Origin of the sequence: Alishewanella sp. WH16-1, assembly GCF_001441695.1 — a bacterium.
Classification (GTDB): Bacteria; Pseudomonadota; Gammaproteobacteria; order Enterobacterales; family Alteromonadaceae; genus Alishewanella; species Alishewanella agri.
Genome location: NZ_LCWL01000096.1, coordinates 57,672 through 172,392, shown reverse-complemented (window position 1 = coordinate 172,392; position 114,721 = coordinate 57,672). Strand labels below are relative to the sequence as shown.

104 protein-coding genes, 1 other RNA gene and 1 pseudogene (2 of these 106 only partly in view) are annotated in these 114,721 nt (G+C 51.3%); 42 read left to right on the top strand and 64 right to left on the bottom strand.

Translation table 11 applies throughout. The features are described 5' to 3' along the window. From AAY72_RS09735 to yacG, 8 genes are all read left to right on the top strand, one after another. Window positions 1-558: the 3' portion of a PilZ domain-containing protein gene (locus AAY72_RS09735; protein WP_057787166.1), read on the top strand. Its footprint begins 153 nt before the window's first position; the window shows 558 of its 711 coding nt (coding positions 154-711); its start codon lies off the left edge, out of view; its stop codon occupies window positions 556-558. Between the two features lie 129 nt (window positions 559-687). After that, the gene (locus AAY72_RS09730) at window positions 688-1,494 is read left to right on the top strand and encodes an ABC transporter substrate-binding protein (RefSeq protein ID WP_057787164.1); all 807 of its coding nucleotides are present in this window, start codon (window positions 688-690) and stop codon (window positions 1,492-1,494) included. 225 nt (window positions 1,495-1,719) lie between these two features. Further along, window positions 1,720-3,423 (top strand): type IV-A pilus assembly ATPase PilB, encoded by a 1,704-nt coding sequence (gene pilB / locus AAY72_RS09725; RefSeq protein WP_057787162.1) that lies wholly within the window; start codon window positions 1,720-1,722, stop codon window positions 3,421-3,423. Between the two features lie 83 nt (window positions 3,424-3,506). Next, window positions 3,507-4,736 (top strand): type II secretion system F family protein, encoded by a 1,230-nt coding sequence (locus AAY72_RS09720; RefSeq protein ID WP_057787160.1) that lies wholly within the window; start codon window positions 3,507-3,509, stop codon window positions 4,734-4,736. Further along, window positions 4,736-5,614, top strand: a complete 879-nt coding sequence (locus AAY72_RS09715; protein ID WP_057787158.1) for an A24 family peptidase — start codon at window positions 4,736-4,738, stop codon at window positions 5,612-5,614. Before AAY72_RS09720 ends, AAY72_RS09715 begins: the two co-directional genes overlap by 1 nt. Continuing rightward, window positions 5,611-6,243, top strand: a complete 633-nt coding sequence (gene coaE, locus AAY72_RS09710) for a dephospho-CoA kinase (protein WP_057787156.1) — start codon at window positions 5,611-5,613, stop codon at window positions 6,241-6,243. Before AAY72_RS09715 ends, coaE begins: the two co-directional genes overlap by 4 nt. Next, window positions 6,243-6,992, top strand: coding sequence for a cell division protein ZapD (gene zapD, locus AAY72_RS09705; protein ID WP_057787153.1), 750 nt, complete (start codon window positions 6,243-6,245; stop codon window positions 6,990-6,992). The genes coaE and zapD overlap by 1 nt, the downstream gene beginning before the upstream one ends. Before the next feature lie 47 nt (window positions 6,993-7,039). Then, window positions 7,040-7,273: a DNA gyrase inhibitor YacG gene (yacG, locus tag AAY72_RS09700; RefSeq protein WP_057787151.1), complete on the top strand. Its 234-nt coding sequence runs from the start codon at window positions 7,040-7,042 to the stop codon at window positions 7,271-7,273. 48 nt (window positions 7,274-7,321) lie between these two features. On the opposite strand, the gene mutT is transcribed toward yacG, so the two are convergent. Both mutT and secA read right to left on the bottom strand, forming a co-directional pair. Next, the gene (mutT, locus tag AAY72_RS09695) at window positions 7,322-7,738 is read right to left on the bottom strand and encodes an 8-oxo-dGTP diphosphatase MutT (protein WP_057787149.1); all 417 of its coding nucleotides are present in this window, start codon (window positions 7,736-7,738) and stop codon (window positions 7,322-7,324) included. After that, window positions 7,722-10,442, bottom strand: coding sequence for a preprotein translocase subunit SecA (secA, locus tag AAY72_RS09690; RefSeq protein ID WP_057787147.1), 2,721 nt, complete (start codon window positions 10,440-10,442; stop codon window positions 7,722-7,724). Before secA ends, mutT begins: the two co-directional genes overlap by 17 nt. A gap of 241 nt (window positions 10,443-10,683) precedes the next feature. Here secA and AAY72_RS09685 point away from each other — a divergent pair, with 241 nt between their 5' ends. Beyond that, window positions 10,684-11,145 carry a DUF721 domain-containing protein gene (locus tag AAY72_RS09685; protein ID WP_008984700.1) on the top strand — a complete coding sequence of 154 codons (462 nt, stop codon included), beginning with the start codon at window positions 10,684-10,686 and terminating at the stop codon, window positions 11,143-11,145. Window positions 11,146-11,215: 70 nt separating this feature from the next. Here the strand turns inward: AAY72_RS09685 and lpxC are convergent, their stop codons facing one another. From lpxC to mraZ, 16 genes are all read right to left on the bottom strand, one after another. Beyond that, on the bottom strand, window positions 11,216-12,127 hold the full coding sequence (gene lpxC / locus AAY72_RS09680) for a UDP-3-O-acyl-N-acetylglucosamine deacetylase (RefSeq protein ID WP_008950267.1): 912 nt from the start codon (window positions 12,125-12,127) through the stop codon (window positions 11,216-11,218). Between the two features lie 164 nt (window positions 12,128-12,291). Beyond that, on the bottom strand, window positions 12,292-13,461 hold the full coding sequence (gene ftsZ / locus AAY72_RS09675) for a cell division protein FtsZ (protein WP_008950268.1): 1,170 nt from the start codon (window positions 13,459-13,461) through the stop codon (window positions 12,292-12,294). A gap of 28 nt (window positions 13,462-13,489) precedes the next feature. Then, window positions 13,490-14,725, bottom strand: coding sequence for a cell division protein FtsA (ftsA, locus tag AAY72_RS09670; RefSeq protein ID WP_008984701.1), 1,236 nt, complete (start codon window positions 14,723-14,725; stop codon window positions 13,490-13,492). Next, window positions 14,722-15,474: a cell division protein FtsQ/DivIB gene (locus tag AAY72_RS09665; protein WP_008984702.1), complete on the bottom strand. Its 753-nt coding sequence runs from the start codon at window positions 15,472-15,474 to the stop codon at window positions 14,722-14,724. Before AAY72_RS09665 ends, ftsA begins: the two co-directional genes overlap by 4 nt. 6 nt (window positions 15,475-15,480) lie before the next feature. Next, a complete protein-coding gene (locus AAY72_RS09660) occupies window positions 15,481-16,392 on the bottom strand; it encodes a D-alanine--D-alanine ligase (protein ID WP_057787144.1) in 912 nt (303 codons plus the stop codon). Next, window positions 16,389-17,843: a UDP-N-acetylmuramate--L-alanine ligase gene (murC, locus tag AAY72_RS09655; RefSeq protein ID WP_057787142.1), complete on the bottom strand. Its 1,455-nt coding sequence runs from the start codon at window positions 17,841-17,843 to the stop codon at window positions 16,389-16,391. Before murC ends, AAY72_RS09660 begins: the two co-directional genes overlap by 4 nt. After that, window positions 17,840-18,925, bottom strand: coding sequence for an undecaprenyldiphospho-muramoylpentapeptide beta-N-acetylglucosaminyltransferase (gene murG / locus AAY72_RS09650; protein WP_057787140.1), 1,086 nt, complete (start codon window positions 18,923-18,925; stop codon window positions 17,840-17,842). Before murG ends, murC begins: the two co-directional genes overlap by 4 nt. Continuing rightward, complete coding sequence (gene ftsW, locus AAY72_RS09645; protein ID WP_057787138.1) at window positions 18,918-20,117, bottom strand: putative lipid II flippase FtsW; 1,200 nt, start codon at window positions 20,115-20,117, stop codon at window positions 18,918-18,920. Before ftsW ends, murG begins: the two co-directional genes overlap by 8 nt. Continuing rightward, complete coding sequence (murD, locus tag AAY72_RS09640) at window positions 20,114-21,445, bottom strand: UDP-N-acetylmuramoyl-L-alanine--D-glutamate ligase (protein WP_057787136.1); 1,332 nt, start codon at window positions 21,443-21,445, stop codon at window positions 20,114-20,116. Before murD ends, ftsW begins: the two co-directional genes overlap by 4 nt. Before the next feature lie 4 nt (window positions 21,446-21,449). Further along, a complete protein-coding gene (mraY, locus tag AAY72_RS09635) occupies window positions 21,450-22,532 on the bottom strand; it encodes a phospho-N-acetylmuramoyl-pentapeptide-transferase (protein WP_008984708.1) in 1,083 nt (360 codons plus the stop codon). After that, window positions 22,526-23,905, bottom strand: coding sequence for a UDP-N-acetylmuramoyl-tripeptide--D-alanyl-D-alanine ligase (murF, locus tag AAY72_RS09630; protein WP_057787134.1), 1,380 nt, complete (start codon window positions 23,903-23,905; stop codon window positions 22,526-22,528). Before murF ends, mraY begins: the two co-directional genes overlap by 7 nt. Beyond that, entirely contained in the window at window positions 23,902-25,356 is a 1,455-nt protein-coding gene (locus AAY72_RS09625) for a UDP-N-acetylmuramoyl-L-alanyl-D-glutamate--2,6-diaminopimelate ligase (protein WP_057787132.1), read from the bottom strand. Before AAY72_RS09625 ends, murF begins: the two co-directional genes overlap by 4 nt. Beyond that, window positions 25,346-27,097, bottom strand: a complete 1,752-nt coding sequence (locus tag AAY72_RS09620; RefSeq protein WP_008984711.1) for a peptidoglycan glycosyltransferase FtsI — start codon at window positions 27,095-27,097, stop codon at window positions 25,346-25,348. The genes AAY72_RS09625 and AAY72_RS09620 overlap by 11 nt, the downstream gene beginning before the upstream one ends. Continuing rightward, complete coding sequence (gene ftsL, locus AAY72_RS09615; protein ID WP_008984712.1) at window positions 27,094-27,402, bottom strand: cell division protein FtsL; 309 nt, start codon at window positions 27,400-27,402, stop codon at window positions 27,094-27,096. Before ftsL ends, AAY72_RS09620 begins: the two co-directional genes overlap by 4 nt. After that, entirely contained in the window at window positions 27,399-28,340 is a 942-nt protein-coding gene (gene rsmH, locus AAY72_RS09610) for a 16S rRNA (cytosine(1402)-N(4))-methyltransferase RsmH (RefSeq protein ID WP_057787130.1), read from the bottom strand. The genes ftsL and rsmH overlap by 4 nt, the downstream gene beginning before the upstream one ends. Beyond that, complete coding sequence (gene mraZ, locus AAY72_RS09605) at window positions 28,341-28,805, bottom strand: division/cell wall cluster transcriptional repressor MraZ (RefSeq protein WP_008984714.1); 465 nt, start codon at window positions 28,803-28,805, stop codon at window positions 28,341-28,343. A 347-nt stretch (window positions 28,806-29,152) separates the two neighbouring features. On the opposite strand from mraZ, the gene AAY72_RS09600 reads away from it, so the two are divergent. Next, window positions 29,153-29,998 carry a MurR/RpiR family transcriptional regulator gene (locus AAY72_RS09600; protein ID WP_008984715.1) on the top strand — a complete coding sequence of 282 codons (846 nt, stop codon included), beginning with the start codon at window positions 29,153-29,155 and terminating at the stop codon, window positions 29,996-29,998. A gap of 6 nt (window positions 29,999-30,004) precedes the next feature. Here AAY72_RS09600 and AAY72_RS09595 read toward each other — a convergent pair whose 3' ends face one another. Both AAY72_RS09595 and AAY72_RS09590 read right to left on the bottom strand, forming a co-directional pair. Then, window positions 30,005-31,099: a dipeptide epimerase gene (locus AAY72_RS09595; RefSeq protein ID WP_008984716.1), complete on the bottom strand. Its 1,095-nt coding sequence runs from the start codon at window positions 31,097-31,099 to the stop codon at window positions 30,005-30,007. Window positions 31,100-31,110: 11 nt separating this feature from the next. Beyond that, a complete protein-coding gene (locus tag AAY72_RS09590) occupies window positions 31,111-32,508 on the bottom strand; it encodes an SH3 domain-containing protein (RefSeq protein ID WP_057787128.1) in 1,398 nt (465 codons plus the stop codon). 194 nt (window positions 32,509-32,702) lie between these two features. Here AAY72_RS09590 and AAY72_RS09585 point away from each other — a divergent pair, with 194 nt between their 5' ends. Then, window positions 32,703-35,546 carry a TonB-dependent receptor gene (locus AAY72_RS09585; protein ID WP_057787126.1) on the top strand — a complete coding sequence of 948 codons (2,844 nt, stop codon included), beginning with the start codon at window positions 32,703-32,705 and terminating at the stop codon, window positions 35,544-35,546. Between the two features lie 48 nt (window positions 35,547-35,594). Here the strand turns inward: AAY72_RS09585 and rnpB are convergent. Together rnpB and rsmI are read right to left on the bottom strand one after the other, a co-directional pair. Beyond that, an RNA gene (gene rnpB, locus AAY72_RS09770) (RNase P RNA component class A) lies at window positions 35,595-35,969 on the bottom strand. Window positions 35,970-36,008: 39 nt separating this feature from the next. Beyond that, a complete protein-coding gene (gene rsmI / locus AAY72_RS09580) occupies window positions 36,009-36,857 on the bottom strand; it encodes a 16S rRNA (cytidine(1402)-2'-O)-methyltransferase (RefSeq protein ID WP_008984719.1) in 849 nt (282 codons plus the stop codon). Between the two features lie 105 nt (window positions 36,858-36,962). Here rsmI and AAY72_RS09575 point away from each other — a divergent pair, with 105 nt between their 5' ends. From AAY72_RS09575 to dolP, 4 genes are read left to right on the top strand one after another with little or no spacing between them, the layout of a single operon-like run. After that, window positions 36,963-38,792, top strand: a complete 1,830-nt coding sequence (locus AAY72_RS09575; protein ID WP_231728943.1) for a penicillin-binding protein activator — start codon at window positions 36,963-36,965, stop codon at window positions 38,790-38,792. A gap of 7 nt (window positions 38,793-38,799) precedes the next feature. Beyond that, window positions 38,800-39,144, top strand: a complete 345-nt coding sequence (locus tag AAY72_RS09570) for a YraN family protein (protein WP_057787122.1) — start codon at window positions 38,800-38,802, stop codon at window positions 39,142-39,144. Between the two features lie 11 nt (window positions 39,145-39,155). After that, on the top strand, window positions 39,156-39,743 hold the full coding sequence (locus tag AAY72_RS09565) for an SIS domain-containing protein (protein ID WP_008984722.1): 588 nt from the start codon (window positions 39,156-39,158) through the stop codon (window positions 39,741-39,743). Then, on the top strand, window positions 39,743-40,306 hold the full coding sequence (gene dolP / locus AAY72_RS09560) for a division/outer membrane stress-associated lipid-binding lipoprotein (protein ID WP_008984723.1): 564 nt from the start codon (window positions 39,743-39,745) through the stop codon (window positions 40,304-40,306). The genes AAY72_RS09565 and dolP overlap by 1 nt, the downstream gene beginning before the upstream one ends. 45 nt (window positions 40,307-40,351) lie before the next feature. Here dolP and AAY72_RS09555 read toward each other — a convergent pair whose 3' ends face one another. Beyond that, entirely contained in the window at window positions 40,352-41,029 is a 678-nt protein-coding gene (locus AAY72_RS09555; RefSeq protein WP_008984724.1) for a DUF599 domain-containing protein, read from the bottom strand. 262 nt (window positions 41,030-41,291) lie between these two features. On the opposite strand from AAY72_RS09555, the gene recQ reads away from it, so the two are divergent. Next, window positions 41,292-43,112, top strand: coding sequence for a DNA helicase RecQ (gene recQ, locus AAY72_RS09550; protein WP_057787120.1), 1,821 nt, complete (start codon window positions 41,292-41,294; stop codon window positions 43,110-43,112). Here recQ and AAY72_RS09545 read toward each other — a convergent pair. Then, a complete protein-coding gene (locus AAY72_RS09545; RefSeq protein ID WP_008984726.1) occupies window positions 43,070-43,390 on the bottom strand; it encodes a cytochrome c in 321 nt (106 codons plus the stop codon). The two genes, recQ and AAY72_RS09545, sit on opposite strands and share 43 nt — an antisense overlap. Here AAY72_RS09545 and AAY72_RS09540 point away from each other — a divergent pair. Further along, window positions 43,389-44,654 (top strand): 7TM diverse intracellular signaling domain-containing protein, encoded by a 1,266-nt coding sequence (locus AAY72_RS09540; RefSeq protein ID WP_057787118.1) that lies wholly within the window; start codon window positions 43,389-43,391, stop codon window positions 44,652-44,654. The genes AAY72_RS09545 and AAY72_RS09540 overlap by 2 nt on opposite strands. Window positions 44,655-44,769: 115 nt before the next feature. Next, window positions 44,770-45,375, top strand: a complete 606-nt coding sequence (locus tag AAY72_RS09535; protein ID WP_057787116.1) for a YkgJ family cysteine cluster protein — start codon at window positions 44,770-44,772, stop codon at window positions 45,373-45,375. Between the two features lie 47 nt (window positions 45,376-45,422). Here the strand turns inward: AAY72_RS09535 and AAY72_RS09530 are convergent, their stop codons facing one another. Both AAY72_RS09530 and AAY72_RS09525 read right to left on the bottom strand, forming a co-directional pair. Further along, window positions 45,423-46,442: a zinc-binding alcohol dehydrogenase family protein gene (locus AAY72_RS09530; protein WP_057787114.1), complete on the bottom strand. Its 1,020-nt coding sequence runs from the start codon at window positions 46,440-46,442 to the stop codon at window positions 45,423-45,425. Continuing rightward, window positions 46,439-47,428, bottom strand: a complete 990-nt coding sequence (locus AAY72_RS09525) for a DUF4862 family protein (protein ID WP_057787112.1) — start codon at window positions 47,426-47,428, stop codon at window positions 46,439-46,441. The genes AAY72_RS09530 and AAY72_RS09525 overlap by 4 nt, the downstream gene beginning before the upstream one ends. A gap of 163 nt (window positions 47,429-47,591) precedes the next feature. Between AAY72_RS09525 and AAY72_RS09520 the strand changes: the two genes are divergently transcribed. Beyond that, window positions 47,592-48,254, top strand: coding sequence for a thiol:disulfide interchange protein DsbA/DsbL (locus AAY72_RS09520; RefSeq protein ID WP_057787110.1), 663 nt, complete (start codon window positions 47,592-47,594; stop codon window positions 48,252-48,254). Window positions 48,255-48,283: 29 nt separating this feature from the next. On the opposite strand, the gene AAY72_RS09515 is transcribed toward AAY72_RS09520, so the two are convergent. Genes AAY72_RS09515 through waaA form a run of 3 tightly spaced genes read right to left on the bottom strand, consistent with a single transcriptional unit; the run spans window position 48,284 to window position 51,839 of the window. After that, window positions 48,284-48,592, bottom strand: coding sequence for a hypothetical protein (locus AAY72_RS09515; protein WP_057787108.1), 309 nt, complete (start codon window positions 48,590-48,592; stop codon window positions 48,284-48,286). A 12-nt stretch (window positions 48,593-48,604) separates the two neighbouring features. Further along, entirely contained in the window at window positions 48,605-49,786 is a 1,182-nt protein-coding gene (locus AAY72_RS09510) for an NAD(P)/FAD-dependent oxidoreductase (protein ID WP_057787106.1), read from the bottom strand. 1 nt (window position 49,787) lies between these two features. After that, on the bottom strand, window positions 49,788-51,839 hold the full coding sequence (gene waaA / locus AAY72_RS09505; protein ID WP_057787183.1) for a lipid IV(A) 3-deoxy-D-manno-octulosonic acid transferase: 2,052 nt from the start codon (window positions 51,837-51,839) through the stop codon (window positions 49,788-49,790). 111 nt (window positions 51,840-51,950) lie between these two features. Between waaA and AAY72_RS09500 the strand changes: the two genes are divergently transcribed. Beyond that, a complete protein-coding gene (locus tag AAY72_RS09500; RefSeq protein ID WP_197408397.1) occupies window positions 51,951-52,967 on the top strand; it encodes a glycosyltransferase in 1,017 nt (338 codons plus the stop codon). A gap of 62 nt (window positions 52,968-53,029) precedes the next feature. Here the strand turns inward: AAY72_RS09500 and AAY72_RS09495 are convergent, their stop codons facing one another. From AAY72_RS09495 to prlC, 7 genes are all read right to left on the bottom strand, one after another. Further along, complete coding sequence (locus AAY72_RS09495; protein ID WP_057787102.1) at window positions 53,030-53,821, bottom strand: glycosyltransferase family 25 protein; 792 nt, start codon at window positions 53,819-53,821, stop codon at window positions 53,030-53,032. A 12-nt stretch (window positions 53,822-53,833) separates the two neighbouring features. Then, the gene (locus AAY72_RS09490) at window positions 53,834-54,574 is read right to left on the bottom strand and encodes a hypothetical protein (RefSeq protein WP_057787100.1); all 741 of its coding nucleotides are present in this window, start codon (window positions 54,572-54,574) and stop codon (window positions 53,834-53,836) included. A gap of 100 nt (window positions 54,575-54,674) precedes the next feature. Continuing rightward, on the bottom strand, window positions 54,675-55,148 hold the full coding sequence (locus tag AAY72_RS09485) for a peroxiredoxin (protein WP_057787099.1): 474 nt from the start codon (window positions 55,146-55,148) through the stop codon (window positions 54,675-54,677). Between the two features lie 45 nt (window positions 55,149-55,193). Next, window positions 55,194-55,937 (bottom strand): class I SAM-dependent methyltransferase, encoded by a 744-nt coding sequence (locus AAY72_RS09480; RefSeq protein ID WP_057787097.1) that lies wholly within the window; start codon window positions 55,935-55,937, stop codon window positions 55,194-55,196. Further along, window positions 55,934-56,635: a DNA-3-methyladenine glycosylase I gene (locus tag AAY72_RS09475; protein WP_057787095.1), complete on the bottom strand. Its 702-nt coding sequence runs from the start codon at window positions 56,633-56,635 to the stop codon at window positions 55,934-55,936. The genes AAY72_RS09480 and AAY72_RS09475 overlap by 4 nt, the downstream gene beginning before the upstream one ends. A gap of 53 nt (window positions 56,636-56,688) precedes the next feature. Beyond that, window positions 56,689-57,180, bottom strand: a complete 492-nt coding sequence (locus AAY72_RS09470; protein ID WP_057787093.1) for a hypothetical protein — start codon at window positions 57,178-57,180, stop codon at window positions 56,689-56,691. 31 nt (window positions 57,181-57,211) lie between these two features. Next, window positions 57,212-59,263, bottom strand: coding sequence for an oligopeptidase A (gene prlC, locus AAY72_RS09465; protein WP_057787091.1), 2,052 nt, complete (start codon window positions 59,261-59,263; stop codon window positions 57,212-57,214). A gap of 211 nt (window positions 59,264-59,474) precedes the next feature. Here prlC and gorA point away from each other — a divergent pair, with 211 nt between their 5' ends. Both gorA and AAY72_RS09455 read left to right on the top strand, forming a co-directional pair. Further along, window positions 59,475-60,830 (top strand): glutathione-disulfide reductase, encoded by a 1,356-nt coding sequence (gene gorA / locus AAY72_RS09460; RefSeq protein ID WP_057787089.1) that lies wholly within the window; start codon window positions 59,475-59,477, stop codon window positions 60,828-60,830. Between the two features lie 120 nt (window positions 60,831-60,950). Next, window positions 60,951-62,297: a sensor domain-containing diguanylate cyclase gene (locus AAY72_RS09455; RefSeq protein WP_057787087.1), complete on the top strand. Its 1,347-nt coding sequence runs from the start codon at window positions 60,951-60,953 to the stop codon at window positions 62,295-62,297. A gap of 53 nt (window positions 62,298-62,350) precedes the next feature. On the opposite strand, the gene AAY72_RS09450 is transcribed toward AAY72_RS09455, so the two are convergent. Further along, complete coding sequence (locus tag AAY72_RS09450) at window positions 62,351-65,224, bottom strand: insulinase family protein (protein ID WP_057787085.1); 2,874 nt, start codon at window positions 65,222-65,224, stop codon at window positions 62,351-62,353. A gap of 372 nt (window positions 65,225-65,596) precedes the next feature. Between AAY72_RS09450 and AAY72_RS09445 the strand changes: the two genes are divergently transcribed. The 4 genes from AAY72_RS09445 to AAY72_RS09430 all read left to right on the top strand — a co-directional run bounded on the left by AAY72_RS09445 (window position 65,597) and on the right by AAY72_RS09430 (window position 67,207). Next, on the top strand, window positions 65,597-66,157 hold the full coding sequence (locus AAY72_RS09445; protein ID WP_057787083.1) for a hypothetical protein: 561 nt from the start codon (window positions 65,597-65,599) through the stop codon (window positions 66,155-66,157). Window positions 66,158-66,239: 82 nt separating this feature from the next. Next, a complete protein-coding gene (locus AAY72_RS09440; RefSeq protein ID WP_057787081.1) occupies window positions 66,240-66,482 on the top strand; it encodes a DUF1778 domain-containing protein in 243 nt (80 codons plus the stop codon). 5 nt (window positions 66,483-66,487) lie between these two features. Next, window positions 66,488-66,796 (top strand): type II toxin-antitoxin system RelE/ParE family toxin, encoded by a 309-nt coding sequence (locus AAY72_RS09435; protein WP_057787079.1) that lies wholly within the window; start codon window positions 66,488-66,490, stop codon window positions 66,794-66,796. Window positions 66,797-67,009: 213 nt separating this feature from the next. Further along, window positions 67,010-67,207, top strand: a complete 198-nt coding sequence (locus AAY72_RS09430; RefSeq protein WP_057787077.1) for a hypothetical protein — start codon at window positions 67,010-67,012, stop codon at window positions 67,205-67,207. On the opposite strand, the gene AAY72_RS09425 is transcribed toward AAY72_RS09430, so the two are convergent. From AAY72_RS09425 to AAY72_RS09415, 3 genes are all read right to left on the bottom strand, one after another. Continuing rightward, window positions 67,204-67,953 carry a hypothetical protein gene (locus AAY72_RS09425; RefSeq protein WP_057787075.1) on the bottom strand — a complete coding sequence of 250 codons (750 nt, stop codon included), beginning with the start codon at window positions 67,951-67,953 and terminating at the stop codon, window positions 67,204-67,206. The genes AAY72_RS09430 and AAY72_RS09425 overlap by 4 nt on opposite strands. A gap of 100 nt (window positions 67,954-68,053) precedes the next feature. Next, window positions 68,054-69,223 (bottom strand): M56 family metallopeptidase, encoded by a 1,170-nt coding sequence (locus AAY72_RS09420; protein ID WP_197408396.1) that lies wholly within the window; start codon window positions 69,221-69,223, stop codon window positions 68,054-68,056. Then, window positions 69,223-69,609, bottom strand: a complete 387-nt coding sequence (locus AAY72_RS09415) for a BlaI/MecI/CopY family transcriptional regulator (protein WP_057787071.1) — start codon at window positions 69,607-69,609, stop codon at window positions 69,223-69,225. The genes AAY72_RS09420 and AAY72_RS09415 overlap by 1 nt, the downstream gene beginning before the upstream one ends. Window positions 69,610-69,869: 260 nt before the next feature. Here AAY72_RS09415 and AAY72_RS09410 point away from each other — a divergent pair. The 4 genes and pseudogenes from AAY72_RS09410 to AAY72_RS09395 all read left to right on the top strand — a co-directional run bounded on the left by AAY72_RS09410 (window position 69,870) and on the right by AAY72_RS09395 (window position 73,625). Next, a pseudogene (locus AAY72_RS09410) lies at window positions 69,870-70,930 on the top strand (GTP-binding protein). Continuing rightward, window positions 70,896-71,282 (top strand): DUF1826 domain-containing protein, encoded by a 387-nt coding sequence (locus AAY72_RS09405; RefSeq protein WP_231728942.1) that lies wholly within the window; start codon window positions 70,896-70,898, stop codon window positions 71,280-71,282. Before AAY72_RS09410 ends, AAY72_RS09405 begins: the two are co-directional and overlap by 35 nt. A gap of 80 nt (window positions 71,283-71,362) precedes the next feature. Beyond that, window positions 71,363-72,970 carry a HAMP domain-containing sensor histidine kinase gene (locus tag AAY72_RS09400; protein WP_057787069.1) on the top strand — a complete coding sequence of 536 codons (1,608 nt, stop codon included), beginning with the start codon at window positions 71,363-71,365 and terminating at the stop codon, window positions 72,968-72,970. Next, the gene (locus AAY72_RS09395) at window positions 72,951-73,625 is read left to right on the top strand and encodes a response regulator transcription factor (RefSeq protein WP_057787067.1); all 675 of its coding nucleotides are present in this window, start codon (window positions 72,951-72,953) and stop codon (window positions 73,623-73,625) included. The genes AAY72_RS09400 and AAY72_RS09395 overlap by 20 nt, the downstream gene beginning before the upstream one ends. A gap of 116 nt (window positions 73,626-73,741) precedes the next feature. Here AAY72_RS09395 and AAY72_RS09390 read toward each other — a convergent pair whose 3' ends face one another. Beyond that, window positions 73,742-74,296, bottom strand: a complete 555-nt coding sequence (locus AAY72_RS09390) for a hypothetical protein (protein WP_008950320.1) — start codon at window positions 74,294-74,296, stop codon at window positions 73,742-73,744. Between the two features lie 230 nt (window positions 74,297-74,526). Next, complete coding sequence (locus AAY72_RS09385; protein ID WP_057787065.1) at window positions 74,527-76,995, bottom strand: TonB-dependent receptor; 2,469 nt, start codon at window positions 76,993-76,995, stop codon at window positions 74,527-74,529. 371 nt (window positions 76,996-77,366) lie between these two features. On the opposite strand from AAY72_RS09385, the gene AAY72_RS09380 reads away from it, so the two are divergent. Further along, window positions 77,367-77,969: a hypothetical protein gene (locus AAY72_RS09380; protein WP_057787063.1), complete on the top strand. Its 603-nt coding sequence runs from the start codon at window positions 77,367-77,369 to the stop codon at window positions 77,967-77,969. Here the strand turns inward: AAY72_RS09380 and bfr (AAY72_RS09375) are convergent. After that, window positions 77,966-78,433, bottom strand: a complete 468-nt coding sequence (gene bfr, locus AAY72_RS09375) for a bacterioferritin (RefSeq protein WP_008984751.1) — start codon at window positions 78,431-78,433, stop codon at window positions 77,966-77,968. The genes AAY72_RS09380 and bfr (AAY72_RS09375) overlap by 4 nt on opposite strands. Then, on the bottom strand, window positions 78,433-78,906 hold the full coding sequence (gene bfr, locus AAY72_RS09370) for a bacterioferritin (protein ID WP_008984752.1): 474 nt from the start codon (window positions 78,904-78,906) through the stop codon (window positions 78,433-78,435). The genes bfr (AAY72_RS09375) and bfr (AAY72_RS09370) overlap by 1 nt, the downstream gene beginning before the upstream one ends. A 237-nt stretch (window positions 78,907-79,143) precedes the next feature. Between bfr (AAY72_RS09370) and AAY72_RS09365 the strand changes: the two genes are divergently transcribed. Next, entirely contained in the window at window positions 79,144-80,676 is a 1,533-nt protein-coding gene (locus tag AAY72_RS09365; RefSeq protein WP_057787061.1) for a S10 family peptidase, read from the top strand. A gap of 117 nt (window positions 80,677-80,793) precedes the next feature. On the opposite strand, the gene AAY72_RS09360 is transcribed toward AAY72_RS09365, so the two are convergent. Then, window positions 80,794-82,152, bottom strand: coding sequence for a peptidoglycan DD-metalloendopeptidase family protein (locus AAY72_RS09360; RefSeq protein WP_057787059.1), 1,359 nt, complete (start codon window positions 82,150-82,152; stop codon window positions 80,794-80,796). A gap of 342 nt (window positions 82,153-82,494) precedes the next feature. On the opposite strand from AAY72_RS09360, the gene AAY72_RS09355 reads away from it, so the two are divergent. After that, window positions 82,495-84,147, top strand: coding sequence for an amidohydrolase (locus AAY72_RS09355; protein ID WP_057787057.1), 1,653 nt, complete (start codon window positions 82,495-82,497; stop codon window positions 84,145-84,147). A 46-nt stretch (window positions 84,148-84,193) separates the two neighbouring features. Here AAY72_RS09355 and AAY72_RS09350 read toward each other — a convergent pair whose 3' ends face one another. Next, window positions 84,194-84,562, bottom strand: a complete 369-nt coding sequence (locus AAY72_RS09350) for an HPF/RaiA family ribosome-associated protein (protein WP_057787055.1) — start codon at window positions 84,560-84,562, stop codon at window positions 84,194-84,196. A 199-nt stretch (window positions 84,563-84,761) separates the two neighbouring features. Here AAY72_RS09350 and AAY72_RS09345 point away from each other — a divergent pair, with 199 nt between their 5' ends. From AAY72_RS09345 to AAY72_RS09335, 3 genes are all read left to right on the top strand, one after another. After that, window positions 84,762-85,511 carry an RNA methyltransferase gene (locus AAY72_RS09345; protein WP_057787053.1) on the top strand — a complete coding sequence of 250 codons (750 nt, stop codon included), beginning with the start codon at window positions 84,762-84,764 and terminating at the stop codon, window positions 85,509-85,511. A 14-nt stretch (window positions 85,512-85,525) separates the two neighbouring features. Next, complete coding sequence (gene cysM, locus AAY72_RS09340) at window positions 85,526-86,410, top strand: cysteine synthase CysM (RefSeq protein WP_057787051.1); 885 nt, start codon at window positions 85,526-85,528, stop codon at window positions 86,408-86,410. A 73-nt stretch (window positions 86,411-86,483) separates the two neighbouring features. After that, the gene (locus AAY72_RS09335) at window positions 86,484-87,377 is read left to right on the top strand and encodes a DMT family transporter (protein WP_231728941.1); all 894 of its coding nucleotides are present in this window, start codon (window positions 86,484-86,486) and stop codon (window positions 87,375-87,377) included. Here AAY72_RS09335 and AAY72_RS09330 read toward each other — a convergent pair. Next, window positions 87,374-89,362 (bottom strand): PhoX family phosphatase, encoded by a 1,989-nt coding sequence (locus AAY72_RS09330; protein WP_057787049.1) that lies wholly within the window; start codon window positions 89,360-89,362, stop codon window positions 87,374-87,376. The genes AAY72_RS09335 and AAY72_RS09330 overlap by 4 nt on opposite strands. 128 nt (window positions 89,363-89,490) lie before the next feature. Between AAY72_RS09330 and AAY72_RS09325 the strand changes: the two genes are divergently transcribed. Continuing rightward, a complete protein-coding gene (locus AAY72_RS09325) occupies window positions 89,491-89,961 on the top strand; it encodes a GNAT family N-acetyltransferase (protein ID WP_008984762.1) in 471 nt (156 codons plus the stop codon). An 82-nt stretch (window positions 89,962-90,043) separates the two neighbouring features. Here the strand turns inward: AAY72_RS09325 and AAY72_RS09320 are convergent, their stop codons facing one another. From AAY72_RS09320 to AAY72_RS09295, 6 genes are all read right to left on the bottom strand, one after another. After that, window positions 90,044-90,841 (bottom strand): DUF4198 domain-containing protein, encoded by a 798-nt coding sequence (locus tag AAY72_RS09320; protein WP_057787047.1) that lies wholly within the window; start codon window positions 90,839-90,841, stop codon window positions 90,044-90,046. A 98-nt stretch (window positions 90,842-90,939) separates the two neighbouring features. Continuing rightward, window positions 90,940-91,359, bottom strand: a complete 420-nt coding sequence (locus AAY72_RS09315; RefSeq protein WP_231728940.1) for a DUF2271 domain-containing protein — start codon at window positions 91,357-91,359, stop codon at window positions 90,940-90,942. 26 nt (window positions 91,360-91,385) lie between these two features. After that, window positions 91,386-91,997 carry a PepSY-associated TM helix domain-containing protein gene (locus AAY72_RS09310; RefSeq protein WP_057787045.1) on the bottom strand — a complete coding sequence of 204 codons (612 nt, stop codon included), beginning with the start codon at window positions 91,995-91,997 and terminating at the stop codon, window positions 91,386-91,388. A gap of 9 nt (window positions 91,998-92,006) precedes the next feature. After that, the gene (locus AAY72_RS09305; protein WP_057787043.1) at window positions 92,007-94,337 is read right to left on the bottom strand and encodes a TonB-dependent receptor domain-containing protein; all 2,331 of its coding nucleotides are present in this window, start codon (window positions 94,335-94,337) and stop codon (window positions 92,007-92,009) included. Window positions 94,338-94,674: 337 nt separating this feature from the next. Next, entirely contained in the window at window positions 94,675-96,750 is a 2,076-nt protein-coding gene (locus tag AAY72_RS09300; protein ID WP_057787041.1) for a TonB-dependent receptor domain-containing protein, read from the bottom strand. Window positions 96,751-96,860: 110 nt separating this feature from the next. Then, window positions 96,861-97,565, bottom strand: a complete 705-nt coding sequence (locus tag AAY72_RS09295; RefSeq protein ID WP_057787039.1) for a 2OG-Fe(II) oxygenase — start codon at window positions 97,563-97,565, stop codon at window positions 96,861-96,863. A 15-nt stretch (window positions 97,566-97,580) separates the two neighbouring features. Here AAY72_RS09295 and AAY72_RS09290 point away from each other — a divergent pair, with 15 nt between their 5' ends. Both AAY72_RS09290 and ggt read left to right on the top strand, forming a co-directional pair. Beyond that, the gene (locus tag AAY72_RS09290; RefSeq protein WP_057787037.1) at window positions 97,581-97,982 is read left to right on the top strand and encodes a thioesterase family protein; all 402 of its coding nucleotides are present in this window, start codon (window positions 97,581-97,583) and stop codon (window positions 97,980-97,982) included. An 88-nt stretch (window positions 97,983-98,070) separates the two neighbouring features. After that, a complete protein-coding gene (gene ggt, locus AAY72_RS09285; protein WP_057787035.1) occupies window positions 98,071-99,795 on the top strand; it encodes a gamma-glutamyltransferase in 1,725 nt (574 codons plus the stop codon). 46 nt (window positions 99,796-99,841) lie between these two features. Here ggt and AAY72_RS09280 read toward each other — a convergent pair whose 3' ends face one another. The 8 genes from AAY72_RS09280 to AAY72_RS09245 all read right to left on the bottom strand — a co-directional run bounded on the left by AAY72_RS09280 (window position 99,842) and on the right by AAY72_RS09245 (window position 107,800). Beyond that, a complete protein-coding gene (locus tag AAY72_RS09280; RefSeq protein WP_057787033.1) occupies window positions 99,842-100,399 on the bottom strand; it encodes an acyl-CoA thioesterase in 558 nt (185 codons plus the stop codon). A 24-nt stretch (window positions 100,400-100,423) separates the two neighbouring features. Next, window positions 100,424-100,780 (bottom strand): DUF2288 domain-containing protein, encoded by a 357-nt coding sequence (locus AAY72_RS09275; RefSeq protein ID WP_057787031.1) that lies wholly within the window; start codon window positions 100,778-100,780, stop codon window positions 100,424-100,426. A gap of 22 nt (window positions 100,781-100,802) precedes the next feature. Next, complete coding sequence (locus AAY72_RS09270; protein WP_008984773.1) at window positions 100,803-102,152, bottom strand: sigma 54-interacting transcriptional regulator; 1,350 nt, start codon at window positions 102,150-102,152, stop codon at window positions 100,803-100,805. Next, window positions 102,139-102,750: a hypothetical protein gene (locus AAY72_RS09265; protein ID WP_008984774.1), complete on the bottom strand. Its 612-nt coding sequence runs from the start codon at window positions 102,748-102,750 to the stop codon at window positions 102,139-102,141. The genes AAY72_RS09270 and AAY72_RS09265 overlap by 14 nt, the downstream gene beginning before the upstream one ends. Continuing rightward, the gene (locus tag AAY72_RS09260) at window positions 102,747-104,168 is read right to left on the bottom strand and encodes a sensor histidine kinase KdpD (protein ID WP_008984775.1); all 1,422 of its coding nucleotides are present in this window, start codon (window positions 104,166-104,168) and stop codon (window positions 102,747-102,749) included. Before AAY72_RS09260 ends, AAY72_RS09265 begins: the two co-directional genes overlap by 4 nt. A 157-nt stretch (window positions 104,169-104,325) precedes the next feature. Further along, window positions 104,326-104,514, bottom strand: coding sequence for a hypothetical protein (locus AAY72_RS09255; RefSeq protein WP_008984776.1), 189 nt, complete (start codon window positions 104,512-104,514; stop codon window positions 104,326-104,328). A gap of 313 nt (window positions 104,515-104,827) precedes the next feature. Further along, window positions 104,828-106,054 carry an adenosine deaminase family protein gene (locus AAY72_RS09250; protein WP_057787029.1) on the bottom strand — a complete coding sequence of 409 codons (1,227 nt, stop codon included), beginning with the start codon at window positions 106,052-106,054 and terminating at the stop codon, window positions 104,828-104,830. Between the two features lie 126 nt (window positions 106,055-106,180). Beyond that, a complete protein-coding gene (locus AAY72_RS09245; RefSeq protein ID WP_057787027.1) occupies window positions 106,181-107,800 on the bottom strand; it encodes a methyl-accepting chemotaxis protein in 1,620 nt (539 codons plus the stop codon). Between the two features lie 270 nt (window positions 107,801-108,070). On the opposite strand from AAY72_RS09245, the gene AAY72_RS09240 reads away from it, so the two are divergent. From AAY72_RS09240 to AAY72_RS09230, 3 genes are read left to right on the top strand one after another with little or no spacing between them, the layout of a single operon-like run. Then, on the top strand, window positions 108,071-108,634 hold the full coding sequence (locus AAY72_RS09240; RefSeq protein WP_039924842.1) for a GbsR/MarR family transcriptional regulator: 564 nt from the start codon (window positions 108,071-108,073) through the stop codon (window positions 108,632-108,634). 40 nt (window positions 108,635-108,674) lie between these two features. After that, a complete protein-coding gene (locus AAY72_RS09235; protein ID WP_057787025.1) occupies window positions 108,675-110,048 on the top strand; it encodes a cytochrome ubiquinol oxidase subunit I in 1,374 nt (457 codons plus the stop codon). Further along, entirely contained in the window at window positions 110,045-111,049 is a 1,005-nt protein-coding gene (locus AAY72_RS09230; protein WP_008606588.1) for a cytochrome d ubiquinol oxidase subunit II, read from the top strand. The genes AAY72_RS09235 and AAY72_RS09230 overlap by 4 nt, the downstream gene beginning before the upstream one ends. A 321-nt stretch (window positions 111,050-111,370) precedes the next feature. On the opposite strand, the gene AAY72_RS09225 is transcribed toward AAY72_RS09230, so the two are convergent. The 3 genes from AAY72_RS09225 to AAY72_RS09215 form a co-directional block, all read right to left on the bottom strand. Further along, on the bottom strand, window positions 111,371-111,685 hold the full coding sequence (locus AAY72_RS09225; protein ID WP_057787023.1) for a DUF3240 family protein: 315 nt from the start codon (window positions 111,683-111,685) through the stop codon (window positions 111,371-111,373). A 16-nt stretch (window positions 111,686-111,701) separates the two neighbouring features. Then, the gene (locus tag AAY72_RS09220; protein ID WP_057787021.1) at window positions 111,702-112,736 is read right to left on the bottom strand and encodes a sodium-dependent bicarbonate transport family permease; all 1,035 of its coding nucleotides are present in this window, start codon (window positions 112,734-112,736) and stop codon (window positions 111,702-111,704) included. Between the two features lie 178 nt (window positions 112,737-112,914). Continuing rightward, on the bottom strand, window positions 112,915-114,721 hold the 3' portion of the coding sequence (locus AAY72_RS09215) for a TonB-dependent receptor (RefSeq protein ID WP_057787019.1). The gene runs 308 nt beyond the window's last position; the window shows 1,807 of its 2,115 coding nt (coding positions 309-2,115); its start codon lies off the right edge, out of view; its stop codon occupies window positions 112,915-112,917.

The following is a 114,721-nucleotide window of genomic DNA, read 5'->3' as shown; positions in this document are numbered from 1 at the left end:
TTTCGGCCTGGCAAATATGTGTTACTGCGATTGGACGATGATGCGATCCCGGATAGTCAGTTACTTAGTGGCTTACCATTAATCTGTCGCTTTCTGGTAGAGGATGCGTTGGGTGAATGCTTTGCCTTTCGCAGTGAATTACTGCATATCGTCCGCTTCCCCGATAAAATTATTATGGTTAATTTTCCTCCACTGGTGCAGCGACGCGCGCTTCGTAACGAAAAACGCAATAGTATTTATCTGCCGGCCCGCTTGCGCTTGTCGATGGAGAAACTGGACAAACCGGTACAGGTAGATGGTCACCTGGTGGATATTTCTGCGAATGGCTGTCGCTTCTTATTTAAAACCCCGTACAAGCCTGATTTAATCCGGCTGGCGACGGTTTTAGTCCATATTGCACATGATGTTGCCGAGTTTAATGTCATGCTGCATGGCACTATCCGTAATGCCCGTATTGACGAATATGGCTTAACCGCAGGTATTCAATTTGCGGCGCCAGAACCGGCATTAGCCCGTTTGATTAATGCTGAACTACCGCAGCAAGGCATTGAGCGTTAAGCTGCTATCTTTGTTTTAGCGTCTGTTTCGTCGCGATAAATATCAGCCATAAGCGGCGAAACTTAACTGGCGGTTTAAAGGCTGCCAGCTACACTTAACGAGACGCTAAAACCTGTAAGGAGCTTTGCCATGCGCAGCTTTCCTCTACTGTTGGTTATGTTGTTATCTTTACTCCTGCTTGCTTGTAAACCGGCTGCTAACTCTGGCCCGGCCGCTGAGGTAACGCCCGTTGCGGCCGAAAATCCCCCAGCTTGTGTGTTACGCGCTGGCTTTGATGCCTGGGAACCATACCACTACCTGGGGCAGGGTCAGCAGCCTCAGGGCTTGGATATTGAAATTTTGCAAACCCTGGCCGCCGAATTAAATTGTGAGCTAAGTCTGGAGCAAGACACCTGGGCTGCGTTGCTGCGCAAACTGCAAAGCGGCGAGCTGGATATCTTGCCCGGCGCGTCGATTAGCAGCGAACGTGAGCGTTATGCCTGGTTTTCCCGGCCCTACCGGCAAGAACAGTTTGTGTTGTATCAACGTCAGGATGCTCAGCTTAATTTCCCCAATTTAGCGGCAATGCTGTCGGCCGGGCATAAGATCGGTTTAGTTAGTGGCTATTTTTATGGCACTGAGGTTGACGAGTTACTGGGGCAGATGCCGGAGTCTTTTGTTAGTGCCCAGCTTAGCGAGCTAAATATGGCACGGTTGTTAGATGAAGAAATCAGTGCGCTGCTGGAAGACAGTATGGTTGCCACCGCCATTTTACGCCGCAAAGGTCTGGATCGTTATATTAGTGCCAGCAGCTTACGCCTGCCCGAGTCGGAGGTTTATCTGATGTTAAGTAAAGGCAGTGTCGGCGAACAGCAACTGCAGCAAATTAATGCGGTGCTGGATAAGTTACAGCAGGATGGCAGGTTGGCGAAAATGATTGCTAAATATCAATCCTGAGCAGCGGTTTATCGGGTGCAGCAGGGTTGCGTAACAATAGCAGATAGCCAACGCAACTCTGTAATCTCAGTTTTGCACTAAGTCAGTTTTCCAGCCTGGTGCTATATTAAATAAGACCTTGGTCGCTTTTCGCAGCAAACTAGTGTTAAACCTTGAATATATAAGGGATACTGGCATAATCTGTGTACTATAGATTATGGATAATTTCCGGGGCCTGCAGCCATTATGGCGGTGAATACCAATTCCACGCTTCTTAAACGTTTGATTCAGCAAAGTTTTATCGACGGCGATAAAGCTCAGCGCGTCATTCTGGAAAAATCCCGCCAATACCGTACCTTACCCGAATTACTAATTAACGAAAAACTGATTAATTCCGACACCTTGCATGAAGTGGCGGCCAGTATCGGTAACCATCTGACGCTGGATCTGGAGCTGTTTAACCCAGCTTCTATTCCGGAAGATATGCGTAACGAAAAGCTGACCCGCAAGAGTGATATGCTGCCGTTGAGTAAACGCGGCCGCACTATGTATCTGGCGGTGGTGGATCCGACCAATATCGCGGCGATTGAAGACTTTGAATTTAATGCCGGCATGAATGCTGAAGTCGTGGTTGTGCACTACGACAAATTACATAAGCTGCTAGATAAACTGTTTGAAAATGCTTACGACAGTTTGGGTGGTGCTGAAGGGGATTGGGATCTCTCAGCCATGGGTGTGGTGGTGGAGGATGAGCAGGACGATATCGTCTCAGCGCAGCCGGATAAAGATGACCAGCCCATTATCGCCTTTATTAACAAAATATTGCTGGATGCCATCCGTAAAGGCGCCTCGGATCTGCACTTTGAACCTTACGAGAAAAGCTATCGCATCCGTTTTCGGATTGACGGCATTTTAAACGAGGTCGCCAGCCCGCCGGTTGCCTTATCTACCCGTTTATCAGCACGCCTAAAGGTAATGTCGCGATTAGATATTGCCGAGAAGCGGGTACCACAGGATGGCCGGATTAAACTTAAGCTATCGGCGAAAAAGTCGATCGATTTCCGGGTTAGTACCCTGCCCACCCTGTGGGGTGAGAAAATTGTAATGCGGATCCTCGACTCCGACAGCGCCATGCTGGGGATCGATATACTGGGTTATGAGCCGGAGCAAAAAAAACGTTATTTAGATGCCTTAGCGCAGCCGCAGGGTATGATTCTGGTTACCGGCCCTACTGGTAGCGGGAAAACGGTATCGCTGTATACCGGCTTAAATATTTTAAATACTGAAGAAACCAATATCTCGACCGCTGAGGATCCGGTGGAAATTAACTTACCCGGCATTAACCAGGTGCAGGTTAATCCACGCGCCGGTTTAACCTTTGCTACCGCATTAAAGTCCTTTTTACGTCAGGATCCGGACGTGGTAATGGTCGGTGAAATCCGCGATCTGGAAACTGCAGAAATAGCCATTAAAGCAGCGCAAACCGGCCACCTAGTGCTATCAACCTTACACACCAACTCGGCGCCGGAAACCTTAACCCGGTTACTGAATATGGGCGTACCGGCCTATAACGTCGCCAGTTCAGTATCGTTAATTATTGCCCAGCGTCTGGCGCGGCGCTTATGCCCAAAATGCAAACAACCCGAGCATATACCGGCAGCTGAATTATTACGTCAGGGCTTTCGCGAAGACCAACTGGATAAAATCACTATCTTTAAGCCGGTGGGCTGTGAGCACTGTACTAACGGCTATAAAGGCCGGGTCGGTATTTACGAAGTGATGCCGATTAGCCCGAAAATGGCCGATATTATTATGGAAAACGGTAACTCGCTGGATATTGCGCAGCAAGCCCAGCTGGAAGGGATTAATAATTTACGTCAGTCGGGGTTAATTAAGGCGGCGGCAGGTGTTACCAGCCTGGCCGAAGTCAACCGGGTAACCAAAGGTTAAGCTATTGGCTTACATAAGACTTTTTGATAACAAGAGCTATACTGTTGCAAAGTAGCACACAGAGCTGATAAGGATCCTTGCTGATGGCTCAAAATACAAAATTTAAAATAAAAGAGCTGCAAACCTTTAACTATAAGGGTGTAAATCGTAAAGGCGATAAGAAAAACGGCGAAATTAAAGCCACCAGTATCGCCGAAGCCAAGGCGCTGCTACGCCAGCAAGGCGTTACCCCATCTGCCGTTAAGAAAAAACCGAAATCGCTATTTGGCGATGAAAAGCGTATTACCGCAATGGATATTGCTGTGGTCACCCGGCAGATCGCGACTATGCTCGGCGCCGGTGTCCCGCTGGTGCAATCTATCGATTTGATTGCCAATGGCTCTGACAATAAAAGCCTGCGCACATTAATGCAAAAAATCTCAGTTAAAATTCAGGCCGGTTTACCGCTATCCGATACGCTGCGTGAGCATCCCAAGTATTTTGATGATCTCTATTGTGACCTGGTCAAATCGGGCGAACAGTCGGGTGCCCTGGATAAAATCTTTGATCGGATTGCGATTTATAAAGAAAAAGCCGAAGCCTTAAAATCAAAAATTAAAAAAGCGATGTTTTACCCTGCTGCTGTTGTTGTTGTCGCCGGTATTGTAACCTCCATATTGCTAATCTTTGTGGTGCCACAGTTTGCGGAAATTTTTGGCAGCTTTGGTGCTGAGCTGCCGGGCTTTACCCTTTTTGTACTCGGTATTTCCGAGTTAATGCAAAAGTATTGGTGGGTGGTGCTGGGCGCTATTATTGTTGCTGGCTATCTCACAGGTAAAGGCTATAACAATAATCTGCAATTCCGCACGGCTTGTGATGCCATGCTACTCAAAGCCCCGGTATTTGGCATGATTCTAAATAAGGCGGCAGTAGCGCGTTATGCCCGCACCTTGTCGACCACCTTTGCCGCCGGCGTGCCGCTAATTGAAGCGCTGGAATCGGCGGCCGGCGCTTCTGGCAATGAAATTTACAAAAAGGCGATTCTTGATGTGCGTGACGAGGTTTCGTCAGGTAATCAAATGCATTTTGCAATGAAGCAAACCGATCGTTTTCCGGAAATGGTCATTCAAATGGTATCGATTGGCGAAGAGTCCGGCTCGTTGGATAGTATGTTGTCGAAAGTCGCCAATATCTATGAGCAGGAAGTCGACGATGCCGTCGATGGCCTAACCGCCCTGTTAGAGCCGCTGATTATGGCGGTACTGGGGGTGATTATCGGTGGCCTGATTATCGCTATGTATCTGCCAATCTTCCAGATGGGTAATATTGTTTAATGTCAGAATTTATCCTGTTATTACAACAGCACAGCTGGTTGTATCTGCTGTTGGTGTTTATGTTTAGTCTGGTCATCGGTAGTTTTTTAAATGTGGTAATTTACCGCCTGCCACTGATGATGGAGCGGGAATGGCAGGCTGAGTTTCAGGCCTATTTTCAGCAAGCGCCCTCAAGTGCAGTAACTGAGCGTTTTAACCTGGCCGTGCCCCGCTCCGCCTGCCCCAGTTGCCATACACCTATTACAGCCCGCGATAACATCCCGCTTTTAAGTTGGTTATGGCTAAAGGGCCGCTGCCGGCATTGCCATACCAGGATCAGTATCCGCTACCCGGCCGTAGAGTTACTGACCGCGCTATTAGCCACTACGGTTGCCTGGCAATTTGGCGTCACCACCACAGCCGCGATCTTGCTGCTGATCACCTTTGGTTTGGTTGCCCTCAGTTTTATCGATATCGATAAGATGCTGCTGCCAGACCAGATTACCTTGCCCCTACTATGGCTGGCCTTAGTATTTAGTTTAAGCGAGCATGCCTTGGTCGATCCGGCGACGGCGATCTTAGGTGCGGCTTGCGGTTATTTAAGCCTGTGGGCGGTGTATTGGGGCTTTAAGCTGCTAACCGGTAAAGAGGGCATGGGCTATGGTGATTTTAAGCTGTTAGCCATTTTTGGTGCCTTACTGGGCTGGCAACAACTGCCCTTGATTATTCTGCTCTCGTCGCTGGTAGGGGCGGTGATCGGGGCAACACTGCTGAGTATTCAGGGTAAAGATAAAGCCACGCCTATCCCCTTTGGCCCCTATATCGCAGCAGCAGGCTGGATTGCTATCTTATGGGGCGAACAACTTACCGGCGCTTATCTGTCTTACCTCGGCCTATGAGTACGCTAACCGGCAAACTACTGATTGGCTTAACCGGTGGCATCGGCAGCGGTAAAAGCACTGTAGCCGAGCAGTTTCGTGTTTTGGGTGCTGGTTATGTTGATGCCGATATCGTGGCACGCGAAATAGTCGCACCCGGCACACCCGCCTTAGCCGCTATTAGCGAGCACTTTGGTGCTGAGTTATTGCAGGCCGATGGCAGCTTAAACCGCGCTGCGCTGCGCCAGCGCATCTTTAGTGACCAGACCGCCAAACTCTGGCTGGAACAGTTACTGCATCCGGCGATCCGGGAGCAGCTGTTTGCCCAGTTAACCGCCCTGCCTACACCCTATGCGCTGCTGGTTGCTCCCTTGCTATTGGAGAACGGTCTGGATATATTCTGCGACCGGGTATTGCTGGTCGATGTTAGCGAGCAAACCCAGTTAAAACGCACCATAGCACGCGATCAGAATAATGCTGAGCAGGTAAAAGCCATTATGGCCGCGCAACTGGGCCGGCAACAAAAACTGGCCCGGGCTGATGATATCATTGACAATAATGGCAGTTTGTCGCAACTCACTGAACAAATTGCGCATTTACATGAAAAATATCTTGAACTTAGCCGAGAAATAAGACACAAAGAGCAGTGATGACTGCTGAAATAGTATACGAACACCCGCTAAATACCAAAATCCGCACCTATTTGCGGGTTGAGCATTTGTTTACCCAGCTTTCCAGCTTACGTACTGGCCAGGATGAAGCGCAGCAACTGAGCTTTTTTAGCACCCTATTCAGCCTGCTCGATATGCTGGATCGCAATGATATTAAACCAGACCTGCTGAAAGATTTGGAACGCTGCGAAAGCCAATTGGTACAATGGTCGCGCCATCCCGCTGTATCTGATAAAAAGCTGCAACCATTACTACAACAAGCTCTGCGTTTTCAAACGGAACTGATCCGTTGTGGCAAGCTAGCAATGTCACTTAAAGAGGATAAATTTTTAGCGCCATTACGCCAGCGGTTTGCATTACCAGGCGGTTGCTGCTTCTTTGATGTGCCGCAGCTGCAATATTGGCTAAAGTTACCAACCAGTGAGCAACAGCAACAAATTAGTGGCTGGCTGGCACAACTGGCACTTACTGAACAAACGTTGGCTTTTGTGCTGAACTTTATTCGCCAACGCGGTGAATTTACAGAACTGCAGGCGGAAAACGGCTTTTACCAGCAAAATGCAGAGCAATTTGAATTGTTGCGGATTAAATACTCTCAGGATTGTTACTCTTTCCCCACGGTCAGTGGCAATCGTTATCGTTATGCAATCCGCTTTATGCAGTTATCAGAGCAGGATGGCCGCAGTGCTTGTAGTAACGATATCCGCTTCCAACTGGCTTGCTGTTAAGAACCAAGCTAAACTGCGGGCCTGATGTTAGCTCTGCAGGAATATCTATGACCACCACGGTAAAATGCCCTACTTGCGAAAAAACGGTTATTTGGAGCGCGCAATCGCCGTTCCGGCCATTTTGTTCTGAGCGCTGTAAGCTGATTGATTTAGGTGACTGGGCGGCAGAAAATCACCGCATCCCCGACAAACAGCCGATTGATACCGCCTTATCTGAAGAGTTTCTGGCTGAGTTAGAGCAGGAATTTCTGGCGAAAGACAACCAATTCTTTCAAGAGTGACCAGGGATTAGAGAGTATTCAGGGCTGGTTGGCGGTTAATGGCAGCGGCTAAGCACTAACCAGAAAAGCCGCCTGCAATTGCTCAACAATCGGCTGGTTAGCATCGGGCAGCGATAACTGGTCCAGCTCACTCAGCTCTGCCCAATATAAAGGCTGCCCCTCAGCGCCATGCGGTTCGCCGCTAAAGTCGGTAACCAGATAAATATCCAGCAACACACAACGCTCCGGATATTCATGTTGCAGCTGCATAAAAGGCTCGGCCTCTAATACTGTAATGCCGATTTCCTCAGCCAGCTCGCGCTTTAACGCCGCCGCTACCGTCTCGCCCTGCTCCAGCTTACCGCCGGGAAACTCCCAGCGGTTCGCCTGATGCTTACCGGCAGCGCGTTTGGCCAACAGCACCTGCTGTTGGCGCAAAATCACGCCAACCGCGACATGCAGTAAGGGCTTAGCTAAGCTGGCCATGGCACTGCTTATACTTTTTGCCAGAGCCACAAGGACAAGGATCGTTTCGGCCTACCTTAGTGCCGTCACGATACACCGGCGCATTGCCTCGCACGCCTTCCGGCAGCTCGCCACCCACATGCTCAGCTTCGGCGTGTTGATACTGATGTGGTACCTGATCGGCTTTACGGCGTTGTTCTTCTACCGCTTCCACATCTTCAGACGCCCTTACCTGTACCCGGCTTAAAATGCCGATCACATCCAGCTTCAGGTTTTCCAGCATAGTAGTAAACAGCTCAAACGCTTCGCGCTTATATTCCTGTTTCGGGTTCTTCTGCGCATAGCCACGCAGGTTAATGCCCTGCCGCAAGTGGTCCATCGCCGCCAGATGCTCTTTCCAGTGGCTATCGAGGCTTTGCAACATAATGGCTTTTTCAAACTGGCGTAACACCTGTGGCCCCACCATTTGCTCTTTCAGGGCATAGGCGGCGCCGACATCTTGCTGAATGCGCTCACGCAGTTTTTCTTCAAACAGTTTCTTATCGTCTTTCAACCACTGACCAATCGGCAGCTCAACCCCAAAGTCGGCTTGCAAGCGTTGCTCCAGACCCGGAATATCCCACATTTCATCCAGCGATTGTGGCGGAATATATTCGTTAATCACCCGTTCGACCACATCTTCACGGATAGCGTGAATGGTTTCACTGATATCGGCGGTGTCTAACAGGTCGTTACGTTGCTCATACACCACTTTACGCTGATCGTTGGCAACATCATCGAATTCCAGTAATTGCTTACGGATATCAAAGTTTCGGGCTTCTACTTTACGTTGGGCGTTTTCGATAGCACGGCTAACCCAAGGGTGCTCAATGGCTTCGCCCGGTGCCATACCGAGCTTACGCATCATGCCGGCCATCCGATCCGATGCGAAAATACGCATCAGTGCATCTTCTAACGACAGATAAAAACGTGATGAGCCAGGGTCACCCTGACGACCGGCACGACCGCGAAGCTGGTTATCAATACGGCGGGATTCATGGCGCTCAGTACCGATAATATGCAAGCCACCCGCCGCGATCACCGCATCGTGGCGCTGCTGCCAGTCTGCTTTAGCGGCAGCGATTTGCTCGTCTGTAGCCTCCGCGCCCAAGGCTTTTAATTCAGCCTGTAAGCTACCGCCCAGCACGATGTCGGTACCCCGACCGGCCATATTAGTGGCAATAGTAACAGTACCGGCGCGGCCGGCATCGGCAATAATCTGCGCTTCGTTAGCGTGGAACTTGGCGTTTAGTACCTGGTGGGTAATTTTCGCTTTGTGTAGCAGGCTGGATAAGTACTCTGAGCTTTCAATCGAAGCGGTACCGACTAACACCGGGCGCTTGGCATCGCGTGCTTGTTTGATGTCCTCGATGATGGCATTGTATTTATCTTCTGCCGTCAGGTACACCAAATCAGCCATATCGTTACGCACCATCGGCTTATTAGTTGGTACTACTATGGTTTCCAGGCCATAAATTTGCTGGAATTCAAAGGCTTCGGTATCGGCGGTACCGGTCATACCGGCCAGTTTGTCGTATAAACGGAAGTAGTTCTGGAACGTAATCGAAGCCAGCGTCTGGTTCTCGTTCTGGATCCGTACACCCTCTTTGGCTTCCACCGCCTGGTGTAAGCCTTCTGACCAGCGACGGCCTTCCATAGTCCGGCCGGTGTGCTCATCAACAATCACGATTTCGCCGTCTTTAATCACGTAATCCACGTCACGCTTAAACAGCTGGTGCGCCCGTAAGGCCGCATAAACATGGTGCAGTAAGGTGATATTCGCAGCGGAGAATAAGGTGTCCTGCTCGCCAATCATGCCCTGCTCGCGCAGCATCTCTTCAACTTTGATCTGGCCTTGCTCGGTCAGGTAAACCTGCCGCGCTTTTTCGTCCACGGTAAAGTGACCATCACCGTGCTTGCCTTCTTCGTCTTCTTTTTCCTGTTTTTCCAACAGCGGTACCAGCTTATTAATTTGCTTGTACAGCTCAGAGCTGTCTTCGGCCGGGCCAGAGATAATCAGTGGGGTACGGGCTTCGTCGATTAAAATCGAGTCGACTTCGTCGATAATGGCGTAGGCCAGGTCACGTTGTACCCGGTCCTGCGGTGAGAACGCCATATTGTCGCGCAGATAGTCAAAGCCAAACTCGTTGTTAGTACCATAGGTAATATCGGCAGCATAAGCTTTTTGCTTTTCCGGATGTGGCATGCCCGGTACGTTAACGCCAACCGTTAAACCGAGGAAACTAAACAGCGGCTCGTTAGTTTGCGCATCGCGTTTTGCCAGGTAGTCGTTAACAGTAATCACATGTACAGACTTGCCGCTAAGCGCGTTCAGATAGGCGGGCAGCGTAGCGGTCAGGGTTTTACCTTCACCGGTGCGCATTTCAGAAATCTTACCCTGATGCAGCACCATACCGCCAAGTAGCTGCACATCAAAGTGCCGCATGCCAAATACGCGCTTACTGGCTTCACGCACTGTGGCAAAGGCTTCCGGCAGAATATCATCCAGACTGGTACCGTTTTGCACCCGTTGTTTGAATTCGCTGGTTTTACTTTTTAGTTGTTCGTCACTCAGCTTTTCGTATTCGGCTTCCAGCGCGTTAATTTGCGCCACGGATTTTTTCAGTTTCTTCAGAAAACGGTCGTTGCGGCTGCCAATTATTTTGGCGAAAAGATTTCCAAACATTATCCCAATACCATATTAAGTTTAAACTGCATGCCCTACGCCGCTTGCTGAGGCAACTAAGGTGATTGCAGCCCTGGCGACGCCAGTATTAATTTTTGCTGTTACCTGCGCACCAGGCCAGTTGTTGGCAGATGTTAGCAGGATATGGCGCTAAAGACAGTGCCTTTCAAGGCTTAAGCTATGGCTGTATGCAAAAAACTGCTACAATTTTTGCCGATATCTGTCTGTGGTACCTTGCCTGATGAAACGCTATAACCATAAACCTGAAGATCTGAGCCGGCTGTTAAGCCACGGTCAGCTATCGGGTATTCAACAGCAGTTTAGCGTGCTCAGCCAGTTTAATCAGGTTCTGGCCGAGCTGTTGCAAACGCCACAACTGGGCTTTTGTCAGGTTGCCAATATCAAAGATGGCCGGGCTGTCATTTTATGCAGCTCAGCGGCCTGGGCCACCCGCCTGAAAATGCAACGCGACGCCATTTTAGCCAATTTCCGGCAGAAAATCTTGCCTGATTTAGCGGGTCTCGACATCGAAGTTTCGCCCAATGGTCAGAATAAACCGTTCAGTGTGCAGGAAAAGGCAGCAGCAGCCTATCAGGTGAAAAAAGGTGGTCTTAGCGAACAGAATCGTCAGCAACTGGCCGCGTTAGCCGCCAGCAGTGACGGCCCGGTACAACAAGCTTTGCAGCGCTTACTGAAACCCTGAAAACGAATCGGGCCGCAGAGCGGCCCAATTCAACATTCAACATTCAACATTCAACATTCAACATTCAACATTATGCCAACTGCGGCGCCAAAAACGAAATCGGCATCTCGGCTTTGTCTTCAAAGGTCACAAATTCCCAGTTTTCCTGGTTAGCTAACACGGCACTTAACAGCTGGTTATTCAGGGCGTGACCGGTCTTGTAAGAGCGGAATTCACCCAGAATGCTGTAACCGGCCATGTACAGGTCGCCAATGGCATCCAGAATTTTGTGCTTGATAAACTCATCGTCGTAACGCAGGCCGTCCTGGTTTAATACCCGGTATTCGTCCAGCACCACGGCGTTATCCATGCTACCACCTAACGCCAGGTTGTTAGCGCGCAGGTATTCCACTTCATGCAGGAAACCAAAGGTGCGGGCACGGCTAATTTCTTTGATAAAGGCCGCAGCAGAGAAATCCATCACCAGATGCTGGGTGGTTTCAGAAATGACCGGGTGGTTGAAGCTGATGGCAAAGTCCAGTTTAAAACCATTGTAAGGCTTAAACTCGGCCCACTTATCGCCATCTTCTACCCGCACAGTCTGCTTAATACGGATAAACTTTTTTGCCAGTCGCTGTTCGCTGATACCTGCTTCCAGCAACAGATAGACGAAAGGATTGGCGCTACCATCCATAATCGGGATTTCCGGCGCATCGACATCAATCACCAGATTGTCGATGCCCAGACCGGCGATAGCGGCCATCAGGTGTTCGGTAGTAGAGAGGCGCACGCCCTGCTCATTAATTAAACAGGTACACATCACCGTATCACCGACCAGTGATGGCGTGATCTTAAAGTCAATTACCGGGTCCAGGTCTACACGCCGGAATATAATTCCGGTGTTATCGGGTGCAGGCCGGAGAGTAAGCGTAACCTTTTCCCCTTTGTGTAACCCGACGCCGACAGAACTGACTGTTTGGCTGATGGTACGTTGTTTAATCATAATTTTATCCTGCTCATTTACTAAGCAAACAAAATGGGCGCGAAGCATAGCACATGACTGCAACTATGCCAAATATTGGCTGAACAGCAAATGAACTCCATTAACTGCTAAGCTTAAATCGCCACTACCTGTTACCACATACTGCTACCGCATAATTTTCGGTATTAGTCAGCCTGTTTGCGTAAAAAGGCCGGGATATCAAAAATATCAATACCGCCGCCTTTTGGCTCAGGTTGCACCTTGGTTTGTAATACTTCTTCACGCTGTACTACTGGCTGCGGTGCGCTCTGACGCATGGTATTACCATGCTGTACATAGCTGTGGCTGACCGGCTCGGCACGGTGATGCGTTGGTACCAGGCTGATATCTGGTTTGCGATCCGCACCAATACCCGTGGCAACGACGGTCACCCGCAGCTCGTCACGCATTTCCGGATCGATAACAGCACCGACGACAACGGTCGCGTTCTCAGAAGCGAAGGCTTTTACTGCGTTACCAACAGTTTCAAACTCTTCGATACTGATATCCAGACCAGCAGTGATATTCACCAGAATGCCACGCGCGCCGGATAAATCGATATCTTCCAGCAGCGGGCTGGAGATAGCCTGCTCGGCTGCTTCTTCAGCCCGGTCCGGGCCGGTAGCACGACCGGTACCCATCATCGCAGTACCCATTTCTGACATCACAGTACGTACGTCAGCAAAGTCCACGTTGATCAGACCCGGGCGGGTAATTAATTCGGCGATACCCTGCACCGCACCTAACAACACATTATTGGCCGCTTTAAACGCATCCAGCAGGCTGGTGCCTTTACCCAGCACCTTTAACAGTTTGTCGTTCGGGATAGTGATCAGCGAGTCAACATGCTTGCTCAGCTCTGCAATACCTTCATCGGCAAAGGCGGTGCGCTTTTTACCTTCGAACGGGAAGGGTTTAGTCACCACGGCAACAGTCAGAATGCCCAGCTCTTTCGCGACTTCGGCAACGATTGGCGCAGCACCGGTACCGGTACCGCCACCCATACCCGCGGCGATAAACACCATGTCAGCGCCTTGCAGCGTTTTCTTGATGGTTTCGCGATCTTCTTCCGCTGAGCGGCGACCAATCTCCGGATTGGCGCCGGCACCTAAACCTTTGGTTACGGCAGCACCCAGTTGCAGCGTCACATTGGCTGAGGAATTACGCAGTGCCTGCGCATCGGTATTCGCCGCAATAAACTCTACACCTTCGATATTGCTGGCGACCATATACTCGACAGCGTTACCGCCACCACCGCCAACCCCGACAACTTTAATGACAGCTTCTTCGCTGTGGTTTTCCATTAACTCAAACATAGCTCTCTCTCCGTTTTATTACGCTTACTCAAAACTGACCGTTAAACCAGCTGCTGATTTTTTTAAACAGCCCGCTGACTGTATCGCGGCTCTGACCGGCAGCTTTTTGTTGGCTGCGTACGTCTTTGCCGTATAGTAATAAGCCAATGACACTGGCATAAGCCGGATCACTGACATAATCCCGTAAACCTGTGACATGCATCGGATACCCGAGCCGCACCGGCATCTGAAAAATATCTTCAGCAAATTCGACCGCGCCTTCCATCTTGGCAGTGCCACCGGTTAACACCAGACCAGCCGCAATTTGCTCTTCTAAACCACTGGAGCGGATTTCCTCCTGCACCAGTTCAAATAATTCCTGATAACGTGGCTCTACCACTTCCGCTAGCGTATGCCGCGACATCGAACGCGCCGGCCGGCCACCAACACTGGGTACTTCGATGCTTTCTTCTTTACCCACCATACTGCGCAAGGCACAGGCGTACTGCACCTTAATGTCTTCGGCATGGCTGATTGGAGTGCGGAAGATTTTGGCGATATCACTGGTCACCTGATTACCGGCAACCGGGATCACGGCGGTGTGGCGCAAAGCACCATTGGTAAAAATGGCAATATCAATAGTACCACCACCAATATCGACGACACAGACACCCAGCTCTTTTTCGTCATCGGTTAATACCGCATAGCTGGAGGCCAGCGCACTGAAGATTAACTGGTCGACATGCAGACCACAACGCTCGACACATTTTTCGATATTTTTTGCCATATCATTGGCGCAGGTAATGATATGGGCACGGGCTTCCATGCGTACGCCAGACATACCGACCGGACTTTTAATCCCTTCCTGCATATCGACTGAAAACTCCTGCGGCAGTACATGCAGCATCCGGCGCTCAGCCGAAATCGGCACCGACTTAGCGGCGTGAATCACACTGGCGACATCCTCGGCGGTCACTTCGGTATCGTTAATCGGTACCATGCCGCTTTCATTCTGGCAGCGAATATGTTTACCGGTAATGCCCAGATACACCGACGACACCTGACAATCGGCCATCAGTTCGGCCTCATTCACTGCCCGCTGCACTGCCTGCACCACCAGGTTCAGATCGTTAACGCCACCTTTGTCCATGCCGCGCGACGCATGCGTCCCTACGCCTACAATGCTAAGCTGGTTATCTGCGGTGATCTCGCCCACCACCGCTTTAATCTGCGAGGTGCCGATATCCAGACCGACTATCAAATCCCGTTCTGCTGACTTTGTCATGTTTTTCTCTTAGTGTCTGTTACTGCATAGCGCACGGCAATACCCGTGTCATAACGTAAATCAACTTCGGCCATCCCGGCCTGATGTTGTTGCATCTGTGGATACAGCTCAATAAAGCGCTGTAGCCGTTTTAAGGTGTCTTCCCGCCCAAGCTGCAAGCTAAGGCCATCGGCCAATTCCAACCGCCAGGCAAAGCGTTCAGTTAACCACACCTTGCGCACCTGAAATTGATGCAGTGTTAATAACTGCTGCATCTTACTGAACATGTTCAGGGCATCCTGCTCGGCCCCTTGCGGGCCGTGCAACCAGGGTAAGGTTGTAGCCAGCTGTTGAATTGGCGCAGTAAATACCTGGCCTTTATCGTTTAATAGCTGGTCACCATTCCATACCGCTACCGGTTGCTGCTCTGTCACTACCACCACCAGCGTATCAGGCCAAAGTTTGCGCACGGCGCTCTGATACACCCAGGGCTGGAGTTGCAGGAACTGCTGCACCTGATCCACATTCACCCGAAAAAAGTTACCCACATACTCTTGTTGTAAGCGTTGTTGTAATTCGGCAGCATCCAGCTGCTGAAACTTACCATAGAGCTTGACCTGCGAAATCGGCGCACTTTGCTGATCCTGCACCCAGTTTTTCAGCGTCGCGATCAGGTACATTAAAAAAATCAGTGAGCAGGCAAAAAACACCACACCGGCGATAAATTCCGCCCGGCTTTTAGTTGGTGCTGCACTAACCTGCTCTGCCATTTCGACTTAGCCCCTTGCACTTTGCGCTTGCTGTAAAATCGCCAATACCAACTGCTGGAAGCTGTAACCGGCGGCTTTGGCCGCCATCGGCACCAGCGACTTTTCGGTCATGCCTGGCACCGTATTCACCTCTAGTAAATAATGCTGTCCGTTTTGATCCAGCATCAGGTCGACACGGCCCCAGCCACTGGCACCCACAGCGTTAAACGCTGCCAGCGCACTTTGTTGCATCGCTGCGGTAAGCTCTGCCGTGAGCGGCGCCGGGCACAGATACTCAGTGCTATTGGCCTGATATTTAGCCTCGTAATCATAAAACGCCCGCGGGGTGCGCATTTCCACGATCGGCAATACCTGCCCGTTTAAAATCGCGATGGTAAATTCGCGGCCGTTAATCCAGCGCTCAACCAGCACTTCCTGATCATATTGATGGGCGGTAGCTATTGCCGTGGCCAGTTCATCAGCGGTACTGGCGGCACTCATACCAATGCTGGAGCCTTCGTTCGCTGGCTTTACCATCACTTTGCCACCCAGTTGCTGTAGCATAGCGGCATAGTCGGTATCGCCTGGCCGTACTACCAGAAATGGTGCTGTTGGTAAGCCTTGCGCCTGAAACAACCATTTGCAGCGGATCTTGTCCATCGCCAGCGCTGAACCCAGCACGCCACTGCCGGTGTAGGGTAAACCCAGCTGCTGCAAAGCCCCTTGCATGGTGCCATCTTCACCACCGCGACCATGCAATACAATAAACACTTGATCCGCCTGCAAGCTGGATAACGGCTGCTCTTTCGGATCAAAAGCAAAGGCATTAATGCCTGCATCTAATAATGCTGCTAACACTGCCTTACCGGAACGTAAAGACACCTCTCGCTCAGCTGAGCGGCCACCAAACATCACGGCAACTTTTGCGTTAGGGTTCATAGCGCAGCTCCCTTGGTTGCTTTTAATTGTTCTATATTCAGCTGCATGGCGGCTAACTGTTTCACCAAGGCGCCGATATTGCCGGCGCCCTGAGTCAGTACCACATCACCATCCTGTAATACTTCCGCCAGGCTGGCAGCCAGATCGGCCGGCTGAGCGACATAAATGGGTTCTAACTGGCCACGGGCGCGGATCGAGCGCGCCAGACTGCGACTGTCAGCGCCCGGAATCGGCGCTTCACCAGCGGCATAAACCTCGAGCAGTAACAGCGTATCAACTTCGGACAATACCCGGACAAAGTCATCATACAGATCGCGGGTACGGGTATAACGGTGTGGCTGATAACACATCACTAAGCGCCGCTCTGGCCAGGCGCTACGCACCGCTGCAACAGTAGCGGCCACTTCAGTTGGGTGATGGCCATAATCATCCAGTAACAGCACCTTGCCACGGCCGGTGTCAAATTCGCCATATTGTTGGAAGCGCCGGCCAATGCCTTCAAATTTACTGAGCGCCGCCAATATTGCCTGCTCGGCAATCCCCTCATCTTGAGCTAAGGCAAACACAGCAGTGGCATTTAAGGCATTATGCCGGCCCGGTAAATTCAGGCTGATCTCGCGTTGATTGCCTGCCGGGTCGGTAATGACAAACTGGCTGACGGTGCCGCTTTGACTAAAATCGCTAATTTGATAGTCGGCATCCTCGCTAAAGCCATAGGTCAGCACGGTACGGCCAATACAGGGAATGAGCTGCCGCAGCACCGGATCGTCGAGGCAAACCACCGCTAGACCGTAGAAAGGTAAGTTATGTAAAAACTCCAGATAGGTGGCTTTGAGTTTTTCAAAGTCGCCCTGATAGGTGTCCATATGATCGGCTTCGATATTCGTGATCACTGTCGCCATTGGCTGCAGATGTAAAAACGAGGCGTCACTTTCATCGGCTTCGGCAATCAGATAGCGGCCGGCACCTAAGCGGGCATTGGAGCCGGCTGAATTTAATAGACCACCAATGACAAAAGTGGGATCGGCGCCGGCTTCGGCAAATACCGAGGCCATCAGGCTGGTGGTCGTGGTTTTGCCATGGGTACCGGCAATGGCAATACCATGGCGAAAGCGCATCAGCTCACCCAGCATTTCGGCACGACGCACCACCGGAATGCGCAATTCCCGCGCACTGCTCACCTCTGGATTGTCGGCTTTAATGGCACTGGATACCACCACAACACTGGCACCTTGAATATTTGCCGCGCTGTGGCCGATAAAAATCTCCGCCCCAAGCCCGGCCAGCCGCTCCGTTACCGCACCGCTGGCGATATCGGAACCGCTAACTTTGTAGCCCTCATTCAGCAAAACTTCGGCAATACCGCCCATACCGGCACCGCCGATACCGACAAAATGAATGCGCTCGACCCGGCGCATAGCCTGTTTTTTCTGCTGAAGTGTCGTAATCATACTGCTTGTCCTGTTACTTGCTGACACAACGCCACCACTTGCGTGGTGGCATTATCCAGTGCCAATGCTCTGGCTTTGTTAGCGCGCTCGGTTAACAGCGCTCGGTTTTGCATTAATTCCGCGATAATTGGCACCACACCCGGTGTTGCAAGCTGCGCCTGTGGTACCAGCCAGCCACCACCTTGCTCGGTCAAACTGCGGGCATTGGCAGTTTGGTGATCATCAATCGCTGTCGGCAGCGGCACAAAGATTGCGGCGATACCGGCTGCGGCCACTTCGCTAACGGTTAGGGCACCTGCGCGGCAAATCACCAGATCAGCCCAACGATAGGCCGCCGCCATATCTTTAATAAAAGCACTGACTTCAACCGTCACGCCTTGCTCAACCAGCGGCTGATAGGCAGCGGTGACCTGCTGCAACATGGCTTCGCCAGTCTGATGTTTAACCGCCAGTGGCCCTTGTTGTGCCAGGGCGATTAACTGCGCTGGCAATTGTTCGTTTAGCGCTTTCGCCCCTAAGCTGCCGCCCACAATCAGGATGCGCAATTCCGGCGCTGCGGCGCGGTTTTCCCGACAGCCAATCAGGTCACGTCGTACCGGATTGCCGACTAACTGTTGCTTGACCGAGCTGGCAAAAGCCTGCGGGAACGCCACCATAATTTTTTGCGCAAAACGCGCCAGCAATTTATTGGTGCTACCCGGCACCGCGTTTTGCTCATGGATCAACAGCGGCACCCCAGTTAACCAGGCGGCAACGCCTCCCGGGCCACTGGCATAGCCACCAAAACCAACCACCAGCTGCGGCTGTAACTGCTTGATCAATCTCCGGGCTTGCCACACAGAGCGCAGCAGCATTAACGGCGCTTTGAATAACGAAGCCAGACCTTTGCCACGCAAGCCTGCTACCTGAATGCTATAAAACGGATAGCCAAACTCCGGCACCAGTTTCGCTTCCATCCGTTCTGCCGTGCCCAGCCAGGCGATATCCCAGCCGGCTTGCTGTAATGCCTGCGCTACTGCCTGCGCCGGGAAAATATGTCCGCCGGTACCGCCGGCCATAATCAATGCCAGCGGCTTACTCATGCTTGCCTCCACTGACGGCTTGCTTACCCTGTAAACGCACTTCAAAGTCAATCCGCAGTAACAAGGCGGCTGCCATCAGCATAATAATCAGGCTACTGCCACCATAGCTGACAAAGGGTAACGTCATACCCTTGGTTGGCATCATCCCGCTGGCCATACCGGCGTTAACGGCGGTTTGAAAACCAATCCAGATTGCCAGGGCATAGGCCAGAAAGCCGTGAAAGCTCATGCCTTTTTGCAGTGCTCTGTTACCCATCATCAAGGCGCGGAACACTATGATAAACAGCAAGCCCAATAAAACCGCGACACCAAAAAAGCCCGTCTCTTCACCAATGACTGAGATAATAAAGTCGGTATGGGCTTCCGGCAGATACTCCAGCTTCTGAATACTATTGCCCAGCCCCTGCCCGGACCAGCCACCACGGCCAAAGGCCATCAATGACTGTGTCAGCTGATAACCGCTACCAAAGGGATCCGCCCAGGGATCAAGAAAAGCTGTAACCCGGCGCCAGCGGTATTCACTGTAGAAAATCAACACCGCAATGGCTGCCAGACCGGTCAGGATCAGCGCAATAAACTGCCATAATTTGGCACCGGCCAAAAACAACAACACCACCGCAGTGGCAAACATCACTATCACGGTGCCGAGGTCAGGCTGCATCAACAGCAACACCGCGACCACAAATAGCATAATCAACGGTTTCAGGAAGCCCATCAGGTTTTCCCGCACCTCTTCATGGCGGCGTACCAGATAACTGGCCAGGTAAGTAAAGAAGAATAATTTAGCCGGCTCAGCACCCTGCACGTTAATCGGCCCCAGCGCCAGCCAGCGCGTCGAACCATTCACATTCTTACCAAAGACTAATACCGCCACCAGCAGCGCCAGCGCCGCAAACAATAACTGCATATTGTAGTTATGCCAGAAGCTGACTGGTAGCCGGGTAACAGCATAGGCAGCTACCAGCCCCATGCCCATATAAATCAGATGACGAATGGTAAAATGCAGCGGGTTGCCATATAAACGCTCGGCCACCGGGATGGAGGCACTGGTTACCATCACTAGGCTAAAGGCCAGCACCAATAACAGCGCCGTCAGGAAAATATTGTCAAAGGTGCCCTGATCCTTGCTTTGCCACCAGCTATCCAAGCGGGGCAAGGGGTTAAAGCGACCACCTAATAACATGACTTTCATGGCTTTAACTCCCGAACAGCTGCAGCAAACTGTTCACCGCGGTCGGCATAGCTTTTAAACATATCCAGGCTGGCACAAGCCGGCGACAGCAATACCATATCACCGGGCTGAGCCAGCGAAGCCGCGGTTTTAACCGCCTGTTGTATCGTTTTAACCTGAATACTGTCCGGTAGTAAGGCGGCAATGGCTGGCCCATCCTGGCCTAAGGTAATCAATTGCTGTACATCGCGCTGCAATGCCGGTTGCAGTTCAGTCAGATCGGCGCCCTTGGCGTCACCGCCGGCAATCAGGATCAACTTACCAGCCACGCTGCTGCGTAAACCTGCCAGCGCAGCCAGAGTGGCGCCAATATTGGTGCCCTTAGAATCGTTAACCCAGCGCACACCATGGCGCTCTGCGACCAGGTCACAGCGATGGGCCAGACCACGGAAACTGCGCAACGTGCTGGCAATAGCCTGGCGACTGGCACCTGCTGCCAGTGCTAACGCCGCGGCGGCCAGCGCATTAAACTGATTGTGTTTACCAAATAAGCTCATTTCGGTGACGGGCAATAAAGGCTCACCGGCCACCAGCAGGTAGTCCTGTCCCTGATGTTGCACGATACCGAAACCGCTGCTGTTATCCGTTAAACTCAGGGCTAAGACCTGTGTCGCCACTGCGGGTATAGTTAGCGCATCATCGGCGTTATATACTGCCAGCGCACTGTGTTGATAAATGCGTTGTTTTGCCGCAGCATAATCCGCCAGATCCTGATAGCGATCTAAATGGTCGGCACTGACATTCAGATTGGCCGCGGCAACTAACTGCAGGCTAGCCATGGTTTCCAGTTGAAAGCTGGACAACTCCAGTACATAAACCTCAGTCTCGGTTTTAGCCAGCGCATCCAAAACCGGTAAACCGATATTACCGGCCGCCAGCGCTTGAATGCCGCTGTGCTGCAACATCGCTTCGGTGAGCTTAGTTACGGTCGACTTACCATTAGAGCCGGTAATAGCCACCACCGGCTTAGTGTTGTAGCAGGCAAACAGCTCAACATCGCCGATCACCTTCGCGCCCTGTAATTTGGCAAAACGCAGTGCCGGATGTTTTACCGACAAGCCGGGGCTGACAATAATCAGTTCCATCTGCGCCAGGCGGTTGGCATCCAGTTCACCAAGATAAATACCATCGACTTTTTCGGCGGCGATCTGCTCCAGACCTGCCGGTTGCTTGCGGGTATCCATCAAGACCGGTTTAATGCCTTTTGACAGCAAAAAACGCACCGTAGCCAGACCTGACTGGCCCAGCCCAACGACGGCGATACGTTTTGCGGTCAATAAATCCTGCATAACCTTATCTCAGTTTCAGGGTGGCTAAACCCACCAGCACAAAGATGATGGAAAGGATCCAGAAGCGCACGATAACCCGTGGCTCTGGCCAGCCTTTTAATTCGTAATGGTGATGGATCGGTGCCATCCGGAAAATCCGTTGTTTGCGCAGCTTGTATGAGCCAACCTGTAAAATCACCGACAGCGTTTCCATCACAAAGATGCCGCCCATAATAAACAGCACAATTTCCTGGCGGACTAAAATGGCAATAACCCCCAGCACGGCGCCCAGTGCCAGCGAGCCGACATCGCCCATAAACACCAGTGCCGGGTAAGTGTTAAACCACAGAAAGCCTAAACCGGCACCAATTAAGGCCGCGCAGAACACCACCAGCTCACCGGCATAGGGTAAGAACGGAATATTCAGATAACTGGCAAAATTCACGTTACCACTGGCGTAAGCAATAATGGCAAAGGCACCGGCCACCATAATAGTGGGCACTATCGCCAGGCCGTCCAGACCATCTGTCAGGTTCACTGCATTGCTGGTACCGACAATGACAAAGTAACTCAGCGCGATAAACAGTAGGCCCAGCTGTGGCATCACATCCTTCAAGAACGGAACCAATAAGGCCGTTTCGGCTGGCCGCTCAGCGGTGGCATACAGGAAAAAAGCTGTAAGGATGGCAAACAATGACTGCCAGAAGTACTTCCAGCGCGCAATCAAACCTTTGGGATCTTTGCGGATCACTTTGCGGTAATCATCGACAAAACCGATAGCACCAAAACTAACCAGTACAAACAGCACCACCCAGACGTATTTGTTCTCGAGGTTGGCCCATAACAGGGTCGATACCAGAATGGAGCCGAGGATCAGCAAGCCACCCATAGTTGGCGTGCCTTTTTTCGAGAAATGGCTTTCCGGACCATCATTACGGACTACCTGGCCAATCTGCATCCGCTGCAAAGCGGCAATCAGCTTAGGACCAAAATACAGGCTTAGCAGTAAAGAAGTAAGTACGCCAAGAATGGCGCGGAACGTCAAATAACTAAAGACGTTAAAGGCACTGATATATTGGGTTAAATATTCTGCTAACCACACTAACATGGGCTGGTCTCCTGCTGACTACGTTCTAGCAAGTCTTGTACTACTAATTCCATCCGCGCACTGCGTGAACCTTTCACCAGCAGCGTGACATCCGATTTGCCAGCCAACAGTGGCATTAATTGCTCGAGCAGGCTCTGGCGCTGACTAAAATGCGCCCCTGCCGGCCCGAAGCTATCGCTGGCGCTCTGTGATAACACGCCAACAGTGAATAACAGATTAATACCGGCCTTTTTCGCATAATCACCAATCTGTTCGTGGTATAAACGCGCATTGGCACCCAGCTCGCCCATATCGCCAAGCAACAAGCCACGAAAGCCGGAGTAGCTGGCCAATAAATCAATGGCAGCTTTTACCGATTCAACATTGGCATTGTAGGTATCATCAATCAGCCGGAAACCGGGTTTAACCTGCACGATGTTAGTTCGGCCTTTTACCGCTTGCATCTGCAGTAAACCTTGCTGCACCTGCGGTAAACTTAAGCCAAGCTCCAGTGCCGCCGCTGCGGCTGCCAGCGCATTGGCCACGTTATGCCGACCCGGGATCCGCAGCTGAATCTGTTGCTCAGCACCGGCGTGATGCAGCACAAAGTGGGCACAACCCACTTCATCTAACCGGATAGCACTGGCATAAAAATCGGCTGCCGGATTTTCAATACTAAAAGTGCGGTATGGATGGGCAACAACCTGCGCCAGCCAGTAATCGCTGTAGTCACTGTCCAGTGACACAATGGCGACGCCACTGGCGGTTAAGCCATGGTAAATTTCGGCTTTCGCCCGGGCCACACCGTAAATATCACCAAAACCCTCCAGATGTGAGGCCGCGGCATTGGTGATCAGTGCCACATCGGGTTTAACCAGAGCTGTGGTATAAGCAATTTCACCCGGATGGTTGGCGCCCAGTTCCAGCACGGCAAAGCGGTGCTGTTCAGTAAGCCGTAACAGCGTCAGAGGCACACCGATATCGTTGTTAAAATTACCTGCAGTAGCCAGCACCGGACCTTGTTGCTGCAGAATAGCCGCCAGCATTTCTTTAACCGTGGTTTTGCCGGCACTGCCGGTGATGGCGACCGTTTTCGGGGCTAAGCGTTGCTTTAACGCAGCGCCAAGCTGCCCCAGTGCCCGACGACCATCCGGCACCAGAATGTATGGGATATCCAGTGGCGGTACCTGGCTACAAATCAGGGCGACTGCACCTTTAGCAGCCACCTCGGCTAAAAACTGGTTGCCGTCAAAATTAGCCCCTTTTAGCGCCAGAAATACCGCCGCGCCTTCCAGAGTACGGCTATCGGTGCTAATACTGTCGATCACCGGATCTGCACCGACCAACGGGGTTTGTAATATGGCTGCCAACTCAGATAACCGCATACGAATCATGATGCCATCTCCTGTTGTAGTTGGCGGACATAAGCGCGCTCGTCATAGTGGTGTGCTACCGTACCAATAATTTGTTCAGTTTCATGGCCTTTGCCGGCAATCAGCACGATATCATCCGGTTGTGCCTGCAGCAGGGCCAGTTTGATCGCCAACTGGCGGTCAGGTTCTAACGTATAGCTGCAGTTTTCACTGAGCCCGGCGGCAATATCCTGCAGGATCTGCAGCGGGTCTTCGCTGCGCGGGTTATCAGAGGTGAGAATCAGATGGTCCGCTAGCTGTTCGGCAATCTGCCCCATCAGCGGCCGCTTGCCCTTATCGCGGTCTCCACCACAACCAAATACGCACCACAGATGATTTAAACAATGCGCCCGCAACGCTAATAAGGTTTGTTGCAGTGCATCCGGGGTATGGGCGTAGTCCACCACGACCGTCGCACCGGTTGCCAACGGATATTGTTCCATCCGTCCGGCAACAGGTTGCAGTTGAGCAGCAGCCGTGAGCAATGCCGTTAACGGCTGACCCAACGCCTGTAAACAACGGATGGCTGCCAGCGCATTTTGCACGTTAAATTCACCGAGTAGCGGTAGCTGTAGGTTGTACTCGACACCACTCTGCTGTAACTCGCAGAATACGCCTTGTGGATTGGGTGCGGCGCAGCGATAACTTAAGGCGTCAGCTTCGGGGCAGTCTGCGGTCTTACCATAGGCAAATACCGGTAAGGTAGTGGTTGCAGCATAGCTGCGGCCGGTTGCATCAGACAGGTTTAGCACTGCCAGCTCACTTTGTGTCGCCTGAAACAATAACGCTTTGGCCGCCGCATAAGCGTCCATCGAACCGTGATAGTCCAGATGGTCGCGACTCAGATTGGTAAATACTGCCACTTTAAATGTCAGCCCGGCGACCCGCTGCTGCACCAACGCATGCGATGACACTTCCATCGCCACCAGCTTAATGCCAGCAGCGACAAAGCCAGCGAAAATGCGTTGCAGGTCGACAAAGTGCGGCGTGGTATTGGCCAGCGGTGTTAACTGATCCCAGGGCCCATAACCCAAGGTACCAATCACCGCACTGGGGATGCCGAGCTGGCCCGCCAGCTGGGCAATAAAACTGCTAACAGAGGATTTGCCGTTGGTGCCGGTTACGCCTACCAGCGTTAATTGTTGCTGTGGATGACCATAGAAAGCAGCAGCCAATTCCGGCAGTAATTCAACCAGGCGCGGCATCACCAGAACACGCGGATCAGCAAAGCTGCCGCTGGCGGTGAGAACTAAGGCGGCGCCCTGTGCCAGCGCCGCAGTAATAAACTGTTGGCCGTCGGTTTTACTGCCTGCTAGGGCAATAAACACATCACCGGCCTGTACCTGGCGGCTGTCAATGCGCAGCTGCTGTAACGCCACGGCAGGTACTTCAGGGTGATAGGCTGCTAACCAGTGTTGACTGTTAACCGGCATTTTGCCCCCTTGGTACTGCAGTGATTTTCGGCCGGGTCTGTGCATCCGGCGGCAAGTTTAATAGTTGCATCGACGCGCCCATAATTTGCGCAAATACAGGCGCTGCAATTTCACCACCATGATAGAAATCACCGGCTGGTTCGTTGATGACCACCACAGTAACCAGACGCGGATTACTAATGGGGCCAACGCCGGCAAAGGAGGCGATATAGTCATCACCATAACCGCCGGCCACTGCTTTACGGGCAGTACCAGTCTTACCGCCGACCCGATAACCGGGGATCTGGGCGCGGGTGGCAGTGCCGCCCGGGGCAATACTGGCTTCCATCATTTCCAGCATGGCGCCGGCATATTCCGGTTTTAGTACCTGCTCGCCGGTTTCGGGTTCGGCAGTTTTCAGAATAGTCAAAGGCCGGCTGATGCCACCGTTGCCGATAGCGGCGTATGCGCGGGCTAACTGCACAGCAGTAACTGATAAGCCATAGCCGTAAGAGAAGGTAGCGCGTTCAAAGTCAGACCAGCGCTGGCGGAAGCTAAAGATGCCGCTGCTCTCACCGGTTAAACCGGTGCCGGTATCCTGCCCCAGTCCCAGGTTATGATAAAGACCAACGACATGCTGATGGGGAATTTGCAACACCAAACGGGCGACGCCCATATTGCTGGATTTCTGAATAATGCCACCCAGGCTCAGACTGCCGTAGTTATTCGGATCACGGACCCAGCTGCCGCCGATACGCATCACGCCGGGACTGACATCAACCATCGTATCAAGCTCCGCGGTACCAAATTCCAGCGCACTCAATACCGCCAGTGGCTTCATGGTCGAGCCCGGCTCAAAGGTGTCAGTAATGGCGCGGTTGCGGAAGCGGTGCACCGGCGTATTGCGGCGATTATTCGGGTTAAACGACGGGCTATTGACCATCGCCAGAATTTCACCGGTATGCACATCGACCACCACTGCGGAGCCTGAGGCGGCACCGTGTGACAGCACCGCCTTTTTCAACTCACGATAGGCCACCGCCTGAATCCGCTGATCAATACTCAATACCACATTGGCTGGCTCTTGCGAGGCCTCGCGCTCCAGTACTTCAATTTCGCGGCCCTTGGCGTCTTTGCGGAACACCTTGCGACCAGCGGTTCCGGTCAAGACTTCGTTAAAGCGTTTTTCAATGCCTTCGACGCCTACATCGTCGACATTGGTAAAACCAATCAGTTGAGCAGCAACTTCACCTGCTGGGTAATAACGCCGCGACTCCTGCCGGAAATGGATACCAGGTACTTTTAATTTGCGTACATAATCCACCACAGCCGGGTTGACCTGACGTTGCAGATACACAAAACGGCGGCTCGGATTATCGCCAATGCGTTGCAGTAATTGTTGTGGTGTCATTTGCAGTATATCGGCCAGTGCATGCCAGCGCCGTTCATCGGCAGCCGCATTGCGCTCGATCACTTCTTTCGGATCGGCCCAGATGGCCTCTACCGGGACACTGACTGCCATGGCTTCCCCGTGGCGATCGAGAATCATGCCGCGCAACACTTTGTCGGATTCCACCCGCAGTGTGCGTAAATCACCCTGGGTCACCAGCATATCCGGCTCAACCACCTGCAGCCAGGCGGCTCTGGCCACCAATGCCACGAAGACCGTGCTGATACTCAGCAGCACAAAGGCAAAGCGCCAGCCCAACACCGCAGGGTGCTTTCTGGTTTTCGCTTGTGCTTTCATGGCCGGTTTTTTCATGGCTGTTGCACCCTGATATCACGGTCGCCGCTGGGACGTTGCATATTCAGCTGCCGGCGGGCAATTTCTTCCACCCGGCTATGTTCAGCGAGAGCGCGCTGCTCTAATAACAGGTTGCGCCACTCGGTATCCAGCTGATCCCGCTGTTGATAATTTAAATCCTGTTGAATAGTCAGTTGTCGGTTCAGATGCGCCATCTGTACCACTGCCAGCGCCGATAACACACAACAGACCAATAACAGCAACACCAGCTTACGCTGGCGCCATTGTTGGATAATCTGACTGGAGAGGCGGATCTGGCTCATAGCGCTGTCCTCTCTGCTATCCGCAGCACTGCGCTGCGCGCTCTGGGATTTTCAGCCAGCTCGGCGTCCGACGGCATAATGGCTTTGCCAATCAGCTTTAACGGTACTGCCTGCTGTAATTGCGCATTCGTCAGCGGTAAGCCACGTGGCAGCGCTGCTGGCTTAGAATTGCGGCGCATAAACTGTTTTACCAGCCGATCTTCTAACGAGTGAAAGCTGATCACACAAAGCCGGCCGCCCGGTTTTAATACCGCTAACGCGCCTTGCAGCGCCTGATTGACTTGCTCCAGCTCACTGTTGATATAAATGCGAATCGCCTGAAAACTCCGGGTCGCCGGATGCTTTTTCTCTTTCGCGCTTTTGGGCACTGAACGGCTGATTAACTCCGCCAGCTGGGCAGTGCGGGTCAGAGGCTGCTCGGCACGGCTGCTGACAATGCTATTGGCTATGCGCCAGGCAAATTTTTCTTCACCGTATTCGCGCAGCACAAAGCTGATGTCCTCTACGTCAGCACTGGCCAGCCAGTCTGCGGCCGACACACCACTGGTTGGGTCCATCCGCATATCCAGCGGGCCGTCACGCATAAAACTAAAACCCCGTTCGGCTTCATCCAGTTGTGGGGAGGAGACGCCTAAATCGAGTAAAATACCGTCTATTTTGCCAACAATCTGTTGTTGTTCGGCAATCTGTGCCAGGGCGGCAAAGGGGCTATGGGTGATGTGAAAACGCGCATCGGCTTGCAGTGGGGCTGCAGCAGCAATGGCGGCGGGATCGCGATCAATCGCGTATAAACGGCCGTTAGGCCCAAGTTGTTGCAATATCTCCCGGCTATGACCACCACGGCCGAAAGTGCCATCCAGATAGATGCCATCAGCCTTGATTGCCAGTCCTGCCAGGGTTTCCGCCAGCAGTACCGAGATATGCGAAGTCTTGGTCATTTACAGTACAAAATCCTGTAAGCGTTCGGATAACTCAACCGATCCAGCCTGCGCCTGTTCCAGCTCAATATCAGCGGTCAGACGGTCTTGCCAGGCGGCCTCGTCCCAAATCTCAAACTTATTTAATTGACCCACCAAACGGATATTTTTATTCAGGCCTGCGTGCTGCCGTAAGAAAGCCGGCAGCAAAATACGGCCGCTCTTGTCCATATCGCATTCAGTGGCATTACCCAGCAGAATCCGCTGTAAGCGGCGCTCCTGAGGGTTCAGGCTGGAGAGTGATTGTAGTTTTTCTTCGATTTCTTCCCACTCAGCCAGCGGAAACAGCAATAAACACGGGTCGTGCAAATCAATGGTGCAGATCAATTGCCCCTGATTTTCAGACAACAGGCGGTCGCGGTAACGCGCGGGTAGCGCTAACCGTCCTTTGTCATCTAAGGTCAGAGTGAATGATCCACGAAACATCGTTCAGTGCCTGTTTTTAAGTGTTATCTCTGTACCAGCAGATCAGCGGCGTCGATTTACCTGTCGTGAGCTCCCCACCGACAGCAACATCTTTTCCAAAATGATCCACAATTACCCACTTATCCCCACAATGAGACAGTTTAGGGTGCTACTTCAGCGACTGTCAAGGTAAAAACGGTAGCAAAGATCGAATAAGATCCTGTCTCGATCAGGCCTGCAGCGAAGTGGATGATTTAGCGGTTAAATTAGCGAAAAACACAGTAGGAATAAGCAAACTTGCTATTAGGGAATAATTTATTCAATATAAAGTCTCAACAGCCGACCAGACTCTTACAGGGATCTTAGCTATGCTCAGTCTGCTGAAAATCAAAGGCATGCTCGACCAACTCTCAGCCAGCGAACGCAAACTGGCTGACTTTATTCTGGATAACTCGCACCTGCTCCGCGATTACTCTTCGCAGCAGCTGGCGGATGCCGTGGGTATTAGTCAGTCCAGTGTGGTGAAATTTTGCCAGAAACTGGGCTACAAAGGCTACCCTGATTTAAAACTGGCGATTACTGAGGCTGTCGTTACGGCGTCAACCTTGCAACGCGAGCCGGCGGAAAGTCCGAGTGAGCTCAGCAACCTGGGCCAACTGGCCGAACAATTACAACAAAGTCTGTGGCAAAGTTTGCGTGGTTTGTTAAGCATTAATCCTGATGCCAAACTGCAACAAGCCGCCCAGCTATTGCATCAAGCAGGGCAGATTTTACTGGCCGGCAGTGCCCATTCCGCAGTCGTTGCTGCCGATATGCAAAACCGGCTACTGGAGTTAGGTAAGTTAGCGTTATTTCACAGTGATCCGGCATTAAGCCTGCAGTTAGCGCGTACTTTACCCGCCGGCAGTGTTGTGATGTTAATTTCTGATAGTGGTGAGAATGCTGACTTACTGAAATTAGAGCTGTATGCCAGAAAGCGCCAGCTGAAAATTATCTCACTGACCCGTTTTCAAACCAGCGCCCAGAGTGCGGTGGCCGATATCACGCTGTTTACGCTGGATACCGAAACCGATGAGCGTCTGGCGAGGCTAATCACCCAGCAATCACAACAACACCTGTGTCATCTGTTGTTTTTATTACTCTGTCAATGTACCGCTTATCGGCAACAATTAACCGAGCATAATAAATTGCTGGGCTTGCTGGAAAAAAATTAATACTGGCTAAGCCAGCATCTCCAGCCCTTCAATAGCGGTCACGCCTAAACCCGGTGCATCACCGATAGTGATATCCGGGCCATTAAAGCTAACACTGCAACTGACCGGATTAACTGCACACAAGGACGGACCGTCCAGATCGATCTTGGTAATCACATCTGCCTTAGCCACTGCCACATGTACTGCAGCTGCGACACTGATGCTGCTTTCCAGCATACAACCAATCATGCACTGCATATCATAGAACGAGCAAATATCGGCAATCTTAATGGCGTTAGAGATGCCGCCGGTTTTCATCAACTTAATATTGATGATATCTGCGGCGCGCATCTTAATCAGCTCGATCACTTCGCGCGGGCCAAAGCTGCTTTCATCCGCCATCACCGGCGTATGTACACGCTCAGTAATATATTTTAAGCCTTCCAGATCGTAATATTTTACCGGTTGTTCCACCAGTTCCAGTCTGACGCCGGCATCTTCCAGTTTATGTAACGCGTAGACGGCTTCTTTGGCCGTCCAGCCCTGATTAGCATCGAGCCGGATTAAGGCTTTACCGGCCACGGCATTGTAAATGGCTTTGACTCTTTCTATATCGACACCGATATCTTTGCCTACCTTCACTTTCAGGGTTTCGAAACCATTGGCTACTGCATCCAAAGAGTCGGCGACCATTTTATCGATATAGTCGACACTAATGGTAATATCGGTGGTCAGCCGCGGTACGCCGCCGCCCAGCATCTTGTAGAGCGGTGCCTGATAGTACTGGGCGAACAAATCATAGACAGCGATTTCGACGGCGGCTTTGGCACTGTAGTTTTTCATGATACAGCCCTGAATCAGCCGTAAGATATGATTCAGATCAGCAATATCCTGCCCCAGCAGCTTGGGTTTTATCACCGTGCGGATAGCCTCGATAATAGAACCATGAATATCGCCGGTAATCACCGCCGTAGCGGGCGCTTCGCCATAACCGCGATGGCCGGTATCAGTTTCGATAATCACCACCACGTCTTCAATTTGATTGACCGTGCGCAATGCGGTTTTAAACGGGGTTTTCAGCGGCACCCGCAGCATGCCCAGCCGGATATCGGTAATTTTCATGCTAACCTCAGTTAACGCAAGGATTTAATATTATAGAGCCGCTGCAGATAGCTTTGCTCCTCGCTCAAATAGAGCGGTGTTAGTGGTGTCACGGCGACACCGTTCAGAGTACCGCGGTAAAACTGGCCGTCAGCCTGGTAATACGCTAAATCGTAGACGGCATGGATCACAAAGGGTTCGCCCTGACTTTGCCCCAGATACAACATCACATGACCAGGCCGGTAAATAAAATCCCCGACTTTGGCATTGTGGACTTTGGCCAGCTTGTCGGCGACCGGCAGACTCTCATCAAAGCGTTGATTCTGGCCAAAGCCACCATAGCCCTGTTCACCAGAGTTACGCGGCATTAACAGCCCAAAAGTACGAAAGATATCCACTAAAAAGCCGGTACAATCGACACTGTTATAATCGTAGCCCCAGCCATAGCGCTGCCCCAGATACTTAAAGGCCTGCTGTACCACATTGCGCGTGGTGTAAGGCAAATAGCCGGTTACGACGTCCTGATTGCGGCCAATTAATGCTGGCACTAGCACTAATTGCCCATTAGCATCGCGTACCGGTAATTGCACGATATGGCTGGCATGCGGATTCTGGCCATGAATATTGTGTCCCAGCACGGCGGCATCCAACAGTGGCAACCGTACGCCCATATCCAGTTGTAACTCGGAAATCGCCGCCTGCCCGGGTACAAAATTGGTTTTCGCCCGCGCACCGGTCACCACCAGAAAGGGTTTGGCGTCGGCGTACGCTAGTACTTGTTCGCGGCGGCCCAGCGCTATCGCTGTTGTCGGCACCCAACCAGTATAATGATAGTTTTGTACCAACAACCAATTGCCATCCAGACTTTGATGCAGTACCGCCACCGGCTCACCGACAAAGACCGCCGTTTCCTGAAAGCGATTCAGATCCAGCGCCATTGCCTCATTAAATACCCTGAGCTCCGATGGCACGGCGCGCATTAAGGCTCTTTGCGTCACCAGACCAAAGCGGGTCGGATTATCCGCTTGTATCGCCTCTGGATTAAGTTGTTGCAGCAGTGGCACCCAATCAGCGGCACCCAGTTGCCGGCCATCGGCAAAAAAGCGGGCGGAACCGGGAGGTGCACTGACTTTTTGCAGCACAGCGCTGAGTTCGCTCGCGCTGCGACTCATTGGGATCTCGGAGATGGCCAGCATTTCTGGTTGCTGCAAAAAAGTCTGCCGGTTGAACTCGTTGATTTGTTCTACACTTAACAACACTTGATCAGCATCGGCAACTTTGGCCAGCCAGTATTCGGCTGTCAGATGCTGCGGCTGCAGCAATGGAATATCTGAGCTGAACGTTTGACTATAGGCTTTGCTCAGCAACAGGATGCAGCACAGTGTCATCAACTGTAAAGCGCGACTGAGCAGAGAGTTTAAGCGCTGCATTTGCTTCAAAACAGACTCCGCCGGAATGAAATATTCCAAAATTTAATGATTTTTAGCATAAATTATTTTCAAAACCAACAAAAGATTGCTATGTTAATTTTGTGCAGAAATTCTACATCCCTGCACAGCGCCGCACGGCTAGCAGCGTAACGATGTAATAATTATAAAGGGTGTAATATCCAGGAGAGATTGCAATGAAGTTGAACAGGCTCATTCAGTCCATTGCCCTTGCCGGCTTGGGCTCAACAGTCGTAATGGCGCAGGACACCGCAGTACCGGACGCCGAAGATGCAAAAGTAGAACGCATCCGGGTTACCGGTTCCAATATCAAAAGAACCAATATTGAAGGTTCACTCCCATTAACCGTGTTTAGCAAAGCAGAGATTGATGCACAGGGTATTACCTCAGCTGAACAATTATTAATGCAACTGAATATTGCCGGTAACTCCTCGGATAACCTGGCCAGTAATGGCGGTATCGTATCAGAAGAGCAACGTGGTAATAACGGCGTATCAGGCGCTAACCTGCGCGGCCAGGGGGCTGATGCGACGCTGGTATTATTAAACGGCCGCCGCGTAGCAACCCATGGTCTGAAGGGGCGAGCAGTTGACTTAAACTCGATTCCCTTCGCTGCCCTGGAACGGGTTGAAGTACTGCGGGATGGCGCCTCAGCTATGTATGGTACTGACGCCATCGGTGGTGTTATCAACTTTATTACCAAAAAAGATTATACCGGTGCTGAAGCCTCTGCCTTCACTGATACCACCGAAGCCGGTGGGGGTAATATCTATCGTGCTAACCTGCTTGTCGGTGCCGGTGATATTAATCAGGATGGCTGGAACATCTTTGGTACCCTGTCTTATAAAAAGAATGAGACACTGGACGGCAACGATCGGGCTTTCTCCAACACTTTCCAACCCGAGCGTGGTTTATCACCTGATACCCGCGGTACTCCTTTTGCCACCGTCTTTAACCGTCCGGCCAGTCAGCCTAATTTGATTGGCACTGGCCTGCGTGATCCACGCGATGGTTTGACTGTAATTGCGATTAATACGTTGGACTTGCCGGGTGGCGCGGGTTGTGCGGCCGGCGGCGATAATATGGGACCTTATGATGAACGCCTATGGAGTTCATTATCTTCGCGCTATGCCTGTGCCTGGGACTACCCGGCTGCCGCGCGCATCCAACAGCCGCAGGATAGCCTGGATTTTATCAGCCGCGCATCCTTTAAGCTTAACGAGAACCATAGCGCTTATGTCGAGCTAGTCGCCTCTAAAGTTGAAGTCAGTAAAGCTTTTGAACCGAATCAAATCTCTCCCGGTGCAACGTTTACACCTGATACTTGGTATCCCAGTACCGGCGCAGCTTATGATCAGGTGTATGCTGCTTTAGCTAATTATTTTGGCGCCGACCAGCTTAACTATGGTGAGCGTATTGCCTACCGCTGGCGTTGTATGGCCTGTGGTCCGCGTGAAATTGATACGGAAACCACGTCTTATCGAATGATGGCGGCGTTTGAAGGCATTATTACCGCCTTCGATTGGGACTACAACGTTGGTCTATCCCGCGCCTCCAGTGAATCAGACTCCGTATTAGGTAGCGGTTACCATTATACTGATGCGTTGAAGCAAGTGCTGGGCAGCGGTTTAATCAACCCCTTCCTGTTGCCAGGGCAACGCCAGTCTGATGCCGGCATGGCCGCGCTGGAAGCCGCCTCAGCAGCCGGTGTTAAACTCTATGGTGGCGAATCCATCATGACGCAAATCGACGCCACTTTAACAGGCGGCTTGGGTTTTGAGTTACCAGGCGGTGAAATTCAGGCAGCGATTGGTGCCGATCTGCGTCGTGAAGAGTTTAAATTTAACGGCGATGAACGCGCAGAAATGCGACCGATCTTTAATGCGCCTTTCGATAACGCTAACGTGCTGGATAAAGTGAGTCGCGATATCAAGGCGGTGTTCGTTGAGCTCTATGTACCACTGCATGATACCTTGGATGTCAGTCTGGCTGGTCGTTACGATAAATACGATGGCTTTGGTAGTACTACTAACCCGAAAGTCAGCTTTAATTACCGGCCAATGGAAGAGTTAATGTTCCGGGGTGCTTTTAGCACTGGTTTTAAAGTCCCTTCCTTTAACCAACTGTTCAACGGCAATACCGAATCGCAGTACACTGGTTTGGATTTAGCCGATCCTTCAACCTGTCCAAGCGGTGTCGCCAGTGAAACTGTGCCTGGCTGTGCCTCAATCCGGCCGGTTGAAATCTTTGGTGGTAAAGAAGATCTGAAGCCGGAAGAGTCTGAGCAGAAGAGCTTTGGGGTAGTCGTTGCACCATTCGATAACTTTAACTTTAGTATCGACTGGTGGGAAATTGAACGTACCGATACCATTCGCTCCGCGCCACGCGATGTGTTGATTGAGAACTATGACGTATTCCAGGCTAACTGGATCCGCGACAGCAGTGGCCAGGTGATTGCGATTGACCGCCGCTTTATCAACTCTGGCGGTACCCTGACCCGTGGTATTGAGGTCGATGCCAACCTGACAGGTGAATTTGCTGGTGGTAATTGGCGCTTGAATCTGAACGGTAGCTATATTGATTCGTTCAAAACCAAAGGCCTGGAAATACTGCCGTACAGCGACAACCTGGTAGGCGAATACGTACGTTACTATAACCTGCCGATTAAATGGAAACATACGCTGAACCTGAGCTATGTCAAAGGTGACTGGAGCCATAACCTGACTCAGGTGTTCCGTGATGGTTACAAAGATGAGCTACCGGTCAGTGTGCGTAATGGCAGTTATATTCCAAGTGGCTGGAATCCGGATGTCACCAGTTATACCACCTATAACTACAGCCTGAGCTACAGCGGTTTTGATAATCTGAAGTTTACCTTCGGCATCAAAAACCTGTTTGACCAGGATCCGCCGTTTACCGCGCACCAGAACGACTTTGCTGCCGGTGCGGCCTGGGAACCACGAATTGCCGATCCTCGTGGTCGCGCTTATACCCTGTTACTGGAATACAAGTTCCTGTAACACCTCGAAAGCAAAAAGCCCGCGAAATTTGCGCGGGCTTTTTTTTAGATGTGGAGTCAGCCGGTAAGCCGGGTTCTGTGCTCTGTTGCCAGAGTGGCAATCATTCCTCTAGGACTTAGGTCACCCTAAGCCTCCAGCAATCTACCCGCCCCCAACGCGGGCCGCGCCATAGGGGGCCTATTTGATCTTGCTCCGGGTGGAGTTTACCGTGCCACGAACTGTTACCAGTCGCGCGGTGCGCTCTTACCGCACCCTTTCACCCTTACCTGATCCCAACTGTAAACAGCTGGGCCATCGGCGGTTTGCTCTCTGTTGCACTGGTCGTAGGCTCGCGCCTCCCAGGCGTTACCTGGCACCCTGCCCTGTGGAGCCCGGACTTTCCTCCCCTTGCTTGCGCAAGCAGCGATTGCCCTGGCCGACTCCGTGGCGGATTATACGCGAGAATCGCGTTAAGGGCTAACGCTAATCTGTTTGCCAACTTAGCGCCAGCTGATAGAGCGCGTTTTTCTTTTCATTATGAATTTGTGCCGCCAGCGCTGCCGCTTGCTTCAGTGGTAATTCGGCCAACAGAATTTTTAGCGTACGCTGCACTTCCTCACTGACCGCCTCGTCGGCTTTGGTTGGTGCCGGAGCAATCATCAACACCATTTCACCCTGACAACGCTGCGGGTCTTCTGTTAACCAGGTTGTAATGTCTGCGGCAGTACCACAGGCAAAATGTTCAAAGGTTTTGGTGAGTTCCTTTGCCAGCACCAGCTGCCGTTCTGGCCCAAACACCGCCACAACATCTTGCAGCGTATCCAGAATCCGCCGTGCGGTGTCATAACAAATAATAGTTCCCGCTGCTGCCGGTACTGCAGCCAATTGCGTTTGCCGTTGATTCGACTTTGGCGCCAGAAAGCCAATAAACTGGAATTTGTCGGTGGGTAGGCCGGCGGCACACAGCGCAGTAATCAGCGCACAGGGGCCTGGGATCGGAATGACCGGCACGCCGGCTTCCCGACACAGCCTGACCAGGCTGTAACCAGGGTCACTGATCAAGGGCGTACCGGCATCAGAAATTAATGCGACATCTTCGCCAGCCAGACATTTTTCAATAATACTGGCCGCGCGCTGCTTTTCATTATGGTCGTGTAACGCGAACAGACGATTACTGATCCCAAGGTGTTGTAATAACTTACCACTGTGCCGGGTATCTTCAGCTGCGATACAGCTAACTTGCTGTAAGGTACGGATGGCACGCTGGCTAATATCGTCCAGATTGCCAATAGGGGTAGCCACCACAAAGAGGGCGCCGCTTTGTTTAGTCATAAGTCGCTATTTATTTGAGCTTAACCGGTAGTGTCAGTAAGATAACACCATTAACAGCCTATGGTACTGTGCATTGTGAAAACCAGCAAATTTAAGCCTCTTTTTTTGTTAGCCTTAGCCGGCCTGCTCAGCAGTTGCTCGCAAACCCCTGCGCCAACCCAGGTCACACCGGTAACAGCCAGTGAAATTACGCCACCGCCGGCAAGCGCTGAGCCGGAAACCGTCAGCGCCCAGCTGTTATTTCAGCGCGCACGCCAGCTGCAGGGCTCGGCACGCGAACAACAGTTGTTAGCAGCTGCACAACAGGCGCTGGTTGAACAAGACAACAGTCTGGCTCTGGCTATTGCTGACACTCTGCAATTGAGTGATTCGGCGCAAATCCGCGCAGCTAACCATCTGGTGCTGTTACAAGCCTATTTGCAAAATAATGAGCTGGCGCTGGCAGAGCAACTGCTGCAACAAACCCCGCTGACGCAAATTCCCCTGGCTGATCGCCCCGCGTTTTTATGGGCCAGCGCTGCACTGCAGCAACGACAACAACGCGGCTATGCTGCCGCACGGGCACTGTTGCAGCTGGATGAACTGCTTGCCAACCAGCGTCAGGTGGTTGCCAGTTATCCGGAATTACCCGACCATCTTTGGCAGCAACTCAGCGTATTGGATAATACCGAGCTGGCTAACCTGAAAGTCGGTACCGGACAACGGACACTGGGTTGGCTTAACTTGTTAGAGCTGGTGCGGGCGAATCTGGGCCAACCGGCGCAACTGGAACAAGCCCTCGCCGACTGGCGGCAACGTTACCCAACCTTACCGGCATTAGCGGACTTACCCGCCAGCTTGCAACAACAGCTGGCGTTACAGCCATACCAACCGCGCAAGATCGCGGTATTACTGCCATTGAGCGGGCAGTTCCGGCAACACGCCAGAGCGATACAATATGGTTTATTGGCTGCCGCTGCCGCCGATCAAACCTCAGGCCGGCAACTGATTTTTCTCGACAGTCAGCAGCCAGTACCACAGTTGCAACAACAGCTGGCCAGCCAGCAGGCCGACTTTGTTATCGGGCCCTTGTTACGGGAACAAGTGGAAGCGATCAGCCAGTTAACTGATTGGTCCTACCCGACCTTGTTTTTAAATAGCCGCGATACCAACCGGGCTGCACAGCCAGATCGCTTTTACTTCGCGTTAAATATGGAAGATGAAGCGACACAAATGGCACAGCTCTTTGCCCGCAAAAATTATCAAAGGCCAGTGGTCATCAGTGCCCGCAACGTAATTAGCCAACGCATGACGCAGCAATTTAGCCGGCAGTGGCAGCAATTGGGCTTTGAGGCACCGGAGAGCTATCAGTTTGACGCGCGGGATGAATTAGAAGCTTTGGTCACCCGGTTATTGGAAACCGATAACAGCCGGGAGCGCATCCGCCTGATTTCAGGTCTGATCCCCGGTAAGGTGGAGACGGAACCGCACAGCCGTAAAGATATTGACGCAATTTATCTGATTGCGGATCCAATTCAAACCCGGATGTTTAAGCCCTTTATCGATGTCTCTGTCAGCCAACACGGCCCACGCTTACCGGTTTATGCCAGCTCACGCAGTTTTAGTGTGGGTGGCGATGCCAATGATCTGCGCGATTTAAATGGCCTGACCTTTACGGAAACGCCATGGTTATTGGGCGAGCAACATATTCAGGCGGTGCGTGAGCAATATTTACAGCTGTTCCCGGATCAGGACGAAACCTTACAACGACTATTTGCGATGGGCTACGATGCGTTTCAACTTATCGGCAGTTTAAAGCAACAACGCCAGCTGCCGTCACTAAGCTATCCGGGCTTTACCGGCCGCTTAACCGTCAGTGCCCAGGGCGATATTCAACGCCAGCTCAGTTGGGCCAGTTATCAGACTAACCGGCTGGTTTCGGTGCAGGAACCTTAATACCGCGATGAATACCCAGGGCGAGCTTTATGAGCAACTGGCCGCAGACTATCTCGCGGCCCAGGGGCTGCAGTTGGTCAGCCGTAACTTTCAGTGTAAAGCCGGCGAAATTGATTTAATTATGCGTCAGGGTCAGTATTGGGTATTTGTTGAGGTAAAATATCGGGCCAGTAACGCTTATGGCGGCGCTCTGGCCGCGGTTACCCGTAGTAAACAGCTTAAAGTGATTAGGGCGGTGCAACTTTACCGCCAGCTGCACCGGCTTGGCGACCAACCATGTCGTATTGATGTACTGGCAGTTGAGGGCCGTGGCCCCTACCAGTACAACTGGCTAACCAACGCCTTCAGTTAACAGGACTCAGGATGCAGGAACATATCAGACATCTGTTTAGCGAAAATATTCAAACCATGATCGCCACCAGCGAAGCGTTGGCCGGTCCGATCGAAAGCAGCGCCCTGTTGATTGTTGAGGCGCTGATTAACGGTGGTAAAGTCATCTGCTGTGGTGAGGGTGCTACTGCTAGTCTGGCTGGACATTTTGCCCAATTGCTGCTGGACCAGTTTGAAACCGAGCGGCCCTGTTTACCCGCTTTTGCGCTGCAGGCCGATGCCTCCAGCCTGCAACCCGCTAATCAGCCCAATTATGATTATCTGGCCCGCCAGGTTCGGGCGCTGGGACAACCTGCAGATATTCTGTTAGTGATTTCACTAAATGGTGCAGAACAGAGTTTACTGCGCGCTACGGAAGCGGCACTGACTAACGATATGAAAGTGATAGCGCTGACCGTTGACAACAGTAGCGAATTATCCGGCTTGTTAAATCAGCAGGATGTCGAACTCAAGGTGCCAGCACACCGGCCAGCCCGGGTAGTAGAGTGCTATACCTTTTTACTACATTGTTTATGTGAGTTAATTGATATGACGCTGTTTCCGCAGCAAGGAGAGTTTTAATGAGTAAACTGATTCCCGTTCTCGCCGCCCTGATGTTGCTGCAAGGCTGTGCGGCAGCAGTGGTTGCCGGTGGTGCGACAGCGGTGACTGCCGCCAATGACCGTCGCACCCTTGGCTCGCAAATTGACGACAATGGTATCGTAATCAAAGCCAGACGCGCGCTGAGCCAGGACGGCTTAACCGCCAAGGGCAGCAATATTAACGTCACCAGCTATAACGGTGTGGTGCTGCTAACCGGGCAAACCGCCAGCGAGCAGGTCAAAGATCAAGCACAGCGGCTGGTACAGGATATTCCAAGCGTCAAACAAGTACATAACCAGATTCGGCTCGGTAATAATACCTCGCTGACCACCCGCACCCGCGACAGCTGGATCAGTACCAAGGTAAAAAGCCAGCTGCTTGCTGATGAACAAGTCAGCGGCTTAAACATTAGAGTGATCACCGAAAACCAGGAAGTGTTTTTAATGGGCCTGGTTGGCGGCCCCGAGGCAGATAAAGCCGTCGATATCGCCCGTAATGTGGAAGGCGTAGTGCGCGTGATTAAGGCGTTTGAACAGCCTTAAGTCCGGGCGTTGGCTTTGTACTGATAACCGGCTGATTACCGGTTATCAGCATTCCTGTAAGGCTTTCAAAATTTTAGAGTGAAATTCCCGCTGTTTCAGGATCAGCACTACCAGCACCGTCACCACCATAAAGATCCAGGCATCAATAAACCAGGTCAAAGCGGCCAGCGAAAAGTATATAGCTCTTAAGCCATAGTTAAACGAGTGACCGGCCTGATCAATGACTTTAGCCGTGCGGTTAGCGTACAACAGTTGTTCTTCGTCAGTCAGGGCTTTACCGTCCGGCGCAGCGCCGATTAACACACCGCCAAAGCCATACTGGCGTAACGACCAGGTAAACTGAAAAAAACCAAACACATAAATAAAGGCTAACAGCAGAATTTTTACCTGAATTTGCGTTTCCGACTGCACACTCCACGGGATCAAGCCGCTGAGTACATGACTTAGCCGCTCACTGGAAGTTAATACCGTCAACAAACCGGCCAGAATCAGCAAACAGCTTGAGGCGAAAAACGACACATTGCGTTCCAGTGTGGAAATCAAGCCGACGTCGGCCATTTTATTATCGCGGCGCAGCATCTGTTGCATCCAGTGATTGCGTTTACGGCGCATTTCAAAGGATAAACAACTCACTACCTTAGCCTTGCGCTTGGCATACAGCGTATAACCACTCCATACCAGACTAAACCAGCCCAAGGCCAGAATATCGACCCAACTTAACATAAGCGCCCCCACTGCTGCTATTGGACTCTAGTGTACACCTAAACGCAAAGGTTAGACATAACATACAGTTAAGACGAGCCTCGTGCCAAGCACGATCGGTACGCCTTAATCTTTATGTCCTTATTCCGGAGTCATAATTCCCTCACTGCTAAGCCAATTGCTTGCAGCGTTATGGCTTAATCGTCTCCAGCAAAGTAAGCGGGACTATAAACCGTCGGCTTTTCTGCATACAATAGCGGTTTTGCAAACAGGTGGAGTCCGGGTGCCCGAGCAACTGCTTACAGCGTTAAAACAGATCTTCGGTTACAGCAGTTGGCGAGATGGTCAGGCTGAAATCATTGCTGCGGCTCTGGCCGGACGGGACTGTTTTGTGTTGCTACCGACTGGCGGCGGCAAGTCACTCTGTTATCAGTTACCCGCGCTGCAATTACCCAAAGTCACTGTCGTGGTTTCCCCATTGATGTCACTGATGAAAGATCAGGTCGACACCTTGCAGGCCAATGGTATCGCAGCGGCCTATGTTAACAGCAGCCTGAGCCGCGAAGCGGTGCTGGAGGTACTGAATCAGCTGCGTTATGACGAGTTAAAGTTACTGTATGTCGCGCCAGAGCGCTTGTTACAGCCGCAGTTTATTGAGCGCTTGCAGGAAGTCGGCGTTAGCCTGTTCGCCATTGATGAAGCCCATTGTGTCTCTCAGTGGGGCCATGATTTCCGGCCAGACTATATGGCACTGGCGCAGCTGCGGCAACATTTCCCCGGCGTACCGGTAATGGCGTTAACCGCTACGGCCGATCCGGCGACCCAGCAGGATATCGTGCAGCAGCTGGCGTTACAGCAACCCTTTATCCATCGCGGCAGCTTTGACCGCCCGAATATCCGCTATACGGTACAGGAAAAATTCCGGCCGCTGGAGCAGTTGCTGGCGTACCTGAAGCAACAAGAAAACCATAGCGGCATCATTTACTGTAGCTCGCGGCGTAAAGTCGATGAGTTGACGGCCCAGCTACAGGAAAAAGGCTTTAAAGCCGCCGCTTATCACGCTGGGCATGATGCCGCGCATCGGCAGCAGGTACAGGATGCCTTTAAACGTGATGACCTGGCGCTGATTGTTGCCACTGTCGCTTTTGGTATGGGGGTTGATAAACCTAATATCCGCTTTGTCGTGCATTTTGAATTGCCACGCACCATCGAGGCGTATTATCAGGAAACCGGCCGCGCCGGTCGCGACGGCGTTACGGCAGAAGCTTTGCTGTTATTCGATCCGGCCGACATTGGCCGGATGAAACGTTGGTTGCAAACCGAAGAGAACAATCAGAGGGCTGAAGTGACCTGGCAGCGCTTTTTATCGATGGCTGCTTTCGCTGAAGCTCAGACGTGCCGGCGTTTAGTGTTACTGAACTATTTTGGTGAAGCCCGGCAACAGCCGTGTGGTAATTGTGATATTTGCCTGAATCCGCCACAACGCTTTGATGGCACTGAACTGGCGCAAAAGGCACTGTCTTGTGTGTACCGGGTTAATCAAAACTTTGGTTTGCATCATGTGATTGAAGTATTGCGCGGCAGCCAGAGCCAAAAGGTACTGGATTTAGGCCACGATAAACTTTCCACCTGGGGTCTGGGCAAGGAGCTGAGTCACGATTATTGGTTAAGTATCTTCCGGCAATTGATTCACCATGGCTTATTGCAACAGGATATCAGTCATCACTCGGTATTACGCTTGCTGCCGGTGGCACGGCCTATCTTGCGCGGTGAACAACGGCTACAACTGGCGGTACCGCGCTTACAAAGCGCACCCAAAATGGCCAGCAGCAAACTGGCTGTGCAACACTATGATCGGGTGTTATTTGCCCGGTTACGGGCGCTACGCAAAGCCATCGCCGAGCGGGATGATGTGCCACCCTTTGTGGTATTCAGTGATGCCACCCTGATTGATATGTGCCAGAAACTGCCAACAGATCAACCAACCATGCTCAGTGTCAGCGGTGTCGGACAGACGAAACTCAGCCGCTATGGCGATGATTTTATGACAGAAATTTGCCGTTATTTAGATGAAGATGTCCCTGCTGGGGGTAAACTGGCATAAAAGGCCGCGATATCAGCAATATCTTGTTCAGATAATCCTGCCGCCATCGGTGACATTACCGCATGACGGCGCTCACCGTCGCGATAGGCTTTAATCGCTAACTGCAGGTATTTCACTTTTTGACCGGCCAGATTTGGGTATTCGGCGATAACCGCTATACCATCCGCGCCATGGCAGGCAACACAGACGGCGGCTTTCTGCCGGCCACGCTCCGCATCAGTAGCCGAAACCAATCCTGATAACGCAAGCAGCAAGGCTGCAACAACAAACTTGTACATGACGATCCCTCTGTTCTATTATCATGCTTCTATTTATCCGCTAAAGCGGGTGTCGCATCAAGCCATCTGCACGTCTAAACTGGAGAATCTTAATTTGTTGTCGCTGCGAGCAGTTTGGCTGTATCTGGCACTGTTATGCCTTCCCTGTTTGGCTCAGGAGCAACCGGCACCGCAAGCTGAACAATTATTACAACAGGCATTACTGCTTGGTAATCTGCAATATCAGATCACACCGGCAAGCACGACCGCCGAACAATTGGTACGCGATCCGGCACAGTTTCATAGCTTCCGGCCACTGAGCGGACGGCAAGCCACCTTACGTCTCAATGAGCAACAAGTACTATGGCTATTGATTAAGGTCAGCAATCCTTATCCGGAAAGCTGGCAAGCCATGCTGTATTACCCGTTTTTGCCGGCTGACCGCATTAGCTTTTATCAACTGCAGCCTGAAATTCCCAGTGTCAAACTGCTGGGCAAAAGTGGCAGCCTACTGCCCTACAGTGAAAGGGCGTTGCCGTTACGCGGCTACAGCCAGCCGATCCAGTTCAAAGCTAACGAACAGCACAGCTATTTGCTACAGATCCAGGACGCCGCTCTGCTCGGTACCCAGGTAAAACTGGGGACCTTGCCCATCCTGATGGCCGAAGAGCAGCAGCAATTAGTTGGTGAGGCGCTGCTCACTGGCGCCTTACTGCTGCTGGTTGTATTTACCCTCGCCATTGCCAGAGCGCATCGTAACCCGGCCTACATCAGCCTGGCATTATTCTACCTGTGTTTTGCCCTGGTACTTAGTGTGCTAAACGGCTTAGGGTTCAGCTTGTTATGGCCAACCTATCCGGAGTTAAACCCGGTGTTGCTTTATATCAGTGTCGGGCTGTGTTTATTGGCCTTGACCCATTACTGTCGTCTGACTTTACTGCGCCAGTCTGGCAGCTGGGCCAGGTTGCTTAATGCGCTGGCCACCGCCAGCGCCTTGTTACTGCTGTTTAGCCCGCTGTATGCCGATGGCGAATTGAAACTCAAATTACTGTTTAGCTGTGTTAGCCTGACCTTAAGTTTATGCATTATTCAAGCTTTACTGGTTAGCCTGACCACTAACCTGGCCGGCGCACCGCGTTATGCGCTGCTAAGCACCCTGGCAACGCTCTGCTTGCTACTGGTACAAGCCAGGCATTTAGCCGGTTTTACCGACTGGCTTAATCCTGGCTTACTGCTGTTAGTCGCCATTACCGCCCTGGCATTGCCGCAACCCCGCCCGAACTGACTATATTTTCGCCCCCCTCTTGCGCAGGTAATAAAGCGCCATTTAAAATGGCGCAGCGGCAATTCCGCCGTTTCTATTTGACTATTCATTTACAGTTATTTCGTTCGGAGTCTGTATGCAACGACTGCGTGAATTATCGCGTCGTGTTGAGGCTGTGTATGGCGAAATGGCGGACACCTTTTCCAGTTATCAGCAAGCTAGCGGCCTAACCTGCCGCAGTGGTTGTGGTGAGTGTTGTACTCAAACCACCATTGAAGCGACCGTGCTGGAAATGTTGCCGCTGGCATTACACCTGTTTGATCAGGGTAAGGCAGAGCAGACACTGACACAACTCGAAGAGTTACCAGAGGTTTCTGGCTGCTTTTTTTATCAACGGCTGTCTTTTGATGGCAAGCAAGGGCATTGCACTGTCTATCAGCAGCGGCCAAGCATTTGTCGGGTATTTGGCGCTGCCGGCTACCGTGACAAACAAAAACAAACGTCACTATCGGTGTGTAAAACCATTAAAAGCGATAAAGCCGAGCGTTACCAGCAGCACCTGATTATGCTGACGGAACAGCCACCGCCGCTAATGATGCATGCTAAAGAGCAGGTTAGCCAGCTGGATTATGATTTAGGGAATAAACATTACCCAATCAATGTGGCGATGCAACTGGCGCTGGAAAAGGTACTATTTAAAGCTTACTACAGTAGCTTTGATAACGATCAGCAAATTGCCTGAGACTGACATTATGCTGGCTGCGATATGAACCGCAGCCAGCGATGCCGCTAGAACCCGCTTAATACGATTTTACCTACCGCCTTACCCGATTCGAGTAACGCATGAGCTTGTTTTAAATTGCTGGCATTAATGGTGCCATAGCTCTGCTTCAGCGTCGTTTTAATTTGGCCTTGCTCAATCAGCCGGCTTAAATCGTTGAGAATTTGTTGCTGCACCACCATATCCGCCGTACTAAACAGCGAGCGGGTAAACATAAACTCCCAATGCACTGAAATACTCTTTTGTTTCAGCGGCATAATATCGATGCCATTTGCCGGATCGTCGATCAGTGCCAATTTGCCTTGCGGCGCTAACAGCTGCACCAGTTCCGCATAATGCAGATCGGTTTGCGTCAGGCTGGCAACATGACTCACCGCAGCAATACCCAGTTGCTGTAATTGCGGGATCAATGGCTGGCTGTGATCTACTACATAATGCGCGCCCAATTCTTTCACCCATTGCTGGGTTTCCGGCCGCGAAGCGGTAGCAACCACAGTCACCGTGGTCAGCTGTCGAGCCAGTTGCACCAGAATCGAACCCACACCGCCGGCCGCGCCGGTAACCAGTAATACCGGCTTAGGGTGCTTTAAGCTGGGCGTGGCTAATTCCAGACGATCAAACAATAACTCCCAGGCCGTCAACGCTGTTAACGGCAGGGCGGCGGCCTGCTCAAAATTCAGGTTGGCCGGCATTTTACCGACAATCCGCTCATCGACTAACTGATACTCGGCATTCGAGCCCTGGCGCTGCAAAGCACCGGCATAGTAAACCCGATCGCCGACCTGAAAATTGCTAACCTCCGGCCCGACCGCGACCACTTCACCTGACGCGTCCCAACCCAGCACCTTATATTCACCCACTGGTGGCGCCGCCCGTTTCCGGACCTTGGTATCGACCGGATTCACAGAAATCGCTGCGACCTTTACCAGCAAATCGCGTCCGGTAGCAACCGGTTGCGGCAGTTCTATGTCTAACAAAGCAGCTGGTTCAGTAATAGCTAGCGATTGTTGATACCCTACAGCTTTCATGCTTGCTCCCCTTGTTCAGTTATCGCGGTATGTTGTTGCTGCAAAATGTTTAGCTGCGCCTGTAATAATGCCAGGCGCTCGGCCAGATTAGCAGTATGTGGTCGTACGCCTATTTTCAACCCCAATACGGTCAATGCCTGCAGTGGCGCGGCTGCCGCCAGGGCAGCGGCTACTTGCTGCTCCGTTAACCAGGACACTGGCGAGCCCAGCTCTGGCTGCAAGGCGTTGCGGATCGGCTGATGACTATCACGCCAGGCGCCATACTCACTCTCTGCATCGGATACGCCGGAAAACATTAATCCGGCCAATAAACCAGCTGTTTTTGCGGCTTGCAGATGTTGCACAGCAGTGGCGGGATCCCGGCCTTCAAAGACCGAACGTCCCCAGTTAATTACCACACCCAGGTTCGCCGCGCCTTGCTGTTTTAATTGGCTAAGTACCACCAGTTCATCCTGCAGGCTAAGAAAGCCTTTCGACGGTACTTGCGGTGGTAAGTACGCATCACAATGCTCAACCACTAGGCGAGCACCTTGCCAATCCCAGCTAAGTAGCTCTTGTAGCGATGCGGCGAAACACTCGGCGTTACCAGCCACTTTGTTACGGGCCGGGGCGCTGTGCAGCATAATGGCGGTGACTGCCCGACGGCCAAGGTGTTGATTAAGTTTATGCACAGCTTGCTGCGCTGAGCGCATAAATTGCAGCGCTGCCTGGCGGCCGGCTTCGTCGGTTGAGGCCAAGCCAAAACCAGGCTGCTGCGCTAATGCATTCATTACCCCGGGAATGGTAGTAAAAACATAGTCCCAATGTGGCGCTAACTGTTGTAAGAACCAATTGTCATCGTATTGATGCAGCTGCCCCAGAAACGGATGCTCTAAACCTTTAACACTAGCCAGCGAGGCCAGACTACGGTAATACGCAGCTTCAAGATCCGGGTCCCAGCCAGTGGTATTCGGAGAGGCGGCATAAGCGCCGAGAAAATATTGCATGCTCTATCCATTTGTCGCTGATAATCAGCCTATCATAACCTGATTTTACCGAGTGTGCTGTGTACTGCGTCGCGCGCCATCTGCCACAGCATTGTCACGGCCGGCTAAAGTTACTACACTGCGACAGCTCATCCACCCTGCTGCTTAGATTTTAAGGATTATTATGAAGTTTGTTGCTCTGTTATGCCTTAGCCTGTTACTCAGCGCCTGCTCGCCACAGCAAAATACCCCAGAGCCTGAAGTGGCTGTCAGCACTGTGCCAAGTCGTGTCTTTACTGCAGGTAAACACTATCAAGTCATGAGCGCCCCGTTAACGGATCCGGCTGCGCAGCAAGGCTTAACCGAATATTTCTGGCTCGGTTGTCCGCATTGTCAGAATTTTGAACCACTGTTAAAAGCCTATCTGGCTGAGCGGCCACAAGTCTCGCTGCTACGCCGCCATCCTGCTTTAGGCGAGCGCTGGGCTTTTGATGCCAGCGTGTTCTACGCCCTGCAACTGGCCGGTCAAAGTGCGCATTTTGATGACTTGTTTGCGCTGTATCGTCAACAGCGCACCGAGAAAAATGCGCTGCCCGATCTGGCGGCTATCAATAGCTTTTTGGCAAAGCATCAGCTGGATGCCGGCCAATTCAGCGAACTGGCTAACTCAGAGCAGGCCAGAGCCATGATGGAACAAGCTAACCGCGAAATGCTGGATAACCGTATTCAGGGTGTGCCGGCGATTGTGGTAAAGGGTAAGTATCTGGTCGGTACTGAGTTACCGGATGATATTCAGTCAAACGAAGATTATTTTCAGTTACTGGATTATCTGCTGCAAAAAGACTAACGCAGCGCGCCGGAGCATAACAGGCCGGATTAATCCTCCGGCCCGCTTAGTGTAAACACCAGATGTTTACGCAAATCTTTTAGCACATAACCCTTTTTTAGCATTAACGCACTCAGCCGCTTTTGCCACAGCAATAACTGTGGCTGCGCTGCCTCTAACTGTGCCTGCTCGGCAAATTGCAGCCGCACCAGCAACGAACCCGGAAAGGCTTCATATTCCATACTAAACCAGGCCTGCACGACACCGGCTAATTCCGCCTGCGCCTGCTGCTCCAGACTGGTCACCGCCGCCATTACTGCGGCCTGTTGTTTAAGTTGTACTTTAGAAAGTTTTTTCATCTTGCTTCTTATTCAACAATACTGCCCGGCGACCCAGCCGGAGCTCCAGGCCCATTGGAAATTGTAGCCACCGAGCCAACCGGTAACATCGACTACCTCGCCGATAAAATACAGACCCGGCTGTTTTTTGGTCTCCATGGTTTTGGACGATAGCTCATCGGTATCGACACCACCTAGGGTCACTTCAGCTGTGCGGTAGCCCTCAGTGCCGTTCGGTTTAAAAATATAGTGCTGCAGGCTGTCGACCAGCCGCTCAATACTTTTTGGATTTAGCGCTTTTAGCGGCTGATTTTGAAACAGCTTCAGCTCTAATAATTTCTCCACCAACCGCTTGGGTAGCACCCGTGCCAATGCGGTTTTTAGCTCCTGCGCCGGATGCTGTTGCTGCAACTCGGTGAGCAGCGCGGTTAAGTCTTGGCCTGCCAGCAGGTTAATCGTCAGCGCATCGCCAGGTTGCCAATAGTTGGAGATTTGCAAAATTGCCGGGCCGCTTAAGCCGCGATGGGTAAACAGCATATCTTCCGGAAACAGCACCTCATTGGCCTCGGCGGTCACCGGCAGCGATACGCCGCTGATTTCTTCAAACACGGCTTTATCGGCCGGTTGCCAGGTTAGCGGGACCAAGCCGGCGCGCAGTGGCAGCACCTTTAAGCCAAATTGCTCAGCCAGTTGGTAACCAAAGGCGGTAGCACCGAGATTGGGCAGGCTTAGGCCGCCGCTGGCAATCACCAGGCTTTGGCACTGCCGGCTGAGCTGTGGCGTAACAACCTGATACTGACCATCCTGATAGCTAACCGTCGTGATCTCCTGCTGTAGTGCAATCTGCACCCCGGCTTTATCACACTCCTGTTGCAGCATCTCAACGATATCTTTGGCGCTGTCATCACAAAACAGCTGGCCCAGCGTTTTCTCGTGGTAGGCAATGCCATATTGCTGCACCAGCGCAATAAAATCCCACTGGGTGTAGCGACTGAGTGCCGATTTACAGAAATGGCGGTTTTGCGATAAATAATTTGCCGGGCTGGCATAGATATTGGTGAAATTACAACGGCCGCCGCCCGACATCAGAATTTTGCGGCCGATACGTTTGCCATTATCCAGTACCAGGGTTTTACGGCCACGCTTCGCCGCTTCAATGGCGCAAAATAAGCCGGCCGCACCCGCGCCGACCACAATCACATCCCACTGCTGCATTTTAGTTGCGCTCCGCTACGGCGCTAAGCGACTGCTGATAGCCGGCTAGCTGATAACCGGCTAACAGCGCTGCCCAGTCCGTATCCTGCCAGTGGAACACGGCGAGTTTACCGCGCTCTTTATTGAAGGAGCGCAGCAGACGCGCTAAATTCTGCTCTGTCCACGGTCCCGGCTCACGGCGCTCGCATTTATCAAAATCAATCAGCCAGACCTTACCAGCGCTATCCAGCATAATATTGCGACAATTCAGATCCGAATGATAAACCCCCAGCCGGTGCATCTGTGCGATCGCCTGGCCCACGGCCTGCCATTCCTCAGCAGTCATGGCCCTTTGCTGCAAAATCGCCGCCAGATCTTTACTGTCGGGAATAAGCTCAATCAGTAAGTCAGCGCGATAAATTAAACCACTACGCTGATACCTTGCGGCTACCGGTCTTGGCACCGCCAGGCCCTGCGCACGCATCCAGCTTAATAACTGGTATTCCTGCATCGCCCGGCTTTGTGCCACCGGCTGCAGCCAGAATTGATCATGCAGCAGCTTACCGACCAGACCACCACGGTAATAATGCCGCAGCACCAGTTTATGCCCGCCATGTTGGACAAAATAGGCGGTATTGCGGCCGCTGGAGCTGCCAATCACCGCTTGCTGCTGTTGCCACCAGGCACTTTGAAACTGCTCAGCGGCGATCTCAGTAAAAAACGCCGGGTCGTACCAATAGCTGGCGTTACCGGCTTGCTTAGTCTGATAGGCTGACGTGTTTGCTAAAGGCTGGCTTGGCATAAGGGTTCCTGCAACAAGAAGGTTGATAGCATCCAGGGTACGCGCCGTGGCGCCCTGCTGCCGGGAAAAAAACTGTTGGGCACGTTGCCCGAGCTGTTGGCGTAAGGTGATATCGCTAAGCAGCTGACAACAGCTGGCAAACAGCTGTTCACTATCGGCCACCAGCACCACGGCCTGCTGTTGCTGCAGCTGCCGGTACGCCTCATTAAAATTAAAAATATGCGGCCCGCTTTGCACGGCTTTGCCAAAGCAAATGGCTTCCAGCGGATTATGGCCGCCGCGCTCGATTAAACTACCACCGATAAACACCAGATCGGCCAGCTGATACCAGGCCAGCAGCTCGCCCATCGAATCGCCGACCGCAATCTCGGTATCTGCCCCGGGTAACTGCCCGCTACTGCGGCGCCAGACGTGACACCCCTGGGCTTGCGCCAGCTGTGCGACCTTGTCAAAACGCTCCGGATGGCGTGGTACCAATAACAGTAATAACGCAGGGAAGCACTGTTTTAAGCGTGGATAAAGCGCCAGTAACTGCTCATCCTCACCGGCATGGGTACTGGCAGCGACCCATACCAGCCGCGTTGTTAATAGCGGCGCAAATTCCGTTACCAGCTGCGCGGTTTGCGCTGGGATCGCCAGTTCAAACTTTAGATTACCCGTTACTTGCAGGGTATTGCCAAAACCCAGCGCCCGAAAGCGGCGGGCACTGGCGCGATCCTGAGTTAATAACAGGCTGATATTATTCAGTAACGGCCGGGTTAAGGCACTAAAACGACGATACCCCTTAGCTGAGCGGGCCGATAAACGGGCATTAACGACCACCACCGGAATGTGTCGTTTCCGGCAGGCGGCGAGTAAATTAGGCCACAGCTCAGTTTCCACGATCACCAGCAGCTTTGGCTGAAGCGCGTCTAGAAAGCGCCGAACACTGCCAGGATAATCCAGTGGTAAATAGCAGTGCTGCACAGTGTTGCCAAAGCGGCTACTGATGGTCGCTGAGCCGGTCGGCGTGGTACCGGTCACCGTCAGCGGCAAGCCCGGATATTGCTGTTGCAGCTGCTTAATTAATGGGGTGGCAGCAATGGTTTCGCCGACAGAGACTGCATGCACGACGATACCGCCTGGTTGCAGCCCACATTTTTTTAAACCCAAGCTAAAACGCTCAAGCAGACGCTGCCGGTACGCCGGGTCCTTGCGCGAGCGCCATAGAAAATACAGCAGCAGCAACGGCAGCAATAAATACAGCAATGCAGAATACAGATGCCTGAGCAACAGCCTATCCCTTTTATCGAACCGGCCAGCAAGCCGGGCTTTAGCGAAAATGGCAATTAGTATAACATGGGCAGCCAAAGTTCGCGCAGCAGCGGAAACTGCAAAAAGCCTATGAAAATTGTCCATATTATCCTGACCCACAGCTTTGCCGGCAGCGAACGCTACGCCGTTGAGCTGGCCAATCTGCAAGCCGAACAACAGCATGATGTCACCTTGATTTTGCACCAGCGCGGCGCGGAACAGCGGCCCAATGCCATTGCCCACCGGGTATCGCCCAAGGTTAAAGTGCTGCTGGTTGGTGGCTTTAAACTGCTGGCGATCTATCGCGCCCGTCGCCTGCTGCGCCAGTTAAAACCCGATGTTGCCCATGCACATTTAAGCGCTGCGTGCCGGGTATTACAAGGCGTAAAGGGTTTGTGCCTGCGGGTAGCAACCCTGCATATTCACTATAAAAAACAGCAGCATGCCAAATTAGATGCACTTATTGCCATCGCCCCCTGGCAGTTGGCGGCGATCCCGGAGCCGCTGCGCCAGCACAGTGTGCAGCTGGATAACTGGTCAGCTGCGCGCCCTGCCACTGCTGATGCTCGGCAACGCCTGCGCGCCGAGTATCAGATCCCAGCGGATGCCATCGTGATTGGCACTTTGGGCCGGGTTGAACAGAGTAAAGGCCAGGACGTGTTACTGGACGCCTTTAAACAGGCGGCGATCCCTAACAGCTATCTGGTGATTGTCGGTGAGGGGAAAAACTGGCAGGCGCTGCGCGAGAAAGCGCCGACACAGGTGATTATGCCCGGCTTTAGCGCCAGCCCACAGGACTGGCTGGCTTGCTTCGATTGCTTTGTCAGTGCCGCCCGTACCGAGCCCTTTGGCCTGGTGTTTCTGGAAGCGATGCATGCCGGTTTACCGATTGTTGCCACCGCCACTGAGGGGGCGAAATACCTGCGACCGCTGTTTAACAATGAGCTGGTGGGCATTGATAATGCCGCACATTTGGCAAAACGCTTACAGCAGCAAAGCCAGGATTTAGCACGCCGGCAATATCCGATGCAACGCTTTGAACCGAGCGCTAAAGCCGCCGAGGTATTGGCGTTTTATCAGCAGCAACTGGCAGCGCAACGCCTTTAAGTATCCAGCAAGCACTGCGTAAAAATACCGGAAAAACAAGGTGTCAGGCCGTGTTACACGCCCTAATTGGAGAGCCGGGTGCGTCCGGTTGGATTGGGCCATTTCTTAGCCTGCAGCAAGGCCACCAAGCCATAGTGCCGCAGGTTATGCCACAGGTTTGCCAGGCTAAACTCCAGCCGCCGCCAGTAAAACACCCGCCGATTAACCTGCTCATTTTGTTTACCCGAGATAGTGCTTTCAAAGCCCAGATCGGGTTTAAAAATCAACGGCCACATCCCCAGCGCCTGAAAGCCCAGCTGCCAGCTGTATTGCATCGAGACATCCACTGGCCGGCCAAAAGGCAGCTCCCGTGCCAGCAAGAGTTTGGCACCGTCCAGGCTAACGGCTTGCGCCACCGCTGAGATCGGGTTCTTTTTAAAATGGACTAAGGAAAAAGCGGCCTGCGGCTTACCGGCGATAATTTTCTGCTGCTTATTCGGCATCGCCAGTTTTAGCAAATGCCAGGGCTGCGTCAGCTCAGCAATGGCTTTAAGCAGCGCCGGCAGATCGCCATCAACCAGAAAATCATCTTCCAGAATCAGCGCAAAATCGAGTTGCTGCTCAACAATTTGCTGCCAGCAGCGGATATGGCTGATAAAGGCGCCCTTTTCTCCAGGCTTGAGGATTTTATGATGCAAGCGCTGATTCAGGGCGGCGGAATAATACTGATTGATCTCAGCGTCACTCAGCGCACGGCCGTCAGCGGCATCAATGCGCTGTACCGGTAAATCTGGCCAGGCCGCTAATTGCGAAAGCGCCTGCTGGTAGCGCTCGGGTGAGCGCGCCAGATTGATAATAAAGATTTTATAGCGCATCGGGTCGCGGCCTTATTGCCACATATCCTTAACCCATTGCACCGGCAGCACACGGCGATACCACTTGCCACTGACGCCGGCAATCGCATCCGGTGGATTCGGTTTACCATGGAAGGCCACGATCTTAGCGCCTTGTGGAATTGTGGCTGGCTTGAACCAGTTCATAATGCCTTTTGGTAAACAGTGACGCTTAAAGCTGACACACCAGCCCTCCGGCCAGTATTGTAACTTGCCCTGCTTCGCCAGATTCTGAGTCACAAACTCCTGCTCGTTACGCACCTTGGCCAGCTCGCGCTCTTTATGGTTTTTCAGCAGCTCAATTAGGTCGCTATGGGCACCAATGTCATAACGGTAGACTGAGGTGTTGCCGGTATCATCCGACTTATCCCATTCTTTAATCACAAAGAACTCGCCTTTAGGCTCAAAGAAGCAGTCAATGTTATCAACAATCACCACATCCAAATCGATGAACAAGGTTGGGCCCGTCAGATCATACAACGGATCGGCAAAGCTGGTGACCTTTAACCAACCATGACCAAAGCTCCAGGGCTGGCGTTCATCAAAGTCTTTAAAGCCGATTTTTGGAATATCTTTTACTTCAATTTCCGGGTTAATACCGTCGCGATCATCCGTTAAGCAGACAAAGCGGTGTGGCAGCGTCAGGTTTCGCCGCACCATATTATGCAGCTTGTTTACATAGTCAGGACCGTACTTCTTGCCCCACTTAATACAGAGAATATTTACAGTTTGCATCAGGCATTCACCCTTGGAATAGATAAGACTATGATACCAGTTCTGGTATAAAGAAAAAGGGCAAGGCACAGGCCCTGCCCTGATAAGAGGTAGCGCGTTATTACAACGCCGCTAAAATCGTCTCGGCCTTACTGACTTCAAAGGTCTTTGGTGGCTCGACATTCAGCAAAGTGACAACGCCGTTGTCAACAATCATCGCGTAACGCTGCGACCGTAAACCACCAAAGTCGGCGGTTTCCATCGTTAAGCCAATGGCTTTATGAAAGCTGCCACCACCGTCGGCTAAAAAGGTAATTTCTTCCGCGTTCTGGCTATCCGCCCAGGCTTTCATCACAAAGGCATCGTTGACGGCGGTACAAACGATAGTATCCACGCCTTTGGCTTTGATCTGATCGGCCAGCGCAATATAACCCGGCAAATGCGCGGCAGAACAGGTCGGTGTGAAAGCACCCGGTACGGCAAATAACACCACTTTTTTGCCGGCGAAAACTTCGCTGGTAGTGGGGTTTTTCATGCCATCGGCTGTTAATTGTGAGAAGCTGACTTCTGGTAATCTATCGCCTACTTTAATCATTGCTTATTCCTTAGTGCGCCATAGCGCAAAGCTATTAAATTAATATCAGGCAATCGCCTGATTTATATACACATCAAAGCGGTTATTCTTGCCCTTTACCACTAGCTGCGGGCTTTGTTGCGCCAGCACTTCAGCATAACCGGGGCGTTTTACCACCACCCGGTAGCGCGCCAGCTGTAACGCCGGCGCCAGCAGTGCATCGGCATCGGTATCACTGCCCACCACGTCATGAAAGGCGCGCATTTCTTTTTTCACCAGCGCCGATTTTTCGCGTGGTGGGAACATCGGATCCAGATAGACCACATCGGCTGGCGGCAGTTCCGTCAGCGCTTGCAATGCCGGGGCAAAATGCAGTTGCATCCGCGCCGCGAGCTCTGCTGTGACCGGATTGGCCGCGGCCCGGCGCAAACCATCATACAGCAGTGCCGCCACCAGCGGATTGCGTTCTACCAGCGTCACTGTAGCACCAAGATTGGCCAGCACTAAGGCATCACGCCCTAAACCGGCGGTGGCATCAGTAATACTCAGGTTGCGCTTTTTGTTCAGACCACAGGCTTTGGCAATGGCTTCGTCTTTGCCACCGCCAAACTGGCGCCGGTAACTGGCGGCGCCACTGGCAAAATCCACCAGAATATCGCCCTGCTTTGGTAAGTCGGCATGACGCAATACCAGCGCCTGATCTGCCCAGCAGAGGTACCAACCAGCCAGCTCAGTAATAACCGTTAATGGGAAACGTTCCTGCAACTCATCGGCATAGTCCGCCGGTAACGAGGTGAGCAATACACTCATTGCTGCATCCCAGCATAGTTTTCGCCAATACTCAGCGCTATGGTTTGACTAATTTGCTGCAAACTTAGTCCGGATTCCTGCTGCCACTGATTAAACTGATGCTGGATCTGTTGCAGACTCTTTTTACTGCTGCTACTGCCATCAAACACCCCATAGGCTTTCAGATAGGCTTCAACATCCTGGGTCAGTAAAAAGGTATCTTTACCAATGGCGCGCAGCGCATAAGGACCGGTATTGCCACCCAGCCGGGCACCATGCTTTTTCAGATAAGCCCAAAGCCCGATAATATCGCTTGTTGGCCAGTTAGCGATAAAATTTGCAAAGCTGCCATGCTCACGCTGCAGATGATAAATCATCAGCGCATTATCACGGATGGTAAATACTTTGCTTAAATTGCGGATAATCCGGGGATCCTGCGCTTTTTGTTCCAGCATTTCATCACTGAGCAGCAGCATTTTTTCGATATCAAAGTCGAAAAACACTTCGCAAAAACCCGGCCATTTTTGCCGCACCACTCGCCAGACAAAGCCAGACTGAAAAATTTTCTTAGTCAGCTCGGCTAACAGCAGATTATCCGGCAAGGCCGAGAGTTCAGCGGTAGTGCGTGGTTCGCTTAGCAAAGCTCGCAGCGCCGCCGGGCCGCCTTTACGGGCCTCGGCGCGCTGTAAAATCAGTTTAAAGGGTTCTGCCTGACGCAAGCGTCTTACCTCGATCGTGGCCGTGTCAGTCACGGCCCTTAGCGTTGGAAGGATTAATAGGTTACTTCATTAACCAGCGTACATTGACCGTTAACCAGTTGCACCTGCGGCTTAGGCACCACCGCACAGTCGGACATCCGGCCCAGCCGCAGATTCTCAGCCTCTGCTGCCTGATTATAGGCATTGATTTTATTCAGCACGGTCGCTTCATCTTTACCTTTAATTGATACCGCAACATACTCCGCTGGCCCACCGCACGGCTTATGCCCCAGCGGTAGCACCAGACACTGCTGTACATTGTCGGCGCTTTTATCGGCGATCAGCGCCAAGACTTCGCGGCGCAGCGCGGCAACGTCAGCCACTTGTTCTGGTCTTTCCATCAGTTGCTTCCTCGCTTGAGTCGCTTTAATCGGATCACGCTGCGGATCAATGGCTTCTACCAGCGGCGCCGGTGCAATCCGGGCTTCACCGGTGCCGGCCGCCTGTTGGCAGGCGCTGAGTGTTAAGGCTGCCGTCGCCAGCAACAGCGGGATTAGCTTGCTCATAGATTGTCCTTAAACTAATACAGTATCCAGTTTAACTGGCAATGCCCATATGTCGCAGCAAGGCCTCATTTGATGGCTCACGACCACGGAAACCTTTAAATAGCTCCATTGGCTCCGCACTGCCACCGCGCTCTAAAATCCAGTGCAGGAAATCCTGGCCGGTTTGCGGGTTAAATACGCCTTCTTCTTCAAAACGGCTAAAGGCATCGGCCGATAATACTTCGGCCCACAGGTAACTATAATAGCCTGCGGCATAGCCACCGGCAAAGATATGGCCAAAACTGTGCTGAAAACGGTTAAAGCGTGGCGGCACTATCACTGATACCTGGCTGCGCACCTCGTCCAGCAAGTGTTGCACCCGACCGCCCAAAGCCGGGTCGTACTCGGCATGCAGCCGCATATCAAACAGAGCAAACTCCAGTTGCCGCACTAAAAACAGCGCCGACTGAAAATTCTTCGCCGCCAGCATTTTTTGCAGCAAGTCGGCTGGCAGCGGCTCGCCGCTTTCATAGTGGCCAGAAATCAGCTGCAACGCCTCGGGCGCCCAGCACCAGTTCTCTAAAAACTGGCTTGGCAACTCGACCGCATCCCAGGCCACGCCATTAATTCCGGCCACCGCAGCAGCATCGACCTGGGTTAGCATATGGTGCAAGCCATGACCAAACTCATGGAACAGCGTAATCACTTCATCGTGGGTAAAGAGGGCTGGCTTGCCACCGACCGGCTTATTAAAGTTACAGGTCAGATAGGCAACCGGCGTTTGCAACTGGCCATCAGCCTGCCAGCGCCGGCCACGGCAATCATCCATCCAGGCACCACCGCGCTTTTTGCTGCGGGCATACAAATCCAGATAAAAGCTACCGCGCAAGCTGCCATCGGCAGCGAAAATATCATAAAACTGCACATCCGGGTGCCAGACATCGACACCCTCACGCACCGCAATCCGAATACCAAACAGTTTTTCTAGCACGGCAAATAAGCCCGGCACGACCTTGGTTACCGGGAAATAAGGCCGTAACTGTTCATCGGATACCGCGTAACGGGCTTGCTTCAGTTTTTCGGCATAGTAGCTGATATCCCAGGCGTTTAAGCTGCTGACACCATACTCAGTTTGCGCAAAGGCGCTAAGCTCTGCCAAATCACGCTGCGCCTGTGGTTTAGCCCGACGCGCTAAATCGGTTAGAAAGTCCAGCACCTGCGCCGGGTTGTCGGCCATCTTGGTTGCCAGCGACTCTTCGGCGGCGTTGCTAAAGTCCAGCAGCTGCGCCAGCTCATGTTTTAAGGCCAAGGTTTCTTCAATAATGGCGCTGTTATCAAACTGCCCCGCCGTCGGGCCCTGATCAGAAGCCCGGGTACAATAGGCGCTATACATTGCTTCACGCAGTGCCGCATTATCGGCATAGGTCATCACCGCGATATAGCTGGGGAATTCCAGCGTAAACACCCAACCGCTTAGCTCACGGCTTTGTGCCTCTTCAGCCGCCGCAATACGTGCATCTTCCGGTAAACCAGCGAGCTCAGCTTCATCTGTGACGTGCTTAAACCAGGCCTGAGTCGCATCCAGCGTATTGTTGGAAAAGGTAGAGCTTAATTCCGACAGCCGACTTTGGATCTCGCCATAGCGCTGCTTTTTCTGCTCTGGCAAACCGATACCGGATAACTTAAAGTCACGCAACGCATTGGTTACCACTTTTTGCTGCGCCGCAGTCAGGCTGCTAAAGTCGGCGCTTTGCGCCAGCGCCTGATACTTTTGATACAGGCCCTCATGCTGCCCCAGCCAGGTACTAAAATCAGATAACAGCGGCAAGCAGCTCTCGTAAGCCGCTCGCAGCTCCGGGCTATTGGCCACAGAATTTAAATGCGATACCGGTGACCAGAGCTTATTTAGCCGATCCGAGCCCTGCTCCAACTGCTGCACTATCGCCTGCCAACTGATCTCGCTACTGGCGACCACCTGCTCAACCACGGCTCTGGCGTCACGGATCGCCTGCTCCACCGCAGGCTTTACCTGTTCGGGCTGAATTTTCGAAAAGGGTGGTAAGTCAGTAAAGCTAAGTAACGGATTATCGCTCATGGCGCTCATTGGCAGGGTTCCTGTAAAGTATTCTATTGTGAATATGTTGGGGTCGGCGGGCACTTTGTCAAGCGCCAGTGCCCCATCTTTGGTTATTCCTGTAGCTTTACGCTTGTATTGGGCGCGGGTTAGCCCTATATCTACTCTATCTATCAACCTGAGTTAGGGTTTAACCTTAAATCTGGTTCAGTCTTTACCCTATTAACTGACAGGCCCTGTTATGACTCGTCATTATGATTATCTTGCCATTGGTGCCGGTAGCGGCGGTATTGCCTCAGCCAATCGCGCTGCCCAACGTGGTGCTAAAGCAGCCGTTATTGAAGCCAAAGCCGTAGGTGGTACCTGTGTTAACGTCGGCTGCGTACCGAAAAAGGTAATGTGGTACGGCGCCCATATTGCTGAAGCGGTAAAATATAGCCCCAGCTATGGTTTTAACCCAGAACAGCAAGGCTTTGCCTGGGACACACTGGTCAAAAATCGTGAAGCCTATATCGAGCGTATTCATGGCGCCTATCAGCGTGGTTTTGCCAGTAATGGCGTGGAGCTGATCCAGGGCTTTGCCCGTTTTGTCGACCACAAAACGTTAGAAGTAAACGGTGAGCGCATTACCGCCGATCATATCACTATTGCCGTTGGCGGCCGCCCGACCAAACCTGATATTCCGGGGGCTGAGCTGGGGATCGACTCCGACGGCTTTTTTGCCCTGACGCAACAACCTACCAAAGCAGTCGTCGTCGGTGCCGGCTATATCGCGGTAGAAATTGCCGGTGTGTTGCATGCCCTTGGCACTGAAACGCATTTATTAGTGCGGGGCGATAGGCCACTGCGCAGCTTTGATCGCGATATTACCGACGCCCTGCTCAGCCGGATGCAGCAGGATGAAATGCAATTGCATACCGAAGCCGAGGTCGCGAAAGTGGAAGCCGCCGGCGAAGGCCGGCTAACGGTTTATCTGAAAAATGGCAGTATCCTGTTTAATGTCGATTGTCTGATCTGGGCCATTGGCCGTGAACCGGCAACCGATCAGCTTAACCTGGCCGCCGCCGGTGTGGTGCCAGATAGCGAAGGCTATATCCGCACCGATGCCTATCAAAATACCAATGTGCCGGGCATTTATGCCGTCGGTGATATTACCGGCGAAGCACAACTGACGCCGGTGGCAGTAAAAGCTGGCCGTATGCTGGCTGAGCGCCTATTTAACCCGGCTATGCCGGATGCGAAAATGGACTATTCGCTAATCCCCACTATCGTCTTTAGCCACCCGCCGATTGGCACTATTGGTCTGACCGAACAGCAAGCCATAGCGCAGTATGGCAAAGAGCAAATTAAAGTGTATCGCTCCAGCTTTGCGGCGATGTATAACGCCATTACCCCGCACCGCGCCCTCAGTACCTTTAAACTGGTGTGCTTAGGGCCGGAAGAAAAAGTCATTGGCCTGCATGGCATTGGCGAGGGCATGGACGAGGTGCTGCAGGGCTTTGCCGTTGCCATTAAAATGGGCGCTACCAAGGCTGACTTTGATGCCACCGTCGCGCTGCATCCAACGTCGGCAGAAGAGTTCGTGACCATGCGCTAGTGCGCCGGCGCCGGCATTAACAGGGCTGGCGCCTGCCTTTCAAACTTTTTTCGCAGAATTACTGGCATGCCCGGATAACTCTGGTTACAGTAAGGTGATTACTTTCTGCTTGGGCTGGGCATGGACAAGAAGTCAGAACCGGTAAGCAACTCTATCGAACATCTGTTTGGCCCGCTGACCGAACTGGCGCGGCATTTACCCTGCTTTTTATATCAGTTAAAACAAAGCCCCGATCAAAAGTTCCATTATGTTTACGCCTCTGAAAATACCGAAGCCCTATTCGGGATCCCGGCGCAGGCCATTATGCAGGATGCCAGTCTGCTGCTTGACCGTATCCACCCGGCTGATGCCGAGCGGGTCTATCAAACGTCAGCCGAATGTGCAGCCCAGCTCAAACCCTGGCACGCGGAGTTGCGGATTATTCGTCCTGACGAGCAGATTATCTGGTTAGAAGCCTTTGACTTTCCGAAACAACTTGCCGACGGCAGTATCTTATTTAGCGGTTTTGCTAACGACATTAGTCAGCGCAAAGCAGCCGAACTGAAGTTAAGACGCAGCGAAGCCGAATTCCGAGCCTTGGTCGAGAGCGCCAGCGATATCATATTTACGCTATTGCCAAACGGTGTGCTGGATTATGTCTCGCCCTGTTGGCAGGATATTCTGGGTCATCATCCAACGGAAGTGATGGGTAAAACCTTTGATCATTTTGTGCATCAGGACGATCTGGAACGCTGTTTTGCCTTTATGCAAAGTCTGCTGCTGACCGCAACCCATCACGGTACTATCGAATACCGGATCTTTCATAAAAATGGTCAAATGCGCTGGCACACCTCAACGGCTGCGCCACTCCTCGATACAGATGGCAGCTTGGTCAAATATGTCGGCATTGCACGCGATATTACCGAGCAAAAACTGCAAAACCTCGAGTTGGCGCGCCAGGCCTATTATGATCCTTTAACCGGGCTGGCCAACCGCACCTTGTTCCACAAAATGCTGGAGCAACAGCTGGCGCTGTGTCAATTACGTGGCGATACTCTGGCGTTATTGTTTATTGATTTAGATCGGTTTAAACCGGTTAATGATTGCTATGGGCATGCCATTGGTGATGAGGTGCTGCAACAGGTCGCCCAGCGTCTGCACCACAGTACCCGGGCGGCAGATTTAACTGGCCGACTTAGTGGTGACGAATTTGTCGTCGCTTTAACCGGTTTTACTGCAAGCCAACCTTTAGTGCCACAAATTCTGCCGTTAGCCAGCCGGATCCAACAACAACTTAGTCAACCCTATCAGGTTGCCGAACATCAGCTTACTATTTCTTGCAGTGTCGGCATTGCCTTATTCCCACAAGATAGTCTGGATCAGCAACAACTGTTACATCTAGCCGATATTGCGATGTATCAGGCAAAGAAACGCCCGGGGCAAGCCGCGGTAGTGTTTTACCAAACTGAAGTGGCCGAGCGGCCATAAAAAAATCCCCCCGCTGTGTCAGCCGGAGGGATCTTGTGCTGCGTTAACCGTGACTATTGCTTAGCCATCTTGCGCTGGAACTCTGCGATATCGGTCACGACTTGCTGATTCGGTAGTGTTGCGAACGGCTGCTCCCGGAAACTGGTACCTCGCATTTGCACGGAGATCCGCGCGGCCTCGGGGTTCAGCAATGTTTGCTGATAGAAGCTCTGCACATCCGCCAATGTCACTTGCTCGACGGCCGCAATCAGTTTTTGCTTGCTATCAAAGTCAAAGCGCTCACGATACCAGTCGCTGACTAACGGCTGCATTTCCTCAAACAGATTTTTTGGTGGTTCATTCAGGCTTACTAATAAGCTCTGTTTTAACGCCGCAAATTGTTCCGGGGTAACTTGTTGCAGCGTGTTCCAGTATTGCTGTTTAAATTCATCAAACCGCTGCTGCATATCGGCTGGGCCTTTCACCGGTGTTTGGATATATAAGCCAAAACCAGTGTAGTCATTCAGGTCAATCGCTGTACCGCCAACCGCGTAAGCCAGTTGTTCCTCGGTACGCAGTTTATCAAAGGCCTGATTCGAGAAATGCGAGGCCAAGACGCTGGCTGCGGCGCGCGCCGCCATGCCTTTAGCCGGATGGACATGCATATCCACTAGGGCCACGTCAGTCACGTCGATATCACGGGTCAGCGTAATGGCATCGCCACTGCGCGGTAACCAGAACGGGCTTTGTGTATAAGGCGTGACGGTACGATCTGCAGGTAAAGCGGCTTGCAACTTACTAACCAGCGTCTGCACATCCTGCTTATCATAGTTACCGAAGGCAAACACCCGCACCTGATTTTGTTTTAAGGTTGCAGCGATAAACTGCTGTAAATCAGCCGCAGTCATCGCCTGTGCTGCGGCAATCAGCTGCTCCGGATTATAACTGCCACCACGATACAGGCCGTTAAAGGCCCAGAAGGCTTGCCTGAAGGGTACCTGCCGGCTCTGATTGGCGACGCCGCGCACAAAGCGGTCTACTGCCTGAGCGTAGCCATCAGTCGTGATCGTCGGTGTTAAACCGGCCAGCAGCTGTTCCAGTAATTGCGGCTGTTTGTCGGTAAAGCCATCCAGATTCAGGGTCAGGCCATTACCGTCATTTAACCATACCTCGATACCGGCAGCACTGGCCTCAGTGCGCAGTGCACTTTGCTCCAGATTGTACAGATCACGCCATAACGCAAACGCCACCCGGGCTTTGATATCCTGCTGCGCAGCCGGGCTGTTTAATACGATATCCAGACGGCCTTTCGGCTGATCAGCAAACACCTGGCTCGGATATAACCAAGCCGAGATACCGGGCTGCTCAACCACTAATTCCGGCTTCTGCTGGGCGCTGCGGGCTTTAATCGCGAAGCTCTCGGGCAACAGACGGTTTACCATTGGCAGGTTCAGCGCAACCAGCGGCTGTTGCCAGGCGGCTTGTTCTTCGGCACTGATATCGACGATCTTATATTTACCAACATGGCGGATCAGCTCGCTGTCATGCGGCTCCTGCTTGCTGATATACCAAACCCGCAGATTCGCCGGTGTCAGCTGTGTCAAAACATTATTCACCGCTTCGGCATCAAAGCGCTCATAAATGTAGGGTGCAGCCACAGCGTGCTTCACCGGCAACTTCAGCATCGCAGCAGTTAAACCCGAGGCATAGCCAAAGCCATCTGTTTTTTCAAGGAACTGGAACTGGTTCGCCAGGCTGGTTTTGATCTCGTTATAGTATTTGCTATCTACACCCTGTTGCTTGATCAAATCCAGATACTGCATCACTACCGCGGTAATGGCTTCTCGCTGCTGCATACCGGCGTCAGTCAGGTTCATATCAATCGCCAGACTACCGTAGTTACCATAAAAATCCGGATTGACTGAGACATTAAAACTGGATACCAGACCCGCAGCTTTTAGCTGAGCAGCAGCCGTACCCGGCATTTCTGAGCGCAGTAAATAAGCAATAAATTCGTTTGGCTTAACGGCGTACTGTTCGAGGTTGTTACGAATAGTAAAATCAAGGCGTAACTGTTTTACATCCTGATTCGGTACATAGTGGATCCGTTTGCCGCCAAACAGGCTGTTATCCAGCTCAGCCGTCACTTCGGGTAGCGGGATATCTTTGTTAACAATGCCGCCAAAGTGTTTATTGGCCAGTAATTCCATCTCAGCCAGCGATAAGTTGCTAACCATTGCCAGCTTCATATTATTGGCAGAATAGTAGTTGTTATAGTAAGCCAGCATCTCATCATGTAATTTGCTGCCTGGCTTATCACTTAAGCTCTCCAGACTACCGGCCAGAAAACGGTTCGACGGGTGATCACCAAACATCCGGCGCATCAGCTCAAATTGCGCCAGGAAATCCTGCTCCCGGCGCATCGACTGTTCCGCATTAACCGCATTACGTTCTTTATCAGAATATTCGGGGTAGAACTTTGGCGTTTTGAAGAAGTCGGAAAAACGATCCAAGGCTTCATCATAAACATTATTATTAATTTCAAACATATAGTTGGTAATATCCAACCAGGTGTAGGCGTTATAGGCCCCATTGTGCTGACTCATAAAGCCGGCATACTCAGCCGGATCCGGGTAGCGCTCAGTCCCCATAAACAGCATATGTTCCAGATAATGCGCTAAGCCTTGCTGTGTCATCGGATCCTGAAACATCCCGGCACCGACACTCAGTGATACTGCCGATTTCTCTGTGCTAGGATCAGAGACCAATACCACTTCTAACTTATTTGGCAGGGTAAAGGTTTTGTACTGGCGTTGGTCGTTTGAGCTAACAATAATCGCTGCCGCCTGTTGCTGTTCTACTACTGTACCTTGAGATACCGTTTGCTGCTGGGCACAGCCGGTGATGACGGCTAAAGCTACTGCACTGACAATAAAGAGTTTTTTCATTTTGCGGATCCTTTTACCGATAAAATGTAAAAAATACGTAGCATGATACTAACGAAAACGCTAATAACACGCCAGTCTCAGCAGAGTAGGATTTGTAAGAAAATATGTCGCAGCTGGACGGACCGCTCCGCTTAACTGAAGGCAAGCGTCAGTTGTTGCTCACTTTGTAGTTGATATACCGCACCGACAGACCAGCTAAACAAATTAAACTGCTGTTGCAAATCACGGCAGATGCCGCTACCCCAAGAACCTATCTTAGCCTCGCCAGTACGCCTGCGCCAACTGATCAGGATATGGCGTTATGGCTAGCAGCGCATTACAGTGGCCTCGCAGCGACAGCGAGTACTGACGTTAATTTTCACACTCATTTTGATGATGCTTATCCTGCCGTTAATCGGTTACTGCCGGTCTGGCAAATCACTAATACAAGGTGCGCAGGGTTGGTACTGGCGTTTATCCGAGTTTAATCCGGCGCAGCAAGCGGACCGACAAAGCCGCTTTGCCGGCCAGGTATCTGAGTTGCAAGCCCGTTTTATCCCTTTAACCGCCGATGCCCCTGCGTTAGACGACCACAGCTTTGCCCTTATTCTGGCCGAGCGGTTTTTGAGTTTACCCGCCAGCGCCTTTAATAACCCACAACTAATCAGTCGGTTTGGGCCAGATTACGATTTTCGCAATAAGCGGTTACCGGTGTGGCAGCTCGACTATGCCTCAGGTCGCGTATTTATTGATACCCAAACCGGTCAGCTTATTGAGCAACAACATAGCAGCAGCAAATGGGAGCGCTACAGTTTTTCCTTTATCCATAAATGGGGCATCCTACAACCCCTGCTGGGCCGCGATGGCCGGGATCAGGTGGTGGTAGGCTTTATGGTGCTGGTGTTACTACTGGCGGTTTTAGGTTTTGCCATGCGGCTAAAGCGCAGAGCCTAGAACAACAAATGTTCACTATTGAACATTTGCTACAGCCAACCTATACTTGGCATAAGTCCCTTATCGCGACGAGGAGCTCTCCATGCGCCTTTCCATCGAAGTTACCCCGGCACAGCATCAGCGCCTGAAAGCCGCCGCAGCCCTGCAAGGCAAATCCATTAAGGACTATGTACTTGAGCGTACACTGCCTGATGGTGATGAAGAAAGCGCCCTGAAAACGCTGGAAACCTTTCTGGCGCCGCGCATCCAGGCTGCCGAACAGGGCAAGTTTGCCACCCGCACGGTTGACGAGATTTTTGCCGAGGCTGAACGGGAAAAGGGTTAACAACAATGCTGCCCTATGTGCTTACCGCCGACGCAGAACAAGACCTGCTGGAAGTGGCACGTTATACCCTGGACCATTGGGGCAGCGACATGCTGAAACAGTACCGGGACGGCCTTAAAGAGGCCTTCCATGCCATTGCTACCAAAGCGCTACCAGGTAGATCTTTCTCAAGCACTTTCCCTCACCTTTTAGTGGCAAAATACCGATACCACTATATTTTTTATATACAGGGTGCATCCCCCAAACCAGTGATTATCGGTATCATCCATGAACGCCGGGATATTGTGACTCGGCTGAAAGCGCGATTGGGTTAAGATCGCCGTCAGAATGCTGACCGCTCAATGTTATGTCCCTAACAGCGCGAAGCGGAGTCCGCCTGGCTTAATTCATACCTGCTGCTCCAGTTCCCTTGGCAAAGTACTTATTCGATTATTGTTTATACATCAAAGCATAACGTTCAAATAGACGCACCGCCACTTTCAAATAGTCGAGCCTTCATTTTCATTTGGACAAGCCACTATTTTCAATTGAACGGCCAAATTAAATCAGCGGCGACAATCACTCAAAGTGACTTCAAAGGTTTAAGCAAATTAAAAGACGCCAACGGCGAGCGCTTTGCTGCCGGAGAGGTATTTTATGATGGTGAGCATGTCCTGTCATTTGGCGAGAGATTATTTGCAGTACCTATTCGCCTGCTCGTGCCAAGATTTAACATTGGCTATTAATCAATAAGGTGGATCTTGCTTTCATATTTGCAAGCGAATGGTTCGGTTATGCCTAGGGTTACTGCGTTACCTGTAGCAAGTGTTAACAGCAGATCGGTTCTATTTCCCGATCTTTTGTAGTTTTTCTCTACATTGTATTTTATTTCTTTACCATCAACATTCATGGAGATTGTATCTTCGGCTTGTAGCCATTTAAATGTCACCATGTCGTTACTGTTCGGTATAGTCTGGCGGATAACCGCTGTATTGTCTTTTCTAAACTCCAAAGAAAATAGTGAAGTACAGTTTACACTTGAGAAAACCATATCCGTTAGATTAACCGCTGCATCGATTCCCAGCTGCTGTTGAGCGGTAAGTAAGTTAGCGAGTGGGTTTATCAAATACAGGCCAATATTCGTTTTTTTGGTGTAGTAGTGATTCCTCACTCTGTTTTTAGCAATAAGATTAATATGGTAACCATGCTCGCCAATAGTGTCTAAAATCTTCACCAGCGGTCCATTATCATCTGAATCTCGGGAATAGATAATAAAACTCCCTAGTATTAGTATTGGAGGGTTACGATCTAAAACTTCCACTTCGAACTTTTGCTCTTTCAGAGACGTCACTATTTTGTCTATGTCTTCCTGTTCAATATCATAGGTGTGAAGATAGATCGTGTTGGTAGCGCAACCAGTCATCAATGTTATCAAGATCAGCAGCAGCCAAAGGGTGATGCATTGTAATTTTGCACATACGTTTGCGTTCATTATCGGCCTTGGCTAAAAAGTTATATGAGGATGGTGATGAGTCGATGAATTGTTGCAGCAATCTACATTTCAACGTTAATAACGTGAAACCCTCTGGATCTCAATCAAGAACGAAATCCAATTGTACCTTCACACCTTGATTAGGCAGCTCATCAGCAGCAGGTTGATAACGCCATTGTGCTAATGCTCGAATCGCCTCTTTTTCAAAAACACCCTCAGGTTGTGAGAGAATCACCTCGATTTGGCTAGTTGACCCATCCGCTTCTACATTAAAACGTAGCTGTACCATACCTTCAATGCGCTCTTGCGCGGCTTGAATTGGGTACCTTGGGTAAATACGTACAACAGGGCTTGGGCTATTGCTGGATAACGTGCCCGCCGTATCCGCTTGAACGGGCTGTTGCCAGAGCACAGATACCGCACACATGATGCTAAGTATTAATAACGCGGGGATTTTACTAGAACTATGCCGTTGTTTAAGTTGTTGCAGTCGCTCTTTCATAACGTAGACTGCTCCATATTGATTACAAAAAGGTTGAAGAGCCGCAGCTGAGCTTGGCATCGGCTGCATAGCCGCAAGCAACGCATTGGCATAGCAAGTTGCTGTGGAATTTGGGTAACGCTCAAGCACATACGCGTCACATGCCAGTTCCTGGTCAGCACGGTAACGACGATAAGCTAGCCATAGCAACGGATGAAACCAGAATAAGCAAAGTAATAAACTAGCCAGCAAATTAGCGTGTAAATCGCCTCGATGCCAATGTGCCAGTTCGTGCTGCAAAATAAGCTGCCGTTGGACGCGACTGAAACGTTGCTTGAAATCTGACGGTATAATCAGGCTAGGCCTAAGCACACCAAATATCGCTGGACCCAAGTGATGCTTACTAAAATAATAATTTAGATTTGAGTGTTGTACATGACGACATTGCCGCAGTTGTTTGTGTAATTGCCAAATACTAATGCCAAAGCCTAAAGTTACCAATATCACCCCCAGCAACCATAACCAGGTAAGCATGCTAAGCCAACCGGGAACTTGCAGGTTTTGCTGCAAATGTTGTGAACTTACTAGTAGGGTTTCAATCAAGGGTAGGCTGGCAGCTTGATGCCAGGTAAAACTTGGTAGCAGCGGCAACAGTAGCGCCACCGGTATAACCAACCAAAGCAAATAGCAACTACGGGCTCCCAATCTATTGAGTAACCAGTTATGACTCAGCATTAAGGGGGGTAACACCAGTAATAGCAACAGGCTACTATGCCAAAGCCAGGACATCATGATTCATCCTCATACTTTTCTTGCTCTAATCTAGCGACCAGTTGTTTTAATTCTGCTAAATCAGTTGGGCTTAGCTCATGTTTGTGGGCAAAACTAGCAACCAGCGGAGCGATTCGACCAGCAAACAGTTTTTGTACAAAGTTGCCGCTGGCCTGTTGTTGATAATCCTTTTTTGCAATAAGCGGGCTATACATATATGCTCGGCCTTGAGTTTCATAGGTCAGTGCGCCTTTATTGACTAGGCGGTTAAGCAGAGTTTTTACCGTTTTTTCATGCCATTCTTTTTGTTGCTGTAACTGCTGCACTATTTCGGCGGCGGAGCACGGCGAACGCTGCCAAATAACCTGCATTAAAGCCAGTTCAGCATTGCTGATATCTAACATAGATGACCCTATAGATTACAACCGTAATCACCAAAGGATTACACCTGTAATCTTAAAATGCAAGCATTATGTTCAATTTTATAAGTTACCATCCGTTAATTACTGCCTGAAAAAAATTCATTACGTTATAGCTTTACTCTGACTTTGTTAACACGTTAATGCATAGAGTCATCCCGAAATCTATTTGCTGTAGACATACCTCGTATTCGAGCTATAATTGCTACATTATAACATTACAGCGTTTTGCAGGTTTTCATAGCATGTCACACTTACCCGTTACGGTATTATCTGGTTTTCTCGGCGCCGGTAAAACCACTTTACTAAACCATATTTTGCATAACCGCGATGGCCTGCGCATTGCGGTTATCGTTAATGATATGAGTGAAATCAATATTGATGCCGCCCTGGTTAATAAAGAAGTCAGCCTGAACCGTGCCGAAGAAAAGCTGGTCGAGATGAGCAATGGTTGTATTTGTTGCACCTTGCGCGAAGATTTATTGCTGGAAATTGGCAAACTGGCGCAAGAGGGGCGCTTTGACTATCTGGTGATTGAATCGACCGGGATTTCCGAGCCACTGCCGATTGCCGAAACCTTTACCTTTGAACATGAAGACGGCAGCCGGCTGTCAGATATCGCCCGGCTGGATACCACGGTAACCGTGGTGGATGCGGTTAACTTTTTAAAGGATTATCAGGAAGCCCGCGATCTGGCCTGTGCCGGGGAAAGCTTAGGTGAAGAGGATGAGCGCAGTATTGCCGACTTGCTAATTGAACAGGTCGAATTTTGTGATGTGCTGGTGATCAGTAAAACCGATTTAGTCGATGCGGCGCAGCTGGCACAATTACAAGCCATCTTAAAATCGCTCAACCCCAGAGCCAAACAACTGCTAGCCGAACAGGGCAAGGTGGCACTGTCAGAGATGATTAATACCGGCTTATTTGACTTTGAGCAGGCGGCGCAGGCGCCAGGCTGGTTACAGGAGCTACGCGGTGAACATACGCCAGAAACCGAAGAATATGGCATCAGGCCGGTGGCATTGCCCGCTATGGCATGGCCGGATTGTTCTGGCAAGCCGTGCCGCGCGACGAGTGGCCAGACGATGCCGAATCGCAGGCAGCGATTTTGGCACAATTTCATGATCCCTTTGGCGATTGCCGGCAGGAACTGGTGTTTATTGGCCAGCAACTCGACCAGGCCGCTTTGCGACAGCAATTGCAGGATGCACTGCTGACTGATCACGAATTAGCCAAAGGTGCGTCAGCGTGGCAGCAGTATGTAAATCCCTTTGCCGGGCAGGAGCCTGCCGGATGCGCCGGGTAAGGACGACTTTATCGCCGATCTGGCGCTGATAGCGCAGATGTTTGCCTGCTTGATGGAGTGCCAACAGCTTGGTCTGCGCCTAAAAGTATTAAATCAGGCAATGTGCCCGCGCTTTCATACCGATCATCTGTGCTGTCGTCTGGTTACCACCTACCATGGCCCGGCAACGGAATGGCATGCTGGCCCCGTTACCGACAACAACGCCCGGGTGCAGCAGCTACAGCAAGCTGATGTCGCACTCCTTAAAGGCAGTGGCTGGGAAAATATGGCCACCTATGCCATTAGCCATCGCTCGCCGGCACTGGCTGAACCACGCCTGCTACTGACACTGGATCCGGTTTGGCAAGACTGAGCGCGTTAACCTGATTTTCATGATCCGCCTCGCTGAAAGCTCTATACTGGTCGTTCACTTGACCAGATAGGCAGCGCAGCATGTTTCTACGAAAGTTGGCAGTCTCGCTCTGTGTACTGCTGAGCATTATCCTGCTGCAGGCAGGCATGGCGTTTTGGGCGCAGCAAAATTCCGAGTTCCATACTGAACGCAACCGGGTTGCCAACCAGATGCTGGCCGAATTTATTTCGCTAAGGGTAGATAAACAGCGGCTAAAGGTCTGGCTGGCCGAGTATCTGCTAACGGACGACGCCAATACCCAGTTTCGCGATACCCTGTTCAACCGGATGCAGCAGCAACTGAGCACTTTGGAGCAGCTGGCCATTCGCGATCAGCTGTCTCACCGTCAGGAAACAGACTTACAACACACTATGCAGCAGGTTAAGGTGATTTCACTGTTGCAAACCAATCTGCAAACTCTGGAGCAGGCGCTGAAAACCCGCGAAATTGCCCGCTACAAAGATGATGCCGAACGCTGGACAGCGCTAATCAGTTTATTTGACAAAATCCAGGACACCGATCTGGCAGAATTGCTGCAACAAGCCATTGCCGAGCAACGCCAGCGGGCCCAAAGCACCGAAAGCGATGCCCTAAGTGCAGTACAAAGTGTCAAACGCACCACCATTTTGATTAGCCTGCTGGGGTTGGTACTGGCGGTTATGCTGGGTTTTTATCTGGCGCGCGCGCTAAGCCGGCCGCTGCAGTCGTTACTGGATGGCACGAAACAGCTGCAGCAGGGGCATTTTGAATACCGCATTGCTGAGCAGGGCCCGGGCGAATTTGCTGAATTGGCGTGCCAATTTAATCTGATGTCCGGCTATATTGCTGACTATGCCAAACGCGAAAAGCAAAGCCAGCTGGCGGCCGAGCAACTGGTTGCAGAACGCACCAGTCAATTACAGCAGGCCCTGGACCAGTTACATCAGGCCGAGTACCGACAAAAGCAACTGCTAGCGGACATTAGCCATGAGCTGAGAACACCGGCGACCAGTATTCAAGGTGAGGCTGAAATCAGCTTACGCGGTCAGCCGAAAAGCACCAGCGATTATCAGGACGCTTTTAGCCGGATCCTCAGTGCCAGCCAGCAACTTAGCCGTCGGATTGACGATTTACTGCTGCTGGCACGCGGTGAGGATCGCCTGCGTCAGGTACAGCTGCATACCAAACCGCTGGCACAGTTTATTCAGCAAAGTATCAGCACGATACAGCAATGGTTACCGGCCACTGTGCCACTGCATACTGATATTTCAGGTCGCACGGCCGATCCGCTTTACCTGTTGGTCGATGACGAAAAGTTTTCTGCCGTGCTACGCATCATAGTCGATAACGCCCGGCAATATGCCAAAGACATTCCGGCGCTGAATCTGAAATTCTGTGCTACTGAGACCGAGTTACAGCTGACGCTGGCGGATCAGGGTATCGGGATCCAGCCGGATGAAATCGCCCAGGTCTTTGCCCGTCACTACCGCAGCTCTGCCGCCCGACAGGCCAGGCCGGATGGCCTGGGTATCGGCCTTTGTATTGCCAAAGATATTATGGAAGCTCATGATGGCAGCATCCGCCTGTCAGCGAACCAACCGCGTGGTACCTGCGTAACGCTAACCTTACCGCTGTTTCCGGGAGTGAATGATGAAGATTCTGATCGTTGAAGATGATGATAAGGTTGCCGCTTTTCTGGCCCGCGGCCTGAAGGCTGAGGGCTATCTGACGCAGGTAATTACCAATGGTCGGGATGTGTTGGAGGCTGTACGTCAGTTCGAGCCGGATATTATCGTGCTGGATCGGATGCTGCCGCAGGTGGACGGCCTGACCCTTTGTCAGCAATTGCGCAGCCAGCAGGTTAATGCCCGCATCCTGATGCTATCGGCGTTATCGGAAGTTGAAGAGCGGGTAAAAGGTCTACGCTGTGGCGCAGATGACTACCTCGGCAAGCCGTTTCATTTCGAGGAATTATTAGCCCGGATTGAAAGTCTGGCCAAACGGGGCTTAAGCCCGGTACAAAGCCGTCAGCTGCAGGTTGCCGATTTACTGTTAGATTTAGACACTATGCGGGTGCAGCGGGCTGGCCGTGATTTACTGCTTACCGCCAAAGAGCTGGCGATCCTGGAGCTGCTGATGGTCAATAGCGGTAAAGTTTACAGCCGCGAGCGGATCCTGACCAATGTTTGGGGGCTGAACGAAGATCCGCTGACCAATATCGTGGATGTGTATATGGCCCGGCTGCGCAAAAAAGTGGACGAACAGCATCCGCAAAAACTGTTACACACCCGGCGCGGTCTGGGCTATTGCCTGCAGGCCGAGTAAACCTTAGCCTTCTGCTGTCACGGGCTGTTATCTTTTGCGACAAAAAAGGCTGGTAAGCAGAGGCGCCTTACCAGCCAAAAGCCATGATGGGAACTCAGGAGGGGATGTTGTTGCCTTTAGTTTGCGCTAAAAGGCAGGGAGGAATGGTGTAACACGATCCGCAGCGCCCCCTGGTCATCTTTTTTAAAGCCCCAGGTTTTGTCGACAGTGGTCACCTCGCCGGCCGCATTGGTCAGCATCACATGCCCCATCGTCAACGCCAGATCGCCGTTAATATGCACCGCCGCATTGCGGAACTGATAACCTTGCCAGCCTTTCAGGGCAAAACCACTGTCATCAGCAAAGGCGCTGTTACCGCCGACAAAGTATGCCAGGGCGCCATCGTAGCTGGTGCGGAAAGTCTGCTCACCGCTGGCCAGCGTCGGTTTAAACAATACCGGGCCCAGGTTATAGCCATAAGCCGCATCCAGTACCTCGCGCGCCCGACTGGTCGCCTGGTCGCGACCACCTTGCTGATAAGCCTGACTAATACTGATCAGCGCCTCACCCCAGGCCTGCTGTGCGGCCTGCAGTTCAGCGTCAGTAATGACGTTTTTATAACCGGGTGCTGCCTGCACTGCGGCGGCCAGTAAAAAACTGGCGGTAAAGAATGATAATTTTGCTATTTTCATCGTTATACCTTTTTAATCAGGCCCGACTCCGCAGGCACCAAGTTTGTTGTTTGATGCCAGCAGTTTAAGCGGCAGCGATGAACGGCAATACGCTGATTAGATGAAATGGCCACTGCGTTTAGATTAAATTAACCTGAATAGCAGACCGAATAAGCCGCCTCAAAAACAGCAGGCCCCGATTTTAGATCGGGGCCTGCTTTGCGGTTAACTAACTGTAGCTAGCTGGAAACTTAGAACACGCCTCTCAGCCCAATAGCAAAATTACGACCTGGCAGCGGTGTAATATCACGCAAGAAAGAGGTGTGCACTAATGCCAATTCATCCGTCAGGTTTTGCGCTTTCAGATAAGCGACCAGATCTTGCGAACCGACATTAAAGCGGTAGCTGATACTGGCATCCACCAGGGTGTAACCAGCCGAGGCCTGCTCCAATTCCGCCGTGTTTTCCTGCTTAAAATAGCGACTGACACTCAAATCAGCATCAAAATGGTTCCCCTGGTAAGCCAGCTCGGTCATTAAACGCAGCGGTGGTGTGCGTGGTAACTCGCCCCCAGCGCGCAGCCGGGCCCGAATATAGTCACCCTGTACTGTCAGTCGATACGGTGCGCTGATTTGCCAGATAAACTGAGCTTCAAAGCCGTGCAAATCAACGTCTTCGTTAACGTAAAGATAAACCGGTAATTCACCGCCATGGTCGTGGCCACCGTGATCATGATCAGCATGGTCATGACCATCGTGCTCATCCTCGTGCTGATGGCTATATTCGGCAAATAAGCCGGTGTTACGCTGATAGAAGTAATTATCAACGCGGTTGTAGAAGGCATTTAGTACTAGACCAAAATCACCGTCAAACTTTCGGAACGTCAGGTCAAGGTTTCTAGATTTTTCCATTTCAAAGCCGTCACGGTTTAACTCAAAGCCATCCCGATCCGCATTAAGACGGAATAAAGAACCAACTTCATAACTACGAGTCCCCAGGTGAGGACCAAAGGAGAACAACTCAGCCGCACTCGGCGCCCGCTCAGCCTGGGATAAGGATAAACCGAGGTTATATCCCTCAGCAAAGTCCCAGACCACACCGGCAGATAAACTGATCGGGGTATATTTGTTTTCGACACCAAAAACCCGAATAATTTCATCGCCGCTATGCTCATGACCATGCTCATGATCATGATGTTCATCACCATGGCCATGAATTTCCAGCTCAGGTAATAGCACCTGATTAGCACTGATCTTGACCCGTTCAGCACGGGCGCCCAGCTGCAATAATACCGGGCCAAAATGACGCTCTGCCATCCAGCCTAGTGCCAGCATGGTAGATTCGGATGGTGGCGTAAAGGCCTCACTGCCGATGGCTTCAAAATCGCTAAACTTATAATGCAGGCTCAAACCACCTTTCCAGTCATATACCGGCTGGTGGAATAACTCAAAGCGGGCTTCATGGCTCTTATTGCGGAATACCGTGCTAACAAAACCGTCTTCAATTTCGGCATGCTGATAATCGGTATAGGCCAGACGACTATTTACCTGGCGTAACCAGGGATTGTCAAAAAACAGCTCGCTTTGCAGCTGCAGCCGATCCTGCTTTTTATCGGCATAGACCAGCTCTTCATCATGCTCAGCATGATCTTCTTCGCCACCATGGCTATGACCCGGAATACCATATTCCCGCTCTAAACGACCGTATGACAAACCGACAAAGCCATTATCTAACAAACGACTACCGCCAACGGTAAAACCTTTGCTGGTGCTAAAGGTGTTTGCGATACGGCGACCGTGCTCATCATGCTCATCATGCTCGTCATCGTGCTCATGATCGTGCTCATCTTCTTGCTCGCGGTGCAGCCAATCATGCGGTGCTTTGTAATTAATGCTGTCGCGCCAGAAACCATCCAGATAAACCGCATAGTCCTGATTACCATTAACCAGCGAGCCGGCAACCAGTTTCGCTGAGTCGACGCTTTGCAGTTCGGTTAACCACTCAGCACGCGGCGTGCTGTCTGTCGGGATCCGTTCATCGACCACGTTAACTACACCACCGATGGCGCCACTGCCGTAAAACAAGGTCGCGGGGCCACGCAATACTTCAATTTGCGTAGCAGTACTGGTTTCTGTCGCCACACTGTGATCCGGGCCGATGCGAGAGGCATCACCGGCATCCAGGCCGTTTTGCATGATCAACACGCGCGGACCATCTAAGCCACGGATAATCGGACTGCTGGTAACGCCGCCATGGAAATTCGAATGCACACCAACTTCTTTACGTAAGGTATCGCCCAGCGAGGTGGTTTGTTGCATCTTTAAACGATCACCCGCTAACACACTGACCGGCAACGCGGATTCTGTTACTGAGGCATGTAATGGGCTGGCCGTAACATCAATAATTTCAAAACTGCTTGGTATCAGTTGCAGTTCAATATCGGTTAATCCTGCTGCCGGCACAGATAATTTCACGTTGTTGTGACCAAAGCGACGGGCTGCCAGATGCAATTCCACCTCCCGCACCGGTACGTTGCGTAATACAAAGCGACCCAATTCGTCAGTTCGCGTTTTAGCAGCGGCACCTATCACATCGACTTCAGCATTGGCAACAGGCTGTCCTTTAGGATCCTTCACTACCCCACTAATGGTATTAGCTTGCGCTGCGGCGCTATGTAAGGCGGCGGCTATAGTTAGGGCTATCGCACTCTTCTTGATCATTGGTCCTTAACTCCAGGATTAGCTCAAAATGTTATATCGTAACAATATACAGCTTTTGTGATGATATAACAATGCAGGAAATGAATGATGTGCGTTTAACAGAAGTAAAACCCCGACAAACACCATACCGACTGCCACAGGGGATATTTGCAAGACCTCGATTTTGATCGTTACCGGCCGCTACGACTAAAAATAGCGAAGCCATCTCCTGAAATATTAATGATAACTATTTGCATTTAAAAAATACCACGCTATACTCACTGCAACGGATTAAGAGCCGGTCATGGAAGGCATCTCTCTGGTCTTTGTGGCTCGTCCTGCATTGTTCGGGCAAGCTTGCTTGCCCGTTTTTTTGTGGAGGAAGATGAAATATGCCATTGCTGGAAGCCGGATCTCTGAAGAAAGCACTTGGTATCCTGGCCGAATGCTGGCCATCTTTACGCAACAACAGCTCGCCCGCTCCCTGTCAACAACAGGTGCTATTTCCACCGGCTGCCGGTTGGCAACATTTACGTATTCTCGGCTATCGCTGCCTGGCTGAACATAGCGCGGGGTACGAGTTTATGCTGAAACTGGAACGGCCGTCAGCCGACCTGGCACTGACAGTCCACTTAGAATTACAACCGCAGAATAGCTACAGCCAGGTGGCACTCTGGTTAACCCGACTCGGACTTAGTGGCTGTCAGATAGTGCAGTTTGCACGGCAACGGGTGCCGCTCTGTCAGGCTCTTTCCTGTGTTGATTTAACTCAAGCCTGTCAAATACCGGCAAAAACGCTCAATGACTGGCTGGCCAGGCAGCCGATGCTCATGGCAGGACATTTTAAAGTGTTGGAGTCTTGGCAAACAGACAACAGTCTTCATTTGCACTGTGTCACCACAGATTGCATGTCGCGCGCCTGCTATCACTGGTTGCAACAGCAGGCGATTCGATATCAGCTGGTTTACGTACGCTTGCGCACGAATCGTGATTAAAGTTGTGATTGCAGATAATTCTGCAGCCCCAGTAGTTTAATCAGCCGCAATTGTTGTTCCAACCAATGGGCGTGATCATTTTCGGTATCGTCCAGCAGACCCTGTAGAATATTGCGCGTCACGTAATCCTGTTCCTGCTCACACAGCGCCATGGTCTGCTTTAACAGCTTTTGCACCGCATACTCGACATTCAGGTCATTTTGCAGCATTTGCGGCACATCCTGACCGACCTGGATCGGGTCGCGTTTGGTCATATCCGGCGTGCCGCCGAGGAAGATAATGCGCTCAATCAGTGCCGAAGCATGACCTTTTTCATCATCGAACTCGTGATCGATGCGCTCAAACAGCTTGTGCAGACCCCAGTCGTGATACATTCTGGAGTGAATAAAATATTGATCCATCGCCGCCAGCTCATTGGCCAGCAACACATTTAGTGCATTGATAACCTTTGGACTACCCTGCATTATTCACCCCCTAGTTGCGCTTGCAGATAATTGGCTAATCCCATCGTCGCAATTTGATGTTGCTGAGTTTCCAACCAATCCAGATGTTCTTCTTCATATTCCAGGATTTCCGTTAGCAGATCCCGGCTAACATAGTCCTGCAAACTTTCACATAAAGCGATAGCCTCTTTGAGCAACGGCAACTGTTCCAGCTGAAAATCCTGGTCACATTGCAGCATTTCCGGCGTATCTTCACCAATCCGCAGTTTGCCCAGCGCCTGTAAATTCGGTAAGCCTTCCAGCATCAGGATCCGCTCAATCAGCTCATCCGCCTGCTTCATATCCTTAATGGATTTTTTGTAACAAACATCATTCAGCGCTTTTAAGCCCCAGTTTTTATAAATACGGGCGTGCAGAAAATACTGATTAATCGAGGTTAATTCGGCAGTAAGCACTTCGTTGAGCTTACTCAAAACCTGAGGATGACCGTGCATAGCAGACTCCGGCTAGATTTTAATTTAGCTTTAAAGCTTAGACCAAAAATGACGAGCACGCAAAAATATGTTTAATATCATTAATTTGCAATTAAGAATGCTTAGCATTTCTACTGCCACCTGCAATACAAACCACACCCATCCTGAAAATCTGCAACCAATCGCAAGTCACTTCGCAGTCAGGCAATTTAAGGTTATGGTAATTATCAAGTTATAACTAAAAATATGGACGTCACTATGCGAACACCCTCCTATGCCATTACCCTGTTACTCGGGCTTGGTTTGGCGCTCAGTTTTCCTCAGACTGTTGCTGCCAACCCGAAAGTTGAAGCCATCAGTATTGAAGCTGACAGTGTGGTTGTTACCGAACACCGCACGCAAATTAATGGCCAACGCATTACTTACCGGGCACACACTGGTACCCAACCAGTATGGGACGAGAACGGTCATCCAACTGCGACCTTGTTTTACACCTACTATCAGCGTAGCGATATCAAAGATAACAGCAACCGGCCGCTGCTGATTTCCTTTAACGGTGGCCCTGGCTCAGCGTCCGTCTGGATGCATATTGCCTACACCGGACCAAAATCACTGAACATTGATAGTGAAGGCTATCCAATGCAACCCTATGGTGTAAAAACCAACCCCTACTCAGTGCTGGATGTGGCTGATATTGTCTTTGTAAACCCGGTCAACACCGGCTATTCACGGGTCCTGCCCGGGCCAGATGGCAAGATGCCGTCACGTGATCAGCAGCAAAAAATGTTTTTTGGCGTGAATGCTGACGTTAACTATCTCGCTGGCTGGATCAACAGCTTTGTTACCCGCTACGAGCGCTGGCCATCACCCAAGTTTTTGATTGGCGAAAGCTATGGCACCACCCGGGTAGCCGGTCTGGCGTTGGCACTGCAAAATAACCAGTGGATGTATTTGAATGGTGTGATTCTGGTCTCGCCAACTGATATCGGTATTGAACGCCAGGGCCCGGTAAAGGCGGCTAACCGCCTGCCATACTTCGCCGCAACAGCTTGGTACCACAAAGTTCTACCGGCGGATTTGCAGCAAAAGGATTTATACGACATTCTGCCGGAAGTGGAAAACTTCACGCTAAACGAATATTTGCCGGCACTGGCGCGTGGTAATGCACTCCCCGAGCAGGAAAAGCAGCGGATTGCCGAGCAGGTTAGTCGTTATTCCGGTATCAGCGTGCAAAATGTACTGCGCTCCAACTTAGATATCAGTACAGCCTATTTCTGGAAAGAATTGCTTCGCGATCAAGGTCATACCGTGGGCCGGTTGGATTCACGTTATTTGGGTATCGACAAAAATGACGTTGGCGCCAGCCCGGATTATTGGGCAGAGCTCACCTCCTGGTTACATTCTTTTACGCCGGCAATTAACCACTATCTGCGCACTGAGCTGAATTATAAAACCGATATTAAGTACAATATGTTCGGCAATGTGCACCCGTGGGACCGCAGTAACGACAATACCGGTGAGAATTTACGACTGGCGATGGCACAAAACCCCTATCTGCGGGTATTAACCCAGGCCGGCTATTACGATGGTGCCACCAACTACTTCGACGCCAAATACAATATGTGGCAGCTGGATCCGAGCGGTAAAATGAAAGACCGCCTGAGTTTTAAAGGCTACCGCAGCGGTCATATGATGTATTTACGCTATGAGGATTTAAAGAAATCGAATGATGATTTGCGGGAGTTTATTCTGCAGTCACTGCCAGCAGCAGGTCAGCCGGCGAAGTATTAAGCGCTATCCAGACTGATCTGAAACAACAGCCCCCGCAACTGCGGGGGCTTTTTTATTACCCTGCTTGTGAGAGCAAAGGCTGGCCTCACAGTTTACAGCCGGCTACAGATTGCAGGCCTAATCTGCCACTTCCTGTTCGCTGCTTTGCTGTTTAGCTAGCAGGGTTTGCTGTTCCATCTGTGCCGTGAGTTGCTTAACCCGTGCCGCGAACGCTGCCTTGGACTCTGCCGGAACCGGTCGCGCTAATGGAATATGCGCTGACATCGGGTTTACCGGGCGGTTATTCACGTGCAGTTCGTAATGCAGGTGCGGCCCGGTAGAGCGCCCGGTATTACCGGATAGAGCAATACGCTGACCCCGGGTTACACGCTGACCGCGCTGCACCATAAAGCGGCTTAAATGCAGGTAACGGGTTTTGTAATTACCAAAGTGTTGAATTTCAATATACTTACCAGCAAAGGGGTGGTTTTCAATCCGCGTTACCACACCATCAGCCGGTGCCACAACCGGGGTGCCAACCGGCAATGGGAAGTCAGTGCCGTTATGCGGTGATACCCGCTTGGTAATTGGGTGCAGGCGCCGCGGATTGAAGTGCGAACTAACCCGTACCTGATTATTCAATGGATAACGGGAAAACGCGCGTTCCAGGCTATCGCCGTTAGCATCATAATATTGGCCGTCATCATGCATAAAAGCACTGAGCGTCTGCCGCCGGTTTAATATCCGGATCCCCTCGATGCGGCTTTGGCCGGTACTTTCTTCTCCGACATAGTTTTCGCTACGCAGCACCTGAAATTGTGCACCAGCCTGAATATCGCGGGCGAAATTAATCCGATCTTTAAATAGCTGATTAATATTGTAAATATCAGCATCATTCAGCCCGGCTCGCTGTGCTGAAGCATAGAAACTGCCGAAAACCTCACCCACCAGAATGGTATTCTGCCAGATACCTTCGTCCAGTAGTTCCTGATAACTAAACTCATCTGGCGCTTCGCGCTTATACAATACCTTCTTACCCGCATGGACATAGAGCTCCATGCTCTGTAACTGCCCATCGTCATCCAGTTGTAATGTCAGGCGATTACCCGGACGCAATACGTCCAATGCCAGCAAGGACTCATCGGCCGCCATCACCTGTTGCACGGTTTGATAATTTAAACCATAGCGCGCAAAAATCCGGCTCAGACTATCGCCCGATTCGATGTTATACACTTTTACATAAGGATCTTCAGGTGGGGTGGTTTGGGTTTTGCTGTACAACCATTCGGTTATTTCAGTTACCGGGAATTGCTGTAATTGCGCCGGGCCATGCTGCAACCCCAAGCCAAGCACCAGTGGTACTACGCCCAGATTTTGCTGTTGTTTTTGCTGTGGCCAGACCATCAACACGCTGATGCTGAGTAAACACAGCAACATCAGCCGCTGATGCATGGTGGGCACGCGGTCCCGTAATTGTCGGATATGGCGAATTGGCATTAATTAAATCTTGGTTATTTATAGTGTTATAAGTTGATAAGGGCAACAGCACCGCTTGGCCGGCCTTGGCCGCAATAAGATACCCTTAACATTAATAAGTTCATTCTATGCGATGCAATAACGCTTTGCATCCACCAGCTTGATATTCTGCGGCTGGCTTAACAAGGCACTTTGTGCCAGATGCGAAACTTTTACCAGAAAGCGGCTAAAATTCAAACAAAAAATTTCAGCATTAGCTTACAGATTTTTTTACAGCGTCACCCAATCCTTTTTGTCGCATCTAAAGTGTATCGATCGGCCTTTGTTGCTATAGTCAGAAAAAAATCAACAACAGGATCCCGTATGCAACTTAAACCTTTGTTATTGCTTGCCAGTTTAACCAGTTTTGCCGCCGGCGCGGCGCCGGTGGTACTGAAAAATGTTCAGGGTTATGGCTTTGATCAGCAGCGGCAGCTGGTAAATTTCCAAACCCTGGTGTTTGATGATGAAACCGGTCAGGTACTGGCCCGTGGTGACAGCAGTGTTGCTGCGACTTATCCACAGGCAAAAGTTTTGGATGGCAAAGGTCAAACCCTGTTACCTGGCTTAATTGACGGCCATGGTCATTTACTGGGTTTGGGTGAATATCTGAAACAAGCGGATCTGCGCGGGCTTACCAGCGAAGCGACCTCAGCGGCACAGGTCGCCGCCTTTGCCCGCGCTAACCCGGAGCAACAATGGGTCATTGGCCGGGGTTGGAACCAGGTATTATGGGATAGCAAAGCTTTCCCGGCGAAGAAAACCTTAGATGAAGTGCTGCCAGATAAGCCTGTGTATCTGGTACGAATTGACGCGCACGCGGCCTGGGTCAATAGTAAAGCCCTGGCATTGGCAGGCATTACTAAAGACACCATCGATCCACCAGGTGGTGAAATTATTCGCGATGAACGCGGCGAACCAACCGGGGTGTTAATTGATAATGCGATGTATCTGGTGCAGCAAAAAATCCCGGCGCCCAGTACAGCCGACAAACGAGCGGCGCTGCAATCGGCGTTTAGCCATTTGCAGGCACTGGGTATTACCGCCGTACATGATGCTGGCGTTAGCACCGAATTAGTCAGCCTGTATCAGCAGTTACAGCAAGAACAAGCGCTTGGCGTACGCGTTTATCCGATGCTGTCAGCTAAAGATCCGGCGCTGGAACAGTGGTTCAGTAAAGGTATCGTCGATGATCCGAGCGACTGGCTGGATATCCGTTCGGTCAAAATCTATGGCGATGGCGCTCTGGGCAGTCGTGGTGCGGCATTGTTAGCGGATTATAGCGATCAGTCCGGCCAACGTGGCCTTTTAGTTACCGAACCCGATGCCCTGACCGAGATTATGCGGCTGACTATTAACGCCGGCTATCAGGCTAACGTGCACGCCATTGGCGATCGGGCTAATCGTTTGGTATTGGATCGCTTTGAATTGCTAGCCTCAGCCGAGCAGCGCGCCGCCGGCCGCCACCGCATCGAGCATGCACAAATTGTCTCACCGCAGGATATTCCGCGCTTTAAAACCCTGCAGGTGTTACCGGCCATGCAGGCGGTACATGCTACGTCAGATATGAATATGGCCGGCGACCGGCTTGGCGTATCCCGCTTACGTGGTGCCTATGCCTGGCGCACCTTTGTTGATCAGGGCAGTATTATTGTCGGGGGTTCAGATTTTCCGGTAGAGCTGGCAAATCCGTTTCATGGTCTACACGCCTCAGTCACCCGGCAAGATCAGCAAAATCAGCCGGTTGGTGGCTGGTTGCCAGAACAACGTCTGACACTGATTGAAGCGCTGCGTTCCTTTACTGTCGATGCCGCTTATGGCGCTTTCCAGGAGCAAAGCATGGGTACCTTGGCGCCCGGTAGCTGGGCCGACTTTATTCTGGTTGACCGCGATATCTTCGCTATTCCACCGGAGCAGCTGTGGCAAACCACTACCGAACAAACCTGGATCCACGGCAAACTACGCTTTAGCCGTTAGCAAGCGCAAAACTAAAGGCCCGCCAGTCGGCGGGCCTGAACTACGATTAATTTACGTCATCTTCTTCTGTCACAAAGTCTGGTCGTTGGCCGTGATGTTGCTTATCGCGTAATTTACCTATCACCGTGCCGAGCTTACGCTGTAACTTATCAGCGGCACCGCTGATTGCCTGCCCTACAGTTGGCGCCAGCTCTGTCACGGCCACTGGCTCCAGCCCTTGTGGCCGGGCTTCCAGTAAGCAGCGTTTATCATGGCCGTCCTGCTTAGTTTTACCGTTTTCGTCACTTAGATGCACCTCAATACGGGTCAGATGATCGGCAAAACGCTGTAGCTTATGATTGAGGGTATCGCGGACGAACTCAGCCAGCCGCTCGTCAGCCTGGATATTGCGGTCACTGTTGATTTGTACTTGCATAGGTTACTCCTGTTGCAATAAGGACTGCAGAATAAGACGCCAATTTTGGCTATAGGTTTCGACGTCTTAATGATTAACTGGTATCAATGTGCGCTAAGTTCAAGGGCAAAACGCGGAAATAAGCCGATAAAGTCAGACAGCACGGCAAAGTCTGGTTAAAATACCGCTATACCTTAGCCGCAACACCTGATGAGTAGAGATGATCAGTAATAAATGGGCCAAGCTAATTAAGTCGCTGCATCTGAAGAAGCATCGCAAAGCCGAACAGTTATTCTTTGTTGAAGGCGAAAAGGCAGTGCTGGAACTGCTGCAATCCGACTGGCCGGTGGTCGCTTTATTTGCCACCGACAGCTTTTTGAACCAACATACCGCGCTGTGTCAGCGTGCCACCTTGCTGCAAAACTGCAGTGCCGCTGAATTGGAGAAGGTTGGCAGTTTTAGCAGCAACGATGCGGCACTGGCGGTAGTCAAGATCCCGCAGTGGCACTTTACCCCACCGGCGCCAACCGACTGGGTACTGGTACTGGATAGTATTAACGATCCGGGTAACCTGGGTACCATTATCCGAATTGCAGACTGGTACGGCATCCGGCACATCCTCTGCTCTGAGGACACAGCTGATGCCTTTAATCCGAAAGTGATTGCCGCGGCCAAAGGCTCATTTTTACGGGTACAGTTGCATTATCAGCCGCTGTTACCCTTGTTAAAAGTTGCTGATCGGCCGGTTTATGGTGCTTATCTTGGCGGTGAATCGGTGCATCAGCTCGGGTTGCCGCAAAGTGGTGGCTATATCGTACTGGGTAATGAAGCCAATGGTATCAGCGATGCAGTAGGCCGACATGTCAGCCGGAAGATCACCATTCCGGCCTTTGGCCAGGCTGAATCACTGAATGTTGGTATTGCCTGCGCTATTATTTGCGATAATCTGCGTCGCCTCAGCGGCGCCTGAAACAGGAACTGCGTATGAATTTCCCGACTATTGAAGCCTATGTGGGCAATACGCCGCTGGTGCGTTTACAACGCCTAGCGAACCATACTAATAGCACGGTTTTGTGCAAACTGGAAGGTAATAATCCGGCCGGTTCCGTCAAAGATCGGCCAGCGCTGAATATGATTGTACAGGCCGAATTGCGCGGTACCATCAAGCCAGGCGATCGGATTATCGAAGCCACCAGCGGCAATACCGGCATCGCACTGGCAATGGCTGCCGCCATTAAAGGTTACCCGATGACGCTGATTATGCCGGCGAATGCCACCGAAGAGCGCAAAGCCTCGATGCGTGCTTATGGTGCCGAACTGATTCTGGTGACTAAAGAGCAGGGTATGGAAGGCGCGCGTGATTTAGCGCTGCAAATGCAGGCTGAAGGTAAGGGCATCGTACTGGACCAGTTTAATAATACCGATAATCCGGCGGCACATTATGTCAGTACCGGCCCGGAGTTATGGCAACAAACGCATGGCAGCATTACGCATTTCGTTTCCAGCATGGGCACTACCGGCACCATTATGGGCACCTCCCGCTATTTAAAGCAGCAAAATCCGGCAATTCAGATTATTGGCTTGCAACCGGCTGATGGCGCCAGCATCCCCGGGATCCGCCGCTGGCCCAAAGAATACCTGCCGGGCTTTTTTGAGCCTGAGCGCGTCGATCAAGTAATCGATATCTACCAAAAAGATGCCGAAGAGATGATGCGCCGGCTGGCCCGGGAAGAAGGCATCTGTGCCGGTGTCAGTTCCGGTGGCGCTGTTTATGCGGCGATCAAATTGGCAGAGCAGCTGGATAATGCGGTGATTGTAGCGATTATCTGTGATCGCGGTGACCGTTACTTATCATCCGGTATTTATTAGCATAAAATGTTCTTAAAGCCCGCACGCCAAACTTCAGGCTGGCGGTATAATAAGGGCCTCTTCGGCTAAGTGAGTGGCCCCTTTGTCATACGAATATCTGGCGCTATTGGCAGCTGCCTGCTGGGCCTTTGGCAGTTTATTGTCGGCGCAGGCGGCAACGCATCTGGGTGCCTTTGCCTTTACCCGCTACCGAATGCTGATTGCCATGTCGCTGCTGTGGCTGCTGAGCTTCGCCACCGGCAGTTGGCAAAGTCTGCAACTGCCCCAGGTATTGTTACTCATCCTGTCAGGTGCAATTGGCATCTTTATCGGTGATACTGCGCTCTTTGCCGCGATGAACCGCTTAGGGCCACGCCGCGCTGGTGTGCTGTTCGCTACCCATGCCTTGTTTTCGGTGCTATTGGCTTATCTGTTTCTCGGTGAAACGCTGTGGGGTATGACGCTGGTTGGCAGTGGGCTGTTAGTTGGCGGCGTGATGATCGCTATTGCCTTTGGTAAAAGACGCGAAGAGCAACATCAGTGGGAGGCGTCACCCGCGGCAATGAAAAGCGGGGTGGCACTGGCGCTGTTGTCGGCACTCTGTCAGGCCGTGTCTACCCTGATGCTAAAACCACTGATGAGCGAGGGTTTGGATGCCATTGCCGGTTCAGCAGTCAGGATGAGCACCGGTTTTGTATTGCACTTACTGGTACTGTTACTGGGCCTGAAAGTGGCACGCAGTTATTTACCGCTGACCTGGCGCGTATTCTGGCTGGTGGCCGTTAATGCCAGCTTGTCGATGGTACTGGGTATGACGCTGATTTTGCAGGCGTTGAAAACTGGCGATGCCGGCCTGGTGGCGCTGTTTTCATCGGTCAGTCCGGTATTAATTTTACCGATGCTCTGGCTGGTATACCGGCGCCGGCCCGCCTGGGGCGCCTGGTTAGGCGCACTCCTTACCGTAGCCGGCACCGCTTTACTGCTCTAACTGCCGATCACACCACCATCTTCTTTGGTAATGACCACGGTCGCCGAACGCGGCCGGCTATTGCCACCATCGGGCCAGTGACTGGTAAAGGCGGTTGGTGTCGAACGATCACCAGGGTGCTGAATATTCACAAACATGGTTTTACCATCTGGTGTAGTGACAACGCCGGTAACCTCACACTCAACCGGTCCCACCAAAAAGCGCTTAAGTTCCCGCCCTGCTGTATCGGCAGCCAGCATCTGGTTGTTACCAAAAGGTCCCTCACTTTGCAGACTGCCACTCATATCAGTTTGGATCCAGAGTAACCCCTGAGGGTCAAACCAGAGCCCGTCCGGGCACGCCAGAGCATTATCTGCCGTCAGCTGTAACGCCGTGCCGGGTGTCGCGGTTCCGGTTGGACCGGCGAGTAAAAAAATATCCCACTCAAATTTTTGTGCCTGTGGCTGTTCACGCCAGCGGATAATATGTCCAAACAGGTTTTCCGGCCGCGGATTGGCGGCATCCGTTTCTGCTGCTTGCCGCCGGCTGTTGTTGGTCAGGGTAAAATACACTTCGCCGCTTTGTGGATGCACTGCGCCCCACTCCGGACGGTCCATCTTAGTGGCCCCGGCAATATCGGCAGCTAAGCGGGTATTCAGCAATACATCGGCCTGTGAATCGAAGCGAACACCGGCAGCAGCAACTTTGGCGCGGAAAACCGGATCCGTTAAATCCAGTGCTAACCATTCGCCACTGCCATCCTCGTTAAAACGGGCCGCGTATAGGGTGCCGTTATCCAGCAAGGCGCCACTGGCAGTTGCCGGATCATAGGGCGCTGCCGAGACAAATTTATAAATATATTCAAAACGCGAATCATCACCGGAATACGCCACCAATGGCTGACCCGGCACCGCTTTGGCGAAGATTAGCCCTTCGTGCGCGAAACGACCAAGCGCCGTGCGCTTTACCGGTACTGACTGCGGATTAAAAGGATCGATTTCGACAATCCAGCCAAAAGTATTCGGTTCATGCCGGTAATCCTGTGTGGCGGAAGCAGCGGTTTGACTGGCATTAAAGCGCACGCTTTGCTCAGAAGCCGGCTGCGCGGTTTCCCAATGGTAGCCGCTTTGTTGACGCGGCACACTATAGCGAGCCTGCTCTCGCGGCAGCGCTGCATCATGATTTACAAAATAACCGGCCCAATTTTCTTCACATGTCAGGTAAGTGCCCCAGGGAGTCACACCGTGCGAGCAGTTATTCAAGGTGCCGCGACAGGCGGTACCGTCCGGGCTATAACGACTGCGAACTTTCGCATGTCCACGCACCGGCCCAGCCAGTTGTGCCGGAGTTTGTACTGTAATACGCCGGTTATAACGGCTGCCTGCGACTTGCATCCATTGCCCATCCTCCTGACGGATAATATGCACAACTGACACGCCATGTGCGGCCTGCTCTTTGGCCACCTGTTCAGCGGTCCTGGGAAACACCGGGCCAGCCGGATGCAACAGGTCCGGTTCAACATATTCATGGTTCATTACCAATAAACCTTCGCTGGAGCTATTGCCACCCTGCGGCAGGTCAATCGGGAAAAAATGCATGCCGTCATGGTGCATCCCCATCTGCTGCGCCTGTTCTGCCGCAGTATTGCTGGCGTCGGCTTTATAAGCCGGGTAGTCGCCACAAATCGGTGTGCCCCAGGCTAAAAAAGGTTGCACCCGGTAGCCCGCAGGTACAGTGACCTGATCCAGCCGGTTGCCGGCCACAGCCAGAAAACCGGGGCGAATGGGGCCGGCGGCAGTTGGTGTCAGCTCACTGGTTAAGCGACAACCCGACAGCTGGCTACCCAATACCCCGGAAATCGCCAGCGCCAGCGAGCCTTTTAAGAAGGTACGGCGCTGCAGACGTTGCTGTAATACTGCGGCAAAACACGGGTTAGCAGAAAAATTGGCGACAGGCTCATCACCGCTATTATCAATTTGTGGCTGGCGCGGCTGTTGGGCAGACATCAGATAACTCCATAAACTAAATAGCCTGACAGTAACGGTTTTGCATGGCAGTTATATGACAACCACCAACAATCTAGCCGCTATCTGCAGCCTCTGCTATAGTGGCTGTCAAAACAACGGAGCAGATTATGCAATGGCAAGTGCTGACTTTTGCTGAATTAGATACCCATACCCTGTATTCATTATTACAGTTACGGGTCGATGTATTTGTGGTCGAGCAAAACTGCCCTTATCCGGAGCTGGATGATAAAGACCTGGATCCGCAAACCCGCCATGTACTACTGAAAAAAGGCGATAAAGTGATCGCCTATGCACGGGTGCTGGCTCCCGGCGTCAGCTTTGCCGGTTTTCCGGGGATCGGACGGGTTTGTGTGTCGCAAACTGCCCGCCGCCTTGGCCTGGGTAAGGTTCTGGTGGAACGGACGCTGGCTGAGACCAGCCAATTATGGCCAGCCACTGATATTCATATTTCCGCGCAGTGTTATCTGCAACGTTTTTACGAAGAATTAGGCTTTAAAGCAGCGAGTGAACCCTACCTGGAAGACGATATTCCGCATTTACAGATGATTAAGTACTTTCAGCAGACTGCAACAGCATAAAGTGCGACGACGGCAGCCTGCTCAGGCAGCCGTCTACTCAATCGCCTTTAAAGATAAGTCTCCTGTAAAGGTAAGCTCCCAGTTAAGGTAAGCCGACTTCAAAAGTCAGGGTCAGTGTCGCCCGGATCTGATCTGCCAGTTCAGTTTTTTCTGCTGATTGATAGCTGGCCTCGATCAGGTAACGACCTGCCTGCGCCGGGATAAAAGCCAGTTTACCCGCGTTATCCGTTTCCAGCGTCTGACGCCCGGCCGCATTACGGTACAACTCATCCTGCTGAGAAAGCTCGACCTTAACACCGGCAGCGGGTTTACCGTCCATTAGCAGTTGCCATTCAATCTTATCCTCTGCCACATAATCCGCCGGATGGGTAATAAAGTTCAGTTCAAAGCCATCCCCTTTCGGGTCCAGCGCAGTGCGATTAGGTGCCTTTACGGTCACCACTGCCAGGGCTTTACTCTGCCCCCGGCTGGTCGTCACCTTAGTCGCGCCAGCCGGTAGCTCTTTAGCCGCCGCCCGCTTATCTGCCATAATGCGCTTACGCTCGCCGTTCACCTCAAACATGGTGAAGTAGCGCGCCGGGCCACCATTTTCAATCAGGTAAGTGCCTTCCTGTACCAGCTGATGGTCGGCCTGGGATTTGCGTTTGCCCTGGTAACTCTGACTAAACTTATGCCGGCTGCCGTCAGGAAACACCAGGCTCAGATTGTCCGGCGACACCCCTTTATCGGCGACAAAGGTCATATTGGCGGCAGACAGATCCACCGAAATCCAGGTGTCTTCGCCGGATAACACAAAATGACTTGGCATCACCCACAGGGTATGGGCCAGACTCGCCTGGCTAAAAAGCGCCAGCATGGCAGCAGTCAGTAATTTCTTCATCGGTATATCCTTCTTCTGTTTAGTCATTTATTTAAGCGTCAGCGTCAACGGTCCCAGCTCTTCAGCCGCCGCCGCATTCAGTTGTTGTGGTTGACCATTTAACTGAAAATCAATTTTTTGCAGGCTCCGCCCCCCTGCTCCCGCGAGGCTTCGACATAGAGCGTATAAGCACCTGGGGCCAGCACCTGCCCCTGATCATCGGTGCCGTCCCAGCTTAACCGGTACTGACCTGGGGTGCGGGTGGCACCGGTCATCGCATCAACCAGCGCAGTATCACTACGGCCAATTTTGCGCCAGAAGCGGCGGATATCTTTTAGCCAGTCAGGCTCCTTACGCCACAGGGCAATCAGTTTTACTGGTTGCTGCTGCGCGTCTTCCACCCAGACAGCGACATAAGGCCGGTAGTACTGTGCCGAAGCCACCTCAGGGATCGTCAGCACAATATCAGCCTCGGCCGCCTGCAGCGACTGGCTTCCCAGACCGAGCAGCAATGCCAGGGTAAATAGTGGTTTTCTCACAATGTTCTCCTTGTTAATGATCGGCGTTAGTGAAAGGCCAGCAGATAAGCCAGCACCGCCATCACGCCGCCAAGCACAGCCAGGGCGTTACCTAACTGCTTTTTCGATGGCATTTTCAGCAACAGATAGAAACCAGTCAGCGCAAACAACAGGCAAGCAATGGCGGTTATATCAATCAGAGCTTTCCACAGGGCACCGCTATCCCGGCCTTTGTGCAGGTCATTTGCTAACGCCAGATAGCCGTTAAACTGTTGCTCAAGCTCGATTTCTGCAGCAGCAAAATCCACCAGGGCGACGGCAAAGCCCGCTGGTCGTTTAAAGCTCAGCTCCAGGGTTTGCTCATCACTATCAAACCGGGCTTGCCAGCTAATGCCAGCCACGCCTTGAGTACTTTTCAGCCAGTCAACCAGCGTTGTTGCATACTCCTGCTGCTGCGTGGCCAGCGGCCAGTGCTGCAAAGGTTCAGGCAGCGGCAACTGCTGCAACTGCTGTTGCGCTCCCCATTTGCTTTGCCAGTCCGGATGATTCAGGGTGATGCCGGTAATAGAGAAAAACAGCAGTAACAACAATACCCACATCGCACTGTAGGTGTGCAGTGTCCGCATTAAGCGGCCTAAGGCCGCTGCCCGCTTTTTCATGCCATCATCCTAGAAACGGTAACTGGCAGATAACCACAGGCTGCGGGCTTGCTGCGTGGTGTTATAGTCTGCGGTACAGTTATAGGTATCTTCCGTTGCCGCCAGTACACAGCTGCGGCTGGATAAGTCATCATCTAACAGGTTGTTAATGCGCGCGCTTAAACTAAGTTGTTCTGAGTAGCGGTAACGCAGCCCAAGATGCAACAGTTCATAGGATTGGTAATACTGTTCTACTGTTTCCGGCCCACTTGGGCCACTGATTTCTGCTACACCGCGAAAACGCTTGCTGCGCACCTCAGCAATCAGCTGCACACTCAGTGGTTCGGCTAATTGCCAGTTTAGGGTGGCGTTCAGCATATTTTTTGGGGTATTGACCAGTGGTAAACCGGCACTCACACCACTTTTTACTTCACTATCGGTGTAGGTGTAATTAGCGTTCAGGCTCAGACTATCAGTAAACTGATATTTACCCGCCAGTTCTACGCCACGAGTGACCGATTTATCGACATTGGCCGCTTGCGAGAATTGGTTGTATCCCAGCGCCGCCCAACCTGGGCCAATATCAACGCAAGGGATACCTGGCGTTACCAGTTCACAGTTTGGCAGGTTATTCTGAGTAATAATTTTATCTTTAAAATCATTCAGGAACAGCGTGATATTACCGCTGAATTTCTCACCTTGATAATAGCTGGCCAGCTCATAGTTAACACTGGTCTCTGGTTGCAGATCCGGGGTTCCTACCATTGGGCTGACGCCCTGACCACCAAAGCCGGTAATGCCAGGAAATAGTTGATTTGGTTCCGGCGTTTTGTAACCGGTACTCACGCCACCTTTTAACGTCCAGGCACTTTCTGGCCGGAAATTAAAATATACCCGCGGGCTAAACTGGCCATTAAAGATATTATGGTCATCGTACCGACCACCGAACGTCAGCGTCAGCTTCGGGTGCAACTCCCAGCTATCTTCAGCAAATACCGCCAATTGTCGGTGCCGCTGTGTAGTGCCATCGCGAAAGCCATCGCCATACATACCAAACACCCCATCTTCCATCTCCGAGTCCAGATACTGGAAACCGGTCACATAGTAGTGATTGCCAATCGAGGAATCCCATTTGCTGTCAACAATCAGGTTATCGATCGCCAGTTCGCGTAGCGGCCGCGGTAAAAAATCGGCCTGTAACTGTTCGCGTAATGCTGGCGTTAACTGCGGCCGGTTAGTATTTTGCGCCAGCCGCGCCGTATCCCAAATTTGTTGCAGCGCCAACCGCTCGTCCACTGTTAACGGCAAAGAACGACCTAAATTTTCACTGCTGCTCCAGGTCAGGCTGCTGCTGAGGGTACCGGCATCGAAGCGGCCCTGATGTGCCAGCACAACTTGTTCCCGTTGTACGCGTTGGTAAGGGGTGTAACCGACTCGCGGCTGCACAATGCCGCCATTGCTAGCACGCCATAAACTTTCGACACTATCCAGGGTGCCGGTTTGGCCCTCGGTATTATCATAACGTTGTCTCGCAACATCATATTCAAAGGTCAGGCGCTGTTTTTCGGTCAGCGCATAGTTCAGGCTGGTGCCGAGATTCCAGATTTTGGCAGCCACAATTTTCTTATCACCAAAACTGCCTTCATCCACCCAGATACTGCCATCCGGCAAAGGCCGGCTCTCACTGTAGGTAGGGTCACTTTCGCCGCGATCATAAATACTGCCGCGCAGGGCATAAGTCAGTGCTGCCAGTCCCGTCGGGCCGGTCAGGTAAAAGTCGGCTTTATGATCGTTACCATACTGGCTGTCTTGCTGCAGATTGCTGCTTAGCGTGACACTGCCATGAGTTTGCTCTAAATCACGACGGGTAACGATATTTACTACCCCACCGATGGCATCTGCGCCATAGAGGGTCGACATCGGGCCGCGTACCACCTCAATCCGTTCAATTGCTTCCAGTGGTGGCATATACATAAACTGGCTGTTGCGGAAATTGTTCGGGCCGATATTGCCAATATCGCTCTGGCGGCGGCCATCAATCAGAATTAGCGTGTATTCCGCCGGTAAACCGCGCATCGTAATACTGATATTGCCGTTTTTATCCTGACCGGCGCCGACATCAATGCCTTCAATATCGCGAAGTGCATCCGCCAGGCTGGTATAAGGGCGGTTTTGCAAATCGTCCCGGCTGACCACGCTGACGCTGGCGGGTGCATCGACCAGTTTTTGCTCATAACCCGAGGCGGTAACCACGATCACTTCCAAATCATAATCCGCCTGAGAGGACACTTCAGCTACAGCCGGTAAGGTGCCAACAGCCACGGCAATGGCCGCGCTGAGCATGGAGAAACGAGATAACATGATGCATTCCTTGTTTGAGCCTGAAGGCGCAGTAATAAACCAAATACTGAATTGAACTTTTCTGTGGCTGGCCAGACACGAAGCAAATAATAACCATTATCATTTAAACCATCAATAGCAAATGATAATCATTATCAAACAAATTTCTGATTTAGGGAAATTGGTCTGTAACAAGGAAAGATCGGGACCGTAGTCGCATTGTCATCGCTGCTCAGCAGCTTGGAGGTTGCTAGGTAAAGTCGCTATTAATGCCGATTAACGTGCCCCAGACTCACTATCCGGAGCTTGAAAAAAAAAGCCTGTGACAGTGCACAGGCTCTTATTCTACTGGAGGTTATCAGAAGCGATAACGGAAGCCCGCTTCGAAAGAACGTTCAGGACCGACATAGATCCCCTGCCGTAAGCCTGAGATATATTGCTTATCCGCCAGGTTTTTTACTGAGCCATAAACCGTAAAGCCGTCAAAGACACTGTACTGCGCCATTAAGTCGTACACAGTATAGGCTGGCAGCAAACCACCCCAGATACCGCCGGCGGCATTGGCAGGAATATCAACTATATTGGTCGGGTCGGCATATTGTTCACCACGATGATGCGCCGTCAGGGCCACACTCAGCGCTTCGCCGGTGTAACTTAGTGCCAGATTCGCCAGTATTTTCGGCGCATACGGAATCCGGTTACCGGCATTCACACCAGACTTAAACTCCGAGGTCGGCACCCAGGTCGCGTTAGTGTCAACCCGGAAACCGCCACCCAGCTCATAACCTAACAAGAATTCCATACCGGTATGTTCGGTTTTACCGGCGTTAGATTGCGACAGATTCGGATCGCTGTTACCGGTAACTACCTGGTTAGCAAAGTTCATGTAGAACGCCGAGACTTCATAGTTAGCGGCGCCTGCTGTACCCCGTAACCCCAGCTCATAGTTTACTGAACGTTCACCATCTAACTGCTGATCGGTTAAACCATCCAGCGCCACACCATTTGAGGCCGGTGAGAAGGCACGATAAACGCCACCATAAAGCTGTGCCTGAGCAGTTAACTCATAGGTCAGGCCGACACCCGGCAATAGCTCGGTATTGGTCGTCTTCGCTGAATTATTATTGTCGGTCAGGATCACCCGCTTTTGCTCATAGGATTCAATCCGCAAACCCGGCGTTACCGCTAACTCATCGGTCAGTTGGATCCGGCTTTGGGCATAACCGGCGACGCTGGTGGCAGAATCAACAATATGGCGATCATTATTACCAGAGCGATCAGCGGCACGGGTAGCACGGATCCGAGTATCGTTAGATTCTTCTTCCATTAAGCGCAAGCCCACTTCACTGGCCGCCGCATAACCAAATAGCTGCTGATCGAAGCTTAACCGGCTCTCAATACCCAGACGCTCAAAGCCACGGTTATTGCCGGTCAAAGTGTCGGTATATACCCAACGCCCTGCGGCATTTGACGCAGCAGTATTGACGTCATACCGCCAGTAATCACGGGTAATATCACTCCAGTACAGCAGGGTATTCAGTTTGGCATTGTTCCCCAGGATAACTTCATGGTTCAGATCCAGAGCCGTGCGGTCGGTCAGATACCAGTCATCCGCTGCCGGGTTGTAACGCTCACCATTCAGGTAATCGGCCAGTAACAAACCACGGTAGGAAATATTGGCTTCGTTTTCATGATAGGAAAATTTCACCCCGACTTTCTGCTTATCGCTGATGGCTAAACCGGCTTTGACCATCACATCAGACATATCGTAGCCTTTGTCCATAAAGCCATCGCTGCTGGCTTTAGTGGCAACAACGCCGGCAAAAGCATCTTCTGCTTGATTCTTGGCACCGGCTTCGATCGTCATTTCACGCATATTAAAGGAACCGGCACGGGCCGACAGCTGCACACCGTCATCCGGCGTTTTGGTAATGTAGTTCACCACACCACCGATGGTGGACGGGCCATAGCGTAAAGAGGCTGAGCCTTTTAACACTTCCACCGACTCGACGCGCTGGATCCGGGTATTAAAATAACGGTCGTTACCGATAAATAAGCCCGGCGCAACCGGTACGCCATCTTCCAGTAACAACGATTTAGACTCTCCGGCCGACAAGCCGCGGATGCCGAAGTTAGCGACGATTGAGGTTTCTTCTTCGCCTTTGATATTGATGCCCGGTACGCGGCGCAGCACATCTTCGGTCGATAACGGCTGTACTTGCTCAATTTGAGTGCGGTCAATCAGGATCACTGAGCCGGTCTCCTCAAAACGATGTACCTGCTGCTGGCCCTTGACCCGGATTACTTCAATTGATGGCATCACCTTGCTGGCGCTGCTTTCAGTAGCCGCTTCTTCTGCTACCGCAGCCAGACTGACTGCACCTAAGGACAATGCCACGGCCAATGCCACGGGCTGACGTTTAGTCGACAACATAAAACCTCACCTGGATAATCATGATGTATGAAATTGCCGCGCATCTTAGCAACTTCAAACTTAAACAGCAATAATTATCATTTGGCTTTATGGTTGTGTTACTGTCACTATTATTTTACCGGTGCGCCATACAGGGTTTCAGCGCGCTGGAGTAAAATCCAGCTGGTCAAGATGTACTTATCATTGGATACCGGCACAGCACCACGGTGAGTATGGGTAAAATACGCCGGGGCTATCACCATACGGCCGGCTTTGGGCTGGATGCTCTGCTGCTGATAGTAAAAATCGGTCTGCCCGCCCTCAGTCACATCATTCAGATAAAACATAAACAGTAAGCTACGGTGCAGCGGCTCGTTGTCCGGTAATTGCGGATACACCTCGCAATGCCAGTAGTTATAGTTACCCTTACCGGCGGCATATTTTTGTGCCTGAATCGGCCCTAGCCGGTATAAAGTACGCATAAAATCAAAAGTTTGCTGCTCGCTAAACTGACCAAAATTATCATGGGTAACCGGCAAGGGTTGACCACTGACCGGGTCGCTGGTGGTAATGCCCACTGGCGCAATCAGTGCAAAGTGGTACTTCTTAAAATACTGATGAGCATAGTGCGTGGTCACCTGAAGAATTTGCTGCAACAAAGTGGCATATTCCGGGTGTTCGTTTAAATAAAGATCGGTACTGATTTTTTTGCTGGTATCCACACCAGCCCCGGTACGGCCAGCCTGAGTGTATGGGCTTTGCTCAAAAGCGCTAATCAGCTGTTGGCAAAGTGCCGGGCTTAACGCATTATCATAAACTTCAATAAAATTGGTCATGTAAGGGTCCTACTGATGTTTACCGAGGTTATCCAGCCCCGTTTTTCTGATACTGATGCCTTAGGGCATATTAACAATACGGTGTTTGCGGTCTGGTTTGAAAGCGCCCGCCAACCGGTTTTCCGGATTTTTACTCCGGACTTGGATGTCAAAAAATGGGCTCTGATTATTGCCGGAATTCAACTGAATTACCATGCCCAAACCCACTACGGCGAGCCGGTCGAAATCCGTACCTGGATCAGTGAAATCGGTAACCGCTCCTTTAAGGTTTATCAGGAAGCCTGGCAACACGGCCAAAAAACCGTGTCTGGTACTGCGGCAATGGTCAAATTCGATTATCAACAGCAACAGGCCAGCCCGTTAACAGAAGCGGAACGGGCGCAACTTAGCGCACATCAGCCTACCGCCGAAAACTAACGACTGAGCGAAAGCGGCTGGCATGCGTATTAATAACTGCTTAAGTTACTCAAAAAAGCTTAGCCAAAATAACAGGGGACACTTTTATATGCAGAAAAAATTGATAACGCTGCTGCTGGCACTAACGGTGATCTCGTCACCGTTAGTGCAGGCTTTCGACCGAATTACCGGAAAAGATTTTGCCAGCCGTTCCGAGGTCATAGCCACTGAAGCCATGGCGGCCACCAGTCACCCGCTGGCAACACAGATTGCGCTGGATGTGATGAAACAAGGCGGCAACGCCATCGATGCCGCTATCGCCGCCAATGCTGCGCTGGGCTTAATGGAACCAACCGGTAACGGCATTGGTGGTGATCTGTATGCCATGATTTGGGATGCCAAAAGCGGCAAGCTCTATGGACTGAATGCCTCAGGTCGTTCCCCGCTGGGATTAAGTTACGACACCTTAAAGGCGGAACTGGAGAAACTGGGCCGTACTGATTTACCACCACACGGCATGCTGCCAATCAGTGTGCCGGGCACTATCGACGGCTGGTTTGAAATGCACAAAAAGTTCGGCAAGTTGCCAATGCCACAGCTATTGCAGCCGACCATCGATTACGCTGAGAAAGGCTTCCCGGTCACTGAGTTAATTGCCTATTATTGGGACCGCAGTGTGCCAATTTTAAGCCCGCAGCCGGGAGATTTTAAAGGCACTTTTACCATCAATGGCAAGGCGCCGGCCAAGGGGCAGATCTTTAAAAACCCGGGCTTAGCTTACACCCTACGTACGGTAGCGAAAGAGGGGCGCGATGCTTTCTACCGCGGCGAAATCACCCGCAAAATTGATAAGTTTATGACGGAAAATGGTGGCTATCTGCGCTTTGCAGATTTTGCCAATCATCGCTCAGACTGGGTTGAACCGGTAGGTGTGGATTACAAAGGCTATACGCTGTGGGAGTTACCACCGAACGGCCAGGGCATTGCCGCGCTGCAGATGCTGCAAATTCTGAAAAACTTTGATTTAGCCGCGCTGGGCTACAATACTCCGGAAAGCATCCACTTGATGGTAGAAGCAAAAAAACTGGCGTTTGAAGATCGCGCCAAGTTTTATGCCGATATGGACTTTTACAAAACACCAATCAGCAAGCTGATTTCTGAGGAATACGGCCGCGAACGCGCCAAACTGATTGGTCAACGCGCTGCGCAACGGGTTGATGCCGGTAATCCGCACCTGTATGAGGGCGATACCATCTATATGACAACGGCCGATAAAGACGGCAATATGGTGTCGCTGATCCAGAGTAATTACCGTGGTATGGGCTCTGGCGTAGTAGTGCCGGGCTTAGGCTTTGTGTTCCAGGATCGGGGCCAGTTGTTTTCAATGGATAAAAACCATGCCAACGTTTACGAGCCGGGCAAACGTGCTTTTAATACGATTATTCCGGCCTTTGTTACCAAAGATGACAAACCATTGATCAGCTACGGCGTGATGGGCGGTGCCATGCAGCCACAAGGTCATGTGCAAATTCTGGTCAACATGGTCGACTTTGGCATGAATCTGCAGGAAGCCGGTGATGCCGCCCGTTGGCAGCATCTGGGCAGTACTGAACCTACGGACGGCCAGGATGCCTATCTGAAAAACGGTGGCTATATTGAAGTGGAGCGTGCTATTCCGTTTGAAACCGTGCGCGAGCTGCAAAAACGTGGTCACGACGTACGTTATGGCCTGGGTGGTTATGGTGGCTATCAGGCGATTATGAAAGACCATATTAATGGTGTTTGGATTGGTGCCTCGGAATCGCGTAAAGACGGCCAGGCTGCAGGCTATTAAGCCTATCATCACAGGGCGACCAGGGTGTCGCCCTTTTTTATGCGCGCTAAATCACCAGCTCGACTTTGGCATCAAAATGCTGGCGGATTTCACACACTGCCTGCTCCAGACAACCGGCGAACGGCTCAGCTGAAGCGGGTTTTTGCTTGCGCAATTCTATACGCTCCGCCGCTTTTAAGTAGCGCATTACTTCTTCTTTGCTGCGCAAAATCAAACGTGGTACGGCTACGGGTTTACCGGTTTCGGCATCTTTGGCAATCATCGTAAAGTACGACGAATTACAATGCTTGATTTGACCCGTCTGAATATTTTGCGCGTCAACCCGGATCCCGACCACCATCGAACTGGTGCCGACAAAATTTACCGACGCATTTAGAGTAACTAATTCGCCAACTTCAATCGGGCTTAGAAAATCCACCCGATCTACCGATGCTGTCACACAATACTTACCACTAAATTTGGAGCCACAGGCAAAGGCAATCTGGTCCATCAGCGATAGCAGGTAACCACCGTGGATCTTGCCACTAAAGTTGGAGTGCGATGGCAACATCAGCTGCGACAGCGTAATGTGAGAACAGGCAACGGTTTTATAATCCAGACTCATAACGTGCTCCGGCGCAGTGGGCGCTTAGTTTAACTGTTGCGGTAACGGCTTATCCTGTACCAGCACCCAGGGTGAAATCACTACCGCCCATAACTCTGCCTGTTGCTGATACCATTGCTGCGCTTGTTGCTCGCTGGCGCGCTCAACCTGGCCGCTTTGCAGCCACCGGGCAACCTGCTGTTTATCATCACGGCTAAAGGCAAAGGCGACACTAATCAGATCCAGCTCAGCGGCAACGCTAATCACACTGCCGGCAGCATAAAACTTTTGCAATTCCAGCCAGCTGATGCGGGCCGTTTCACTGATAATTTTCGCCCGGACCAGCTCCGGGTTTTCGGCTTCTTCAGCCAGCCAGGCGTCTGGCGGGGTGGGTTTATGCATATTTTTTATCCTGCACAGTGTCCTATTCCAGTTCATCACCCTGTTCGGCGACTTGCTGGGCACTGAGTTCATGTTTCTTCAGCAACTTATAAAAGTCGGTACGATTGCGACCAGCCAGTTCGGCGGCCCGGGTAACATTGCCTTCCGTCATCTGCAGCACCCGGATCAGATACTGACGCTCAAACTGGTCACGGGCTTCGGTTAATGTTGGCCAATAGCTGCTATTTTGCGATAGTGCCTGCTCGACCAATAACGCCGAAATCACCGGGCTTTGCGTTAAGGCCACACACTGCTCGACCACGTTGACCAGCTGCCGCACATTACCCGGCCACTTTGCAGTCGCTAGCAGCTGTAGCGCATCATCGGAAAAGCGGGTTACCTTAACGTGATGCCGCTCGGCACTTTGCTGCAGCACATGACGGGCTAACAGCGGAATATCTTCAGCCCGCTGTTCCAGCGTCGGCAACTGCAAATTGACGACATTTAAGCGGTAGTATAAATCCTCGCGGAAACTGCCATCGGCCATTGCCTGCTGCAAATCACGGTGCGTGGCAGACAATACCCGCACATTAATCGGCATCGTCTTAGCACTACCCACCGGCCGGATCTGCCGTTCCTGCAAGGCCCGTAATAATTTCACCTGCAAGGCCACCGGCATATCGCCAATTTCATCTAAAAACAGCGTGCCACCGTCAGCCTCGCGAAATAAACCGGCGTGTTCAGTCACCGCGCCGGTAAAGGCGCCTTTACTATGACCAAAAAGTTCGGATTCCAGCAAATGCTCCGGCAAGGCACCACAGTTAATCGCCACAAAGGGCTTGGTCGCCCGCGGACTGGCATTATGAATCGCTTTAGCTAACAGTTCTTTACCGGTACCACTGGCACCGGTAATCAGCACACTCACATCGCGCTGCGCTACCCGGTACGCTTGCTCCAGCACATTTTGCATCAGCGGGCTACGGGTAATAATGGCCTCGCGCCATTGTTCCTGCTCCGGTAAAGATTGATTCAGCGCCCGCTGTAATACTTCACGTAATTCAGCCGGGTTAAGCGGCTTAGTTAAAAAGCCAAACACACCACGCTGGGTCGCCGCCACAGCTTCCGGGATTGAACCATGAGCAGTCATCAGGATCACCGGTAAGCCTTTATAACGCTTAGCGATTTCATCAAACAGACTCATACCGTCTAACCCCGGCATCCGCAGGTCGCTCAGCACCACATCCACGCTTTGTTTCGCCAACAAGGCTAATGCCGTTTCAGCGCTGTCGGCATTAATCACCTGATAACCTTCTCCTTCCAGCCGCAGCGTCAACAGCCGCAGTAAGCTCGGATCATCATCGACTAACAATAAACGTGGGTTATCCCGGGCCATTATTGCCTCCGTTATTGTTTTCTACCGGTTGCTGATTGAGTTCAGCTTCAATTTGGGTCAGGGCATCAATTTTCTTTTGCAGTTCACGGTTGGTTTTTTGTAGCCGTTCCAGCTGGTCTTGTTGCTGGGCATTGAGCCGGGTGACAGCCGTTACTGCGGACTCTGCCTCTAACAATTTTTGATTGAAGGTCAGCTCCCAGCTAAACAAAGCGGCCAGCCGTGGCGGCAAACTTAATAGCACTTCAGTTAACTGGGTTTGCACCCGAAACCGGCTGACATAAGGCATATCCGGATGCAAATTCAGTAAAGCTAACTGAAACTGACTCACCTCATCCTGTGTTTCCAGACTGGCTAACCGCAAGCGCTCGGCTTCCGGTTCAAGCAAAATACGCTGCTTATAATCGAGCCAGGCTTTTAGCGTTGCCGGCTCGTCATTAAATGCCAGAATATCCTCCGGCTCCGGCTCAGTCAGCTCTAATGCCGGTGGTTGCTCCGGCACAATTTCAACCGGCGGCTCTGATGGTGGCGGCAGCGGGGGCGCAGTTAGCTGGCAGGCGGTTAACAGCGCCAGCGACACGAGAACTAAAGATTGCTTCATACCGGTTTTTCTCCTGATAGCGGCAAGCGCACACGGATACAGACATCGGCATAGACGACGTCGACGATGTCTGCGTGACCGCCAAGTAAACGGGCGCAGTCAGCCACAATCGACAAACCTAACCCTGAGCCTTGTACTGCATCAAAACGTGGGGTAGTACCACGCTGAAAAGGTTCAAATAATTTTTCCCGTAATGCCACCGGGATCGGTGATCCGTTGTTGGCAACTTCCAGCACTATGCTTTCATCCTGCCGGTAAAGTTTAACCCAAACCGGGCTGCCCTCAGCGCCATAGGCCTGAGCGTTATTAATCAGATTATCCAAAATACGCCGGAATAACATTTCGTCGGTACAGAGCGAACTAAGCTGGCAATCCAGCTTTACCTGCTGCTGGCGCTGCTGCAGTGACAAGGCGTGGTCATTAAAACACTCCTGCATCAGCTGCTGCGGCACCACCTGACTCCAGTTCGGCTGTGCTTGCTGCAGTAAACGGTTATAGTCCAGTAATTGCTCGGTCAGTACGCTCAGGCGGTCGGCGCTGGCATTGAGTAAGGTTACTACTTCCTGTTGCTGCGGTGTTAAAGGCCCAACCAGCTGCTCACTGAGCAGCGCACAGCCTTCACGGATACTGGAAAGCGGGGTTTTTAATTCGTGTGAGGCGTGACGCAGTAAAATTAAACGCAATGCCTCCAGTTGCTGCAAGCGGGAACTTAACCAGCGTAATTGCTCACCTAATTCGGTCAGCTCGCGCGGGCCACGCAGCTTTTCGTCCGGAAACTGATGCTTGGGTTGAGCAATGGCCCGAATCATCCGGTCCAGCTTTTGTACCGGCGCGGCAATCCGGCCGGACGCCCAAAGTACCAACAGTAAAGTGAGCATCACCAGCGCGAAGGTTTCCCAGGCCAGCTGTTGCTGGGTGGAGGTAACCTGCTGTTGTTGTCGATCCAGTTGTTGCTCCAGCAGATCCCAGATTTCTTTGGTAATTTGTTGTTGCTGGGTACGAACCTGTTGTAGTAATGCTTCCGGGACTTCGGTTAGTGGTTCGTTAAAGCGCGCCCGCAGCCCCTGTAACGCGCTGCGCTGCGCGCCACACAATGCCAGATCCGGAAGATCACGGCAGAGTTGCTCCAGTAATTGCAGTTGATTGTCGATATGATTTAAGGCTAGCCGCTGTAAGGCGTCGGTACGGACCACCGCAAACTGGCGCACGGCACGTTCAATGTCTACCACCAGGCTTTGCATACTTTCGGCCTGGCGTACGCTGGACACCGCCTGCTCAGCCGATGCGATAGCATAGTTACTGACGCCACTTAATGACTTATTACTTTGCCATAACAAGACGCCTACCGGAATCAACGCCAAAAAAAAGCTTAGCAATACCAGTTGCCGTAATGATGCGGTTTGCACGGAAAAGCGCATAGGCTCCACCCTCAGAAAAGTCTGAGTTTAGTTTACTGAAAATTCAGGGCCTTGTATTGCCGAAAGCGGTAGAAACTGCCGCTGCGCTACAAAAAAAAGGCCAGTACTAAGACTGGCCAAGGCAGATTCAGCTAGATCGCTGATCTATGGGATTCGATTACTGCGCTAACTCAGTGTTCATGCTCTGCGCATAAACTGGTTGTGTAGCCTTAGCTGAGCGGGCAGATTGCTCCTGCTCCCAAGCCTGAACACTGGCGTTATTCAGATCAACACGACGTAACAGCGTAAAAACAATGGCCATATTGGCAACCAGGAACAGCGTGATAAAACTTAAAAACATATCCATGATACTTCTCCGGCTATGGGCTCCATATGGGAGCGTTCGGTGCTGTCTCAGGAGAATCGCGTAAAAGTAATACTTATTGCTTTTACGCTATTCCCCTGCAGCGTCACAGATATTAATGCAGCAGTCGTACCAACTTAATTTAATTATTTTAAATCAATAAGTTATTATATTTTTTACGGAAGGAAGGCAACCGGGGTGCCGCTAACTGTTGCTAATTAGCGACACCAAAAAGCGGCAAATAAGAGAGTCTTTAAAAAACAACAGCTTAGCATGTATGCAAAATGCGACACCAAGCGTAAACGTCTGATTTCAATCAAATAAAACCATAACGCTGAGCTACACGGTCAAAATATTCCAGACATTGTTTAGCGTATTGACGTTTCTCGACATAGCTGCCTGGGAAAAAGCTTTTCTTGAAGCCGTACGCCACCATATCTTTCAACCGTTTTAGCGGCACATCGAAGTTATCCAACGCCAGCTGATACTCTTTGCTGACAGTTGTATTAGACACCAGACGATTGTCGGTGCAGATCACCGTAGCAATCCGGTGTTCCAACATATCTTTAAACTTATGCTGGCGGATATCGGTAATTGCCGGATTGGTTTGCAGATTACTGGTCAGGCAAACCTCTACTGCGATACGCTTATCGGCGATATAAGAAGCCAGATTATTAATATATTTAGTTTTATCAGTAATCGCCGGATCTTTAATCATCTCCGGGATAAACATCGAATAGCCATGGCCAATACGATCGGCATAACATTCGGTAATGGCTTCAAATACACTTTCCGCACCGTAGGCTTCGCCGGCATGCAGGGTTTTCAGTAAAAAGTGTTGGTGAGCGTACTCATAGACTTCTTTAAATTTACCCGCCGGATAACCCGCCTCCTGCCCCGCCAAATCCAGACCAACAATCGGGATGCCCTCGTCATCCCTTAACCGCACACTGGCCCGTACCAACTCCATCGCTGCCAGTTTGATCACATCCATCGGCGCAAAATCGCGCATTAATTGAAACAGGTTGGTGTAATAAGGTGAAAAACCTTTATTACCAAACATCCGCATTGCACAGTTAATAATGCCATAATAAAACGGTGGTTTCTGACCGCTCAGTACCGCTTCAGTGGCGTTATATTCTTGCATCGCCTGCTTTAGACCGTTATTCACTGCATGCATAATCCGGTCGAAATCGATACCGCGGGTCAGATCGATCAGCAACTGCGGCGCAAACCGCACTTCGATATAGTTGACCCCTTCCGCCTGATTATCCACTGCCAGCTCGTAAGCGGCCTGTTGCAGGTTTTCCGGGTCGCGTAACACGGCACAGGTATATTGGAAGCAATGCAGATACTCACCCAGATTCTGATAGCGCTCTTTGAACACCAGCTCTTTTAAGCCAGCTACCGTCTCAGAAGGCAAAGTGACCTGGCTGCGTTTGGCCATGTCGATAAGACTGTCTAACCGTAAACTGCCGTCCAAATGCAAATGTAAATCGGACTTGGGCATCATCTTAATAAAGTCGGCGGAGTAGCGTGGCATAATCATTCCTCTGTTAACTAGCTGAAAGAATATCACAATCAGCTTGCCACAAAGGAATGGTAACGAAAAATTGCATAAGCTCTAAAAGCAACAGGGCGCCGATAGCGCCCTGTTGCTTTACATGAATTAAACCTTAAAGCGGTTTACCAGCTCATTAAGTTGAATTGCTAATCGCGACAATTCTGTTGCGCTGGCAGAGGTTTGCTGCGAACCGGCTGAGGTTTGATTGGCCAGGTCGCTGATAGTAATAATATTACGGTCAATTTCCCGTGCCACTTTCGATTGCTCTTCAGCGGCACTGGCAATGACATGGTTCTGATCGCTGATACTGGTAATATTGGTCGCGATCTGCCCCAGGGCTGCGGCAGCTTCTTCAGCCACATTTTGGGCATCACCAGCGTTTTGGCTAATTAGCCCCATGGCATTTACCGCTTCACGTACCGAACCTTGCACTTGTTGGATCATTTGTTCAATTTCACCGGTGGAGGTTTGGGTGCGGTGCGCCAAACTACGCACTTCGTCGGCGACGACGGCAAAACCGCGGCCGGCATCACCGGCGCGGGCTGCTTCGATCGCCGCATTCAGCGCCAGCAGGTTGGTTTGCTCGGCCACACTGCGAATCACTTCCAGCACCTGGTTAATTGACGAGACTTTTTCTGCCAGCACATTAATCACGGTGACGCTTTGCTGAACCTCGGTATTCATCTTGCCGATAACAGCACGGGTCTGGGTAACCTTCTGGCTACCATCTTTGGCCAAGTTGGCCGATTGTGCAGACGCATCTGAGGTTTGCATCGCCGTTGCCGCCACTTCATCAACGGCTGAGCTCATCTCAGTGATCGCGGTCGCGGCTTGTTGTACTTCGTCATTTTGTTGCTGAATGGCGCGCGCTGACTCATCGGTAACGGCATTGAGTTCTTCCGCAGCAGAGGCCAGCTGACTGGCTGAGCTGGCGATATGGCCAATGGCATCACGCAGTTTTTGCTGCATTTGTTGTAAGGCTTCAGCCAGGCGGGTTAACTCATCGTCACCGTCTTTATTGATACGCTGCGTCAAATCACCTTCAGCAATTTGCCGGGCAGACTCAACCGCTTGCTCCAGCGGTGCATTAATGCTGCGCGAAATAACCAGTGCAATCACTATAGCAATCGCCACCGCTAACACTATTAGTACAATAACAATAATACGGGCGGCCTGATAAGCACTGACTGACTCGGTTCGCGCGGTGTTAGCAGCTTGCTGTTTGATACGGGTGAGATCGAGTAAATCCGTTGTCATCTGTGCCGTAATCGGGTTAATTTGCTGCAGCAAATCCAGCGCCATACCGGTCTCGTCCTGCTTCAGAAACTCGATCGCTTCTTGCTGTAACTGCAAATATTGCTGTAATCTTTTTTCGAAATCAGCAAAAACTTCCCTCTCTTCATCCAGATATATGTTAGCAGAAAATGCCTGCTCATTACGCCGCACCTCTGCTCGTAATTGCTCTACTTCGTTCAGTGTGGCGCCTTCCTGCGTAATGTCGGTAGTTAACATCAAGCGTAAGGTTAAGGCCCGCAGAAGGGTGACGTTCAGATTTAAGTCCGCCAGGCTCATTAGTGAAGGTAAAGTATTAGTTTCAACCAAATTCGCCCGTTCACGAATTTGCGACATGGTATTCAGGTTATAAAGACCCAGCGCGGCCAGCATAAAAGCCAGAGCGCCAAAGGCTGCCAGTAAACGTTTTTGAATGGATATTGTTCTAAACATAGGTTAAACCTTGCATTAAGTTAACGGCGTAACTAACTTGATCCGTAATGAATGTTTCGCGGGTGAGTTTCACTACTTTAGCAGTTCTATCAAGCCTTAACAGTCCTGTCGATAGAAAAGCCCAACTTTTTTTCTGAATCGTGCGCTCAACGCCCACTAAATTCTTTTAATTAGTTCGCAGCCATACCTGCAAATTATGTTGATCTGGATCAAGCAACAAGCGTATTATTATTTCAGAAATTTCTGAAAGTTCAGTAACGGGATGCGCATATGCAAATGACTCCAATGATTGAATCCTTTGTTTACCACTTTGGCGAAATGGGCAGCCGTTGGGGCTTTAACCGTACCGTTGGCCAAATTTACGCCCTGCTGGTGATTAGCGAGCAACCGCTCTGTGCCAATGAAATTGGTGAGCTGCTGGGGATTTCGCGCGGCAATGTCAGTATGGGGTTAAAAGAGTTGGGTAGCTGGCAGCTGGTGCAGGTTAGCCATAAACCCGGCGAGCGGCGCGAGTTTTATCATAGCCGCGGTAGTATCTGGGATATGGCCAACCGGGTGTTTGAAGAGCGGCGCAAACGGGAAATGGACCCGACGCTTAGCTTACTGCGTGACATTATGATGGACGAAGCGGCTAATCCGGAAGAAGCCTTTGCCCAAAAGCGCATCGCCGAAATTCACGATCTGCTGGAGAACATTACTGAATGGACGCAAAGCCTGCAATCCTTGTCGCCGGAGAAGCTGAATACCTTAATGAAGTTAGGCTCCGGCGTTGGCAAGGTACTGGAATTTACCGATAAGTTTTTAGGTAAAAAAGATCCGGCAAAACAAGCCTAGCTGTTTTTGCCACCTGTTGTTCTGTTGTAGTGAGGTTGCCATGTTAGACACCCTGTTGCTGTCACGCATTCAGTTTGCGGCCAATATCAGTTTTCATATCCTGTTCCCAACCATTACCATCGCCCTGGGCTGGTTGCTGGTGTACTTTAAAATCCGCTTTGACCTGTCACAGCACCCGGTGTGGATGCGCGCCTACCGCTTTTGGGTCAAAGTCTTTGCACTGACCTTTGCACTGGGTGTAGTCAGTGGCATTACGATGTCGTTCCAGTTCGGCACCAACTGGCCGGGTTTTATGGAGACAGTAGGCAATATTGCCGGCCCGTTACTGGCCTACGAAATCCTGACCGCCTTTTTCCTCGAAGCAACCATGCTCGGCATTATGCTGTTTGGTTTTAACAAGGTACCGCGCTGGCTGCATACGCTGGCCACCTTACTGGTGGCAATAGGTACTACGCTGTCGGCATTTTGGATCCTGGTGCTCAATTCCTGGATGCAAACTCCGGTTGGCTTTGAAATGCGTGATGGCGTAGCGCATGCCACTGACTGGCTGGCGATAATTTTTAACCCCTCCTTCCCGTATCGTTTTACCCATATGCTGCTGGCGTCGGCACTGACGGTCTGCTTTTTGGTAGCCGGTATTTCTGCCTACCGGCTATATCGCGGTGACAATAAAAAAGCCCCGCGCCTGACACTAAAAACCGCCCTGTTTACCGCTGCTGTGCTGGCCCCAACCCAGGCCTTTGTTGGCGACCTGCACGGTTTAAATACCTTAGAGCATCAGCCACAGAAAATCGCTGCGATGGAAGGAATTTGGCATACCCAGCAAGGCGCGCCACTGGTGCTGTTTGCGATCCCTGATGCTGAAACTCAAACTAACCGCTTTGCGCTGGAAATTCCAAAACTGGCCAGTTTAATTCTGACTCACGATTTAAACGGTGAGCTGAAAGGCATTAACGAATTTCCGGACGCACACCCACCGGTGGCGCCGGTGTTCTACAGTTTCCGGGTCATGGTGGGTATCGGTGTATTAATGCTGGCCGTGGCCTGGTGGTGTAGCCTGCGGTTGTACCGAAAAGGCGAATTATCACCGCTGCAATATAAGGTATTAATCGGCATGTCGTTCTCCGGTTGGATCGCCACCCTGGCCGGTTGGTATGTGACCGAAATCGGCCGCCAGCCATACCTGGTATATGGTGTGCTAAAAACCAGTGACGCCGTGACCACTGTGGCCAGTGAGCAGGTTGCCTTAACGCTAATCATGTATCTGGCGCTGTATGTGGTGTTACTGCTGGCCTATGTTAAAACCTTATTCTGGCTGGCAAAACGGGCGATTGAGGTTGAGGAATATGACCTGTCGCTGCCAGGCCTACCGGAACAGAAAGCCAAACTCGCCAATGAAGGAGTCGAAGCATGAATTTCCTGACTGCAGAAAATCTGGCACTGGTGTTCGCCGGCCTGACAGCACTGGCGGTACTGCTGTATGCCATCCTGGATGGTTATGACTTGGGCGTGGGCATAACGCTGCCGATGCAGCAAGAAGCCTGGCGCGATACCGCCATTGCCTCTATTGGTCCGTTCTGGGATGCCAATGAAACCTGGCTGGTGCTGGCCGTCGGCTTGCTGCTGGTGGCTTTTCCGGCGGCGCACAGTGCGATTCTGCATGCGCTGTATTTGCCCGCCGCCTTGTTGCTGATTGGCTTGATCTTACGCGGTGTCGCCTTTGATTTTCGCGCCAAAGTAAAACCGGAGCGGAAAATCCGCTGGGACTGGACCTTTAAATTTGGCTCCTTGCTGGCAACCTTTAGCCAGGGCTTTATGCTGGGTATCTATGTTATGGGGCTGGAATACAGCGTTGGCAGTGTCGTGTTTGCCAGCTTTAGCGGCCTCTGCGTTACCGCCGCCTATGCGATGATTGGCAATGCCTGGCTGATAGGCAAAACCAGTGGCGATTTACAGCGCCATGCTATCCGGCAGTGTAAACTGGCCGGGGTTTGGACCTTGGCCGGTATTTTGGCCGTCAGCGCCATCAATCCGCTGGTAAATGCTAATGTGTATCAGGTTTGGACCGAGCCGCCACTGGCCTATTTATTTGCCGCCATTCCGCTGCTGTGTTTTGCGATGTTCGCGCTGGGTTATTTGGCTTTAAAACGGCTACCGCTGCCCGATGATCGCGGCGCCTGGCTGCCGTTCTTTATCTGTAAAGTGATCTTTGTCTGCAGCTTTGTCGGCTTAGCACTCAGCTTCTACCCCTTTGTGGTGCCGAACCAGATGACACTGTATGAAGCGGCCAGCTCCAAAGAGTCCCTGACCATTATTTTCTTCGGCGCTGTTGTGGTCATTCCGATTATCGCCGCCTATACCGCGGTTGCCTATTATGCGTTTCGCGGTAAGGCAGATGGTTTGAAGTATTACTAATAAGACAATGAGAGCGCTAAGCCATTTTTTGTAAGGCTAATGGCTTAAACCCAAAATAGGAAAAGTTGGTGATCACCATAAACACAGCAGCCCTCCATTTTTGAGGGCTGCTGTCAATGTTTAAAACACGTTTAGGCGACTGCGCCACCTCTTCACAGAATGGAGCCTACGCCCCACAATCGTCATATCTCAGGGCGATAGCAGTGTTGTACCAGAAAGGAGCAACAGCTGAAATACCAGAATAACCCTGGCCACAGCAGCAAAGCTTACGATAAGCCAATTTAGGAATAATCGACTTTTAAATATAGCCAGCTAAGTTACCTAAAACTTTTGCGGTCTGAAAATCCACACTTCGCTGAGGCTAACAATGCCAGGCTGGGTGTCAAAAAACTCCTGAGTGATCTGCTCAGCAATCTGTTCAGCTTTTTGCTGATCTTTCACAATGACCTCAATTTTCATCAGATGTAAGGCATCGATAATTGAAGCATGCTGCGCTGGGTGCAGGTGTAAAGAGCTATTGCCGCCCGCTTCGAAAATACTGTAACCCTTGGCGCCAGCCTCTTCTAATAACGCGATGAGATCTTCTTCCAGCACCTTTTCCGCAATAATATTAATTTGATAAGCCTGATATTTCATAATGGACTCCCGCGCCTTAAAACACGACTTTCGCTAATTCGGTGAATAATGGAATACAGACGGCAATCGCAATCGGGGTACCAATACTGGTTGAGGAACCAATATAAGCGGAAGGATTTGCCTTGGGTATACCCGCCCTGAGTGTCGGAGGGCCTGAAATATCCGAACTTGACGCTGCCATCACCGCTAATAGTACGGTCCCGCCTGCACTAAACCCAGTTAGATGATGCGCTAAATAGCCCAAGCCAAAGCCAATAGCACCATGCGCAATTGGCGCTGCAATCGCATAGACGACGTACCAATGCGCCACTCTGCGTAGTTCACTTAAACGCTGCCATGCTTCAATACCCATAATGAGCATTAGAATTGATAAGAAACCGCGGAATACTGGTTCATAAAAAGAAGCATATACCGGTTCCGGTTTGGCGAATAAGCCAATTAACAACCCTAATAATAACGCAGTAAGCGCTGAACCTTGTAAGCTATCGATAATAATTTCTTTAATTGAGATAGGCTTACGCACTGATTTTTGGGGTTTATCCGCCGTAGCCTCGGCCATCGCTTGCTGCCGATCACTGGCTAAGCGGCCTAACACTATTGCCAATATTAAGGCTGGTATGTCCATAAAGGGGTAGAGTGCCGATACCCAGGCTTCGTACTCCATACCAATATCATCTAAATGCAGCATCGCAGCGGCAAAGGTAGAGGCTGAAACCGCACCAAACAAGCCGGCCGTGGCTAAGGCATCAGTTTCTTTCACACCAGGTAATTTTGCTAAGGTGTATTTACCTAACAGCACAATTAACACACCAGCTATGACGGCAAAAAAGGCAGGAAGTAGCAGTGCAGCAAGGTTAGCATTACGGATTTCCATGCCGCCTTGTAAACCAATTTTTAGCAGCAAGACGATAACAATAAATTTGTAGACAGGCTCTGGAATGGTGAGGCGACTTCCGAGTGCCGCAATCAACATACCGCCAAGTAGAAATGCCAAAGTTGGTTTTTGTAGACCAACGATAAAATAATCCGCGACTGTTAGTAATATATCCATTTTCACCTCAAACTACTCTACGCGCCAGCATAGAGGCTAATCGATACTGTGGCAAACTGAACAGCAGGATACTAACTGATTTTGCTCACTCCCATGTTAATTCTTACTGTAAAAAACCCCAGTACAAAACCGGGGTTGCTATACAGAAGCTTACTTTAAGCCAAATTAATACCGGGTGTTACAGACTAAATCTGAAACCGATATAAGCCGTTCGCTCGGCTGCGGGTTCAATGCCGTCAGTTCTAACCCTGCTATAATAATTTTCGTCTAACAGATTGTTTACGCCAGCGAATAAGGACCAACGTTTTGACAGTTCATACTCGGCACTCAAATCTACCACCTGATAGGATGGTATCTTGGCATCAATAGTTGCCGTACCTGTACCACGAGGCAGATTGGAATCTTGCCAGTACTGATCACCAACCAGCGTCAGGCTGAGCGCAGCAGTCAAGCCATTACTTGCATAGTTAAGCCCGGTACGTACCAGGTAATCTGGTGCAAAAGAGACTTTATTACCTACCAGGCTAGCGTTTGTACTACTTGTTATTTCTGCATCTAACCAAGAGCCGTTCGCGAAGGCAGTAAGATTATGACCAGGCGATAATGCAAAAGCATACTGCAGACTTAGCTCAACACCCTGATGACGTGAATCACCACTGTTTACCCGCTCAATATCGGTGATATTAACTTGAATTTGTTCAATTTTATCCTTGAAATCAATACGGAACACACTGACATCGAAAGCAAATTGCTCGGTAACTTGGCTACGATAGCCTAATTCGTAGTTCATCGCTTTCGATACTGAAGGATCATTAGAACCTGCCAACTCAGACGTTGGATTGATTAAATCATCAAAGCGTTGTGGCCGGTAAGATTCTGAAATATTGGCATAGACTTCAGCAGTATCAGACAGCTTCAAACCTGCGCCTAAACCAAATAACAGCTCATTAAAGGTCCGATCCAAATCAATGGCATCACGGTTTAAACTGGCGCTTTTCACCACTTCAACCATATCATAATTCAGACGCTCATAGCGTACCGCCGGTACTAAGCTAATGTTGCCAAAGCGGAACAGGTTTTCGACAAACAGTGCGGTATAGGTGGTAACACGATCTTGCTCAAAACGAAGGTCAGCGGCATTTTGAGCGTCAGAGGTCAAATCACTATTGCGGTGCTGCGTACGAGGACTGTCACCACTAAAGCCAGATGTACCTGCAGTTAAAATATTATTTTCACCCCAGGCTAAGCTATAACGCAGATCGTAACCTAGGTTACGGAATTGCTGCTCGTCAACCGTTGTCGAAGAAGGTGGATTTGCAGGCGGAACAAAGGCGCCTGAACGACGGCTAAAACGATCCATCGCTAGATACCAGATTTTTCCGTTAAGGCTGGACGCTGCATCTAACTGCTGCTCGTAAGTTAAGCTTGCTAGCGTTTGGTCAATTTTAACACGGTTAAACGGTGTTTTAACCAGATCACGGTTGTTCGCAAATTCAGCCGAGGTTAAACGGCCGGCTTCACCCGAGTCAGAGCTATACACATCTAAATTAGCTCCGATTTTGATATCTTTGAAACCTTCGTAACTGAGTCCTAAGTAGCCAGAGCTAACATCAAAATCTTCGTTATTACGTGGGCCATCGGCACGACGATGATCAAATGAGGCCATAAAACCGGTATTGCCTTGTGACCAACGCGCTTCATTATAGGTGCTGTACATAGCATCGCTACCCACAGCATGCTCAGTCACTATGCGGGTTTCTGCTTGTGCAGAGGGGCCACGAGTAACAAAATTGACTACTGGGCCGATTTGCGGGCCGTAAAGTAAGCCTGAGCCACCGCGAATAAACTCTACACGTTCAATGCGCTGACCACCTGGCATATAGTACATGGTGGCATAACCAAACAGGTTGGCAGCCAGTGGCACATTATCTTGATAAAAGGCCACAAATTCAGATTCGTGCGGGTCACCCAAGCCACGATAATTA

What these genes read in the sequence shown, in the direction of transcription:
- AAY72_RS09730 (WP_057787164.1), top strand. Translation starts at nt 688, where the DNA reads ATGCGCAGCTTTCCTCTACTGTTGGTTATGTTGTTATCTTTACTCCTG.
- pilB (WP_057787162.1), top strand. Translation starts at nt 1,720, where the DNA reads ATGGCGGTGAATACCAATTCCACGCTTCTTAAACGTTTGATTCAGCAA.
- AAY72_RS09720 (WP_057787160.1), top strand. Translation starts at nt 3,507, where the DNA reads ATGGCTCAAAATACAAAATTTAAAATAAAAGAGCTGCAAACCTTTAAC.
- AAY72_RS09715 (WP_057787158.1), top strand. Translation starts at nt 4,736, where the DNA reads ATGTCAGAATTTATCCTGTTATTACAACAGCACAGCTGGTTGTATCTG.
- coaE (WP_057787156.1), top strand. Translation starts at nt 5,611, where the DNA reads ATGAGTACGCTAACCGGCAAACTACTGATTGGCTTAACCGGTGGCATC.
- zapD (WP_057787153.1), top strand. Translation starts at nt 6,243, where the DNA reads ATGACTGCTGAAATAGTATACGAACACCCGCTAAATACCAAAATCCGC.
- yacG (WP_057787151.1), top strand. Translation starts at nt 7,040, where the DNA reads ATGACCACCACGGTAAAATGCCCTACTTGCGAAAAAACGGTTATTTGG.
- mutT (WP_057787149.1), bottom strand. Translation starts at nt 7,738, where the DNA reads ATGGCCAGCTTAGCTAAGCCCTTACTGCATGTCGCGGTTGGCGTGATT.
- secA (WP_057787147.1), bottom strand. Translation starts at nt 10,442, where the DNA reads ATGTTTGGAAATCTTTTCGCCAAAATAATTGGCAGCCGCAACGACCGT.
- AAY72_RS09685 (WP_008984700.1), top strand. Translation starts at nt 10,684, where the DNA reads ATGAAACGCTATAACCATAAACCTGAAGATCTGAGCCGGCTGTTAAGC.
- lpxC (WP_008950267.1), bottom strand. Translation starts at nt 12,127, where the DNA reads ATGATTAAACAACGTACCATCAGCCAAACAGTCAGTTCTGTCGGCGTC.
- ftsZ (WP_008950268.1), bottom strand. Translation starts at nt 13,461, where the DNA reads ATGTTTGAGTTAATGGAAAACCACAGCGAAGAAGCTGTCATTAAAGTT.
- ftsA (WP_008984701.1), bottom strand. Translation starts at nt 14,725, where the DNA reads ATGACAAAGTCAGCAGAACGGGATTTGATAGTCGGTCTGGATATCGGC.
- AAY72_RS09665 (WP_008984702.1), bottom strand. Translation starts at nt 15,474, where the DNA reads ATGGCAGAGCAGGTTAGTGCAGCACCAACTAAAAGCCGGGCGGAATTT.
- AAY72_RS09660 (WP_057787144.1), bottom strand. Translation starts at nt 16,392, where the DNA reads ATGAACCCTAACGCAAAAGTTGCCGTGATGTTTGGTGGCCGCTCAGCT.
- murC (WP_057787142.1), bottom strand. Translation starts at nt 17,843, where the DNA reads ATGATTACGACACTTCAGCAGAAAAAACAGGCTATGCGCCGGGTCGAG.
- murG (WP_057787140.1), bottom strand. Translation starts at nt 18,925, where the DNA reads ATGAGTAAGCCGCTGGCATTGATTATGGCCGGCGGTACCGGCGGACAT.
- ftsW (WP_057787138.1), bottom strand. Translation starts at nt 20,117, where the DNA reads ATGAAAGTCATGTTATTAGGTGGTCGCTTTAACCCCTTGCCCCGCTTG.
- murD (WP_057787136.1), bottom strand. Translation starts at nt 21,445, where the DNA reads ATGCAGGATTTATTGACCGCAAAACGTATCGCCGTCGTTGGGCTGGGC.
- mraY (WP_008984708.1), bottom strand. Translation starts at nt 22,532, where the DNA reads ATGTTAGTGTGGTTAGCAGAATATTTAACCCAATATATCAGTGCCTTT.
- murF (WP_057787134.1), bottom strand. Translation starts at nt 23,905, where the DNA reads ATGATTCGTATGCGGTTATCTGAGTTGGCAGCCATATTACAAACCCCG.
- AAY72_RS09625 (WP_057787132.1), bottom strand. Translation starts at nt 25,356, where the DNA reads ATGCCGGTTAACAGTCAACACTGGTTAGCAGCCTATCACCCTGAAGTA.
- AAY72_RS09620 (WP_008984711.1), bottom strand. Translation starts at nt 27,097, where the DNA reads ATGAAAAAACCGGCCATGAAAGCACAAGCGAAAACCAGAAAGCACCCT.
- ftsL (WP_008984712.1), bottom strand. Translation starts at nt 27,402, where the DNA reads ATGAGCCAGATCCGCCTCTCCAGTCAGATTATCCAACAATGGCGCCAG.
- rsmH (WP_057787130.1), bottom strand. Translation starts at nt 28,340, where the DNA reads ATGACCAAGACTTCGCATATCTCGGTACTGCTGGCGGAAACCCTGGCA.
- mraZ (WP_008984714.1), bottom strand. Translation starts at nt 28,805, where the DNA reads ATGTTTCGTGGATCATTCACTCTGACCTTAGATGACAAAGGACGGTTA.
- AAY72_RS09600 (WP_008984715.1), top strand. Translation starts at nt 29,153, where the DNA reads ATGCTCAGTCTGCTGAAAATCAAAGGCATGCTCGACCAACTCTCAGCC.
- AAY72_RS09595 (WP_008984716.1), bottom strand. Translation starts at nt 31,099, where the DNA reads ATGAAAATTACCGATATCCGGCTGGGCATGCTGCGGGTGCCGCTGAAA.
- AAY72_RS09590 (WP_057787128.1), bottom strand. Translation starts at nt 32,508, where the DNA reads ATGCAGCGCTTAAACTCTCTGCTCAGTCGCGCTTTACAGTTGATGACA.
- AAY72_RS09585 (WP_057787126.1), top strand. Translation starts at nt 32,703, where the DNA reads ATGAAGTTGAACAGGCTCATTCAGTCCATTGCCCTTGCCGGCTTGGGC.
- rsmI (WP_008984719.1), bottom strand. Translation starts at nt 36,857, where the DNA reads ATGACTAAACAAAGCGGCGCCCTCTTTGTGGTGGCTACCCCTATTGGC.
- AAY72_RS09570 (WP_057787122.1), top strand. Translation starts at nt 38,800, where the DNA reads ATGAATACCCAGGGCGAGCTTTATGAGCAACTGGCCGCAGACTATCTC.
- AAY72_RS09565 (WP_008984722.1), top strand. Translation starts at nt 39,156, where the DNA reads ATGCAGGAACATATCAGACATCTGTTTAGCGAAAATATTCAAACCATG.
- dolP (WP_008984723.1), top strand. Translation starts at nt 39,743, where the DNA reads ATGAGTAAACTGATTCCCGTTCTCGCCGCCCTGATGTTGCTGCAAGGC.
- AAY72_RS09555 (WP_008984724.1), bottom strand. Translation starts at nt 41,029, where the DNA reads ATGTTAAGTTGGGTCGATATTCTGGCCTTGGGCTGGTTTAGTCTGGTA.
- AAY72_RS09540 (WP_057787118.1), top strand. Translation starts at nt 43,389, where the DNA reads ATGACGATCCCTCTGTTCTATTATCATGCTTCTATTTATCCGCTAAAG.
- AAY72_RS09545 (WP_008984726.1), bottom strand. Translation starts at nt 43,390, where the DNA reads ATGTACAAGTTTGTTGTTGCAGCCTTGCTGCTTGCGTTATCAGGATTG.
- AAY72_RS09535 (WP_057787116.1), top strand. Translation starts at nt 44,770, where the DNA reads ATGCAACGACTGCGTGAATTATCGCGTCGTGTTGAGGCTGTGTATGGC.
- AAY72_RS09530 (WP_057787114.1), bottom strand. Translation starts at nt 46,442, where the DNA reads ATGAAAGCTGTAGGGTATCAACAATCGCTAGCTATTACTGAACCAGCT.
- AAY72_RS09525 (WP_057787112.1), bottom strand. Translation starts at nt 47,428, where the DNA reads ATGCAATATTTTCTCGGCGCTTATGCCGCCTCTCCGAATACCACTGGC.
- AAY72_RS09520 (WP_057787110.1), top strand. Translation starts at nt 47,592, where the DNA reads ATGAAGTTTGTTGCTCTGTTATGCCTTAGCCTGTTACTCAGCGCCTGC.
- AAY72_RS09515 (WP_057787108.1), bottom strand. Translation starts at nt 48,592, where the DNA reads ATGAAAAAACTTTCTAAAGTACAACTTAAACAACAGGCCGCAGTAATG.
- AAY72_RS09510 (WP_057787106.1), bottom strand. Translation starts at nt 49,786, where the DNA reads ATGCAGCAGTGGGATGTGATTGTGGTCGGCGCGGGTGCGGCCGGCTTA.
- AAY72_RS09500 (WP_197408397.1), top strand. Translation starts at nt 51,951, where the DNA reads ATGAAAATTGTCCATATTATCCTGACCCACAGCTTTGCCGGCAGCGAA.
- AAY72_RS09495 (WP_057787102.1), bottom strand. Translation starts at nt 53,821, where the DNA reads ATGCGCTATAAAATCTTTATTATCAATCTGGCGCGCTCACCCGAGCGC.
- AAY72_RS09490 (WP_057787100.1), bottom strand. Translation starts at nt 54,574, where the DNA reads ATGCAAACTGTAAATATTCTCTGTATTAAGTGGGGCAAGAAGTACGGT.
- AAY72_RS09485 (WP_057787099.1), bottom strand. Translation starts at nt 55,148, where the DNA reads ATGATTAAAGTAGGCGATAGATTACCAGAAGTCAGCTTCTCACAATTA.
- AAY72_RS09480 (WP_057787097.1), bottom strand. Translation starts at nt 55,937, where the DNA reads ATGAGTGTATTGCTCACCTCGTTACCGGCGGACTATGCCGATGAGTTG.
- AAY72_RS09470 (WP_057787093.1), bottom strand. Translation starts at nt 57,180, where the DNA reads ATGAGCAAGCTAATCCCGCTGTTGCTGGCGACGGCAGCCTTAACACTC.
- prlC (WP_057787091.1), bottom strand. Translation starts at nt 59,263, where the DNA reads ATGAGCGCCATGAGCGATAATCCGTTACTTAGCTTTACTGACTTACCA.
- gorA (WP_057787089.1), top strand. Translation starts at nt 59,475, where the DNA reads ATGACTCGTCATTATGATTATCTTGCCATTGGTGCCGGTAGCGGCGGT.
- AAY72_RS09455 (WP_057787087.1), top strand. Translation starts at nt 60,951, where the DNA reads ATGGACAAGAAGTCAGAACCGGTAAGCAACTCTATCGAACATCTGTTT.
- AAY72_RS09450 (WP_057787085.1), bottom strand. Translation starts at nt 65,224, where the DNA reads ATGAAAAAACTCTTTATTGTCAGTGCAGTAGCTTTAGCCGTCATCACC.
- AAY72_RS09445 (WP_057787083.1), top strand. Translation starts at nt 65,597, where the DNA reads ATGATGCTTATCCTGCCGTTAATCGGTTACTGCCGGTCTGGCAAATCA.
- AAY72_RS09440 (WP_057787081.1), top strand. Translation starts at nt 66,240, where the DNA reads ATGCGCCTTTCCATCGAAGTTACCCCGGCACAGCATCAGCGCCTGAAA.
- AAY72_RS09435 (WP_057787079.1), top strand. Translation starts at nt 66,488, where the DNA reads ATGCTGCCCTATGTGCTTACCGCCGACGCAGAACAAGACCTGCTGGAA.
- AAY72_RS09425 (WP_057787075.1), bottom strand. Translation starts at nt 67,953, where the DNA reads ATGAACGCAAACGTATGTGCAAAATTACAATGCATCACCCTTTGGCTG.
- AAY72_RS09420 (WP_197408396.1), bottom strand. Translation starts at nt 69,223, where the DNA reads ATGTCCTGGCTTTGGCATAGTAGCCTGTTGCTATTACTGGTGTTACCC.
- AAY72_RS09415 (WP_057787071.1), bottom strand. Translation starts at nt 69,609, where the DNA reads ATGTTAGATATCAGCAATGCTGAACTGGCTTTAATGCAGGTTATTTGG.
- AAY72_RS09400 (WP_057787069.1), top strand. Translation starts at nt 71,363, where the DNA reads ATGTTTCTACGAAAGTTGGCAGTCTCGCTCTGTGTACTGCTGAGCATT.
- AAY72_RS09395 (WP_057787067.1), top strand. Translation starts at nt 72,951, where the DNA reads ATGAAGATTCTGATCGTTGAAGATGATGATAAGGTTGCCGCTTTTCTG.
- AAY72_RS09390 (WP_008950320.1), bottom strand. Translation starts at nt 74,296, where the DNA reads ATGAAAATAGCAAAATTATCATTCTTTACCGCCAGTTTTTTACTGGCC.
- AAY72_RS09385 (WP_057787065.1), bottom strand. Translation starts at nt 76,995, where the DNA reads ATGATCAAGAAGAGTGCGATAGCCCTAACTATAGCCGCCGCCTTACAT.
- AAY72_RS09380 (WP_057787063.1), top strand. Translation starts at nt 77,367, where the DNA reads ATGCCATTGCTGGAAGCCGGATCTCTGAAGAAAGCACTTGGTATCCTG.
- bfr (WP_008984751.1), bottom strand. Translation starts at nt 78,433, where the DNA reads ATGCAGGGTAGTCCAAAGGTTATCAATGCACTAAATGTGTTGCTGGCC.
- bfr (WP_008984752.1), bottom strand. Translation starts at nt 78,906, where the DNA reads ATGCACGGTCATCCTCAGGTTTTGAGTAAGCTCAACGAAGTGCTTACT.
- AAY72_RS09365 (WP_057787061.1), top strand. Translation starts at nt 79,144, where the DNA reads ATGCGAACACCCTCCTATGCCATTACCCTGTTACTCGGGCTTGGTTTG.
- AAY72_RS09360 (WP_057787059.1), bottom strand. Translation starts at nt 82,152, where the DNA reads ATGCCAATTCGCCATATCCGACAATTACGGGACCGCGTGCCCACCATG.
- AAY72_RS09355 (WP_057787057.1), top strand. Translation starts at nt 82,495, where the DNA reads ATGCAACTTAAACCTTTGTTATTGCTTGCCAGTTTAACCAGTTTTGCC.
- AAY72_RS09350 (WP_057787055.1), bottom strand. Translation starts at nt 84,562, where the DNA reads ATGCAAGTACAAATCAACAGTGACCGCAATATCCAGGCTGACGAGCGG.
- AAY72_RS09345 (WP_057787053.1), top strand. Translation starts at nt 84,762, where the DNA reads ATGATCAGTAATAAATGGGCCAAGCTAATTAAGTCGCTGCATCTGAAG.
- cysM (WP_057787051.1), top strand. Translation starts at nt 85,526, where the DNA reads ATGAATTTCCCGACTATTGAAGCCTATGTGGGCAATACGCCGCTGGTG.
- AAY72_RS09330 (WP_057787049.1), bottom strand. Translation starts at nt 89,362, where the DNA reads ATGTCTGCCCAACAGCCGCGCCAGCCACAAATTGATAATAGCGGTGAT.
- AAY72_RS09325 (WP_008984762.1), top strand. Translation starts at nt 89,491, where the DNA reads ATGCAATGGCAAGTGCTGACTTTTGCTGAATTAGATACCCATACCCTG.
- AAY72_RS09320 (WP_057787047.1), bottom strand. Translation starts at nt 90,841, where the DNA reads ATGAAGAAATTACTGACTGCTGCCATGCTGGCGCTTTTTAGCCAGGCG.
- AAY72_RS09310 (WP_057787045.1), bottom strand. Translation starts at nt 91,997, where the DNA reads ATGAAAAAGCGGGCAGCGGCCTTAGGCCGCTTAATGCGGACACTGCAC.
- AAY72_RS09305 (WP_057787043.1), bottom strand. Translation starts at nt 94,337, where the DNA reads ATGTTATCTCGTTTCTCCATGCTCAGCGCGGCCATTGCCGTGGCTGTT.
- AAY72_RS09300 (WP_057787041.1), bottom strand. Translation starts at nt 96,750, where the DNA reads ATGTTGTCGACTAAACGTCAGCCCGTGGCATTGGCCGTGGCATTGTCC.
- AAY72_RS09295 (WP_057787039.1), bottom strand. Translation starts at nt 97,565, where the DNA reads ATGACCAATTTTATTGAAGTTTATGATAATGCGTTAAGCCCGGCACTT.
- AAY72_RS09290 (WP_057787037.1), top strand. Translation starts at nt 97,581, where the DNA reads ATGTTTACCGAGGTTATCCAGCCCCGTTTTTCTGATACTGATGCCTTA.
- ggt (WP_057787035.1), top strand. Translation starts at nt 98,071, where the DNA reads ATGCAGAAAAAATTGATAACGCTGCTGCTGGCACTAACGGTGATCTCG.
- AAY72_RS09280 (WP_057787033.1), bottom strand. Translation starts at nt 100,399, where the DNA reads ATGAGTCTGGATTATAAAACCGTTGCCTGTTCTCACATTACGCTGTCG.
- AAY72_RS09275 (WP_057787031.1), bottom strand. Translation starts at nt 100,780, where the DNA reads ATGCATAAACCCACCCCGCCAGACGCCTGGCTGGCTGAAGAAGCCGAA.
- AAY72_RS09270 (WP_008984773.1), bottom strand. Translation starts at nt 102,152, where the DNA reads ATGGCCCGGGATAACCCACGTTTATTGTTAGTCGATGATGATCCGAGC.
- AAY72_RS09265 (WP_008984774.1), bottom strand. Translation starts at nt 102,750, where the DNA reads ATGAAGCAATCTTTAGTTCTCGTGTCGCTGGCGCTGTTAACCGCCTGC.
- AAY72_RS09260 (WP_008984775.1), bottom strand. Translation starts at nt 104,168, where the DNA reads ATGCGCTTTTCCGTGCAAACCGCATCATTACGGCAACTGGTATTGCTA.
- AAY72_RS09255 (WP_008984776.1), bottom strand. Translation starts at nt 104,514, where the DNA reads ATGGATATGTTTTTAAGTTTTATCACGCTGTTCCTGGTTGCCAATATG.
- AAY72_RS09250 (WP_057787029.1), bottom strand. Translation starts at nt 106,054, where the DNA reads ATGCCACGCTACTCCGCCGACTTTATTAAGATGATGCCCAAGTCCGAT.
- AAY72_RS09245 (WP_057787027.1), bottom strand. Translation starts at nt 107,800, where the DNA reads ATGTTTAGAACAATATCCATTCAAAAACGTTTACTGGCAGCCTTTGGC.
- AAY72_RS09240 (WP_039924842.1), top strand. Translation starts at nt 108,071, where the DNA reads ATGCAAATGACTCCAATGATTGAATCCTTTGTTTACCACTTTGGCGAA.
- AAY72_RS09235 (WP_057787025.1), top strand. Translation starts at nt 108,675, where the DNA reads ATGTTAGACACCCTGTTGCTGTCACGCATTCAGTTTGCGGCCAATATC.
- AAY72_RS09230 (WP_008606588.1), top strand. Translation starts at nt 110,045, where the DNA reads ATGAATTTCCTGACTGCAGAAAATCTGGCACTGGTGTTCGCCGGCCTG.
- AAY72_RS09225 (WP_057787023.1), bottom strand. Translation starts at nt 111,685, where the DNA reads ATGAAATATCAGGCTTATCAAATTAATATTATTGCGGAAAAGGTGCTG.
- AAY72_RS09220 (WP_057787021.1), bottom strand. Translation starts at nt 112,736, where the DNA reads ATGGATATATTACTAACAGTCGCGGATTATTTTATCGTTGGTCTACAA.